At 73.1% G+C, this 114,285-nt stretch carries 98 protein-coding genes, 1 tRNA gene, 2 pseudogenes and 1 riboswitch (1 of these 102 running past the window's edge); of the genes and pseudogenes, 67 read left to right on the top strand and 34 right to left on the bottom strand.

What is annotated here, in order from left to right; genetic code table 11:
* The 10 genes from ACIBH3_RS14565 to ACIBH3_RS14520 all read left to right on the top strand — a co-directional run.
* On the top strand, positions 1-917 hold the 3' end of the coding sequence (locus ACIBH3_RS14565) for a tyrosine-protein kinase family protein (protein WP_396312286.1). The gene continues 928 nt to the left of window position 1, outside the view; 917 of the gene's 1,845 nt are visible here — the last part of the coding sequence; its start codon lies beyond the left edge, outside the window; it ends in the stop codon at positions 915-917.
* The gene (locus ACIBH3_RS14560; RefSeq protein WP_396312285.1) at positions 914-2,062 is read left to right on the top strand and encodes a glycosyltransferase; all 1,149 of its coding nucleotides are present in this window, start codon (positions 914-916) and stop codon (positions 2,060-2,062) included. Before ACIBH3_RS14565 ends, ACIBH3_RS14560 begins: the two co-directional genes overlap by 4 nt.
* A 125-nt stretch (positions 2,063-2,187) precedes the next feature.
* Positions 2,188-3,258 (top strand): GNAT family N-acetyltransferase, encoded by a 1,071-nt coding sequence (locus tag ACIBH3_RS14555; protein ID WP_396312284.1) that lies wholly within the window; start codon positions 2,188-2,190, stop codon positions 3,256-3,258.
* Positions 3,258-4,781, top strand: a complete 1,524-nt coding sequence (locus ACIBH3_RS14550; protein WP_396312283.1) for a hypothetical protein — start codon at positions 3,258-3,260, stop codon at positions 4,779-4,781. The genes ACIBH3_RS14555 and ACIBH3_RS14550 overlap by 1 nt, the downstream gene beginning before the upstream one ends.
* Positions 4,778-5,977, top strand: coding sequence for a DegT/DnrJ/EryC1/StrS family aminotransferase (locus ACIBH3_RS14545; protein WP_396312282.1), 1,200 nt, complete (start codon positions 4,778-4,780; stop codon positions 5,975-5,977). Before ACIBH3_RS14550 ends, ACIBH3_RS14545 begins: the two co-directional genes overlap by 4 nt.
* 183 nt (positions 5,978-6,160) lie before the next feature.
* Positions 6,161-6,604 carry a large conductance mechanosensitive channel protein MscL gene (gene mscL / locus ACIBH3_RS14540; RefSeq protein WP_396312281.1) on the top strand — a complete coding sequence of 148 codons (444 nt, stop codon included), beginning with the start codon at positions 6,161-6,163 and terminating at the stop codon, positions 6,602-6,604.
* Between the two features lie 325 nt (positions 6,605-6,929).
* Positions 6,930-7,679, top strand: a complete 750-nt coding sequence (locus ACIBH3_RS14535) for a DUF6643 family protein (RefSeq protein ID WP_396312280.1) — start codon at positions 6,930-6,932, stop codon at positions 7,677-7,679.
* Between the two features lie 209 nt (positions 7,680-7,888).
* Positions 7,889-8,770, top strand: a complete 882-nt coding sequence (locus tag ACIBH3_RS14530; RefSeq protein ID WP_396312279.1) for an MOSC domain-containing protein — start codon at positions 7,889-7,891, stop codon at positions 8,768-8,770.
* 181 nt (positions 8,771-8,951) lie between these two features.
* On the top strand, positions 8,952-11,372 hold the full coding sequence (locus tag ACIBH3_RS14525; RefSeq protein ID WP_396312278.1) for a right-handed parallel beta-helix repeat-containing protein: 2,421 nt from the start codon (positions 8,952-8,954) through the stop codon (positions 11,370-11,372).
* A 193-nt stretch (positions 11,373-11,565) separates the two neighbouring features.
* Positions 11,566-12,363: a DeoR/GlpR family DNA-binding transcription regulator gene (locus ACIBH3_RS14520; protein ID WP_396312277.1), complete on the top strand. Its 798-nt coding sequence runs from the start codon at positions 11,566-11,568 to the stop codon at positions 12,361-12,363.
* Between the two features lie 81 nt (positions 12,364-12,444).
* Here the strand turns inward: ACIBH3_RS14520 and ACIBH3_RS14515 are convergent, their stop codons facing one another.
* A complete protein-coding gene (locus ACIBH3_RS14515) occupies positions 12,445-13,029 on the bottom strand; it encodes a TetR/AcrR family transcriptional regulator (protein WP_396312276.1) in 585 nt (194 codons plus the stop codon).
* Between the two features lie 113 nt (positions 13,030-13,142).
* Between ACIBH3_RS14515 and ACIBH3_RS14510 the strand changes: the two genes are divergently transcribed.
* Positions 13,143-13,607 (top strand): DUF4267 domain-containing protein, encoded by a 465-nt coding sequence (locus ACIBH3_RS14510; RefSeq protein ID WP_396312275.1) that lies wholly within the window; start codon positions 13,143-13,145, stop codon positions 13,605-13,607.
* Positions 13,608-13,691: 84 nt separating this feature from the next.
* Here ACIBH3_RS14510 and ACIBH3_RS14505 read toward each other — a convergent pair whose 3' ends face one another.
* Both ACIBH3_RS14505 and ACIBH3_RS14500 read right to left on the bottom strand, forming a co-directional pair.
* Positions 13,692-14,795, bottom strand: a complete 1,104-nt coding sequence (locus ACIBH3_RS14505) for a PLP-dependent cysteine synthase family protein (protein ID WP_396312274.1) — start codon at positions 14,793-14,795, stop codon at positions 13,692-13,694.
* A 196-nt stretch (positions 14,796-14,991) separates the two neighbouring features.
* Positions 14,992-16,245, bottom strand: coding sequence for an ROK family protein (locus tag ACIBH3_RS14500; RefSeq protein WP_396312273.1), 1,254 nt, complete (start codon positions 16,243-16,245; stop codon positions 14,992-14,994).
* A 374-nt stretch (positions 16,246-16,619) separates the two neighbouring features.
* Between ACIBH3_RS14500 and ACIBH3_RS14495 the strand changes: the two genes are divergently transcribed.
* Positions 16,620-16,994 (top strand): YrdB family protein, encoded by a 375-nt coding sequence (locus tag ACIBH3_RS14495; RefSeq protein ID WP_396312272.1) that lies wholly within the window; start codon positions 16,620-16,622, stop codon positions 16,992-16,994.
* Positions 16,995-17,065: 71 nt separating this feature from the next.
* Complete coding sequence (locus tag ACIBH3_RS14490) at positions 17,066-17,632, top strand: HutD family protein (RefSeq protein ID WP_396312271.1); 567 nt, start codon at positions 17,066-17,068, stop codon at positions 17,630-17,632.
* A 176-nt stretch (positions 17,633-17,808) separates the two neighbouring features.
* On the opposite strand, the gene ACIBH3_RS14485 is transcribed toward ACIBH3_RS14490, so the two are convergent.
* Genes ACIBH3_RS14485 through cobG form a run of 3 tightly spaced genes read right to left on the bottom strand, consistent with a single transcriptional unit; the run spans position 17,809 to position 21,361 of the window.
* Complete coding sequence (locus ACIBH3_RS14485) at positions 17,809-19,365, bottom strand: precorrin-2 C(20)-methyltransferase (RefSeq protein ID WP_396312270.1); 1,557 nt, start codon at positions 19,363-19,365, stop codon at positions 17,809-17,811.
* A complete protein-coding gene (locus ACIBH3_RS14480) occupies positions 19,362-19,988 on the bottom strand; it encodes a precorrin-8X methylmutase (RefSeq protein WP_396312269.1) in 627 nt (208 codons plus the stop codon). Before ACIBH3_RS14480 ends, ACIBH3_RS14485 begins: the two co-directional genes overlap by 4 nt.
* Complete coding sequence (cobG, locus tag ACIBH3_RS14475) at positions 19,985-21,361, bottom strand: precorrin-3B synthase (protein ID WP_396312268.1); 1,377 nt, start codon at positions 21,359-21,361, stop codon at positions 19,985-19,987. The genes ACIBH3_RS14480 and cobG overlap by 4 nt, the downstream gene beginning before the upstream one ends.
* A gap of 89 nt (positions 21,362-21,450) precedes the next feature.
* Positions 21,451-21,573, top strand: a riboswitch (cobalamin riboswitch).
* A 209-nt stretch (positions 21,574-21,782) separates the two neighbouring features.
* Here cobG and cobN point away from each other — a divergent pair.
* On the top strand, positions 21,783-25,418 hold the full coding sequence (gene cobN / locus ACIBH3_RS14470; protein ID WP_396312267.1) for a cobaltochelatase subunit CobN: 3,636 nt from the start codon (positions 21,783-21,785) through the stop codon (positions 25,416-25,418).
* 289 nt (positions 25,419-25,707) lie between these two features.
* Positions 25,708-27,276, top strand: a complete 1,569-nt coding sequence (gene lnt / locus ACIBH3_RS14465) for an apolipoprotein N-acyltransferase (protein ID WP_396312266.1) — start codon at positions 25,708-25,710, stop codon at positions 27,274-27,276.
* Between the two features lie 53 nt (positions 27,277-27,329).
* Here the strand turns inward: lnt and ACIBH3_RS14460 are convergent, their stop codons facing one another.
* The 4 genes from ACIBH3_RS14460 to ACIBH3_RS14445 all read right to left on the bottom strand — a co-directional run bounded on the left by ACIBH3_RS14460 (position 27,330) and on the right by ACIBH3_RS14445 (position 29,610).
* Positions 27,330-28,094 carry a VOC family protein gene (locus tag ACIBH3_RS14460; RefSeq protein ID WP_396312265.1) on the bottom strand — a complete coding sequence of 255 codons (765 nt, stop codon included), beginning with the start codon at positions 28,092-28,094 and terminating at the stop codon, positions 27,330-27,332.
* Positions 28,095-28,131: 37 nt separating this feature from the next.
* Positions 28,132-29,040 (bottom strand): NADP-dependent oxidoreductase, encoded by a 909-nt coding sequence (locus tag ACIBH3_RS14455; protein ID WP_396312264.1) that lies wholly within the window; start codon positions 29,038-29,040, stop codon positions 28,132-28,134.
* A gap of 241 nt (positions 29,041-29,281) precedes the next feature.
* Positions 29,282-29,464 (bottom strand): hypothetical protein, encoded by a 183-nt coding sequence (locus ACIBH3_RS14450; RefSeq protein WP_396312263.1) that lies wholly within the window; start codon positions 29,462-29,464, stop codon positions 29,282-29,284.
* Complete coding sequence (locus ACIBH3_RS14445; RefSeq protein ID WP_396312262.1) at positions 29,461-29,610, bottom strand: hypothetical protein; 150 nt, start codon at positions 29,608-29,610, stop codon at positions 29,461-29,463. The genes ACIBH3_RS14450 and ACIBH3_RS14445 overlap by 4 nt, the downstream gene beginning before the upstream one ends.
* Before the next feature lie 246 nt (positions 29,611-29,856).
* Here ACIBH3_RS14445 and ACIBH3_RS14440 point away from each other — a divergent pair, with 246 nt between their 5' ends.
* Both ACIBH3_RS14440 and ACIBH3_RS14435 read left to right on the top strand, forming a co-directional pair.
* Positions 29,857-30,936 (top strand): Scr1 family TA system antitoxin-like transcriptional regulator, encoded by a 1,080-nt coding sequence (locus ACIBH3_RS14440; protein WP_396312261.1) that lies wholly within the window; start codon positions 29,857-29,859, stop codon positions 30,934-30,936.
* A 137-nt stretch (positions 30,937-31,073) separates the two neighbouring features.
* Positions 31,074-31,593, top strand: a pseudogene (locus ACIBH3_RS14435) (DUF6879 family protein).
* Positions 31,594-31,656: 63 nt separating this feature from the next.
* Here ACIBH3_RS14435 and ACIBH3_RS14430 read toward each other — a convergent pair.
* From ACIBH3_RS14430 to ACIBH3_RS14415, 4 genes are all read right to left on the bottom strand, one after another.
* Positions 31,657-32,859 (bottom strand): hypothetical protein, encoded by a 1,203-nt coding sequence (locus ACIBH3_RS14430; protein WP_396312260.1) that lies wholly within the window; start codon positions 32,857-32,859, stop codon positions 31,657-31,659.
* Between the two features lie 205 nt (positions 32,860-33,064).
* Positions 33,065-34,531: a rifampin monooxygenase gene (gene rox, locus ACIBH3_RS14425; protein ID WP_396312259.1), complete on the bottom strand. Its 1,467-nt coding sequence runs from the start codon at positions 34,529-34,531 to the stop codon at positions 33,065-33,067.
* A 262-nt stretch (positions 34,532-34,793) separates the two neighbouring features.
* On the bottom strand, positions 34,794-35,876 hold the full coding sequence (locus ACIBH3_RS14420; protein ID WP_396312258.1) for a MerR family transcriptional regulator: 1,083 nt from the start codon (positions 35,874-35,876) through the stop codon (positions 34,794-34,796).
* 151 nt (positions 35,877-36,027) lie between these two features.
* Positions 36,028-37,104: a GlxA family transcriptional regulator gene (locus tag ACIBH3_RS14415; protein WP_396312257.1), complete on the bottom strand. Its 1,077-nt coding sequence runs from the start codon at positions 37,102-37,104 to the stop codon at positions 36,028-36,030.
* 122 nt (positions 37,105-37,226) lie between these two features.
* Between ACIBH3_RS14415 and ACIBH3_RS14410 the strand changes: the two genes are divergently transcribed.
* From ACIBH3_RS14410 to ACIBH3_RS14390, 5 genes are all read left to right on the top strand, one after another.
* Positions 37,227-38,093 carry an NAD(P)-dependent oxidoreductase gene (locus ACIBH3_RS14410; RefSeq protein ID WP_396312256.1) on the top strand — a complete coding sequence of 289 codons (867 nt, stop codon included), beginning with the start codon at positions 37,227-37,229 and terminating at the stop codon, positions 38,091-38,093.
* On the top strand, positions 38,090-38,689 hold the full coding sequence (locus tag ACIBH3_RS14405; protein ID WP_396312255.1) for a maleylpyruvate isomerase N-terminal domain-containing protein: 600 nt from the start codon (positions 38,090-38,092) through the stop codon (positions 38,687-38,689). Before ACIBH3_RS14410 ends, ACIBH3_RS14405 begins: the two co-directional genes overlap by 4 nt.
* 167 nt (positions 38,690-38,856) lie before the next feature.
* Positions 38,857-39,486: a GTP cyclohydrolase II gene (gene ribA / locus ACIBH3_RS14400; protein WP_396312254.1), complete on the top strand. Its 630-nt coding sequence runs from the start codon at positions 38,857-38,859 to the stop codon at positions 39,484-39,486.
* Positions 39,487-39,629: 143 nt separating this feature from the next.
* The gene (locus tag ACIBH3_RS14395; protein WP_396312253.1) at positions 39,630-40,877 is read left to right on the top strand and encodes an FAD-dependent oxidoreductase; all 1,248 of its coding nucleotides are present in this window, start codon (positions 39,630-39,632) and stop codon (positions 40,875-40,877) included.
* Between the two features lie 125 nt (positions 40,878-41,002).
* Positions 41,003-41,500 carry a DinB family protein gene (locus ACIBH3_RS14390; protein ID WP_396312252.1) on the top strand — a complete coding sequence of 166 codons (498 nt, stop codon included), beginning with the start codon at positions 41,003-41,005 and terminating at the stop codon, positions 41,498-41,500.
* On the opposite strand, the gene ACIBH3_RS14385 is transcribed toward ACIBH3_RS14390, so the two are convergent.
* From ACIBH3_RS14385 to ACIBH3_RS14335, 11 genes are all read right to left on the bottom strand, one after another.
* Positions 41,463-42,713: an ATP-grasp domain-containing protein gene (locus ACIBH3_RS14385; protein ID WP_396312251.1), complete on the bottom strand. Its 1,251-nt coding sequence runs from the start codon at positions 42,711-42,713 to the stop codon at positions 41,463-41,465. The genes ACIBH3_RS14390 and ACIBH3_RS14385 overlap by 38 nt on opposite strands.
* 24 nt (positions 42,714-42,737) lie before the next feature.
* Complete coding sequence (locus tag ACIBH3_RS14380; protein ID WP_396312250.1) at positions 42,738-44,204, bottom strand: family 16 glycosylhydrolase; 1,467 nt, start codon at positions 44,202-44,204, stop codon at positions 42,738-42,740.
* The gene (locus ACIBH3_RS14375; protein ID WP_396312249.1) at positions 44,201-46,189 is read right to left on the bottom strand and encodes a glycosyltransferase; all 1,989 of its coding nucleotides are present in this window, start codon (positions 46,187-46,189) and stop codon (positions 44,201-44,203) included. Before ACIBH3_RS14375 ends, ACIBH3_RS14380 begins: the two co-directional genes overlap by 4 nt.
* 56 nt (positions 46,190-46,245) lie before the next feature.
* Positions 46,246-47,058, bottom strand: a complete 813-nt coding sequence (locus tag ACIBH3_RS14370) for a polysaccharide deacetylase family protein (protein ID WP_396312248.1) — start codon at positions 47,056-47,058, stop codon at positions 46,246-46,248.
* Positions 47,055-48,080 (bottom strand): glycosyltransferase family 2 protein, encoded by a 1,026-nt coding sequence (locus tag ACIBH3_RS14365; protein WP_396312247.1) that lies wholly within the window; start codon positions 48,078-48,080, stop codon positions 47,055-47,057. Before ACIBH3_RS14365 ends, ACIBH3_RS14370 begins: the two co-directional genes overlap by 4 nt.
* Positions 48,080-49,561 carry a lipopolysaccharide biosynthesis protein gene (locus tag ACIBH3_RS14360; protein ID WP_396312246.1) on the bottom strand — a complete coding sequence of 494 codons (1,482 nt, stop codon included), beginning with the start codon at positions 49,559-49,561 and terminating at the stop codon, positions 48,080-48,082. Before ACIBH3_RS14360 ends, ACIBH3_RS14365 begins: the two co-directional genes overlap by 1 nt.
* A complete protein-coding gene (locus ACIBH3_RS14355; protein ID WP_396312245.1) occupies positions 49,558-50,805 on the bottom strand; it encodes a glycosyltransferase in 1,248 nt (415 codons plus the stop codon). The genes ACIBH3_RS14360 and ACIBH3_RS14355 overlap by 4 nt, the downstream gene beginning before the upstream one ends.
* Before the next feature lie 6 nt (positions 50,806-50,811).
* Positions 50,812-52,137 carry a glycosyltransferase gene (locus tag ACIBH3_RS14350; protein WP_396312244.1) on the bottom strand — a complete coding sequence of 442 codons (1,326 nt, stop codon included), beginning with the start codon at positions 52,135-52,137 and terminating at the stop codon, positions 50,812-50,814.
* Entirely contained in the window at positions 52,137-52,994 is an 858-nt protein-coding gene (locus ACIBH3_RS14345; protein WP_396312243.1) for a glycosyltransferase family 2 protein, read from the bottom strand. The genes ACIBH3_RS14350 and ACIBH3_RS14345 overlap by 1 nt, the downstream gene beginning before the upstream one ends.
* 323 nt (positions 52,995-53,317) lie before the next feature.
* Entirely contained in the window at positions 53,318-55,453 is a 2,136-nt protein-coding gene (locus ACIBH3_RS14340) for a putative bifunctional diguanylate cyclase/phosphodiesterase (RefSeq protein WP_396312242.1), read from the bottom strand.
* The gene (locus ACIBH3_RS14335) at positions 55,450-56,256 is read right to left on the bottom strand and encodes an SAM-dependent methyltransferase (protein ID WP_396312241.1); all 807 of its coding nucleotides are present in this window, start codon (positions 56,254-56,256) and stop codon (positions 55,450-55,452) included. Before ACIBH3_RS14335 ends, ACIBH3_RS14340 begins: the two co-directional genes overlap by 4 nt.
* Positions 56,257-56,442: 186 nt before the next feature.
* Between ACIBH3_RS14335 and ACIBH3_RS14330 the strand changes: the two genes are divergently transcribed.
* The 10 genes from ACIBH3_RS14330 to ACIBH3_RS14285 all read left to right on the top strand — a co-directional run bounded on the left by ACIBH3_RS14330 (position 56,443) and on the right by ACIBH3_RS14285 (position 69,085).
* Positions 56,443-58,209 (top strand): glycoside hydrolase family 15 protein, encoded by a 1,767-nt coding sequence (locus ACIBH3_RS14330; RefSeq protein ID WP_396312240.1) that lies wholly within the window; start codon positions 56,443-56,445, stop codon positions 58,207-58,209.
* A 66-nt stretch (positions 58,210-58,275) separates the two neighbouring features.
* Complete coding sequence (locus tag ACIBH3_RS14325; protein WP_396312239.1) at positions 58,276-58,722, top strand: SRPBCC family protein; 447 nt, start codon at positions 58,276-58,278, stop codon at positions 58,720-58,722.
* 223 nt (positions 58,723-58,945) lie between these two features.
* The gene (locus tag ACIBH3_RS14320) at positions 58,946-60,109 is read left to right on the top strand and encodes a low temperature requirement protein A (RefSeq protein WP_396312238.1); all 1,164 of its coding nucleotides are present in this window, start codon (positions 58,946-58,948) and stop codon (positions 60,107-60,109) included.
* Positions 60,110-60,221: 112 nt separating this feature from the next.
* Positions 60,222-61,439, top strand: coding sequence for an aminotransferase class I/II-fold pyridoxal phosphate-dependent enzyme (locus ACIBH3_RS14315; protein WP_396312237.1), 1,218 nt, complete (start codon positions 60,222-60,224; stop codon positions 61,437-61,439).
* A 99-nt stretch (positions 61,440-61,538) separates the two neighbouring features.
* On the top strand, positions 61,539-62,903 hold the full coding sequence (gene egtA, locus ACIBH3_RS14310; protein WP_396312236.1) for an ergothioneine biosynthesis glutamate--cysteine ligase EgtA: 1,365 nt from the start codon (positions 61,539-61,541) through the stop codon (positions 62,901-62,903).
* Positions 62,897-64,279, top strand: a complete 1,383-nt coding sequence (egtB, locus tag ACIBH3_RS14305; protein ID WP_396312235.1) for an ergothioneine biosynthesis protein EgtB — start codon at positions 62,897-62,899, stop codon at positions 64,277-64,279. Before egtA ends, egtB begins: the two co-directional genes overlap by 7 nt.
* Positions 64,279-65,019, top strand: a complete 741-nt coding sequence (egtC, locus tag ACIBH3_RS14300) for an ergothioneine biosynthesis protein EgtC (protein WP_396312234.1) — start codon at positions 64,279-64,281, stop codon at positions 65,017-65,019. The genes egtB and egtC overlap by 1 nt, the downstream gene beginning before the upstream one ends.
* Positions 65,020-65,156: 137 nt before the next feature.
* A complete protein-coding gene (egtD, locus tag ACIBH3_RS14295; RefSeq protein ID WP_396312233.1) occupies positions 65,157-66,128 on the top strand; it encodes an L-histidine N(alpha)-methyltransferase in 972 nt (323 codons plus the stop codon).
* A 149-nt stretch (positions 66,129-66,277) separates the two neighbouring features.
* The gene (locus tag ACIBH3_RS14290; protein ID WP_396312232.1) at positions 66,278-67,699 is read left to right on the top strand and encodes a sugar porter family MFS transporter; all 1,422 of its coding nucleotides are present in this window, start codon (positions 66,278-66,280) and stop codon (positions 67,697-67,699) included.
* 126 nt (positions 67,700-67,825) lie between these two features.
* Complete coding sequence (locus tag ACIBH3_RS14285) at positions 67,826-69,085, top strand: nitric oxide synthase oxygenase (protein ID WP_396312231.1); 1,260 nt, start codon at positions 67,826-67,828, stop codon at positions 69,083-69,085.
* A 79-nt stretch (positions 69,086-69,164) separates the two neighbouring features.
* Here the strand turns inward: ACIBH3_RS14285 and ACIBH3_RS14280 are convergent, their stop codons facing one another.
* Positions 69,165-69,806 carry a TetR/AcrR family transcriptional regulator gene (locus ACIBH3_RS14280; protein ID WP_396312230.1) on the bottom strand — a complete coding sequence of 214 codons (642 nt, stop codon included), beginning with the start codon at positions 69,804-69,806 and terminating at the stop codon, positions 69,165-69,167.
* Positions 69,807-69,954: 148 nt separating this feature from the next.
* Here ACIBH3_RS14280 and ACIBH3_RS14275 point away from each other — a divergent pair, with 148 nt between their 5' ends.
* The 10 genes from ACIBH3_RS14275 (at position 69,955) to ACIBH3_RS14230 (ending at position 82,305) form a co-directional block, all read left to right on the top strand.
* Positions 69,955-71,103 carry an acyl-CoA dehydrogenase family protein gene (locus ACIBH3_RS14275; RefSeq protein WP_396312229.1) on the top strand — a complete coding sequence of 383 codons (1,149 nt, stop codon included), beginning with the start codon at positions 69,955-69,957 and terminating at the stop codon, positions 71,101-71,103.
* Positions 71,104-71,160: 57 nt separating this feature from the next.
* Positions 71,161-72,348: a thiolase family protein gene (locus tag ACIBH3_RS14270; protein ID WP_396312228.1), complete on the top strand. Its 1,188-nt coding sequence runs from the start codon at positions 71,161-71,163 to the stop codon at positions 72,346-72,348.
* 117 nt (positions 72,349-72,465) lie between these two features.
* On the top strand, positions 72,466-73,224 hold the full coding sequence (gene fabG, locus ACIBH3_RS14265) for a 3-oxoacyl-ACP reductase FabG (protein WP_396312227.1): 759 nt from the start codon (positions 72,466-72,468) through the stop codon (positions 73,222-73,224).
* A gap of 211 nt (positions 73,225-73,435) precedes the next feature.
* Positions 73,436-74,809, top strand: a complete 1,374-nt coding sequence (locus tag ACIBH3_RS14260; RefSeq protein ID WP_396312226.1) for a S8 family serine peptidase — start codon at positions 73,436-73,438, stop codon at positions 74,807-74,809.
* A gap of 262 nt (positions 74,810-75,071) precedes the next feature.
* Positions 75,072-75,563 carry a GNAT family N-acetyltransferase gene (locus tag ACIBH3_RS14255; RefSeq protein WP_396312225.1) on the top strand — a complete coding sequence of 164 codons (492 nt, stop codon included), beginning with the start codon at positions 75,072-75,074 and terminating at the stop codon, positions 75,561-75,563.
* Between the two features lie 261 nt (positions 75,564-75,824).
* Positions 75,825-76,361, top strand: a complete 537-nt coding sequence (locus ACIBH3_RS14250; RefSeq protein ID WP_396312224.1) for an HAD domain-containing protein — start codon at positions 75,825-75,827, stop codon at positions 76,359-76,361.
* Positions 76,362-76,854: 493 nt separating this feature from the next.
* Positions 76,855-79,260 carry a transglycosylase domain-containing protein gene (locus ACIBH3_RS14245; protein WP_396312223.1) on the top strand — a complete coding sequence of 802 codons (2,406 nt, stop codon included), beginning with the start codon at positions 76,855-76,857 and terminating at the stop codon, positions 79,258-79,260.
* A 99-nt stretch (positions 79,261-79,359) separates the two neighbouring features.
* Positions 79,360-80,733: a hypothetical protein gene (locus ACIBH3_RS14240; protein WP_396312222.1), complete on the top strand. Its 1,374-nt coding sequence runs from the start codon at positions 79,360-79,362 to the stop codon at positions 80,731-80,733.
* 106 nt (positions 80,734-80,839) lie between these two features.
* A tRNA-Gln gene (locus ACIBH3_RS14235) sits at positions 80,840-80,912 on the top strand.
* 637 nt (positions 80,913-81,549) lie between these two features.
* Complete coding sequence (locus tag ACIBH3_RS14230; RefSeq protein ID WP_396312221.1) at positions 81,550-82,305, top strand: DUF3152 domain-containing protein; 756 nt, start codon at positions 81,550-81,552, stop codon at positions 82,303-82,305.
* Between the two features lie 231 nt (positions 82,306-82,536).
* Here ACIBH3_RS14230 and ACIBH3_RS14225 read toward each other — a convergent pair whose 3' ends face one another.
* Entirely contained in the window at positions 82,537-84,210 is a 1,674-nt protein-coding gene (locus tag ACIBH3_RS14225; RefSeq protein ID WP_396312220.1) for an IclR family transcriptional regulator C-terminal domain-containing protein, read from the bottom strand.
* 111 nt (positions 84,211-84,321) lie between these two features.
* On the opposite strand from ACIBH3_RS14225, the gene ACIBH3_RS14220 reads away from it, so the two are divergent.
* The 8 genes from ACIBH3_RS14220 to ACIBH3_RS14185 are packed head-to-tail and all read left to right on the top strand — an operon-like array spanning position 84,322 to position 91,918.
* Positions 84,322-85,089, top strand: coding sequence for a CoA transferase subunit A (locus ACIBH3_RS14220; protein ID WP_396312219.1), 768 nt, complete (start codon positions 84,322-84,324; stop codon positions 85,087-85,089).
* On the top strand, positions 85,089-85,739 hold the full coding sequence (locus tag ACIBH3_RS14215; protein ID WP_396312218.1) for a CoA transferase subunit B: 651 nt from the start codon (positions 85,089-85,091) through the stop codon (positions 85,737-85,739). The genes ACIBH3_RS14220 and ACIBH3_RS14215 overlap by 1 nt, the downstream gene beginning before the upstream one ends.
* A complete protein-coding gene (locus ACIBH3_RS14210) occupies positions 85,736-86,926 on the top strand; it encodes a thiolase family protein (RefSeq protein WP_396312217.1) in 1,191 nt (396 codons plus the stop codon). The genes ACIBH3_RS14215 and ACIBH3_RS14210 overlap by 4 nt, the downstream gene beginning before the upstream one ends.
* An 8-nt stretch (positions 86,927-86,934) precedes the next feature.
* Complete coding sequence (gene pcaH / locus ACIBH3_RS14205) at positions 86,935-87,705, top strand: protocatechuate 3,4-dioxygenase subunit beta (RefSeq protein WP_396312216.1); 771 nt, start codon at positions 86,935-86,937, stop codon at positions 87,703-87,705.
* On the top strand, positions 87,702-88,244 hold the full coding sequence (gene pcaG / locus ACIBH3_RS14200) for a protocatechuate 3,4-dioxygenase subunit alpha (protein ID WP_396312215.1): 543 nt from the start codon (positions 87,702-87,704) through the stop codon (positions 88,242-88,244). Before pcaH ends, pcaG begins: the two co-directional genes overlap by 4 nt.
* Entirely contained in the window at positions 88,228-89,601 is a 1,374-nt protein-coding gene (gene pcaB, locus ACIBH3_RS14195) for a 3-carboxy-cis,cis-muconate cycloisomerase (RefSeq protein ID WP_396312214.1), read from the top strand. Before pcaG ends, pcaB begins: the two co-directional genes overlap by 17 nt.
* Complete coding sequence (locus ACIBH3_RS14190; RefSeq protein WP_396312213.1) at positions 89,598-90,734, top strand: alpha/beta fold hydrolase; 1,137 nt, start codon at positions 89,598-89,600, stop codon at positions 90,732-90,734. The genes pcaB and ACIBH3_RS14190 overlap by 4 nt, the downstream gene beginning before the upstream one ends.
* Entirely contained in the window at positions 90,734-91,918 is a 1,185-nt protein-coding gene (locus tag ACIBH3_RS14185) for a 4-hydroxybenzoate 3-monooxygenase (protein WP_396312212.1), read from the top strand. Before ACIBH3_RS14190 ends, ACIBH3_RS14185 begins: the two co-directional genes overlap by 1 nt.
* Before the next feature lie 306 nt (positions 91,919-92,224).
* On the opposite strand, the gene ACIBH3_RS14180 is transcribed toward ACIBH3_RS14185, so the two are convergent.
* Complete coding sequence (locus ACIBH3_RS14180) at positions 92,225-92,905, bottom strand: alpha/beta hydrolase (protein WP_396312211.1); 681 nt, start codon at positions 92,903-92,905, stop codon at positions 92,225-92,227.
* Positions 92,906-93,150: 245 nt separating this feature from the next.
* Complete coding sequence (locus tag ACIBH3_RS14175) at positions 93,151-94,110, bottom strand: phenylacetaldoxime dehydratase family protein (protein ID WP_396312210.1); 960 nt, start codon at positions 94,108-94,110, stop codon at positions 93,151-93,153.
* Between the two features lie 284 nt (positions 94,111-94,394).
* Here ACIBH3_RS14175 and ACIBH3_RS14170 point away from each other — a divergent pair, with 284 nt between their 5' ends.
* The 11 genes from ACIBH3_RS14170 (at position 94,395) to ACIBH3_RS14120 (ending at position 107,048) form a co-directional block, all read left to right on the top strand.
* A complete protein-coding gene (locus tag ACIBH3_RS14170) occupies positions 94,395-95,330 on the top strand; it encodes a helix-turn-helix domain-containing protein (protein ID WP_396312209.1) in 936 nt (311 codons plus the stop codon).
* A 585-nt stretch (positions 95,331-95,915) separates the two neighbouring features.
* Positions 95,916-97,202 (top strand): ABC transporter substrate-binding protein, encoded by a 1,287-nt coding sequence (locus ACIBH3_RS14165; protein WP_396312208.1) that lies wholly within the window; start codon positions 95,916-95,918, stop codon positions 97,200-97,202.
* A 33-nt stretch (positions 97,203-97,235) separates the two neighbouring features.
* Entirely contained in the window at positions 97,236-98,096 is an 861-nt protein-coding gene (locus tag ACIBH3_RS14160) for a branched-chain amino acid ABC transporter permease (RefSeq protein ID WP_396312207.1), read from the top strand.
* A complete protein-coding gene (locus ACIBH3_RS14155; RefSeq protein ID WP_396312206.1) occupies positions 98,083-99,861 on the top strand; it encodes an ATP-binding cassette domain-containing protein in 1,779 nt (592 codons plus the stop codon). Before ACIBH3_RS14160 ends, ACIBH3_RS14155 begins: the two co-directional genes overlap by 14 nt.
* Positions 99,858-100,589: an ABC transporter ATP-binding protein gene (locus ACIBH3_RS14150; protein WP_396312205.1), complete on the top strand. Its 732-nt coding sequence runs from the start codon at positions 99,858-99,860 to the stop codon at positions 100,587-100,589. The genes ACIBH3_RS14155 and ACIBH3_RS14150 overlap by 4 nt, the downstream gene beginning before the upstream one ends.
* Positions 100,590-100,720: 131 nt before the next feature.
* Entirely contained in the window at positions 100,721-101,725 is a 1,005-nt protein-coding gene (locus tag ACIBH3_RS14145) for a LysR family transcriptional regulator (RefSeq protein ID WP_396312204.1), read from the top strand.
* 262 nt (positions 101,726-101,987) lie between these two features.
* Positions 101,988-102,590: an isochorismatase family protein gene (locus ACIBH3_RS14140; RefSeq protein ID WP_396312203.1), complete on the top strand. Its 603-nt coding sequence runs from the start codon at positions 101,988-101,990 to the stop codon at positions 102,588-102,590.
* 5 nt (positions 102,591-102,595) lie between these two features.
* Positions 102,596-103,906, top strand: a complete 1,311-nt coding sequence (locus ACIBH3_RS14135) for an MFS transporter (RefSeq protein WP_396312202.1) — start codon at positions 102,596-102,598, stop codon at positions 103,904-103,906.
* 252 nt (positions 103,907-104,158) lie between these two features.
* A complete protein-coding gene (locus tag ACIBH3_RS14130) occupies positions 104,159-105,229 on the top strand; it encodes a helix-turn-helix domain-containing protein (protein WP_396312201.1) in 1,071 nt (356 codons plus the stop codon).
* A gap of 355 nt (positions 105,230-105,584) precedes the next feature.
* Entirely contained in the window at positions 105,585-106,094 is a 510-nt protein-coding gene (locus ACIBH3_RS14125; protein ID WP_396312200.1) for a DinB family protein, read from the top strand.
* 33 nt (positions 106,095-106,127) lie between these two features.
* Positions 106,128-107,048 carry a hypothetical protein gene (locus tag ACIBH3_RS14120; RefSeq protein ID WP_396312199.1) on the top strand — a complete coding sequence of 307 codons (921 nt, stop codon included), beginning with the start codon at positions 106,128-106,130 and terminating at the stop codon, positions 107,046-107,048.
* Positions 107,049-107,182: 134 nt separating this feature from the next.
* On the opposite strand, the gene ACIBH3_RS14115 is transcribed toward ACIBH3_RS14120, so the two are convergent.
* On the bottom strand, positions 107,183-107,755 hold the full coding sequence (locus ACIBH3_RS14115) for a TetR/AcrR family transcriptional regulator (RefSeq protein ID WP_396312198.1): 573 nt from the start codon (positions 107,753-107,755) through the stop codon (positions 107,183-107,185).
* Positions 107,756-107,874: 119 nt separating this feature from the next.
* Here ACIBH3_RS14115 and ACIBH3_RS14110 point away from each other — a divergent pair, with 119 nt between their 5' ends.
* Entirely contained in the window at positions 107,875-108,315 is a 441-nt protein-coding gene (locus ACIBH3_RS14110) for a nuclear transport factor 2 family protein (RefSeq protein ID WP_396312197.1), read from the top strand.
* A gap of 405 nt (positions 108,316-108,720) precedes the next feature.
* Here ACIBH3_RS14110 and ACIBH3_RS14105 read toward each other — a convergent pair whose 3' ends face one another.
* Together ACIBH3_RS14105 and ACIBH3_RS14100 are read right to left on the bottom strand one after the other, a co-directional pair.
* Positions 108,721-109,407: a hypothetical protein gene (locus ACIBH3_RS14105; RefSeq protein ID WP_396312196.1), complete on the bottom strand. Its 687-nt coding sequence runs from the start codon at positions 109,405-109,407 to the stop codon at positions 108,721-108,723.
* A gap of 333 nt (positions 109,408-109,740) precedes the next feature.
* On the bottom strand, positions 109,741-110,166 hold the full coding sequence (locus tag ACIBH3_RS14100) for a nuclear transport factor 2 family protein (RefSeq protein ID WP_396312195.1): 426 nt from the start codon (positions 110,164-110,166) through the stop codon (positions 109,741-109,743).
* Between the two features lie 102 nt (positions 110,167-110,268).
* Here ACIBH3_RS14100 and ACIBH3_RS14095 point away from each other — a divergent pair, with 102 nt between their 5' ends.
* Positions 110,269-110,718, top strand: a complete 450-nt coding sequence (locus ACIBH3_RS14095) for a MarR family winged helix-turn-helix transcriptional regulator (RefSeq protein ID WP_396312194.1) — start codon at positions 110,269-110,271, stop codon at positions 110,716-110,718.
* Positions 110,719-111,075: 357 nt separating this feature from the next.
* Positions 111,076-112,185: a restriction endonuclease gene (locus ACIBH3_RS14090; protein ID WP_396312193.1), complete on the top strand. Its 1,110-nt coding sequence runs from the start codon at positions 111,076-111,078 to the stop codon at positions 112,183-112,185.
* 107 nt (positions 112,186-112,292) lie between these two features.
* Here ACIBH3_RS14090 and ACIBH3_RS14085 read toward each other — a convergent pair whose 3' ends face one another.
* On the bottom strand, positions 112,293-112,487 hold the full coding sequence (locus ACIBH3_RS14085; RefSeq protein ID WP_396312192.1) for a hypothetical protein: 195 nt from the start codon (positions 112,485-112,487) through the stop codon (positions 112,293-112,295).
* Between the two features lie 38 nt (positions 112,488-112,525).
* Between ACIBH3_RS14085 and ACIBH3_RS14080 the strand changes: the two are divergent.
* From ACIBH3_RS14080 to ACIBH3_RS14070, 3 genes and pseudogenes are all read left to right on the top strand, one after another.
* A pseudogene (locus tag ACIBH3_RS14080) lies at positions 112,526-112,951 on the top strand (SPFH domain-containing protein); the annotation flags it as partial.
* A gap of 12 nt (positions 112,952-112,963) precedes the next feature.
* On the top strand, positions 112,964-113,194 hold the full coding sequence (locus ACIBH3_RS14075) for a hypothetical protein (RefSeq protein WP_396312191.1): 231 nt from the start codon (positions 112,964-112,966) through the stop codon (positions 113,192-113,194).
* Positions 113,195-113,514: 320 nt separating this feature from the next.
* Positions 113,515-113,670, top strand: a complete 156-nt coding sequence (locus tag ACIBH3_RS14070) for a hypothetical protein (RefSeq protein ID WP_396312190.1) — start codon at positions 113,515-113,517, stop codon at positions 113,668-113,670.
* A gap of 52 nt (positions 113,671-113,722) precedes the next feature.
* On the opposite strand, the gene ACIBH3_RS14065 is transcribed toward ACIBH3_RS14070, so the two are convergent.
* Positions 113,723-114,274, bottom strand: a complete 552-nt coding sequence (locus ACIBH3_RS14065) for an ATP-binding protein (protein WP_396312189.1) — start codon at positions 114,272-114,274, stop codon at positions 113,723-113,725.
* Positions 114,275-114,285 lie beyond the last annotated feature (11 nt).

The raw sequence follows: 114,285 nt of genomic DNA, 5'->3' as shown, positions 1-114,285 counted from the left end.
GCCCCGCCGCACTGGCCCTGCCGGCGGCCGGTGCCGGGCGGCCCGAACGCGCCGAGCCGGCCGCCCGGCGGCCCGCCGGGGAGGAGGGCGCCGTCGTACTGGTGGCGGCCGCCCGCAGTCAGGACGGCCGCACCACCACGGTGGCCAACCTGGCGGCCGCGCTGGCCGAGACCGGGCTCGAAGTGCTGGTGCTGGACTGCGACTTCCGCCACCCGCAGGCGCACGCGCCGTTCGGCCTCGGCGGCGGCCCCGGTATGGCCGAGCTGCTCAGCGGCGAACAGCTCGGCGAGCCGGACGAGCTGATCAGGCCCACCGGCGTGCCGGGCGTACGCCTGATCACGGGCGGCAACACCACCGCGTACCCGGCCGCGCTGGTGCTGCGGGCCGGCGAGGTGCTGCGCCGGGCGCGCCGGTACGCCGACCTGATCCTGATCGACACCTCGCCGCTGCTGCACGCCAACGACGCGTACGACCTGGTCCAGCACGCCGACGCGGTGCTGGTCACCGTCAGGGCGGGCAATGTGACCCCGGAACAGGCGGACCGGGTCAGCGAGTTGCTCGCGCGGACCGGGGTGCCGGTGGCCGGGGTGGCGCTGCTCGGCTCGCTCGGCCCCTCCGGGCGCCGGCGCCGCGGCGGCTCCCGCCCCGGCCTGCCCGCCGCGCTCGGCCGGGGCCGGGCCCGCCCGGCCGCCGCCCTGCCCGGGGCGGCCGCCCCGGCGCTGCCGGGCCCGGGCCGGGCAGCGCCCAGCCGGGCCCGCCGCGACGAAGCCCTCGAACGCGACGCGAAGCCCGGCGACGCGGACCCCGGCGAAGGGCAGCCCCGCGAAGAGAAGCCCGGCAACGCCGACCCCCGCCACGCCGACCCCCGCCCGGACGGCGCACCCATGGCGGCCCTGCGCGAGGGGGACGAGCGGTGACCGCGCGCACCCGGGTGCTCTGGCTGGCCAAGGGCCTCGGCCGCGGCGGCGCCGAACAGCTGCTGGTCAACTGCGCCCGCCACGCCGACACTTCACGCTACGAGATCGAGGTCGCGTACGTCCTGCCGTGGAAGGACGCGCTGGCGCCGGCGCTGGAGGCGGCGGGCATCCGGGTGCACTGCCTGGGCGGCCCGCCCGGCACCCCGGCCTCCCGGGGCCCGGCCAGCCGGGCCGACCCGCGCTGGCCCTGGCGGCTGCGCCGGCTGCTCGCCGAGCGCCGCTACGGCCTGGTGCACACCCACATGCCGGTGCCCGCCGTCGCGGCCAGGCTGCTGGCCCCCGGGCATGCCCGCAGGCCCCGGCTGGTGCACACCGAGCACAACGTCTGGGAGCGCTATCGGGCCGCCACCCGCTGGGCCAACGCTCTGACGTACCGCCGCAACGACGCCGTGATCGCCGTCTCGCACGCCGTCGGGCGCACCATCCCGCCCGGGCGCCGGCGCCCGGGCGACTGGCTGCACGTGGTGCACCACGGGCCCGACCTGTCCGGCGCGCCGAGCGGGCCCGGCGCGCGGGCCAGGGCCCGGGCGGAGCTCGGCCTGCCCGCCGACGCCGTCGTGATCGGGACGGTCGGCAACCTCACCCCCAAGAAGGACCAGGACACCCTGCTCACCGCGTACGCCGGCCTGCGCCGCAGCCACCCGCTGGCCCGGCTGGTGCTGATCGGCGCCGGCCCGCTGGACGCCAGGCTGCGCGCGAGGGCCGCCGAACTCGGCCTGCCGGACGTGGTGTTCGCCGGCTCCCGGCCGGACGTTCCCGCGCTGCTGCCGGGCCTGGACGTCTTCACGCTCAGCTCCCGCCAGGAGGGCCTGCCGGTGGCCCTGATGGAGGCGATGACCAGCGGCCTGCCCGCCGTGGTCACCCGGGTCGGCGGCATGCCCGAGGTGCTGGACGACGCCGGGCAGGGCTACCTGGTGCCCCCCGGCGATCCGGCGGCCCTGGGCGGCGCGCTGGCCCGACTGGTCGGGGACCCGGCCCTGCGCGCACGCCTGGGCGCGGCGGCCCGCGAGCGCTCCAGGAGCTTCGACGTGGCGGGCGCCCAGCTGGCCGTCGAGGCGGTGTACGAGCAGGTCCTGCGGCGCTGACCCCACGCCGGACGCACCCACCGCCCGGCCCGCGAGCACCCTGCGGCCCGCGCACGCCGCGCACACACCCCGGCGCCACCGATCCACCCGCACCTCCCGACCACCAGAAGGGAACCGAGCCGGACGTGAGCGCCCTGCCCGCCCCCGCCGAACTGACCGTCCGCCCGCTCGCGCCGGCCGACACCCCGGCCGTCCTGGAGCTGCTGACCGCCTCGCTGGCGGGCGGGCCGACCGGCACCCGCAGCGCGGAGTTCTTCGACTGGAAGCACCGGCTGAACCCCTTCGGCGCCAGCCCCGGCCTGCTCGCCGAGACCGTGGAGGGCCGGCCTGCGGGGGTGCGGCTGTTCCTGCGCTGGGAGTGGCTGGACGCGGCGGGCGGGCGCACCGTACGCGCCGTCCGGCCGGTGGACACCGCCACCCACCCGGACTTCCGGGGCCGGGGCGTCTTCCGCCGGCTCACCCTCGATCTCCTCCAGCAGGTCGCCGGGGACGCCGAGCTGGTCTTCAACACGCCCAACGGCAACAGCCTGCCGGGCTATCTGAGGATGGGCTGGCGCGACCTGGGCCGGCTGCCGGTGGCGATCCGGCCGGCCCGCCCGGCGGCCTTCGCCCGGGGCGCCCGGGCCGCGCTGGCCCGCCGCCCGGCCGCCCGGCCCGCCGGGCCGGTGGCCTGCCCGCTGCCCACCGCCGCCGACTGGTTCGCCGGGCAGCCCGCGGACGAGGGCGGGCAGCTCGCCGAGCTCTTGCGCGAGCGGGCCGCCGCCGACGCCGCCGACCCCCGGCCCGGCACCCACCGCACCCCGGCCTTCCTGCGCTGGCGCTACGGCGACGCGCCCGGCCTGGACTACCGGGTGCTCACCACCCACCGGGGCGGCGAGCTCACCGGCCTGGCCTTCGGGCGGCCCCGGCGGCGCGGCCCGCTCACCGAGTTCACCCTCGCCGACGTCCTGGTGCGCCCCGGCGACCGGGCGAGCGCCGCCGCCCTGCTGCGCGAGGCCGCCCGCAGCGGCTGCGACCATGTCGCCACCCACCTCTCCCCCGGCACCGAGGCCGCCGGGGCGGCGCTGAGCAGCGGCTACCTGACCGCCCCGCGCACCGGGATGACGCTGGTCGCCCGTACCCCCACCGGCCCGCTGCCCGCCGGATTCACCCTCGGCTCCTGGCGGTTCGGCCTCGGTGACCTGGAGGTCTTCTGATGGCCGCGGCGGTGGCGCGTACGGGCGTCGCCGCTCTGGCCGGGCGGGTGCCCTGGCCGTCGGCGCTGGCGGGCGCCCTGGTGACGGGCTACGTCACCGTTTTCGTGCTCGCCATGGTGCACACCTCCTACGACACCTGGGGCGCACTGCTGATCCTGCCCGCCCTGATGGCCGTCGGCACGCCGGTGCTCGCCCGGATCGCGGCCGCCAACCCGGAGCGGGACGTCTTCCGGCTGCTGATGCTGGCGATGGCGCTCAAGCTGTTCTGCGCCTTCCCGCGGTATCTGATGGCGTTCGTGCTCTACGGCGGCGCGGCCGACGCCAAGATGTACCACCAGCGGGGCAGCCGGCTCGCCGAGTACCTAGACCACACCGACCTGCTGTCCGGCACCCTCCAGTACGACCTGGGCATGAAGGTGGCCGGCACCGGCTTCGTCGTCATCATCACCGGCGTGGTCTACGCGATCACCGGCCCCTCGCTGGTCGGCGGCTTCCTGGTGTTCTCCTGGCTCGGCTTCTGGGGCCTGCTGCTGTTCTGGCGGGCGGTGCAGATCGCCTTCCCGGAGGCGGACTCCCGACGCTACGCCAAGCTGGTCTTCTTCCTGCCCTCGCTGCTGTTCTGGCCCTCCAGCATCGGCAAGGACGCCTGGATGATGTTCTGCCTGGGCCTGACCACGTACGGGGTGGCCAAGCTGCTGGAGCGCCGCTTCGGCGCCTTCGCCTGCATCGCGCTCGGCTCGCTGGGCACCGCGATGGTCCGCCCGCACGTCACCGCGCTGGCCGGGGCCGGGCTCATGGTCGCCTACGTGCTGCGCGGGCGGCCCCACCGGGTCAGCGCGCTGGGGCCGCTGCGGACCGTGCTGACGGCCGTGGTGCTGGCCGTGATGGCGCTGCTGATGCTCCAGCAGGTCTCCAGCTTCTTCGGCACCGACGGCACCGGCGGTGACGCCGTCAACCAGGTGCTCTCGGAGACCTCGCGACGTACCTCACAGGGCAACTCGGTGATCAGCGCGGCCGCGCCCGAGGATCCCGCGCCGCAGTTCGCGCTCAACCCGGCCCGGCTGCCGGTCGCGGTGGTCAGCGTGCTGTTCCGGCCGTTCCCGTTCGAGGCGTCCAACATCCAGAACCTGGTGCAGTCGGTGGAGTGCTTCGCGCTGCTGGTGATGTTCATCCGGGCCTGGCCGCGCCTGCGGCGGCTGCCCCGGCTCTTCGTGCGGCGCTCGTACGTCGCCTTCGCCACCGTGTACACGCTGCTGTTCTGCTGGGCCTTCTCGACCATCAACAACATGGGCATCCTCTCGCGCGAGCGCGTCCAGGTGCTGCCGCTGGTGCTGGTGCTGCTGGTGGTGCCCGCCTCGGCCGGCGCCCGGCCCGGCGCCCGGCGCCGGCGGGGTCCGCCGCTGTGGCGGGTGGCGCCCGGCCAGTGGGGCCTGCGCCCGGCCCCACCCGAAATCCACCCCGTCCGCAGCGGCGGCCGGGGGCCCGACGGAGTGTCACCGACCCAGGGGGGACCACCCGCATGACGACCGACACCCTTGCCCTTCCCGCCGCTCTCGGCGGTACGCCCGCCTTCCCCGACGGCCTGCCGCTCACCCGGGTCCGGGTGCCGGACCGCCGGGCGCTGCTGGAGCGGCTCGCCACCGTGCTGGACAGCGGGCAGCTGACCAACGGGCCGACCGTCGCCGAACTGGAGCTGAGGGCGGCCGAACTGCTGGACGTGCCGCACGTGGTGGCGGTGTCCAACTGCACGGCCGGCCTGATGCTCGTCCTCCAGGCCGCCGGGGTGGGCGGCGGGCGGCCGGTGGTGATGCCCGGCTTCACCTTCTCGGCCACCGCGCACGCCGCGCACTGGGCCGGCGGCACCCCGGTGTTCGCCGAGGCCCGCGAGCAGGACGTCACCCTGGACCCGGAGGACGCCGCGGCCCGGCTGGCCGCCGCCGACCGCCCTGCCGCCCTGATGGCCACCCACGTCTACGGCACGCCCTGCCAGGTGGAGCGGCTCCAGGAGGTGGCGGACGAGGCCGGGGTGCCGCTGGTGTACGACGCGGCGCACGGCCTGGGCAGCCGCCGGCGCGGGGTGCCGGTGGGCGGCTTCGGGCTCGCCGAGGTGTTCTCGATGAGCCCGACCAAGGTCGCGGTGGCCGGGGAGGGCGGCCTGGTGGCGACCAGGGACGCCGCGCTCGCCGAGCGGCTGCGCACCGCCCGTGACTACGGGAACCCGGGGGACTACGACACGCTCTTCCCCGGGCTGAACGCCCGGATGAGCGAGCTGCACGCCGCCGTGGGCCTGAACTGGCTGGCCGAGCTGCCCGAGCGGGTGGCGCACCGCGGGGCGCTGGCCACGGACTTCGCGCGGCGGGTGGCGGGGCTGCCGGGGCTGCGGCCGGCCCTGCCGGAGGCCGGTGACGTGTCGACCTTCAAGGACCTCACGCTCATCGTGGACGAGGAGGTGTTCGGTCTCGGCGCGCCCGAGCTCGGCCGGGCGCTCGGGGCCGAGGGGATCGACTCCCGCCGCTACTTCCACCCTCCGGTGCAGCGCCAGCGGGCGTACGCGCACCTCGGCCAGGCTCACGCGCTGCCGCGCACGGACCGGCTGGCCGGGTCCGTGCTGACGCTGCCGCTCTGGTCGCACATGGACGAGCGGGTGGTGGGCCGGATCGCCGACGCCGTGCTGCGGATCCACCCGTATGCGCACCGTCTGCGCGCCGCCGGGGTCTGAGCCCGCGCCCGTCGATCCGGCCCCCGGCAGCCGGTACGCATATTGCGCGATTCGGGTGAACGGGGTTGGACCGCGACCCCGTTGGGTGGGCAGGATGTCCGGCCGGGGGCCGGGGCCTCCACCCTCGGCAGGCCGCCGCCCCTCCGGGCCGGGCCGGCCCCGCACGGATTTGGAGTCAGTCCGGTGTTCAAGGGATTCCGCAGCTTCCTGCTGCGCGGGAACGTGGTGGACCTGGCGGTCGGCATCGTGATCGGCGCGGCGTTCACCGCCGTGGTGACGGGGTTCGTCACGGCCTTCCTGACCCCGCTGGTCGGTGTCGCCACCGGGGCCGTCGGGGACTTCACCGCGCGGACCTTCGAGATCGCCGGCACCAGCTTCCCGTACGGCGTGTTCGTGAACGCGCTGATCAGCTTCGTGCTGGTGGCCGCGGTGATCTACTTCGCGGTGGTGGTGCCGGTCGGCAGGCTCCAGGAGCGCTTCGAGTCCGCGAAGCCGGCGCCGGTGGCCAAGGCCGACTGCCCGGAGTGCCTGAGCGCGATCCCGGCCGCGGCCGTGCGCTGCTCCTTCTGCACCTCGGAGCTGACCGGCCGTACCGGCTTCCCCTCGCAGACGCTGCAGAGCCGGTGAGCACGCCTCACCAAGCCCCCGCCCGGGTCGCCGGGCGGGGGCTCGCCCGCGTCGTTCGCACGCCCCACCGGATGGGGTGAGAACGGCGGCCGCCAGGGCGTGCGCTCCCGCCGCACCGACCGATTCGTGTTCGAGTAGCCCACTCGGGTTCTCGATCGCATCCTCGGGCGGTTCCCCTTCCGTTACAAATGGCCCGATCTTGCCGCCGAAATGTCTGTTCTTACTACTTTCGAACCTTATGTTCGAGCGAAGACTGTGTAAACACTCGAACTACCCCGCCTCCCACTCTCCTCAGCAGGCACATTGTGGGCTTACCGTATGCCCCATGACCTCGCCCCGCTCCTACGACGGAGTCGGCTACCCCTCTCCGTCCTTCTCCTCCGGCACGCCCATCTACGACAGCCTTGTCGCAGAACGCGGTGTCCCGCAGATCGCGCCGATCAACGTGCCGGCGGCGCTGCCACCGGCCATGTCCGCCGGCTACGGCTCGGGCCTCGCCCCGGCCTACGAGAACCGGTACTCCTCCGGGTACGAGAGCGCCGGCAGCAACCTGCCCGCGCTGCCGCCGGCCCGGCTCGCCCTCGGCCCCGGCCCGAGCAGCAGCCCGGCCACCGGGCCAGCCACCTACATCCCGGCGCAGCCCGCACCGGTCTACGCCTCGGCCCCCCAGCCACCGGTGCCCGGCTACGGCGGCCAGCCGCAGCCCTTCCGGCCGCAGACGCCGATGGCCGGCTTCCCGCAGTCGCAGGCCGCGCCGGCCTACCAGTCCGGCGGCCAGAGCTTCGGCGGCCAGAACACCTTCGTGGCCGCACCGCAGGGCGTCGGCGGCCAGTCGTTCGGCGCGCAGAGCTTCGGCGGCCAGCAGAGCCAGGGATTCCAAGGCTTCCAGGGGCAGACCCCCGGTGGTCAGGGCTTCCAGGGCCAGGCCGACCAGAGCTTCGGCGGCAACCAGCTGCGCCCGGCCGTCAGCCCGGTCGCGCCGGTGCGTCCGATGCAACCGCAGCGCCCGGCACCGTACGGCGAGCAGGGCCAGTACGCCCAGCCCGGCTACCAGCAGCAGGGGCAGGCCTACTGATTCCCAGCCTGACCGGCAGAACCCGCACCACCTGAGCACCACCCGGCGCGTCGGCTGCCGGGCGTACGGAGAAACGGGTCATCCACGGACCGCCCGGACCGCCGCAGCACGGCGTCCGGGCGGTCCGTGCGCGTTCCACCGGGCGGCGCCCCGTGCCGGAGCACCGCCCCAGCACCCCGGCACCCCGCCGGCGCTGGCAGGATGGAGGTATGCCACTGCTGAGCGGACTCCACGTCTACCCCGTCAAGTCCACCTACCGGCTGTGCCCGGACAGTGCCCGGGTCGAGCCCTGGGGCCTGGCCGGCGACCGGCGCTGGATGTTCGTCGATGCCGCCGGACGGTTCGTCAGCCAGCGCGAGGAGCCCACGCTCGGGCAGTTCCGCGCGGAGACGGCCGCCGACGGCACGCTCACCCTCACGGCTCCCGACGGCTCCCGGATCGAGGTGCCGCAGCCGTCCGTGGCCCGCCACGACCCGATCGCCGGGGTCGAGGTGTGGGGCACCCGCTTCCCGGCCGCCGAGGCCGTCAAGGAGGCCCGCCTGTGGATCGCCGAGCGTCTCGGCGACTACCGGCTGGTGTACCTGGACGACCCGCTGGCCCGGGCCGCCGACCCCGAGTTCGCCGCCCCCGGGGACACCGTGTCGATGGCGGACGGGTTCCCGCTGCTGCTCACCACGACCGCCTCGCTGGACGAGCTGAACGCCCTGATCGCCGCGGCGCACCCGGAGGGCCACGAGGTGCTGCCGATGGACCGCTTCCGCCCGAACCTGGTGGTCAGCGGCACCGAGCCGTGGGCGGAGGACACCTGGAGCCGGATCCGGGTCGGCGCGCTGACCTTCCGGGTGGTCAAGCCCTGCGGCCGCTGCGTGGTCACCACCACCGACCAGGAGAGCGGCGAGCGCCGCGGCCCCGAGCCGCTGCGTACGCTGGCCAGGCACCACCGGCTGCTCAAGAAGGCCGCCTTCGGGCAGAATCTGATTCCCGAGCGCCCCGAGGGCGTGACGGGCGATGTGCTCGGCACCGTGCGCCTGGGTGACGAGGTGACGGTACTGGAGACCGGCCCCGGCTGGCCCGAGAACGCACCGGCCTGAGCACATGCGGCCCGGCTGCGGGCCGCGGGCCGGAACCGGAGGTCCGCGCGCTCGTTGAGACAGCGGAGCGGCCACCGGCCGGGGTGGCCGGCCGGGGCGAGCGGCGTGGGAGCGGGGCGCGGGCGCGCTACGGTGGGCGGCAGCGCTACCGGCTCGACGAAGGTGGGGATGGCAGACCGTCATGGCTGAGCACAGGGTCCGGGTCACACAGGACAGCGCTTCCCGCTGGCGGCGGCGCGCCGGGGAGTACGACACGCTCGGGGAGGCCCTGGCGGCCGCCGAGGCGGGCGACACCGTGACCGTCCGGCCGGGGACGTTCCGCGAGAACCTGCTGCTCGACAAGGCCGTCACACTCGTCCCGGCCGAAGGTCCGGGCACCGTCCGGATCGAGGCGCCCTCCGGTGTGCCGCTGACCCTCACGGCCGCCGCCACCGTGCGCGACCTGGTCATCGAGGGCAACGACAGCTCGGCCCCGGCCGTGCTGGTCACCGGCCCGCAGGCCACGCCCGCGCTGAGCGGCTGCCGGGTGGACACCCGCTCGGCGACCGGCGTGGAGGTGGCCGACGGCGCCCGCCCGACCCTGCGCGGCTGTGTGGTGAGCAATCCGGCCGGCCTCGGCCTGCGGCTGCGCGGGCCCGGCACCGCCGCCGCCTTCGAGGACTGCGAGGTGGCCGCGGCCGGTCAGGCCGGGCTGGCGGTGCTCGGCGGCGCCACCGCCGCCCTGGCCCGCTGCCGGCTGCACCACGCCGCCGGCGCCGGCGTCCTGCTGACCGACCCGGGCAGCGCGGCCGAACTGACGGGCTGCGAGATCTACGAGATCCGGGGCAGCGGGGTGCAGGCCGAGGCCCAGGCCGGCGGGCACCTCACCGACTGCGAGATCCACCGGGTCACCGGCAACGGCATCACCCTCGACACCGAGGCCGAGCTGACGCTCACCGGCTGCCGGGTGCACGACCTGCCGGAGAACGGCGCCGACCTGCGCGGCAGGGCCCGGCTCATCCTGTCGAACAGCACCGTACGGGACTTCGGACGCGGGGCCCTCTCCGTCTGGGACCTCGGCACCACGGCCGAGGCCGAGGGCTGCGAGATCCACGGCAGCAACGGGGACTACCCCGCGCTCTGGGTCAGCGACGGCGCCCGGCTCACCCTGGCCGACTGCTCGCTGTACGACCTGCCGGACGCCCTGTTCGTGCTCGACCGGGAGTCCAACGCCACCGCGCGGGACTGCTCGTTCAGCCGGATCCGCAGCTCGGCGGTCTCGGTCAGCGGCGGCGCCACGGTGGCGCTGACCGGCTGCAAGGTCCGTGAGGCCGGCACCGGCCTGTGGTTCCGCGACCACGGCAGCGGCGGCCTGCTGACCGGCTGTGAGATCTCCGAGGTCGCCACCGGTGTGATCGTCACCAAGGGCGCCGACCCGGTGCTGCGCGAGTGCACGGTGCGCGAGAGCGCCGAGGCCGCCGTCTACGTCTCGGCCCAGGGGCGCGGCACCTTCGAGGACTGCCGGGTCTCGCACGGCAAGGGCTTCGGCTTCCACATCATCGACGGCTGCCGCACCGAGCTGACCCGCTGCCGGGCCGAGCAGAACCAGCGCGCCGGCTACGAGTTCTCCGAGCCCGGCCCGGTGGTCGAGCACTGCACCTCCGACGACGTCGCGCCCTCCCCGGCACTGGACGTACCGGCCCCCCGCACCGCCCTGCTCACCAGCGCCGCACCGGCGACGGCCGTCCCGGCCGCGGCAGCGGTCCAGCCCCCGGCATCGGCGCAGATCACCGCGATCCCGGACTGCCGCCCCGCCGACGAGGCGCTCGCCGAGCTGGACGCGCTGGTGGGCCTGGCGACGGTCAAGCAGGAGGTGCGCACCCTGATCGACCTGATCGCGGTCGGCCGCCGCCGCCGGCAGGCCGGGCTGAAGGCCCCCTCGCTCCGCCGCCACCTGGTCTTCACCGGCGCCCCGGGCACCGGCAAGACCACCGTGGCCCGGCTGTACGGCGAGATCCTGGCCTCGCTCGGGGTGCTCCAGCGCGGGCACCTGGTGGAGGTGGCCAGGGTCGACCTGGTGGGCGAGCACATCGGCTCCACCGCGATCCGCACCGCCGCCGCCTTCGACCGGGCACGCGGCGGGGTGCTCTTCATCGACGAGGCGTACGCGCTCGCCCCCGAGGACGGCGCGCGGGACTTCGGGCGGGAGGCGATCGACACCCTGGTGAAGCTGATGGAGGACCACCGGGACGAGGTGGTGGTGATCGTGGCCGGCTACACCCTGGAGATGGAGCGCTTCCTCACCACCAACCCCGGGGTCTCCTCGCGCTTCTCGCGCACCATCACCTTCCCCGACTACACCGCCGACGAGCTGCTGGAGATCGCCCGCTCCCAGTGCGAGGAGCACGAGTACGCGCTGGCGGAGGCCACCGAGGGCGCGCTGCTCGACCACTTCGCCGGCCTGGAGCGCGGGCCCGGCTTCGGCAACGGGCGCACCGCACGCCAGGTGTTCGAGACGATGGTCGAGCGGCACGCGATGCGGGTCGCGCACCTCGCCGACCCGTCCACCGAGGAGCTCCAGCTGCTGGTCCCGGCGGACCTGCCGGGGGCCGGGGGCGCGTAGCCGGCGGGCCGCGCCCCGGGAACCGTCCGTGGGCCGCCGGCCGTTGGCCCGGTATGACCGGCTTACTGACGGGTACGGCGGTCGTCCCCGCGTCCTCGCGCCCGGCGACCGGGCGCTGAACACCCGTGCGAGGATGGGTCGACGGACGATCCGAGTGCGGATGACCCGAGTGGCGAGAGGCAGGGCCGTAGACGTGTCCGACAACGGCAACCTGCTGGCCGAGCAGCGGCGCGCGCTGATCCTGGACGAGGTGCGCCGGCGTGGCGGCGTGCGGGTCAACGAGCTCACCCGGCAACTGAACGTCTCGGACATGACCGTACGGCGCGACCTGGACGCGCTGGCCAGGACCGGCATGATCGAGAAGGTGCACGGCGGGGCGGTCCGGGCCGAGGCGGCCCGCACCCACGAACCCGGCTTCGAGGCGAAGTCCGCGCTGGAGCTGCCCGCGAAGGAGGCGATCGCCCGGGCCGCCGCCGCGCTCGTCCACCCGGGCTCGGCGATCGCGCTCTCCGGCGGGACGACCACGCACGCCCTGGCCCGCCGGCTGACCGGCGTGGAGCGGCTGACGGTGGTCACCAACTCCATCCCGGTCGCGGACGTCTTCGAGCGGGCCCGCCGGCGGGGCGACGGCGCCGGGGCGACGGTGGTGCTGACCGGCGGGGTGCGCACGGTGTCGGACGCGCTGGTCGGTCCGGTGGCGGACGCCGCCATCCGCTCGCTCCGCTTCGACCTGCTCTTCCTCGGCGTCCACGGGCTCTCCACCGGGGCCGGGCTCAGCACCCCGAACCTCGCGGAGGCCGAGACCGACCGCCGGTTCATCGCCTCGGCGCGCCGCGTCCTGGTGGTCGCGGACCACACCAAGTGGGGCGTGGTCGGGCTGTCCAGCTTCGCCGGACTCGACGAGGTGGACACCTGGTTCACCGATGCCGCCATGCCACCGGAGGCCGCCGAGGCGGCGCGGGAGCAGGTGCGCGAGCTCGTCCTGGCCTGAGGCCGGCCGGGCCCGAACCGGGCCGGCCGGTTCGGGCCGGCCTGGGCGCTCGCCGGCGCCGGGCTCCCGCCGGCCCGGGGCTCAGCCCGCGCGCCCGCCCAGCATCCGGTTGACGACCAGTTCGAAGCGCTGCTCCTGGAGCTCCGGCCGCAGCCGCCCGCCCCGGGTGAGCAGTACCAGGCCGTGCAGAGCCGCCCAGACCACCTCGGTGAAGGTCTCCGGGTTCTGACACCCCGCCACCCCCGCCGAGACCTCGGCCAGCTCGCCGAAGGCGGCCTTCAACGGCACCGGGGCGTCCGGCTGCCCGAACGGCAGGTCACTGGCCATCGTGAACATGGCGTCGTAGAGCGCCGGGTTGGCGAACGCGAAGTCGGCGTACGCGCGTGCCATCGCGGTGAAGGCCCCCTCCGGGCCGGCCGCGCCCGCCCGGGCCGCGCCGAGGACGGTGGCGAGTTCGGCGAAGCCCTCCACGGCCACGGCGGCGACGATGGCGTCCTTGCCCGCGAAGTGGCTGTACAGGACGGGCTGGCTGTACTCGATCCGCTCGGCCAGCCGGCGGGTGGTGACGGCCTCCCAGCCCTCGGCCTCGGCCAGGCCGCGGGCCGAGCTGATGATCAGCTGATGACGGTGGGCTCGCTCGCGCTCTCGGCGCTCCTGGATGGACACGATCCGGATTCTAGCAGCGCTAGACAGCGGAGCGGCATTCGCGCTAGCGTCATTCCCATGCCTAGCACCGCTAGGACCTTCAGCGCACCATTCGCCGCAGTAGGGGGATCTCCATGTCCAGCACCATCAAGCGCAGGATCGCGAGCGGCCTCACCGTCCTGATCGCCCTCGGCATCGGCTACGTCGGCATCGGCTACCTGCTGGCGCCCGCCGGCATGGCACCGAACTTCGGCCTGCCGGCCTGGCCGCACGGCGACGGCGACGGCTTCCTCAACCTCAAGGGCATCCGCGACCTGGTCTCGGGCCTGGTGCCGCTCGCCCTGCTCGCCACCGGACAGCGCCGCGCCCTGGGCTGGGCCCTACTACTGGAGGCCCTCACCCCGCTCGGCGACGCGGTCATCGTGCTGAGCCACGGCGGCTCGGCCGCCACCGCGTACGGGGTGCACGGCCTCACGGCGGCCGTGGTCCTCACGACCGCCGCGCTGCTGCTCACCGAGCGCACCACCACGGCCGGCGAGGCCGCACCGGCCGGTGCCCCGGGTGCCGGCTCCCACCCCACCCCGGGCCTGCGGGTCTGATCACGCCGGGGAGACACGCGTCCGGGGGGTGGGAAGTCGCCCCCGGGGCGACTTCCCACTCCCCCCGGACGGGGTGTCGGTGGCTCAGCCCGTCCAGGCCTCGCCCGCCAGGAAGGCCTCCAGGTGCCGGCGGTACGGGTCGACGTCGATGCCCTGCTCCGCCAGCCACTCGTCCGAGTAGTACTTGTCGAGGTAGCGGTCGCCCGGGTCGCAGATCAGGGTCACGACGCTGCCCCGCTCGCCCGCCGCGCGCATCTCGGCGACGATCTTCAGCGCGCTCCACAGCCCCGTCCCGGTGGAGGCGCCGGCCTTCTTGCCGAGCCGCTGCTCCAGCAGGTGCACGGAGGCGATCGAGGCCGCGTCCGGGACCTTCATCATCCGGTCGATCGCGCCGGGTACGAAGCTGGGCTCCATCCGGGGGCGGCCGATGCCCTCGATCCGCGAGCCGCTCGCGCAGGCGGCGTCCGGGTCGTGCTCGACCCAGCCCTGGAAGAAGCAGGAGTTCTCCGGGTCGGCGACGCAGATCCGGGTGTCGTGCTGCGAGTAGCGGACGTACCGGGCGATGGTCGCGGAGGTGCCGCCGGTGCCCGCCGTGGCGACGATCCAGGCGGGTTCCGGGTGGGGTTCCAGGCGCAGCTGGGCGAAGATCGACTCGGCGATGTTGTTGTTGCCCCGCCAGTCGGTGGCCCGCTCGGCGTAGGTGAACTGGTCCATGTAGTGGCCGCCGGTCTCCTCGGCCAGGCGGGCCGAGACCTCGTACACCTCGTGCGGGTTGTCCACCAGGTGACAGCTGCCGCCGTGGAACTCGATCAGGTCGATCTTCGCCTGGCTGGTGGTCTTGGCCATGACGGCGATGAACGGCACGCCGATCAGGCCGGCGAAGTACGCCTCCGAGACGGCGGTCGAGCCGCTGGAGGCCTCGATCACGGGCTTCCCGGGGCGGATCCAGCCGTTGCAGAGCCCGTAGAGGAAGAGCGAGCGGGCCAGGCGGTGCTTGAGGCTGCCGGTCGGGTGGGTGGACTCGTCCTTGAGGTAGAGGTCGATCCCCCAGTCCGTGGGGAGCGGGAAGCGCAGCAGGTGGGTGTCGGCGGAGCGGTTGGCGTCGGCCTGGACCCGGCGCACCGCCTCCTTGAGCCAGCTGCGGTACGCGGCGTCCGAACGGTCCTCGTCGATGGTCTGCGCGGTCATCGCAACTCTCCTCGCTGGGGGCACGTCCGTCACATGCTTCACTCCCGCACCGAGTGTAACAAACGACTACAATAAGTTACGATTAGTGGAGCTCCAGCTTCCGCTTATCACCGCGCTCCCCCGACCAGCCGCCGGCTTCCCGTCTCCCCGCCCCGCGCCCCGCGCCGCGACGGGCGCGCGAGCGAAGCGCGGCCCGTCAGCCCACCGGCACCGACCGGGGGTCCGCCAGGTACGGCCGCCAGGCGAGCTCCGCCGCGCCGACCAGCGCCCCGTGGTCCAGGCCCGCGCCCACGATCGGCACCCGCCCGCTGCGCCCCCACAGACTCCGCTCCGCGACCACGGCCCGCAGCCGCTCGGGGGCGGCCTCCAGCAGGTCGAGATGCAGGCCGCTGAGGACCACCCGGTCCGGGTTGAGGATGTTGGCCACGCCTGCCAGGCCGAGGCCGAGCCGGTCGATGACGTGCTCGACGGCGGCCCGGGCGCGCGGGTCGTGCGCGGCGGCCCGGGTCAGCTCGCGGGCCTGCTCCAGCAGCGGCCGGCCGGGGTCGGGCGTGATCCCGGCGGCGGCGAACAGGGCGTCCGGGTCGGTCTCCGAGTTGAGGCAGCCCCGGTTGCCGCACTGGCAGGGCCGGCCCTGCGGATCGACCGTCAGATGCCCCACCTCCAGGGCCAGCCCGGCGCTGCCGGTGTGCAGCCGGCCGTCGATGACCAGCGCGCCGCCGACACCCCGGTGGCCGGAGGTCACCAGCAGCAGGTGCCGCGCTCCCTTGCCGGCGCCGTGCCGGTACTCGGCGAGTGCGCCCAGGTTGGCGTCGTTGGCGATCGCGTTCGGCATGGGCACCAACGCGCGCGGGCCGTGGTCGGCGCGGCGCACCTCGACGTCGAAGAGGTCGGCGACCGGCGTGCCGCTCGGCCAGGCGAAGTGCAGCGCGGCGAGCGCGGTGCCGTCCGGCTCGGTGACGGGGTTGGGCAGGGCGAGGGCGGTGCCCAGGCAGCGCCTGGTCGTGGCACGGGCCAGCCCGGCCCCGGCCTCGGCGACCGCGCGCAGCATCCGGACGGGATCGGTGGCCGCCGGCAGCGGCAGGTGGAGCGGCTGCTCCAGCACACCGCCGAGGCCGGCCAGCGCCACGCTCAGGCCGTCCGCGTGGATCTGCCCCGCGATGACCACCGGCCCCGCCGGGTCGACGGCCAGGCGGTGCGAGGGCCGCCCGCGGCCTCCCCCGGCCGGGCGCGAGTCGACGGTGATCAGCCCGAGCGCCTCCAGCTCCCCCGCGACCGCGCCGGCCGTCGCCCGGGTCACGTCCAGCGCTCTGGTCAGCGCCGAGCGCGTGGGCGCCTGCCCGGTGTGGATCAGCGACAGGGCCGGGCCCAGCAGTGTGCGGCCACGGTCGGGGGCCGCCCTGCGCGGGGTGTCCGGGCCGGGGTTCGGGCTTGTCGGTGTGTGCTGCACCCGCCCATTCTCGCTTTTGTGCCCGTAATGAACAAAACCGGCGCGGGTCCACCCGTTCCCGGTCGGCCTCCGTCCGGGCTCCGCTCGGCCCGCGCCGCGGTACCGCTCCGCCTTCGGCGCCCCGCCCGGCACGCGAACCAGGGCTTGCCGCCGGGGGCCCACGCTGTCAGACTCCCGGCCACCGGGCAACACCCTTACCGCACGGCCCGTTTGCACCATCGGGTGCGATCGGGTGCCATCGGCCGCAGAAGCCCCCGGAGGACAGCCATGCTGACGCCGTTACCGTACCGCCTCCCCCGCCGGCCGCTCGCCGACCCGCCGGGTGCCGGCCTGCCGTGCGCCGATCCGCCCGGTGCCAGAACGGCGGTGTCGGGATGAGGGCCTCCGCCTCCCCCGGCGGCGCAGGGGGCTGGACCCCGCTGACGGTCGCCAACGCCGCGCTGGCCTTCGCCCTGGAGATCGGGATGCTCGCCGCCCTCTGCTACTGGGGCATCCACACCGGCCGCGGCCCGGTCGGCAAGACCCTGCTCGCCATCGGCGCCCCGGTGCTCGCCGGTGTGGTGTGGGGACTGTTCCTGGCCGGCGGCGGCCCCAGGTACGAGCTGCCGGTCCCCGCCCGGATCGTCATCAAGCTCGCGGTGTTCGGCCTTGCCGCGCTCGCCCTGTCCGCGAGCGGGCGCACCACGCTGGGCCTGGTCCTCGGCGCTCTCGCCCTGCTCACCGTGGCGGTGGAGTACACGGCCCGGTGACACCGCCCGGCATGGGAGGATCCGTCCCGACCCATACGGGGCCGGACTGGCCGAGCGGGACGAGGTAGGGCATGGCGGTTCAGGTACTGCGGGCGGGCGAGCGGCCCGCCACGGCGTGGCTCAACGGTGGCGGCGTCACCCGGGAGGTGGCGGGCGCACCCGCCGGTGCGGGGCTCGCCGACTTCGACTGGCGGGTGAGCCTGGCGGACGTCGACCAGGGCGGCCCGTTCTCGGCGTTCCCCGGGGTGGACCGGGTGATCACCCTGGTCGACGGCGCGGGCATGGCCCTGACCGTCGCGGGCACCGAGCACGCCATCGCCGAGCCGTACCGTCCCTTCGCCTTCCCGGGCGAGGCCGACACCGGCTGCCGGCTGCTGGGCGGCCCGGCGATCGACTTCAATGTGATGACCCGCCGCGGCCGGGCGACGGCCGAGATCGCGATGGCCGACGACCGGCGCGAGGTCACCGTCCCCGAGGGCGCGGCCGTCCTGCTGGTCTGCCTGGCCGGCGGTGCGTCCCTGGACAAGGCGGGCGTCGCCCTCACCCGTTTCGACGCCGCCCTGCTGGACAGCGGCACCGATGTGCTCCAGGCCACCGGCGGCGTCACCGCCGTGGTGACACTGAGCCCCGTGCACTGAGCCCGTGCGCTGAGCCCGCCGCAGCCGGCGGAGCCGTGGTGGCTGTGGCACCCCGGCGGCGAGGCCGGCCCGAGCCGGCAGAAGTCGCCTTCCTTCCAGGCCGGTCCGTCGGCCGCCCGGCCCGGGTGGAGTGGGAAGTCGGCCGGGCCGACTTCCCACTCCGCCCGGGTGGGGTCTCAGACCTCCGGGTAGCGGCGCGGGGTCCAGACGACCTCGGTGCCGTTGCCGCGGCGGACGGCCCGGGTCTGGGAGGAGCCGATGAGCAGGATGGTGCGCATGTCGACCTCGGCGGGGTCGAGCTCGGCCAGGCGGACCGTACGGACGCGCTCGGTGGGGCCGCCGACGTCACGGGCCATCACCACGGGGGTGTCCGGGGCGCGATGCTCCAGCAGCAGGTCCCGGGCCAGGCCGACCTGGGTGGTGCGGGACTGCGAGCCCGGGTTGTAGAGGGCGAGGACCAGGTCGGCGGAGGCGGCGGCGCGCAGGCGCCGGGCCACGACCTCCCACGGCTTGAGCCGGTCGGAGAGCGAGACCACGGCGTAGTCGTGGCCGAGCGGGGCGCCGGCGCGGGAGGCGGCTGCGTGCGCGGCGGTCATACCGGGGACGATCCGGACCGGCACGTCGCCGTACCGCTCCTCGCAGGCGACCTCCAGCACGGCGGTGGCCATCGCGAAGACGCCCGGGTCACCGGAGGAGACGACCGCGACCCGCCGCCCCTGCCGGGCGAGGTCCAACGCGAACTCGGCGCGCTCGGACTCGACCTTGTTGTCCGAGCCGTGCCGGCGCTGGCCGGGCCGCACGGGCACCCGGTCGATGTAGGTGGTGTAGCCCACCAGGTCGTCGGCGGCGGCGAGTTCACCGCGCGCCTCGGGGGTGAGCCAGAGCGGCCCGGCCGGGCCGAGGCCGATCACGACCACCTCGCCCGGCCCGGCACCGGTACCGTCGCCCGTACCGCCTGCGGTGGCGTCGCCGGCCGCGGGCTCGTGCGGGGGCAGCCCGATCCGGCTCGGCAGCACCGCGACCGAGAAGTACGGCACGCTCTCCGGGTCGACCTCGGCCAACGGCGCCGTCCGCTCGGCGGCCATCGTGGCCCGCTCGACGTACTGGGCGTCCTGGAGGCGTCCGGCGCGCTCCAGGGCGCGGCGAACGGTGGGGAAGGTCCGGCCGAGCTTCATGATCACGGCGGAGTCGGTGGACGCGAGGCGGGCGGCGAGCTCCTCCTCCGGCAGGGTGCCGGGCAGGATCGTCAGCACCTCCTCGGCCTCCACCAGGGGCCGGCCGAGGCGGGCGGCCGCCGCACTGACCGAGGTCACGCCGGGCACCACCTCGGTGGGGTAGCGGTGCGCGAGGCGCTTGTGCATGTGCTGGTAGGAGCCGTAGAAGAGCGGGTCGCCCTCGGCCAGCACCACCACGTCACGCCCGGCGTCCAGGTGGGCGGCCAGCCGGGCGGCGGCCTCCTCGTAGAACTCGTCGATCGCGCCGCGGTAACCGCCGGGGTGCTCGGTGGCCTCCGTGGTGACGGGGTAGACGAGCTGCTCCTCGATCTGGCCACCCGTCAGGTAGCGCTCGGCGATGGAGCGGGCGATCGAGCGGCCGTGCCGGGCGCTGTGGTACGCCACCACGTCGGCCTTGCCGATGAGTTCGGCGGCGCGGACGGTCACCAGCGAGGGGTCGCCGGGGCCGAGGCCCACGCCGTAGAGCCGGCCGGTGGCCGATGGCTGAAGATCCGTCACTCTACTTCGCTCGCAATCGCGTTGATCGCCGCCGCCGCCATGGCGCTGCCACCGCGCCGACCCCGCACCACCAGGTGCTCCAGGCCGGACGGGTGCTCGGCGAGGGCCTGCTTGGACTCGGCGGCCCCGATGAAGCCGACCGGTACACCGATCACCGCCGCCGGGCGCGGCGCGCCCGCCTCGATCATCTCCAGCAGCCGGAACAGCGAGGTGGGCGCGTTGCCCACGGCGACCACCGCGCCCTCCAGCCTGGGCAGCCACAGCTCCATGGCCGCGGCGCTGCGGGTGTTGCCCATCCGCTCGGCGAGCCCGGGCACCGACGGGTCGGAGAGGGTGCAGATCACCTCGTTGTCGGCCGGCAGCCGCTTGCGGGTCACACCGCTGGCGACCATCGACACATCGCAGAGGATCGGCGCACCGTCGCGCAGCGCCCTGCGGGCGGAGGCCACCACGCCGGGCGACCAGAGCAGGTCCTCGACCAGGTCGACCATGCCGCAGGCGTGGATCATGCGGACGGCGACCTGCGAGACGTCGGCGGGCAGCCCCACGAGGTCGGCCTCGGCCCGGATGGTGGCAAAGGACTCGCGGTAGATGGCCGCGCCGTCCTTCTCGTACTCGATCACGTGGTCCTCCGGGCCTCGGCCACTGCCTCGGCCATCTGTTGCGTTGTCACTCGTTGCGGGGAATCTGGGGAGCCGGTGGTGGACGGGGGACGCCTGACGGAGACCTCGTACCCGTCCCCGGTGGCAAGTACGTCCACCCACTCGCCGAGGGGGTGGCCGCAGCGCCGTTCGCAGCCGGACCAGTGCACGGGGAGCAGGCGGGCGGCGGACGGCCCGCCCGCCGCCGCCGCTTCGAGGGCCCGGGCGGCCTCGCCCCGGACGTCGGCCAGCGACTTGGCGCAGCCGGGGGTTCCGGTGCAGGCCATCGCCAGCGTCCAGGGGGAGCCGGGATCCAGGCCGAGGCCGGCCGCCGACAGCCGGGCGGCCCGGTCGCGGGCGGCGCCGGCGGTCAGGGCGGGGATCACCACACCACGCCACGGCGTCACCCGGAGCTCACCCTCACCGTCGCCCGCGGCCGTCCCGGCCGCGCGGCCCGCCTCGGCCAGCAGTCGCCACTGCGCGGCGGAGACCCGGCCGAAGCGCAGGCCTACCGAGAGCCCGTAGCGGCCGTCCGGCCCCTCGATCACGCCGAGCCGGGGCAGCGCACCCGCACCGGACCGCGAACCGCGCGGCCCCGCGGGCAGCGGCCCAGCGGCCGTCGGCTCAGCGGGCAGCGGCTGAGCCGCCAGGCCGAGCCGCGCGCCCAGCAGCGCGCCGTCCGGGTCGGCCTCCCGGATCCGCCAGGCCCGCACGCCGCTCGCCCGCAGCAGTTCGAGGAACGCCTCGGCCGCCCGCAGCGCGTACTCCACCTCCCGGCCGGCCGGCACCCGCAGCGCGGTGGCGGACCGTCCGAGCCGCAGCAGGGCGCCGCCGCCGGCCGTTGCGATCAACGTCACATCGGCGTCGAGGCCGGCCACGTCGCCGCGTCCGTCGTCGAGCGCGAACAGGAAGCGGCCCGACAGTCCGGGCGACCAGTCGGCCGCACAGAGCGCCGTGTCCAGCTCGCGGGTCCAAGTACGGGTGTCCGCACGGCCGTTGCCGTCCACGCCGGACAGCGGGGAGGCGACGATGTTGCGCACCCGCTCGTGACGGTCGGAGGGCAGCAGCCCGGCGGCCCGCAGCCGGGTGCCGAGTTCGAGGCCGCAGTCCTCGGGCAGGCCGCGCAGCTGGACGTTGCCGCGCGAGGTGGTCTCCAGGTGCCCGTCGCCGAGCAGCTCGGCGGCCTCGGCCAGCGTGACCACCTGATCGAGCGTCAGCAGACCACCCGGCAGCCGGACTCGGGCGAGCGCACCGTCATCGGCGGTATGTAGACGAAGGGCCCCCGGGCAGGCGTCCTCGCGCGCCCGGTCGGGCACGACGGGCCCGGGAGCTGCGGGGTCGGAGGTCGGTGACATGGCGGCGAGCATACCGATGATCCGACCGGACGCTCTGTCCCGTAGATCACCCTCAGCACCTACTATGCTCCCGGGCGAGCCCTCGCGGGCCCGCTCACGCCAGAGACGGCGCAAAGGGGAGGAAACCGGTGCAAACCCGGTGCGGTCCCGCCACTGTGACCACGGTTCGCCCGTGGGAGCCAGGAACTCCTGCCGTCCTCCACCCTCCCCCGGTCTCCGGCCGGGGGGACCCCCACGGGGCGCGGACCCCGAGGAAGGCTCGACCTATGCGCTCCCGCATGCCCGTGCCCCCGCCCGGCGCTGCCCGCCCGCTCTTCCCCCCTGCCCGCGACCACTCCGCGGCCACCGCCCGGACGAGCGAGGCCCACACCCCGGCAGGCCCTTCGGCCCGGGGCACCCACCAGGCCTGGAGGGCCGCCGCATGATCCTGCTCCTGTCGACCTCCGACACCGACCTGCTCAGCGCCCGCGCCAGCGAGGGCCCGGTGCGCTACCGCCTGGGCAACCCCGCCCGACTCACCGCCGACGACCTGCCCGCCCTCACCGAGGGCACCGACCTCGTGGTGGTCCGCCTGCTCGGCGGCCGCCGGGCCTGGCAGGAGGGCCTGGACGCGCTGCTGGCCGGCCCCCGCCCGGTCATCGTGCTCACCGGCGAACAGGCCCCCGACGCCCAGCTGATGGAGCTCTCCACCGTCCCGGCCGGCATCGCCGCCGAGGCGCACGCCTACCTCGCGCACGGCGGCCCGGCCAACCTGGCCGAGCTCGGCGCCTTCCTCTCGGACACCGTGCTGCTCACCGGCCACGGGTTCGCCGCCCCCGCCTCCGCCCCCGAGTGGGGCCCGCTGGAGCGCACCGCGCCCGCCGAGAACGCCGACGGCCCGGTCATCGCGGTGCTGTACTACCGCGCCCACCACATGAGCGGCAACACCGCCTTCGTCGAGACGCTCTGCCGGGCCATCGAGGACAAGGGCGCCCGCGCCCGCCCGCTGTACTGCTCCTCGCTGCGCGGCGCCGAGCCCGAGCTGCTCGCCGAGCTGGGCAAGGCCGACGCGATCATCACCACGGTGCTCGCCGCCGGCGGCACCCGCCCGGCCGACGCCTCGGCCGGCGGCGACGAGGAGGCCTGGGACGCGGGCGCGCTCGCCGCCCTGGACCGCCCGATCCTCCAGGCACTCTGCCTCACCTGGTCGCGCGCCGCCTGGGAGGCCAGCGACGACGGCCTCTCCCCGCTGGACACCGCCACCCAGGTCGCCGTGCCCGAGTTCGACGGCCGCCTGATCACCGTCCCGTTCTCCTTCAAGGAGCTGGACGAGGACGGCCTCACCGTCTACGCCGCCGACCCCGAGCGCGCCGCCCGGGTCGCCGGCATCGCCGTCCGGCACGCCCGGCTGCGGCACATCCCGCCGGCCGAGCGCCGGCTCGCGCTGGTGCTGTCCGCCTACCCGACCAAGCACGCCCGGGTCGGCAACGCGGTCGGCCTGGACACCCCCGCCAGCGCCGTGCGGCTGCTCACCCGGCTGCGCGCCGAGGGCTGGGACATCGGGCCCGTGGACGGCCCGGCCGCGCTGCCCGGCCTGACCCCGGCCGAGGGCGACGACAGCCACGAGGGCGACGCGCTGATCCACGCCCTGATCGCGGCCGGGGGCTACGACCAGGACTGGCTGACGGAGGACCAGCTCGCCCGTAACCCCGTCCGGATCCCCGCCGCCGACTACCGCCGCTGGTACGCCACCCTCCCCGAGGGCCTGCGCGGCGAGGTCGAACAGCACTGGGGCCCGCCGCCCGGCGAGCTGTACGTCGACCGCAGCCGGAACCCGGACGGCGACATCGTGCTGGCCGCCCTGCGGGCCGGCAACCTGCTGGTGCTGATCCAGCCCCCGCGCGGCTTCGGCGAGAACCCGGTGGCGATCTACCACGACCCCGACCTGCCGCCCTCGCACCACTACCTGGCCGCCTACCGCTGGATCGCGGCCGACCAGGAGGACGGCGGCTTCGGCGCCGACGCGGTCGTCCACCTCGGCAAGCACGGCAACCTGGAGTGGCTGCCCGGCAAGACCGCCGCGCTGTCCGCCGACTGCGGCCCGGACGCCGCCCTCGGCGACCTCCCGCTGATCTACCCGTTCCTGGTCAACGACCCCGGCGAGGGCACCCAGGCCAAGCGCCGCGCCCACGCCACCCTGGTCGACCACCTCGTCCCGCCGATGGCGCGCGCCGACTCCTACGGCGACATCGCACGCCTGGAGCAGCTGCTGGACGAGCACTCCAACATCGCCGCGATGGACCCGGCCAAGCTGCCCGCGATCCGGGCCCAGATCTGGACGCTGATCCAGGCCGCCCGCCTGGACCACGACCTCGGCCTGGACGAGCGCCCCGAGGACGACGGCTTCGACGACTTCCTGCTGCACGTCGACGGCTGGCTCTGCGAGGTGAAGGACGCCCAGATCCGCGACGGTCTGCACGTCCTGGGCCAGGCCCCCGCCGGGGTGGACCGGGTCAACATCGTGCTGGCCATCCTGCGCGCCCGCCAGATCTGGGGCGGCGTCGCCGCGCTGCCCGGCCTGCGTGAGGCACTCGGCCTGGACGAGTCCGCCCCGACGCTGGCCGCCACCGACACGGCCGAGGCCAAGGCGCGCGAGCTGGTCGAGGCGATGGAGGCCGAGGACTGGGCACCGGAGGCGGTGGAGAAGGTCGCCGCCGGGCTGCCGCAGGCCGTCGGCGAGGTGCTGGACTTCGCGGCCCACCAGGTCGTGCCGCGCCTCGCCGCCACCACCGACGAACTGGACGCGGTGCTGCACGCACTCGGCGGCGGCTTCGTCAAGGCCGGCCCGTCCGGCTCCCCGCTGCGCGGGCTGGTCAACGTGCTGCCGACCGGCCGCAACTTCTACTCCGTCGACCCCAAGGCGGTGCCCAGCCGGCTCGCCTGGGAGACCGGCCAGGCGCTGGCCGCCTCCCTCGTCGAGCGCTACCGGGCGGACAACGACGGCGCGTACCCGCCGTCGGTCGGCCTCTCGCTCTGGGGCACCAGCGCGATGCGCACCGCCGGCGACGACATCGCCGAGGCCTTCGCCCTGCTGGGCGTGCGCCCCGTCTGGGACGACGCCTCGCGCCGGGTCACCGGCCTGGAGCCGATCCCGCTCGCCGAACTCGGGCGCCCGCGCATCGACGTGACGCTGCGGATCTCCGGCTTCTTCCGCGATGCCTTCCCGCACGTGGTCAACCTGCTGGACGACGCGGTGCGCCTGGCCGCCCGCCAGGAGGAGGCGGCGGAGGAGAACTTCGTCCGCGCCCACGTCCAGGCCGATCTGGCCGTCCACGGGGACGAGCGCAAGGCCACCGTCCGGGTGTTCGGCTCCCGCCCGGGCACGTACGGGGCCGGCCTGCTCCAGCTGATCGACAGCCGGGACTGGCGCACCGACGCCGACCTGGCCGAGGTCTACACCGTCTGGGGCGGCTACGCCTACGGCCGCGACCTCGGGGGCCGCCCGGCCCGCGAGGAGATGGAGACGGCGTACAAGCGGATCACCGTGGCAGCGAAGAACACCGACACCCGCGAGCACGACATCGCGGACTCGGACGACTACTTCCAGTACCACGGCGGCATGGTGGCCACCGTCCGCGCGCTCACCGGCAAGGCCCCGACCGCGTACATCGGCGACTCCACCCGCCCGGAGACCGTCCGCACCCGCACCCTCACCGAGGAGGCGGCCCGGGTCTTCCGCGCCCGGGTGGTCAACCCGCGCTGGATCGAGGCGATGCGCCGGCACGGCTACAAGGGCGCCTTCGAGATGGCGGCCACCGTCGACTACCTGTTCGGCTACGACGCCACCACCGGCGTGGTCGCGGACTGGATGTACGAGAAGCTCACCCAGGAATACGTGCTCGACACCACCAACCGGGAGTTCCTCGCCGGCGCCAACCCCTGGGCGCTGCACGGCATCAGCGAGCGGCTGCTGGAGGCCGCGAGCCGCGGCCTGTGGGCCGAGCCGGACCCGGAGCTCATCGAGCAGCTCCAGGCGGCCTTCCTGGAGACCGAGGGCGACCTGGAGGGCGAGGGCTGAGACCGCCCCGCGCCTGCGCACCGATGCCTGAGGTGCGGGCACGCGTGTGACTGTGTGCCGCATGTGACGCGTGAGATGCCTGCCGCCGGAGCGATCCGGCGGCAGGCATCGTCATGCCGCCCGACGGGTCCCGGGGCCGGCGGTCGGCACCGGACTTCGGACGCTCGGTACCGGACGTCGGACGGTCGGTGCCGGACTTCGGGCGGCGTCATCACGCGGCCACCGGATTCACACCCGCCGGCGGCCCGGCAGCCTGGTGGCAATCCCTCCCGGAGCGGACAATCGGAGGATGTCGCTCCGCGCCGCCCTCGCCCAGCCCGCCCGGCCCCGCACGCTCAGGTCGGCCGCGCTGGCCTCCGGCGCGCTGCCGGTGCTCTGCTTCCCCGACGCCGGCCTCGGGGCCCTGGCCTGGATCGCGCTGGTCCCCGGCCTGCTGCTGATGCAGCACGCCCCGACCGGCCGGGAGGCCGCGATCCGGGGCTGGTGCTTCGGCGCGGGCTTCATCCTGGTCGCGATGTACTGGCTGATCCCCTCGATCGGCCCCGGGCTGCTGCCGCTCGCCGTCCTGTTCGGTGCCCTCCAGTGCGCCGTCGGGCTCGCCGTCCACCGGCTGCTGCATCCGCCGCTCACCGCCCGGCGGGCGCTGGCCGCGCTGCTGGTCGTCCCGTCCGTCTGGCTGAGCACCGAGTTCGCCCGCTCCTGGCACGCGCTGGGCGGGCCCTGGGCACTGCTGGGCGCCACCCAGTGGCAGCACCCCGCCGTCCTGGCGCTCGCCTCGCTCGGCGGGGTCTGGCTGGTCAGCGCCGCCGTGGTGGCCGCCAACACCGGCGTGGTGATCCTGCTGAGCACCCGGCGCCCGCAGCTTCAGGCGCTGGCCGCCGGCGCCACCGCCACCGTGCTGCTGGCCGGGCCGCTGCTGTTCGCCCTGCGCGCCGCGCCCGACCCGGACGGGACCGCGACCATCGCCCTCGTCCAGCCCGGCGTGGTCGAGGACGCCGGGCAGCGCTTCGACGCCGGGGCCCGGGCCACCGAGGCGCTCGCCGGACAGCCGGTGGACCTGGTGGTCTGGGGTGAGAGCAGCACCACCGCCGACCTGGAGCGCGACCGCGCCACCCTGGCCCGGCTGCGGGACCTCTCCGCCGTCACCGGCGCCCAGCTGCTGGCCGGCGAGGACGCCCGCAAGGCCGACAGGCGGATCTCCAAGGACGCCGTCCTGATCGACCCGGGCGGCGTCGTGGACCGCTACCGCAAGATCCGCCTGGTGCCGTTCGGCGAGTACATCCCGCTGCGGCCGCTGCTGGGCTGGATCGCGGGCGTCAGCAAGGCGGCGGGCGAGAACCGCGCCCCCGGCAGCGGGTTCCACCTGCTGCCGAGCATCGACCGGCACGGTCGGCCGCTGCCCGTCGGGGCGCTGATCTGCTTCGAGTCGGCGTTCCCCGACATGGCCAGGGCCGCCGCCGACGACGGCGCCCGGCTGCTCGTCTACCAGTCCGCGACCTCGACCTTCCAGCACACCTGGGCACCCGACCAGCACGTCTCGCTGGGTGCGCTACGGGCCGCCGAAACCGGCCGCCCGGTCGTCCAGGCCGCGCTGACCGGGGTCTCGGCCGCCTTCGACGCGCAGGGCCGCGAGCTGGCGCGGCTCGGCACCGACCGGACGGGCGCGCTGACCGTACGGATGCCGCTGGTCTCCCCGCAGACGCTCACCCTGTACGACCGGATCGGTGACGTGGTGCCGCTGGCCGCCGTCGCCGTCACGGCCGTCGCCGCGGCCGCCGCGCTCCGCGCCCGGCGCCGGCCCGGCCTGCCCGCCCAGGACAGTGCGGACTCGGATCAGCCCTCGGTGCCGGCGAGGTAGCGGATCAGCGCTCGGTGCCGACCGGGCGGCCCCGGTACCGGCCAGGTCGCCGATCAGCCCTCGGTGCCGGCCAGGTAGACGCCGAACGCCGCCCCCTGCGGGTCGCGCAGCACGGCGATCCGCGGGCCCTCCGGCACCGAGGTGGGCGCCATCAGCACCTCCCCGCCGAGCCCGGCGGCCCGCTCGGCCGTCAGGTCCACGTCCGCGACCGCGAAGTACGGCACCCAGTGCGGCGGCAGCTCGGGCGGGAACCGGTCGTCCATCGCGAGCATGCCGCCGAAGTCGGCGCCGGCCAGACCCCACTGGGTGTACGTCTCGCCCGGGGTCACCGACCAGCCGAAGACCCGCATGTAGAAGGCCTTGGCCGTCTCGGTGTTCCGGGTCAGCAGTTCCACCCAGCCGAGCGAGCCCGGCTCGTTGAGCACCCCGGCGCCCGCGAAGGCGCGGGCCTGCCAGAGCGCGAAGACCGCGCCGGAGGTGTCGGCGACCACCGAGAAGCGGCCGAGGTCGAGCACCTCCATCGGCTCCAGCATGACCCGGCCGCCGGCGGAGGTGACCCGGCCCGCGGCGGCGTCCGCGTCGTCGGTCGCGAAGGAGACCGTCCAGGCCGTCGGCTGGTCCGGCGCGAACAGCTGGGTGAGGCCGGCGGCCGGCCGGGCGTCGAGCATCATGACGGTGTAGCCGCCGGCCTCCTCACGGGGGTCGGTCTCCGGCCGCCAGCCGAACAGCTCGGCGTAGAACCTCTTGGCGGCGGGCGGGTCGGCGGTACCGATCTCGGCCCAGCAGGGCCCACCTGTGGTGACGCTGGTGATCTTCATGGCTCTGGATTCCCTTCCGGCTCGGCCACCCTCGGGCTCAGCCGACCTCGATGACCAACTTGCCCCGCGCATGCCCCGCCTCGACCAGGGCCAGCGCCTCGGCCGTGTGCTCCAGCGGGTAGACCGCGGTGACCTGCGGGTCGAGCGCGCCGGACTCGACGAGGCCGGCCAGCGCGGTGAGCGTGCTCCCGGTGGTGGAACGCCGCACGAACGCCCCGCCGAGCCCGGCGGCGCCGTCCGGGTCCACCGTGCTCACCAGCTTGCCGCGGTCGGCGAGCACCTCGGCGGCGGCGCGGAGGTCCGGCCCGCCGATCAGGTCCAGCAGTCCGGCCACCCCCTCCGGTACGGCGCTGCGGATCCGCTCGGCCACCCCCTCCCCGTACCGCACCTGGAGGGCGCCGAGCGACTCCACGAAGGCCCGGTTGGCATCGCTCGCCGTGCCGACCACCCGCAGGCCCCGGCTGCGGGCGATCTGCGCGGCCGCGCTGCCCACCCCACCGGCGATGCCGAGCACCAGCAGGGTCTGCCCGGGGGCGAGGGCGAGCTGGCGCAGCGCGTCGTCCGCGGTGGCGGCGGCCACCGGCAGCGCCGCCACCCGGGTGAACGGGACGCCGGGCGGCTTGTGCGCGGCGGTGTCGGCGGCGAGCAGGGTGTGCTCGGCGTAGGCGCCGGCGAGCGCGATCCCGAAGACCTCGTCGCCGACGGCGAAGCCCTCCACGCCCTCACCGAGCTGCTCCACCACGCCGGCCGCCTCCTGGCCCAGTACGGCGGGCAGCTCGCGGTTCCTGCCCAGCAGGCCCCGGCGGATCTTCCAGTCCACGGGATTGACCCCGGCGGCCCGGACGGCGATCCCCAGCCTGCCGGGCCCCGGCACGGGGGCGGGCCGGTCCAGGAACCCCTGGTGCTCCGGCCCGCCGTAGTCGCGGAATCCGAACGCCTTGGACATCGTGCTCCCTCACGTCGGGCGGTCTGGCCTGGTGGCGTACCTCCCGTCCAGCTTGCGGCGGGACGGGCGCGGGGGCACGGCGGCGGTGGACCGAACGGGCGGGGGCGGGCCGGAGGGGCGGGCCGCGCGGCGGGGTCGGCGGGCAGCACCAGTGGCTGGGGCTCGCTGCGCAGGGCGGGGCGCGGGGGCCCGGCGTACGGGCAGTCCGCGCGCGGGCCGGCCGGGGTGAGCGGTTCCGCCGTCACGAACCGTCCACCTCATCCTCGGCCCGGGTCAGATCCTGCGGCCGGACGAAGGTCTCCACGCCGCCGTTGACCGGCCGGACGGGAACCCGGCCCGCGCACAGGTCGTCCATGACCACCATCGGCCTGCCCCGGTACTCCACCCGCTCGCCCTTCACGGGCCGCCATCGGCACTCGCTCACCGGGCCCACGGCTCCAGCTCGTCGAAGAAGCGCGCTGCGCGGCCCCGGATCCCCTCGCTCCCGCGCAGTTGCAGCGTCGCCACGCAGACGCCGACCTGGGTGACGACCAGCGGGCTCAGGTAGCCGTCCTCGCGCAGGTCGCGCACGACGTCACCGACGCGCGGAAGCCACCGCGCCGACCGCTGGTGACCGGTCGGCAGCATGGGCCGGGGTGGCGGATCGGGGAGCGGGCCGAGGGCGGGCAGCACAGGGTACCTCCGGGCGAGCGATCGCGTGACGGGAACGGGGAACGGCTTGTTCCGTCCGTCCACCAAGTGTCACGCTGTGCAACACCGGTGACCAAGGGTTGCCACAGGACAGACCCGGAGTGTCAATCGTCTCGGGGAGGGCACATGGCGGTGCGCAGGCAGCGGAGGACACCGGACGGCGGAACGACCCCGGCGGAGGTCTGGGGCGCCGAGCTGTACCACTGGCGGTGGACGGTCCGGGGCATGTACCAGACCGCGCTGGCCGAGAAGATGCACTGCGACCCCTCGTACCTGAGCCAGTTGGAGAACGGCAAGCGGTCGGTGAAGGAGAGGTTCGCCGAGCAGCTGGACGCCGCACTGGACACGGGCGGGGCACTGACGCGCCAACTCGCGTACCTGCGCCAGGGAATCTCGGACTACCACCCGAACTGGTTCCGGCAGTACGTCGAGCTGGAGGGCAAGGCGGTGGCGATGCGGGAGTGGCACCCGTACTTCATGTCCGGACTGCTCCAGACCGAGGAGTACGCCCGGGCGGTCTTCACGCTCCATGGCGAGCCGCCCATCCGCGTGGACGAGTTGACAGAGGCCCGACTGAGCCGCCAGGAGCGGCTGTACGGGCCGGATGCTCTTGATCTCACAGTTGTCATGGACGAAGGCGTGCTGCGCCGCGTAGCCGGAGACATCACCACCACGGCAGGTCAACTCCGCCATCTACTCGACCTCTCGCGGCGGTCGAACATCGCCCTGCACGTGGTGCCGTTCGGGGCTGGAACCCCTGGCCCCGGCAGTCTGATGACGTTCCTCGATCTCCCCAACCGATCCCGCTGGTTCTACACCGAGAGCCTTGAGCGCGGCTTCTGCACCGACGACCAGACCGAGGTCATGCAGCAGTCTCATCAGTACGATCGGATCCGGTCCAACGCTCTGTCAGCGCAGCAGTCCCGCACGCTGATTCGCCGCATCATGGAAGAACTGATCAACATGAAGCCGCAGCCCACTGCCCCCAACTCCGTCTCCTGGTTCAAGGCCAGCTACTCCGGTGGGGGCAATGGCGGTTGCATCGAGATCTCCACCGACCTGCTCCCTCTCGGCCAGGTCCCCATCCGAGACAGCAAGGACCCCGACGGCCCCAACCTCCTCTTCCCCACCGAAGCCTTCGCCGACTTCCGCCGCGCCGTCGCCGCCGGCGAATTCACCGACGGCGAGCAGTACGTCACCCCCTGACCCGCCTCACTTCGTGGCGCCCTCCCGGGCCGGGGAGGGCGCCACGAAGCGGTGTCTCGCGGTCGGCAACATCCCGGACCGCGAGGACGCGTTCCGAGTGCCTGCGCGGCCGGCGCAAGCCATCAGGGAGGCATGCGATGTCGCAGAGCGGAACACGGATTGACGAACTGCTCAGGAGCACCCAGCAGTCCGCCGTCCACCTGGAGATGCGGGACGGCTACATGCAGGATGACCCGGCCCTCCACGCATGGCGGGCCGGGCTTCGACTGGACCCGCAAGACCGCGCATCCTGGTGGCGGCCATGGCTGGACGTGATCACCGAAGCGACAAGCCGAGGCGTCGAGATCCGGCGGGCCAGGATCGTCTCCGAGCCGGTGAGCGAGTACATCAGGTACGAGTATGACGTGACCTTCCCCAACATCGCGGCCGCCGAACAGGTCCGGTGGGCTGCCGAGGCGTAATGCCTCGGACATCGCACTTCCGGGCAACGACTTCTGGCTGTTCGATGGCAAGCTCGTCCGGTGGGGACACTTCTCCGGCGACGGCGACTCCCTCGGCGGTGAGCTCACCCAGGACCCGGCGGCGGCCAGGCTCTGCGACGAAGCCTTCGAGACGGTGTGGGCCAGGGCGATCCCACACGAGAGCTACAGCATCTGAACCACGGCGACAAGGCATCGAGCACCGGACCCATCCTCATCAGCCATGGCCTACACGCCGTCATCAAGCGTCGTCGCCGCCCGTAAGGCCCTGGCCGTACGCCTCCGCGATCTTCGGAAGGACGCGGGCCTCACCGGGCGTGCCCGGCACCCGGGCGGCGGCACCGGCGCAGACGGGGCGGGTCCGGGCGGAGTAGGAACGGGCGGCCGCGATGAGGCCGAAGCCCAGACCGCCGAAGCCCACGCCGCCGAACAGGACCATCCAGGTAACCCCGGAGCCGGTGGTGAACGCGCCCGACGGTTCCATCCTCGGCAGCACTCCGGTGGCCGTGAGCGGGGCGTAGACCACCGGGAAGACCCCGTACACCGACAGGCCTGCGGCACTCAACCAGGCCGGCAGCAAGGGCAACAGGCGCGGGACTCGCCGCCCCGCGAGGACCAGTGTCCAGCGTGGGAACACCTGCCCCCACCGGTACAGCAGACCCAGCAGCAGGAAGCCCCCGGCCATCGCGGCCAGCACGGTGACGTCGATGCCCACCGATGCGAGTGCCTTCGCGAACCCCGACGAGCCCGCGTTCACGTCCCGCCACCCCTGCGCCGTCACGCCGAGCGCATCACCGCCCAGCGTCCAGACGGTCTTGACCCCCGCCCACGGCAGGAGCCCGCACATCAGCAGGTAGACCGTGACCCGGGTCCGCTTCGAGGCGACGGACGGGACGGGGTGGGCGAGAGGACCGTCGAAGCCACCCGCGTGGTCCTGCCCGCATCGCGGGCACCTGCCGCGGCGCCGCCGACGGTACGAGAGTGCGACGAGGATCAGCAGAGCAGCCCCCACCGCGCTCAACAGGTCATGTGCCAGGCCGGTGGCGCTCTCCACCCCGGAGAGCGCCATCAGCGACACGAAGTACGCCGGCAGGCTGGCCATACCCATCGTGAAGACCGGGACTGCCAGGATCAGCGCCGCCGCCACCATCACTCGGCCGCGCCTGGCGAGCGTCCGGGTGGTGGCGAGACAGGCTGCTGCGGCCAGCACGGCGACGGCTGCCAGGAACACCTGGACCGCCGGCGCGTACGCGGCGTCCGGCGACCAGGGCACGGTGGCACCCGAGGCGGACCAGCTGACCTCGATCCCGGCGAACAACACGCCCCACCCGGCGGCGGCGTGCGGTGCCCACCCGGGCCAGCGCCGCAACCACACCCGCCACCCCGCGGCCTCCATCGGCGGGCCGGAGCCCGCAGTCGCCTGCGATTGTGTGGGAACAGTCACCGTTACCTCCCGTGCCGCACTGCTGACACTCAAAGGCTCCCGGGCCGCCGTACGGCTCACATCCGCCGCGCGGACCATCCGCGTAGCTCGCACGAGGGATGCACGAAGGGCCACTCCAGCCCAGAATCGTGATCTTCAAGGCCGAGGTGCGGCCTGACGGCTCGGGCGGTGGTACGCCCCGCGCCTTCCGCTGACGACCGGGCGCTCAGCTGACGGGAGGGCCGAACCACTTGGGCAGTTGGCCGAGCAGGTCCTGCTGGTCCTCACCGACCCACGCCACGTGGCCGTCCGGGCGCAGCAGCACCGCGGGCACGTCCAGTTCCTCGCTGACGTCGACGACGTGGTCGACCCGGTCCGCCCAGCCCTCCACCGAGAGCCGGCCGGTCTGGTCGAGCAGAAGGCCGCGGCCGCCGTGCATCAGCTCGTAGAGGCGCCCCTGCTTCAGCTTCACGTCCCGCATCCGCCGGCCGAGCAGTTCATGGCCCTCACCGAAGTCGTAGCGGACCCCGACCGCGGTGATGATCCCGGTGACGTACCGGTTCACCTCCTCGAAGTCCATCAGCGTCGAGAACAGCTCCCGCAACGCCGTCGCACCCGGATCTTCCCCCAGCAGCACCATCTGCGCCCGGGTGTTCTCCAGTACGCGGGCGCCCACCGGGTGCCGTTCGGCGTGGTAGCTGTCCAGCAGTCCCTCCGGTGCCCAGCCGTTGACCGCGGCGGCCAGCTTCCAGCCGAGGTTGAACGCGTCCTGCACACCCAGGTTGAGCCCCTGCCCGCCGGTCGGCGGGTGGATGTGCGCCGCGTCGCCGGCCAGCAGCACCCGGCCGACCCGGTACCGCTCGGCCTGCCGGGTGGCGTCGCCGAACCGGGACAGCCAGCGCGGCGAGTGCACGCCGAAGTCGGTTCCCGCGACCGCCCGCAGCTGCTTCCTGAACTCATCGAGGGTCGGCGCGGTCGCCCCGCCCTCGGCCACGCCCTCGGCGGGCACGACGACTCGGTACGTCCCGTCCCCGTTGGGGATGGTGCCGAACCGCTGTTGGGTCTTGCGGACCTCCTCGACGACGGCGGCCACCGTCGCCGGATCCTCGGTCATCTCCATGTCGCCCAGCAGCGTCTCCACCTTGGCGGGCTCGCCGGGGAAGCCGACGCCGAGCAGCTTGCGCACCGCGCTGCGGCCCCCGTCGCACCCGACGAGGTAGCGCGACCGCAGCCGCGTGCCTCCCCCGCCGGCTACGCCCTCATTGGCGGGGGTGCCCCCACTCGCCAGCTCGACACTCACCCCGTCCTCGTCCTGGCTCAGCCCGACCACCTCGCAGCCGCGCCGGATCTCGGCGCCGAGTTCGAGCGCACGCTCGTTGAGCAGCCGTTCGGTAACCGGCTGCAGGGTGGAGAGGCCGAACGGGTGAGCGGTGTCCAGTCGATCCGGCCACGGCTTGAGGATGCCGCCGAAGAGGCCCCCGACCTGGAACTTCTCACTGACCGCGAGGAACCGGTCCAGCAGGCCGCGCTGGTCCATCAGCTCGACGCTGCGGGTGTGCAGGCCGCGTCCGCGGGACTCCTTGGTCGGCTCGGTCAGCCTCTCCAGTACGACCACCTGCACGCCGTGCAGCCGCAGCTCGCCGGCCAGCATCAACCCGGTCGGTCCACCGCCGACAACGATCACGTCGATCATCACAAACCCCCATGTACTTCCGCAGCTTCCGGCTTCGACTGGCGATTCTGCGGCACCACCCGGGTCTTGCCGCAAGCCCCCCGGTGCGCTATACCTTGAGAGTGGCAAGGAGTGGGTGACCTCCTTGCCTTTGCCTTTGTCCTCCGCTGTCCTCCGCGCCTGACCTGCCCCGCATCGTGGCGCCCTCCGATGGTGGCGAGGGCGCCACCATGCGGTGTCCCACTCGGACCTGGACGAGCCGGCGGAGCGCCTGCCCCGGTGGTCAGTTCTCCAGGCGGACCGGCATCAGTAGCGAGAAGGTGTCCTCGGTGTCGGTCCGGCGGATCGCCAGGGGCGCCGTAGGGGTGCCGAACTCCAGGATCAGTTGGTCCCGCGCTCCGGCGGCGAGGGCGTGCAGCAGGAACTCGCGGTTGACGGCGATGCGGCCCTGGTCGTCGTCTCCGTCCTCGCAGACGGTCACCACGCCGTCGGCCGCCACCTTGAGCAGGCTGAGGTCGCAGGACACGCCGTCCTGCTCGCGTACCTCGCTCGCACGGACGGGGCCGGCTTCCACCGCTTCCCGGAAGGCCGGGACATCGACGAGGGCACGGCGCCCTGCCGGCAGGCGGACGAGGCGGCGGTAGTCGGGGAAGTCGTGATCGAGGCACTGGCCGGCCGCCTGACCGCCCCCCGTCTCCAGGGCCACGCGGCCACCGTCCACGGTGAGCCGGACGGATCCGTCGTCGCTCAGCAGCGCCCGCATGGCGTCGGCGAGCGGGGACGGCACGATGACCTGAACACGGGGCCCGCCGTGCCCGGTGGTCCCGGCTTGTGCGACAGCCATCCGGTACCGGTCGGTGGCCACGACATGGAGCGCCTCACCCTCGATGTCGAACAGGACACCGCCGAGCATCGGCAACTCCGGGTCGGTACCGGCGGCGAAGCGGACCGCGTCCAACGCGGCGGCCAGCTCAGGCGCGGAGACAGCCAGCCGGACGGTGGCGGTGCGGACCATGGTCATGGGATTCTCCCTGCATTCGAGTAGCGCTCGGAGCGTGGAGAACTCGCTGCGCGCATCGGACAGCCCGAGTTCAAGGCGGCGCAGGTGTGCCTGAAGCAGCTTCCGCACCAGGTGCGTGTCCGCGCTGGACCAGCCGGCCAGTACCAGCCGAATGTCCGCCAACGGCATACCCGCCCGGCGCAGCCTGGCGAGCAACCGGGACTCCTCCAGCTGCTCGGGGCCGTACCAGCGGTAGCCGCTCACCGGATCCACCCAGGCCGGGACCAGCACGCCGGCACCGTCGTAGAACCGCAGGGCGCTCACGCTCAGTCCACTGTCCCGGGCCATCTCACCGATACTGCGCATCTCGCTCTCCACACCCAGAACTCTGAGCCCTCCACCAGGTCGAGGGTCAACAGCCGGCCGACTCGACCACTGAACACCATGCGGGCGCAGAGGCGAGGCCGGCCGACGGAGCTCGGGCAGGACGAACGGGCCGTGCCGACATGCGCGCTGGTCAGAGCTGGACCATGCCGGGGCCCGCTCCGGTGTGCGGGCCGCTCCGATCGACCCACGGGGGCCCGGCCGGCCGATGGCCCGGCCGGGTCCTTGTGAATGCGCGCCGGTAGTCCGTGGGCGGTACGCCGACGCGGGCGGTGAAGTGGCGGCGAAGGTTGGCGGCACTGCCCAGGCCGCTGCGCTCGCCGATCTGCTCGACAGGCAGGTCGGTCGCCTCCAGCAGTGACTGTGCGCGGGCCAGGCGCTGGTTGAGCAGCCATTGCAGCGGGGTGGTACCGGTGACCGCCTGGACGCGCCGGAAGAAGGTACGCGGGCTCATCCGGGCGCGCCGGGCGAGGTCGTCCACGGTGAGCGGGCGGTCGAGGTTGGCCGTGGCCCAGTGCAGGACCGGCGCCAGGCCGTCGTCCTCCGTGACGGGCACCGACAGATCGACGAACTGCGCCTGGCCGCCCGGCCGATGGGCGGGCACCACCATCCGGCGCGCGAGCTGGTTGGCGACGTGCGCGCCGAGGTCGCGGCGGACGATGTGCAGGCAGAGGTCGAGCCCGGCGGTCACGCCGGCGCTGGTGAGCACGTCCCCGTCATCGACGTAGAGCACGCTGTCATCGACGGTGACGCGCGGGTAGCGGCGGGCCAGGTCGGCGGTGTGGGTCCAGTGCGCGGTGGCCCGGCGCCCGTCGAGGATTCCCGCCTCGGCGAGGGCGAAGGCGCCGGTGCAGAGCGACACCATGCGCGCTCCGGCGTCGGCGGCGGCGCGCAGGGCCGTGATCAGCTCCCCCGGCAGTTCACCGCCCTGCTCGACGACCGCCTCCGGTACGGACGGCACGATGACGGTGTCCGCACCGGCCAGGCCGTCCCAGCCGTGCGTGGCGCGCAGGCCGAAGCCGAAGCCGGCAGCGGAACCGCCCGTGCCCGGCCCGCCGTCCGCCGCGCACAGGCGCAGGTCGTACCAGGAGTCGGCGAGTTCCGGCTGCGGGGTGCCGAACACGGCGCAGGTGATGCCGAGTTCGTACAGGTCCCAGAACGGGATGTCGGCGTGGTCGATCACTGCGACTGCGACGGATCCAGGGCTCATGGCTCGACAGCCTATGGCAGGAATCGTGCGGCAGAAGGCATTCCCGCCACTGTCCGGGTCTGCCAAGCGCTGCGAGTCTGGGGCGTGTTGACGATCAAGCAGCACGTACGAGGAGACACCGTATGACCCGCGAAGCAGTCACCGTCCTCGGCCTCGGGGCGATGGGAACCGCTCTGGCCGACGCGTTCCTGGCCGCAGGCCACCCCACTACCGTGTGGAACCGCTCCCCCGCCCGGACGGAGGCCCTCGCCTCGCGGGGCGCCCTCCGCGCGGACACCGTCGCCCACGCACTGGCGGCCGGCCGGTTGGTCGTCGCCTGCGTGCTGGACTACGCGGCACTGCGCGAGCTGCTCGCCGGCAACGAGGAGGCACTGGCGGGGAAGGTGCTGGTGAACCTCGCCTCCGGCTCGCCCGAGCAGGCCAGGGAGACGGCCGGGTGGGCCGCCGGGTGCGGGTTCGAGTACCTGGACGGCGCCATCATGATCACTCCGCCGGGAATCGGGAAGCCCGAGTCCATGCTGCTCTACAGCGGCTCACCCGAGGCCTTCGAGCGGCATCGCGGCACACTGGCCGCTCTCGGCGACCCGCTCGACCTCGGCCCCGACGCGGGGCTGGCCTGCCTCTACGACACCGCCCTGCTCGGCCTGATGTGGTCCTCCCTCAGCGGCTGGCTGCACGGCACCGCGCTGGTCGGCGCGGACGGCGTACCCGCGAGCACCTTCACGCCCGTCGCGAACCGCTGGCTCTCCGGGGCCGTCACCGGCTTCCTCACCCGCTACGCCCCGCAGGCCGACGCCGGCGACTACCCCGGCGACGACGCCAGCCTGAACGTCCACCTCGCCGCGATGGAACACCTGCTGCACGCCAGCCGCGCCCGCGGCATCGACACCGCGCTGCCCGAACTCTTCCAGCGGCACGCCGAGCAGGCGATCGCCGCCGGCCACGGCGCGGACAGCTACGCCCGGCTGATCGAGGAGCTCACCCGATGAGCACGACGACACCCTGGAGCCGGCTGCTCGCCGGGACAGCCGACTTCTCCACCACGCTGCTGGAGCAGGCCGCCGACCAGGACTGGTCCCTGGGCGCGGCCGACAGCGACTGGACCTGCCGCGCGACCCTCGACCACCTGGCCCTCGGCATCCTCGGCTACGCCGGTCTGCTCATCGCCCGCCCCACCGACCGCTACATCACCCTGTTCGGTTCCCTCGACCCGGCCGCCCCCGTCCCCGACTGCCTGGAGGGCCTGAGGATCGCCACCACCATGCTGGCCTCCGCCGTCCGCGAGGCCACGCCCGACGCCCGCGCCTGGCACCCCTGGGGGCACTCCGACCGGACCGGCTTCGCCGCCATGGGCATGGTCGAACTGCTCGTCCACACCCACGACATCGCCCGTGCCCTCGGCCTCGACGGCACACTCCCCGACGGCCTCGCCGGGCCCGCTCTCGCCCGTCTCTTCCCGGACGCACCTCCGGGACACGGCCCGGGCGAGACCCTTCTCTGGTCCACCGGCCGCACGGTCCTGCCCGATCACCCCCGCAAACCGGCCGGGCGGTGGCGCTGGCACGGCGAGCTCCCCCGACCCTAGGGCGAAGGACGGGCTCACTCCGGCCCTGCACCGCGCGCGACCGCTCCCGCCGTCACACCGACGGGGTGCCTCCGGCCAGCTGTTGTTCAAATTGGAACTACAAGGTACGGTCAGGCAGGTCAACCGGTTCGAAGCTGAACCAATTCCTGGAGCATCGGAGGCCCGGCATGCCGAACCCCGGCAACGCCACTGTGCGCTCGCGCGTGCGCATCCCGCTGACCTTCCCGGACGGCTACCGGGCCGAGGCCGAGGTGTTCACCTTCCACGGCCTGGCGGACGGCGCCGAGCACCTCGCCCTCGCGTTCGGCGAGGTCCCGGAGACCGGCACCCCGCTGGTACGGCTGCACTCCGAGTGCCTCACCGGGGACGTCTTCGGCTCCGACCGCTGCGACTGCGGGCCGCAGCTGCGCGAGTCGGTGGAGCGGATAGCGCAGACCGGCGGCTACCTGCTCTACCTGCGCCAGGAGGGCCGCGGCATCGGGCTCTACAACAAGCTCGACGCCTACGCGCTCCAGGACTCCGGTCTGGACACCTACGAGGCCAACACCGCGCTCGGCCTGCCCGAGGACGGCCGCGACTACACCGCCGCCGCCCAGATGCTCACCACGCTCGGTGTCAGCGGTATCGACCTGCTCAGCAACAACCCCGACAAGGCCGCGCAGCTGACGGAGCTCGGGATCCGGATCGAGCGGCGGGTGCCGACCGGCGTGCACCTGTCCGACAGCAACCTCCACTACCTGCGGGCCAAGGTCGAACACACCGGCCACTCCATCGCCCTGGCGGGCCCGGCCCACTGACCCGCTGCCCCGCCGACCCCGGGAGGCGCGCACGGGAGCGGGGCCGCGGGCGGGGCCAGGGGCGGACGCGGGGCTCCTGAAGGTGCCGGGGCCCGGCGAGGAGTGCACCCTGGACTGGAAGGGGTGCGCTTCGTCGAGGGAGGATGCCCGATGCCGATCCAGCACCGGCGGCCGCGATGACCGCCCCCGCCACCGTGCCCGTCACCGTCATCGGCGCCGGACCGTACGGGCTCGCCACCGCCGCACACCTCAAGGCCCGGCGGGTGCCGGTCCGGGTGCTGGGTGAGCCGATGGACAGCTGGCGTTCACGGATGCCGGTCGGGATGTACCTCAAGTCCACGCCCCGGGCGTCCAACATCTCCGACCCGGACGGCCGGCACCGGCTCGGCGACTACCGCGCCGAGCAGGGGCTGGCACCGGTCGGCGATCAGTACCCGGTGCCCATCGAGGAGTTCATCCGCTACGGCGAGTGGTTCCAGCAGCGCTGCGTACCCGAGGTGGAGCGCTCCTCGGTGGTCCGGATCAGCTACCGGCCCGGCGGCTTCGTCCTCGCCCTGGACACTGGCGAGGAGTACACCAGCCGCGCCGTCGTGCTGGCCACCGGCCTGCCCCCGTACGCCCGAGTGCCGCAGGTGCTGGCCAAGCTGTCGGCGGACGGCCTGCTCTCGCACACCTCCGAGCACGCCGACCTGACACCGTTCGCCGGCCGGCGGATCGCCGTGATCGGCGCCGGGCAGTCCGCGCTCGAAGGAGCGGCGCTGCTGCACGAGGCCGGTGCCTTCCCCACCCTGGTGGCCAGGACCAACCACCTGGTCTTCGGCGTCCCGCCCGAGACGGACCACAGCCAGGACCGGCCGCTGGCCACCCGGCTGCGCGAGCCCGGCTCGAACCTGGGGCCCGGCTGGACCCTGGTCGCGTACGCCCGCGGCCCGGCCGCCTTCCGCCTGCTGCCGGACGGCACCAGGGCGCACCTGGTCAGGACGGTGCTGGGCCCGGCCGGCGCCTGGTGGCTGAAGGAACGGGTGGAGGGCCGGATCCCCACCCTGACCGCCCACACCGTGCGCACGGCCGAGGCGAGCGCAGGGCGCGCCCGGCTGCGCCTCAACGGCCGCACCGACGAGCTGGAGGTGGACCACGTGCTGGCCGCCACCGGGTACGGCGTGGACGTCGAGCGGCTGACGGTGCTCGACGAGAGCCTGCGCCGGGCGATCCGGCGCACCGACCAGGGGGCGCCCCGGCTCTCCCCCGGCTTCGAGTCCTCCGTGCCGGGCCTGTACTTCACCGGCCTGTCTGCGGCGGACACCTTCGGTCCGGTGCTGCGCTTCGTCTGCGGTACGGACTTCGCCGCCCGCCGCACCAGCCGCGCGATCGCCGCCGCGAACGGCCGCTGAGCGGGCGGGAGCAGGCAAGAGGTCCTGGGCGGCTAGCCAACCGGCATCGGCACAAAGACCCCTGACGAAGCGGCACCGACGGGCGTGAGGCGGCGGATCGGGCGAGGGCCTGCTACCGTCCGGCCATGACAACCAAGGCATCACGCACCGGCGGTGAGAAGGAAACCCTGCTGGACGGTCTGGACCGGCACCGCGACGCCGTGCTCTGGAAGCTCGACGGCCTCGACGACGAGGCGCTGCGCCGTCCGATGACCCCCTCCGGGACGAACCTGCTGGGCCTGGTGAAGCACCTCGCCTCCGTCGAGTACGGCTGGTTCTGCGAGACCTTCGGGCGGCCGGTCGAGCCGCTCTGGTTCGATCCCTTCACCGACGAGGACATGAGGGCGGCGCCCGACGAGAGCACCGCCTCCATCGTGGAGTTCTACGGCCGGGCCCGTGCCGCCGCGGACCGGTCCGTCGACGAACTGCCGCTCGACGCCCTCGGCACGTCCTGGAACGGCACCACGGTGTCGCTGCGGTGGGTGCTCGTCCACATGCTGGAGGAGACCGCCCGGCACGCGGGTCACATGGACATCCTGCGCGAGTTCATCGACGGTCGGACCGGCGACCGGCCACAGAGCTGACCGCGTGCAGCAGCACCCGGCCGCCGAACCGGGCCGCCTCGGCGACGGCGGGCCCGAGGTCGTCGCGGCAGAGCCAGGCGCGCTCGGTGCCCCGGCGGGGGCGGAGGTCGCGCGGCGGGCGCCGTTCGCGCCAGGCGGTGACCGCCGTCGACATCAGGTCGAGCTGGCCGACGGCGAAGCTGCGGGACAGCTGGGCGCCCTGCGGCACCGGGCGGCCGGTGAGCGACAGGTGCAGGGCGCGCAGCACGTCCACGCCGTCCTCGGTCTCGAACAGCCGGAACTGCGCGCCCGTCCTGGGGTTGAAGTCGACCAGCTTGTACCGGCCGTCGCGAAGGTCGAGCCGCCAGTCCAGGTCGGCGACGCCGCTGTAGCCGATGCTGCGGCACAGGTCGGCGGTGAGGGCGGCGAGTTCGGGGTTGGGCAGGGCGCGGGCCCGGGTGGTCACGCCCTGCTCAGGCGGCCAGGAGCGCAGTTTGAGGCCGGTGAAGAGGGTCCGCGGCTCGCCGCCGGGGCCGCAGCAGAGATGGGTGAACCAGTCCTCGGCCTGTTCGCCCGGCAGGTACTCCTGAGCCAGGACGGACGGGCCGGCCTCGCCGTCGCAGTCCGCCAGGGCGCAGGCCGCGAGGAGCTCCGCCTCGTCCTGAACGACGGTGGTGTGGCCCACCACCGGGCGGCTCAGCCGGGTGAACGGCTCCAGGTTCTTCAGCACCACCGGGTAGCCCCAGCGCCGCGCGGCCGCGATCAGGGCGGCGCGGTCCGCCGGGGCGCAGGAGCGCGGTGTGGGGGTGCCGGCGGACCGGCAGATCGAGTGCAGCTCGCCCTTGTTGGCCAGCCGCCGGGGCAGGCCTGCGGGCACCGGGGGCAGCAGGAAGTGCTTGGACAGTTCCCCGGCGTGCTCGGCGAGCAGGACGGCGGACTCGTCGTCGGTGGACACCGCCACGGTGGGGCGGCCGATCTCGCGGCCCAGGGCCATCATCCCGGCGACCAGCTGCTCGGGCGACTCCCGGCCGGTGCTGGGCCGGATGAAGGCACCGGTCAGGTAGCGGGAGACGGCGGTCGGGGTCAGCCGGTCCTCGACCATCGCGTAGACCGGCACGCCGACACGGCCGAAGGTGCGGACCGCACCCACGGCACTGTGCGACTGCGGGTAGTGACCCACCTTCACCAGCAGCACGGGGACCTCGCGGTCCAGTTCGGGCCGGTTGCGCTCCATGACGGCTTCGCCTCCTCGCGTTCCTCAATGCTGCCAGACCCCGACCCAGTCGACCCGCAGCTGGGCCGAGGAGACGGTGGAGGGTGGCGATTGCAGGTAGCCCACGGCAAGGTTGAGCACGACCTCCATCGGGACGTGCGGGAGCTGCGCGGGGTCGGTGACGCTGAACCGCTGCACGCCGTCGACGTACCAGGTGACGGAGGTCGGCTCCCAGTCCATCGCGAAGACGTGGTAGCCCGAGGAGAGGTCCACCGGGCCGTAGCGGCGGCCGACGTGTGCGTCGTTGCCGTCGGCGGTGCGCCAGTGCAGGTTCATGTCGACGCGCTGGTCGGAGTTGGCGAACTCGGCCACGTCCAGCTCGGGCGGGGTGCCCCTGGTCTCGGCCGGGATGAGCCAGAAGGCGGGGAAGAACCCGGCGGCGTCCTGCGGGAGTTGGATGGCCGCGGCGAAGTAGCCGTAGGTGAAGGTCCTGCGGGGTTCGCTCGTCCAGGAGTCGCGGCCGGTGCTGACCATGCCGGAGGTCCAGGGGTAGACCTTGCCGTCGCTGCCGTAGGTGGTGCGGCGGTCGGCGGTCAGGGTGAGCGCGCCGCCGGAGACGGCGACCTGGCTGGAGAGGTACCACTGGTCCTCGCCGTTGCCGGCGTTGGTGCAGCCGCCGAGTGCCCAGTCGTAGCAGGTCGTCCAGTTGAGCGGGTTCAGGGCGGTGCCGTTGAAGTCGTCCCGCAGGACCGGGTGCCAGGGGCCGGCGGCGGCGGGCTGGCCGGCCGCGGGCGCGCCGGCGTTCGGCGCGGCCGACGGCGGCGATGCGGTGCCGCCGGTGGTACCGATGGCGGGGGCGCAGGAGACGGTGAGCAGCAGCAGGAGGACGCCCGCGAGGTAGCCGGTGCGCAGGCGGCCGTGGCGAGCCGGCGGGCCACCCGGGCGATGGCCCGGCTGCCGGGCGGCGGGCTCGGGTGCGTCCTCCCCCGGGCCGTCGGGCTGCTCCGGGCCCTCGGGCCGGTCCTGCGGCGCCGGTACGGCCGGAGTGCTGCGGTCCGGCGCGGGCGGGCGGCGGGAGGGGAGCAGCGTCAGCACGGTGGTCAGCAGCGCGAGGGCGGCCACCGCCCGGCGGACGGTGAACAGGCCGGGCAGGAACAGCGCCTCGGCGACCAGCGCCGAGAGCGCGACGCTCAGCGTCACCACCAGGACGGCCGTCGCCAGCCGGCCCGGCCAGACGGTGAACGGTGCCGGGGTGGGCCTGGCCCGCAGCAGGACGGCGATCCCCGGGCAGGTGAGCAGGAAGACACCGGTCACGACGGCCCGCAGCGGCCCGGCGGGCAGCCCGGCGGGCAGCGCGGTGGCTGCCAGGGCGAGCCAGCCGGAGAGCGCGAGGGCTTCGCGCGGTGTGGGCCGCAGCCTCCTGCCCGGCCCGCCGTCCGGCGCGCTCCTCGTCGCCCGCGGCGACGCGCCCCTGAACGCGCTCCTCCACGCGCTGGTCATGGCTCTGGTCACGATGTGCTCCTGAAGGGGCCCTGGCCGGCCACCGTGGTGACGTGCCGGTAGACGATCGAGTCCCCGTCGATGAACACCGGCCGCAGGTTAGGCGAGATGGCGGCCGCGTCGCGCAGCCGCTCGACCGTGTCGGTGGGCAGCACGCCGGTCATCCGGCACTCGGCGACCTGCGCCCTGGTCAGGATGAGGTAGGACGGCCCGGTCACCCTCGGGTCGGACATGGTCGCCTCCAGCACCGCGTCCGGGTCGTTCAGCAGGGCCCGGCGGTCGGGGACGGTCCGCTGCGCGAGGACCGTACGGACGTGTTCGTCGTAGCGCTGGTCCGCGCCGGGGACGTCCGCGGTGACGGAGACGACCTGCGCGCCGGGCGGCGCCGTGCGGGCGATGTACGCGGCGGCGGCGACCTCCTGCGGGGTGAAGTGGTACATGTCGTCCTTGCTGTAGTAGCCACAGAGCAGGCCGGCGAGCAGGGCGAGCATGATCGGCAGCGGGATCCACATCCCGGTGCGGGGCAGGGCGCGGGTCGGCACGATCAGCGTGGCGACCAGGAAGGCGGCGGCGGGGAGGGCGAACAGGTACGCCCGGAAGATCATCTCGCCGCCGTAGGGGTTGCCGAGCAGCAGCGGCATCGGGGCGAGCATCAGCAGCGGCAGGGCGGTGCGCCGCACCCAGCGGTGGCGGACGACGGCGACGGCGGCCAGCAGCAGCACCGTCGCGGTCAGGCCGCGGTCGACCCAGGAGGCCAGCACCTGGTACGGGGCGGCCTGCCCGAGCGCGGCGAAGCCGGAGACGGCGTTGCGGTCGGGCGCACCCAGCGCGGCGACCAGGTCGCCGATGTGCTGGGAGACGTACGGGCGGGCGACGGTGGAGTTCCACAGCAGGGTCATCCCGACCGCGGCGGCCAGCGCGGGCAGTACCACCCGGCGGTTGCCGCGCGGCAGCGAGAGCAGCGCCAGGGCGCTGATCAGCATCAGCGGGGTCAGCGGGTGCGAGGTGACGATGGCGGCGGTGAGGATCAGCACCAGGGCGAGGGAGGCGGGGCGCCAGCCGCCGCGCGGTGAGCTGTCACTGAAGCTGGACAGCGCGCGGGCGCCGGGCTTCTGCGGTGGGGCAGCGGGGTGTCCGTCAGGGGGCTTGTCATCAGCGGCTGCGGGCTTGTCGTCGGGGGCTCCGGGCTTCTCCTTCGCCCTCGGGCCGGCTCCGGCCCGGCGGACGGCCGCCACCCGGCGCAGCACCAGCGCGAGCACGGTGAGGAACAGCAGGTAGGCGAAGGCCTGCGGCGAGAAGTAGTCCTGGCCGATCCACGAGGTCGAGAAGTACAGCCAGACCCCGCCCCAGATCAGCCTGCGGTCCCTGGTGAACGTCCGGTAGATCAGCAGCAGCGGGCCCATCAGCAGCACGTTGGCCAGCACCGGGTACCAGGACGCGTACCCGACGGCCGAGTGCAGGCCGGTCGCCCGCAGGAACAGCGCGTTGAGCTGGAAGAAGCCGGGCCACTGGTTGTAGATGTCCAGGTCGTGGGCGTTCGGGACGGTGCCGTTGTGCCGCAGGACGGCGTCGACGATCGCGATGTGCTTCCACGCCCAGGAGTAGCGCAGGGTGGGGTAGAGCAGGCTGGGCGTCGCGTGGATCATCGCGATCAGGCCCAGCACGTAGCAGGCGAGCCAGCGCTGCGGGAGCCGCTTGTCTCGCAGGGCCGCCGAGAAGCCGATGGTCAGGACGATCAGCGCCAGCCAGTACGGCACGGGCAGGGCCTGGAGCAGGCCGAGATCGCCCATCCGGTCGAGCCGGACCCGGGGCAGGGCGACCAGCCAGAGGGCGAGGGCGACGGGCAGCGGGGCGCGCACCGCCCAGCCGCTCCACCCGGCGCTGCCGGGGATCCGGCGGCGCGGCCGGCCGGTGGCGGGCAGCGGCTGCCCGGCGGCCACCCGGGCGGACCGGCGCGTGGCCGGCCTCGGGTTTGCCGTCACCTGCTGCTCAATCATCGGACGCCCTCCTCGGGGGCTGTACCGCACGGTGAACCAGTCATGATCGGTGAACATCAGTCGGCCGGCGGTCCGCCGACGGGGCTGCCGATGGCGGCCCGCAGCCGGCGGTAGGTGCGCCAGCCCCGGGTGTAGAGGCTCTCCGGAATCGGTGCGACCCTTGCGCCGCGTCCCCTGGTCCAGTCCTCGAACACGTCCGCCGGTGTGTCGCTGCGGACCATCAGCCGGCAGATCCGCAGCGGATCGTCCCCGGCGGAGCTGAACTTGTTCTCGACGGCGGTGGCGGAGGTCCAGCCGGCCCCGGCCACCCGGCGGCGCACGGCGGGGCTGGAGTACCCGTGCGGGTAGGCGAAGGCGGTGGCCTCGTGGCCGAGCGCCTCCTCCAGCCGCGTCTTGCTGCCGGCGAGTTCCTCGGCCAGGTCGGCGCCGCGCAGGGTGTCGAGCTGGGCGTGGGTCTGGGAGTGGCCGCCGATCTCGACACCGGTGGCGTCGAGGGTGGTGATCTGGCGCCAGTTCAGCATCTCGGCGGGTGGCAGCAGGCTGCCGGTGGGCTCTCCCCCGGGCGGGTGGACGGCGCCGACGGTGACGTACAGGGTGGCCGGCATCCCGCGGTCGGCGAGCAGCGGGGCGACTGTCCAGTAGAAGTCGGCGAACCCGTCGTCGAAGGTCAGGACGGCGGCTCCGGCGGGCAGCGGCGGGCCGCCGTGGATGGCGGCGACCAGGCGGCGCAGCGGGACGACGCTCAGGCCGCTGTCCACGATCCGGGCGAGCTGTTCGCGGAAGACGCGGGGGGAGACGGTGTGCGGGGCGATCCACGACGGCGGGTCGTCCGAGACCGAGTGGTAGAGGAAGACCGGGACGGCCGTCATGATCGGTTCCTCGTCAATCGCCTGCTGGTGCGGGTGGATCGGACCGGGAATTCGGGGGCGGGGGCGGCACGCCGGGCGGCCGGGCGGACGAGGGCGAGCCGGCCCGTCAGGTAGCCGAGGGTGGTGATGCCCACACCCGAGACCAGGGCGCCGGCGGTACGCGGCCGGGCCTCGCGCAGACTCTGTGCGAGCGCGGCGGGTACGGCGCGGCGCAGGTAGCCGCGTTCGGTGGCGAGTGCGGCGCCGGGGCCGGCGAGCTGGGCGACGACCGCCTTGGAGCGGCCCTCGGCGTAGCAGCGGGCGCGGAAGTAGGCCCAGGTGGTGCGGGAGGCGGGGACGTGGTGGCGGACGGCGGCGGCGGGCTCGTAGTACAGCACGGCGTCGGGGTTGCGCTGGGCGATCCGCAGGCAGAGTTCGGTCTCCTCGCAGCCGAGCGGCTTGCTGCCGATCCGGCCGAGGCGGGTGCTGAAGCCTCCGGCGTCGAGGATCGCCGCGCGGCGGAAGGACATGTTGGCACCGATGAAGTTGCGGACGGCGCAGGCGCTCGCGGGGGCGCCCCGGTAGGTGCAGCCGACCACCCAGTCGAACTCGGGCGGGAACCACCGGGGCCGGCCGCTCTCCCAGCGGGCGCGGACCAGGCCGCCGACGCCGAGCACGGCGGGGTCGCGGTAGCCGGCCAGCAGGTGGGCGGTCCAGTCGGGGGCGGCGGCCGCGTCGTCGTCGAGGAAGGCGACCACCTCGCCGCTCGCGGCGGCCACGCCGGTGTTGCGGGCGCCGGACAGGCCCTGGCGCAGGCAGTTCTCCATGACCCGCGCGGCGGGCAGCAGCCGCGCCGCGAGGCGGGCCAGCTCGGGGCAGTGGTCGATCACCAGCAGGATTTCGGCGGGCTGCCGCTGCTGGGTGCGCACCGATTCGACGGCGGCGCACAGGTCGTCCCAGCGGTCCAGGGTGTAGGCGCAGATGACGACGGTGAGGGTGGGGTCGGTGCGGTCGGTGTGCTCGGGGTGCTGTCGGGTGGTCATCACGCTCTCCGCTCCGGTGGGATGCCCTCTACCGCGGCCGGGTCCGCCGGGGCCGGGTCCGGCGCCGTCCCGTCCAGCACGGTCCCGTCCGGCGCCGTCCCGTCCGCCGCCGGGGCCCGCTTGGGTGCGGGCAGCCAGCGCGGCAGGGTGAGCAGCAGGGGCACGCCCAGCGCGCTGCTCGCCAGCAGCCAGGCCAGGCCCACCCCGGGCAGGCCGAGCAGCGGCAGCAGCACGGCGACCAGGACGACCACCAGGATGGCGAAGGCGAACTGCAGCGAGATCAGCCAGCGCAGCGCCCGGCGTACCCGGGACACGTCGATGGCCACGCTCAGCAGGACGTTCGGCAGCGCCGACAACGCCATCAGCCGCAGCACGGTGGTGCCGTTCGCCGCGTACGCGGCGCCGAACAGGCTCAGGATCCAGGGGGCGGCGACCACCACCACCGCGACGGCGCAGACCAGCAGCAGTACGGTGTGGCGCAGCATCCGGCGGGCGTGCTCGCCGAGGCGCTCGGGCGCCCTGGCGGCCTCGACGACCAGCGAGCTGCCCATGCTGAAGGCGGCCACGTACAGGGTGTCGGCGATCACCCAGGCCAGCGAGTAGTAGGCGTTCTGGGCGGCACCGAGCTGGTTGAGCACCAGCAGCGGCACCACGCTGTAGGCGGCGATGCCGGAGAGGTTGCCCAGGTAGTCCGCCATGGCGTAGCGCATCACGCGCTCGGGGGCGGGCGCGCCGGTCCGGTCGGCCCGCTGGTGGGCGGGCACCGCGTGGCGGAACAGCACCGCGTTGGTCACCACGATCGAGACGACGAGCGCCGCGGACCAGGAGACCAGGATGCCGCTGCCGATCGCCAGCACCGCGCAGAGCATCAGCATGACGGTCTTGGCGGCGGCGAACAGGGCGTTCTCGCCGAGCACCCAGCCGGGGCGGCGCAGGCCGGTGAGCGCTCCGTCCTGGAGGACGAAGAGCGAGTAGCCGAACGTCATGCCGATGAAGGCGCAGGCCACCAGCGGGGTGCGCAGGAAGCCCAGACCGGGGGCGATCCAGGGGACGAGCAGCAGGAAGACCCCGGCGGCCAGCGTGCTGAAGACGGCGCTGACGAGGTAGCAGCGCAACAGCAGCGCTCGGGTGTGCCGCCCGGCGGCGGGGAGGAAGCGCACCAGGACGTCGCCGAGGTTGAACCTGCCGAGGGCGGAGAGCAGGGTGGCGGCGGAGATCGCCGCGTAGCTGAGGCCGACGGTCTCGGCGCTGTACCAGCGGGTGGCGAAGATCCAGAAGACCGAGCCGAGTGCCGCGGCCAGTACGGCGCTGGCGGCCAGCAGGTGGCCGTTGCGCAGCAGCGGTTCGCTGCCGTGCCGCAGCCTGACGGACCTGACCCGGGCCCGGAGCAGGCTGAGGTAGGAGCACTCGCAGGGCAGCGGCTCGGGGCAGGCGCACGTCCGGGCGGACGCGTCCGTGCGGGGGGCGAGGCCGGGGATCACGGTCGCACTCCCGCCCGGACCACGTGCTGGCGGCGCACGCTCACCAGGTAGCTGAACGGGCCGTGCAGCAGGCCCAGGAACTCCTGCCGGCCCAGGCGCGCCAGCGTGCTGTCGCGCTCCTCGGCGGGGCCGCTGCGGCCCCGGCGCACGATCTGCCAGACGCCCCGGGGCACCCGGCGCAGCAGGGCGGCCAGCAGCGCCGGCCGGTGGGTGACGGCGGCGGTGAGGTAGGCACCGAAGCCGACGCCGAAGCCGTACACCTGGGCGGTCAGGGCCTCCATGGTGCGCCGGTGACGGTGCCAGATGATCGCGTCCGGCTGGTAGGCGACGCTGTGGCCGCCGGTCAGGACGCTCAGGAAGGCCAGCAGGTCCTCGCCGCCCCGGCTTGGGGTGCCGGTGCCGGTGGCGGGGTCGAAGCCGCCGATCGTGCGCAGCACGTGGGTACGGAAGGCCATGCTGGCACCGGTGCCGAAGCGGCTGACCGCGAAGGGGAACAGCGGGTCCTTGGAGCGCTCGCCGAGGGTCCAGCGGCGGGCGGTGAAGCCGCGGGAGAAGCCGCCGTAGCGTTCGAACATCGCCTGGGCCTCGGTGTCGAGTTCGGCGGGCAGCACCAGGCCGGTGACGCAGCCGATCCGCTGATCCGCCCGGAAGGCCTCGACCAGGGCGGCGACCCAGTCCTCGTCGACGACGGCGTCGTCGTCGGTGAAGGCGCAGATCTCGCCGTGGGCGGCGGTCAGCCCGCTGTTGCGGGCCCGGGCCAGGCCCGCCACCGGCTCGCGCAGGTAGCGGACCCGGCCGCGGTAGTGGGAGCGGATCAGGGTGGCGGTGGCGTCGGTGGAGGGCGCGTTGTCGACCACGATGATCTCGGTGTTGGGGTAGCCGGTGCGCAGCAGGGCGTCCAGGCACGGGCCGAGCATGTCGGCGCGGTCGCGGGTGCAGACGATGACGCTGACGAAGGGCGGATCGGGGCCGGGGGCGGGCGGCGGCGCGGGTACGGCGGTCAGGTCGAGCCGGCCGAGGGCGGCGTCGGTGAGGGCCCGGCGCAGCCCGGCGAGGTCCCCCGCCGTGACGGTGGCGGTGACCAGCCCGAGCGGGTGGCCGTGCCGGCGGACCAGGGCCAGCACCGGCCCGTCGGGGTCGACGCTGCCGTCGGCCGCGCCGGGCCGGCGCAGGCCGTTCGGCCGGTCCAGGTCCAGTTCGAGGACCTGGGCGGGTGCCTGCGGGCAGATGGCTGGAGCGGACATGGCGGGCTACTCTCCGGTCCGGACACCGCGTTGGTGCCAGACGCTGTACAGGTAGCTGAACGGGCCGTACAGCAGCCCGCGCAGCTCCAGGCGGCCGAGTCCGGCCACCGGGTCGGCGGGGCGGGTCGCGCAGGCGGCCCGGTTGCGGCGGGCGGAGTTCCACGCCCAGACGCCCCTGGGCAGCCGCCGGACCAGCTCGGCGGCCACCGCCGGCTGGTGCGAGACGGCGGCGGTCAGATAGGCGCCGAAGCCGACGCCGAAGTTGAAGATCTGCCTGGTCAGCGCGTCGACGGTACGCGGGTGGGGGTGCCAGACGATCGCGTCCGGCTGGTAGGCGACGCTGTGGCCGCCGTTCAGGACGCGGAAGAAGGCGAGCAGTTCCTCGCCACCGCGGGCCGGGGTGCCGGCGCCGGTCGCCGGGTCGAACCCGCCGAGGCGGCGAAGCAGGTCGGTGCGGAAGGCCATGTTGGCGCCGGAGCCGAAGCGGCCGACGGAGAAGCGCAGCAGGGGGTCCTCGTTGTCGCGCAGCGACCAGCTGCGGGCGGTGAAGCCCCTTGAGTACCCGCCGTAGCGCTCCAGGGCGGCCTGGGCCTCGGTGTCGAGTTCGGAGGGCAGCACCAGGCCGGTGACACAGCCGACCCGGTCGTCCGCCAGGAAGGCGTCCACCAGGGCGCTCACCCAGCCGATGTCGACGATCAGGTCGTCGTCGGCGAAGGCGCAGATCTCGCCGCGGGCGGCGGCCAGGCCGCGGTTGCGGGCCCGGGCCAGGCCCGCCACCGGCTCGCGCAGGTAGCGGACCTGATCCGGGTAGCGCGACCGGAGCAACACCTCGGCGGCGTCGCTTGAGGGCGCGTTGTCCACGACGATGACCTCGACATACGGATAGCCGGTCCGCAGAAGCGAGTCGAGGCACCTTCGCAGCATGCCCTCCCGGTTGCGCGTGCAGACGATCACACTGACCGTCGGCCGGCCCGCGGGCACCCGGGCGCGGCCCACCCGACCAGGGCGCGCCACGGGTGTCGCGGAAGACGGTGTCCGGTCCGACCTCGCGGGGACCGGCAGTTCGCGACGAGCGGCATCGACCAGCGCCCGGCGCAATCCGGCTGGATCGCCGGGTGTTCCGGTGGACGTCACCAAGCCGAGCGGGTGTCCGTGCAGCCGCACCAACGCCAACACGCGGCCGGCCGGGTCGACGGTGCCGAGACCGCCGGGTGAGCGCAACCCACTCGGCTCGTCCAGGTCCAGTTCGACGATCCGGACGGGGGTGTAGAGCGAGTCGCGGACGGCAACGCAGGGGCAGGCTGCTGCGGTGCGCCGGTCGGAGCCATTCATCATCTCTCCCCCGCCACCGCGGCCGCGACGGGCCGGGCGCCTGGACGCTCGGCGAGCAGGGTCCGCAGCACCCGGCGGCCGTCGGAGACGGCGTGCAGGTGCGAACGCCCGCTGCGGCGGGGAAGTTCGAGGCTGGGCACCTCGGCGATCCGAAGGCCCGAGCGCAGTGCGTGGGCGACCATCTCGGCCTCGATCTCGAAGCCGGAGGAGCGCAGGTCCAGGGTTTCGAGGAAGTCCCGGCGGAACGCGCAGTAGCCGTAGCACAGGTCGGTCAGGGTGGCGTGGTAGAGCCGGTTGACGACGGTGAGCAGCACCCGGTTGCCGAGCGAACGGATCCGGGTGAAGTCCAGCGAGCCGCCGCCGGCGATGCAGCGCGAGCCCTTGACGAAGTCGTAGCCGTTGTCCAGGAAGTGCAGGAAGTGCGGGATCTCGCCGGGCCACATCGAGCCGTCGGCGTCCATCATCACGATGTACTCGCCGGAGGCGGCCGCGAAGCCGGTGCGCAGCGCGTTGCCCTTGCCGGGGCCGCTCTGCTGGACGCTGCGGACGCTGGGCAGGCAGTGCCTGGCGACCGGGACGGTGGCGTCACTGGACGATCCGTCGACCAGGATGACCTCGTCCACGCAGCGCGGGATCTGCTCGAACACCCAGGGGATGTTGCGGGCCTCGTTGCACGCGGGGACGACCAGGCTGACGGTCCGGGTCCCCGGGGCGCGGTCGCCCGCCCGTCGCATCGGGCGGCGATCGCTGGAGCGGCGGGTGGGCCGCTGGAAGGACACCTGGTCGGTCGCCCGGCGCATCGGTGGTCCGCCGGAGTCCGGGGACGCGAGGGCGTTGGGGGGCAGGGTGGTGCTCATCGAGGTCTGCCTCTCGGGAGGCGACGGGCGCGCCGCGGATACGGGCGGGCCCCTGGTCACGGGGCGGGTCGCTGCGGGTCCGGACGGGCCTTGGGTCGGTCCGGAGGGGCGCAGGCACGGCCCCGGAGGTGGGTCCCGACGGAATGCGTCTCCCGGATGCTCCCGGAAGGGGGACCGGCGGGGACCTGACGTGATGACTGAGAGCGGTCGGCAGCGCCGTCCGGTCTCCGGCGCCGGAGCGCCGAGCTACAAACTGGCCAATGTGCTGTCCGCACGTGGTGCGGTGCCAGTGACCTCATCTTCTCCGGGCCGCACCCATCAAGTCAAGGCATTTGAAAGGATTTGTCCGAATCCACGGAACGGCCTTCAGGCTCCTCGACGATCCGGCGGGCGATCTCCCCCGGGCGCACCGGGCGCCCGAAGTGCCAGCCCTGCGCCCAGTCGCAGCCCATCTGGCGCAGCCGCTGGGCGTCGGCCCTGGTCTCCACCCCCTCGGCGGTCACCGTCAGGTCCAGCGTATGGGCCATCGACACCAGGCCGCTGACGATCCGCCAGCCCGTGCGCTGGTCCTTGGCCGGGTCGTGCAGGTCGGCGATGAAGGAGCCGGCGATCTTCAGTCCCGAGACCGGCAGGTCCCGCAGGTAGGCCAGGTTGGACCAGCCGGTCCCGAAGTCGTCCACCGCCAGCGAGACGCCCAGGTCGACCAGCCCGTGCAGGGTCCGCAGCGACTCGTCCTCGGGGCCGACCACCGCGCTCTCGGTGATCTCCAGCTGGAGCAGCGCCGGCGCCAGCCCGGTGTCGCGCAGGATCCGTTCCAGGTCGGCGACCAGCCCGGCGCTGCGCGCCTGACGGACCGCCAGGTTCACGTTGAGCTGCGGGGCCGCGACGCCGAACCGCACGGCCCAGTCGGCGGCCTGACCGCACGCCTGCTCCAGCACCCAGCGGCCGAGCGGCATGATCAGGCCGGTCTCCTCGGCCGTCGCCACGAACTCGTCCGGGCCGAGCACTCCCAGCTGGGGGTGGCGCCAGCGCACCAGCGCCTCCACCGCCGCGAGCCGGCCGTCGGCCAGCGCGTACAGCGGCTGGTAGTCGATGTAGAACTCGCCCCGGTCCAGCGCCGCCGGCATCCGCACCGACACCGCGTAGCGGCTGACCGCCCGGGCGTTCTCCTTCGGGTCGAACAGCGTCCAGCGCCCGCGCCCGGCCTCCTTGGCCCGGTAGAGCGTCAGGTCGGCGGCCCGGACGGCGGCGCCGGGGGTGGTGGTGGCGATCCGGCGCTCCAGCACGCCGACGCTGGCCCCGACCGCCAGCCGGTGGTCCCCGATCAGAACGGGCCCGGCCAGCGCCTTCAGGACCGTCTTGGCCGCGGCGATCGCCTCCTGCTCGCCCCGGCAGTTCTCCAGCAGCACCACGAACTCGTCACCGCCCAGGCGCGCGACCAGGTGGCCCAGCGGGGTCAGCGCGGCCTTCAGCCGGCCCGCCACGGCGGCCAGCAGCTGGTCCCCGGTGTCGTGGCCGAGGCTGTCGTTGACCACCTTGAAGCCGTCCAGGTCCACGTAGCAGAGCCCGAACCTGGCACCCGGCGCCGGGTCCTCGAAGAGCCGCTCCAGCCGCTCGAAGAAGGCCGTGCGGTTGGGCAGGCCGGTCAGCGGGTCGTGGGTGGCCTGGTGGCGCAGCCGCTCCTGGAGCCGGTACCGGTCGGTGATGTCCTCCAGCATGGCCGCCTGGTACTTGGGCCGCCCCTCGTCGTCGCGGATCAGCGAGACGGTCAGATGGGTCCAGACCACCTCGCCGTCCCTGCGGTAGTACGGCTTGTCGCACTGGAAGTACTCGCGCCGGCCGCTGATCAGCTCCTCGTACGCCTCCCAGACGCCCGGGGTGTCCTCGGGGTGCACCAGCTGGTCCACCCGGTAGTTCCCCAGGTCCTCCGGGCGGGCGCCGAAGATCTCCGCCAGCGCCCGGTTGACCGCCAGGATGTTGCCCTCCACGTCGCCGATCCCGATGCCGATGGCGGCGCTCTCGAACAGCGCCCGGAAGCGCGCCTCGGAGGCCCGCAGGGCCTTCTCGGCGTCCACGCGGGCGGTGTCGGCGGCGGCCCGGATCGCCTCCTGCTCCCGCAGCGTCCGCTCGCGCAGGGCGGCCGCCCAACCCGCCGCGAAGGCTCCGCAGAGCTCCGGGCCGCGCCCGTCCGCGGCGGGCTGGCCCTGGAGCAGTGCGACCGCGCGGGCGAGCACCACCGGGTCGGTGAACTGCGCGTCGACCAGCAGGGCCCCGGCCTGCTCGGCCAGCGCGGCCTCGAACGGGTCGTCCTGGCGGGCCCGGTGCAGCAGCCCGGCCGTCCTGGAGACCAGCCGGCCCAGCGTGCCCGGGTGCACGGCGGCGCCGTGGCCGCCCTTCAGCAGGCGGGCCCAGTCCTCGTGGAACCGTGCGGCGTCGGCCTGTGCCCCGGCATCGTTCACGGACGCAACCCCACACCCGCGAGGCCCGTCATCCGCTCGGGGTGCGGCCCCACTCCGTCCGGCGCGTCGGGGCGCCACTGCGGCAGGTAGACCACGCCGGGATCGACCAGTTCGAAGCCGGCGAACAGGGCGCGGATCTGCTCGCCCGTGCGCATCGTCAGCGGCGTCGGCGTGCGCTGGTAGAGCCGCTGGTGCTCCTTCGCCTGGTCGGGGCGGCCCTCCAGCGAGGCGTGCGAGATCACCAGCGCGCTGCCCACCGGTATCGCCTCGCGCAGCACCGCGACCAGCTTCCACGGGTCGTCCCCGTCGGCGACGAAGTGCAGCACCGCGACCAGCAGCACCGCCACCGGCTCGCCGGCCGCCAGCAGCCGCGCCACCTCGGGGCGGCCCAGCAGATCGTCCGGATCGCGCAGGTCCGCCTGGACGACGTCGCTCAGCGGATCGTCCGCCAGCAGCAGCCGGCTGTGCGCCACCGCGACCGGGTCACGGTCCACGTACACCACCTCGGCGCCGGGCCTGATGGCTCGGGCCACCTCGTGCACGGGCCCGAAGGTCGGTATGCCCGAGCCGATGTCCAGGAAGCGGGTGATTCCCGAGGCGGCCAGGAAGGACACCGCCCTGCGCAGGAAGGCCCGGTTGGAGCGCATGATCATCGGCAGTTCGGGCCAGAGTTCCATCGCCTTGCGGGCCATCTCGCGGTCGACTTCGAAGTTGTGCGATCCGCCGAGGTAGAAGTCGTACACCCGGGCCGCATTCGGCCGCTCCAGGTCCGCCCCCGTCGGCACCCAGCTCGGTCGCTCCATGCGGTACCCCCTCTTTCGACTCGGACCGCCCCGAGCGGACTTCGCGAGTCACACCACGAGTCACACCGCTCGAAAGCAGACAGAAGCAGACAACAGGCACAGAAGATCATCCTCCGCATCAAGGGCGGGTGCAAGCGGAGAATTCCCACCCTGCCCGCCGGGCCGCGGCGCCGGACAATGGCCCCGATGGCCGGACGCATCGAGGACTACGCCCTCATCGGAGATCTGCAGACCGCCGCCCTGATCAGCCGGGGCGGCTCGGTCGACTGGCTCTGCCTGCCCCGGTTCGACTCCCCCAGCTGCTTCGCCCACCTGCTCGGCGAGCCCCGGCACGGCCACTGGCGGCTCGCCCCGGCCGGCGCAGGGGAGTGCGCCACCCGCGGGTACCGGGGCGACAGCCTCGTCCTGGAGACCGAGTGGCAGACCCCCACCGGCGCGGTCCGGGTCACCGACTTCATGCCGCACCGCGACCGCTCCCCGCAGCTGATCCGGATCGTCGAGGGCCTGCGCGGCAGCGTCGAGATGCGCGGCGATCTGCGACTGCGCTTCAACTACGGCCGGATCGCCCCCTGGGTGCGCCGCACCGAGCACCACCGGGTGGCGGTCGCCGGGCCCGACTCCGCCTGGCTGCGGGTGCCCCCCGGCGTGCACACCTACGGCGAGGACGGCGCCACCGCCTCGGTGTTCACCGTCGAGGCCGGTCGGCGCATCCACTTCGTGCTCACCTGGCAGCCCTCCCACCTGCCCACCACCCCGCGCACCGACCCCGAGCGCGCCCTGCGCGAGACCCTGCTGCGCTGGCAGGACTGGGCCGGGCGCTGCCACTACCGGGGAGAGTGGCGCGAGGCCGTGCTGCGCTCGCTGATCACCCTCAAGGCGCTCGCGTACGCGCCGACCGGCGGCATCGTCGCCGCGCCGAGCGCCTCGCTGCCCGAGGAGATCGGCGGGATCCGCAACTGGGACTACCGCTTCTGCTGGCTGCGCGACTCCAGCATGACGCTCTCCGCGCTGCTGCGCGGCGGCTTCCGCGAGGAGGCGACCGCCTGGCGCAAGTGGCTGCTGCGGGCCATCGCCGGCGATCCGCGCGACCTCCAGACCATGTACGGCGTGGCCGGCGAGCGCGCGCTGCCCGAGACCACGGCCGACTGGCTGCCCGGCTACGAGGACTCCCGTCCCGTGCGGTTCGGCAACGCGGCCGTCGCCCAGCTCCAACTCGACGTCTACGGCGAGGTGGTGGACACCCTGTACCTGGCGCTGCTGGCCGGCATCCCGATGGAGCGCCACGTCTGGGGCCTGCTGCGGGCCCTGATGGACTACCTGGAGAGCCACTGGCACGAACCCGACGAGGGCCTGTGGGAGGTGCGCAGCAGGCGCCGGCACTACGTCCACTCCAAGGTGATGGCCTGGGTCGCCGCCGACCGCGCCGTCCGGCTCGCCGAGGCCACCGGCCTGCCCGCGCCGGTCGAACGCTGGCGGGCGATGCGCGACGCCGTGCACGCCGACGTCTGCGCCAACGGCTACCAGGAGCGCCTGGGCGTGTTCGTCCAGTACTACGGCGCGCGGGAGTTGGACGCGGCGACGCTGTTCATCGTGAAGACCGGCTTCCTCCCGCCGGACGACCCCCGGGTGATCCGGACGGTCGACGCCGTCCGCTCGGAGCTGGACCACGGCGGGTTCGTCCGCCGCTACAACGGGCAGCCCGGCGCCGACGGGCTGCCCGGCGGCGAGGGCGCCTTCCTGGCGTGCTCTTTCTGGCTGGCGGACGCGCTTGCCGCGACCGGGCGGCGCGAGGAGGCCAGGGAGCTGTTCGCCCGGGTGGTGGCGCTGGCCAACGACCTGGGCCTGCTCTCCGAGGAGTGGGATCCGCTGGAGCGCCGCCAACTCGGCAACATGCCGCAGGCGTTCACCCACGTCGCGCTCGTCAACACCGCCTTCACGCTGGCCGAACCGTAGGGCCTGGTGCCGTCGTCCCCGCGCCGCTACGCTGGCCGCCGGCACCGGCGGACGGACGGTACGGAGATGCACCTCACGCACTACCGCTTCAGCTGCGTCTGGCAGTTGGACGCCGCCCCGGCCGCCGTCCACGCGGCGCTGGAGGACATCGCCGGGTACCCGGCCTGGTGGCCGCAGGTGCGCGCGTTCCGGCAGCTGGGCGAGCGTTCGGGCGAGGTGGTGATCCGCTCGTTGCTCCCGTACAGCCTGACCCTCACCCTGCACGACGCCCGGGCCGCCACCGCCCCGGACGTGCTGGCCGTCACCATGAGCGGCGACCTCCAGGGCTGGTCCCGCTGGACGCTCACCCCCCACGCGGGCGGCACCCGGGCCCTGTTCGAGGAGGAGTGCCGCACCGGGCGGCCGCTGCTGCGCCGGCTCGCCCTGCCCGCCCGCCCGCTGCTGCGCGCCAACCACGCCGCGATGATGCGCGCGGGCCGGCGCGGCCTGCGCGCGCACCTGGCCGGCCGCTGACCCACCGGCCGTGACCGGCGATCACGGCCGGATGACCGACCTCCTGCTCAGCGTCCGGCCCGCCCTCGCCGGCGTCTGCGGGCAGGGCCGCGAGCGGCGGATGGGCAGGGTGCGGCCGGGCCGCCCGGCTGCGCAGCGGCGCCCGGACCGTGAACGCGCACAACCCGCGCCGCCCCGGCGTGCCGGTCGGCCGACGGCGGTCGGCAGGCGGCACAGTGGCCGGGTGAGTGACGCTGCGGAGCTGCCCGAGAGCCACCGGGCCGGCTGGTTCGAGCTCTTCTTCGACCTGGTCTTCGTGGTCATCGTGGCCGTGCTGGCCCAGGGGCTGCACGGGGATCCGGGCCCGGCGCAGTTCGGGACGTTCCTGGTGCTGTTCTTCCCCGCCTGGTGGGCGTGGGTCAACCTGATGCTCACCGTCAACGTCTTCGGGTCCACCGCCACGCGCGTGCAGGCGGTGCTGCTGGCGGTGATGCCCGGCCTCGGGCTGCTGGCCGCGGCGGCGCCGCAGGGCCTGGGCTCGCGGGCCTGGGCGTACGCGCTGGGCGCGGCCTGGGTGCGGGTGATGCTGTTCGTGCTCTGGTGGCAGCAGGCGCGTCGGGGGTTCAGCGGCATCCCGCTCTGGCGTCCGCTGCTCTACGGGCTGACCACCGCCGTGATGTGGGCGGTGTCGGCGGCGCTGCCGAGCCCGGCCCGGTTCGTGCTGTGGGGGCTGGCGATCGCCCTGGAGGTGGTGCTGCTGGCGGTCCGCACCGGACCGAGCGAGGAGTCCCACCTGGGCGTGTACGCGCAGCTGTCGCTGGAGCACCTGGTCGAGCGGATCGGGTTGTTCGTGGTGATCGTGCTCGGGGAGAGCGTCTTCACCCTGGTGGTGTCACTGGCCGCGCACTTCACCGGCGCCTCCGGCGCGGCCGCGCTGTTCGGCTTCGTGGCGGTCGCCGAACTCGCCATGATCTTCTTCCTCTGGGGCACCGAGAACGCCGCCCGGGGCCTGGACCGGGCACGCAGCGCGGGCGCCACCCGGGCGATCCGCGACACCGTGATGTACCTGCCGTTCCTGCTGGTCTCGGGCATCACGGTGATCGCCGCGGGCCTGGGCACCGCCGTCGCCGAGCCCCTGCACGTCCTCCCCGCCGGGGCCCGCTGGGCGCTGGCCGGCGGGGTGATCGCCTTCTACACCGCGAACGCGGCGATCTCGCTGCGCTACGGCGACGGGGTGCGCACCGTGCTGCGCTGGTACGTACCGTATCTGGTGGTCACCGGCGGCGTGCTCGTCCCGGCGGCCCTGCTGCTGGACGCCTGGGCGGCGGTCGCCGTCACCGCCGGGGTGATCCTGCTGCTGGCCAAGCTCTCGCGCTGGAAGGCCCTGCGGGCGCAGCGCCGCGCCTGACCCGGCCGCCCCCGCTGGCCCGCCCCCGCTGGCCGGAGCCGACCCCGGCGCGGCCGGACAGGACGTAGCGTGAATCCCGGGCACCACCGCCCCCACGACCGGGAGGACCGTGTTGGGCACCTTCGACCCCGACTTCGACGCAGCCCTCGGCTCCGAGGCGTCGTTCGGCCTGGACGAGCCGGCCGGCCTCGACGCGCCCTTCGACCTCGACGAGCCGTTCGACCGCGCCGGTACGGGCAGCAGCAAGTGGGCGCGGACCCGGGGGCGGCCGGGGGTGATCGCGATGGGCCTGGCCGATATGGACCTGCCCGGCCCGCCCGCCGTCGCCCGGGCACTGGCCGCCCGCGCCGCCCACCGGGCGTACGGGTACACCGTCTGTGACCCGGCCGGACGCGAGCTGGTCGCGCACTGGTACCGGGAGCGGCACAAGGTGGCGGTGGACCCGGACTGGGTACTGCTGCTGCCCTTCGGCCCGCGGACGGCCCTGCGGCTGCTGCTGGCGGCCCTCGCCCCGGCCGGCCCGGTGCTGTTCCCGACGCCGGAGTGGGGCGGCTTCGCCCAGCTGTGCCGGGCCGCCGGGCTGGCGTACCAGGAAGTCCCGCTGGCCAGGGACGGTGGCGGCTACCGGCTGCCGGTCGGCGAGTTCGCCCGCCGCCGGGGCGGGGCGGTCCTGCTCAGCAGCCCGCACAACCCCTCGGGCCGGGTCTGGTCGCGCGCCGAGATCCGGGGGCTGGCCGAGGCGGCGGCCGGGCACGACGGGGTGCTGGTCTCGGACGAGGTGCACGGCGACCTGGTCCACCCGGGCCGGGGCCTGCGCCAGCCGGTCACCGTCGACGCGGCCGGTGACCTCGCGGCCCGGACGGTGACGCTGAACTCGGTCGGCAAGACCTTCAACACCTCCGGCATCCCGAGCTGCTTCGCGCTGGTGCCCGACCCGGCGCTGCGCTCGCGGCTGACCGACCTGATGGCGGGCTACGGCCTCTGGGAGGGCGGCCTGCTGGAGCAGGTCGTCCAGCGGGCGGCGCTGCGCCACGGCGGCCCCTGGCTGGACGCCCTGCTGGCCCGGCTCGACGCCGGCGGTCGGCAGCTCGCCGCCCTGCTCGGCGCTGCGGTGGTCTCCCCGCCACAGGCCTCCTACCTGCTCTGGCTGGACGCCGCCGCGCTCGGCCTGCCCGCCGACCGGGCCCGGGCGGCCCTGCTGGAGCGGTGCGCCCTGGAGGCCTCCGACGGCACCGACTTCGGGCCGGGCGGTCACGGCCTGCTGCGGCTGAACTACGCCCTCCCCGGACCGCTGCTGAGCACCGCCATCACCCGTCTGCGCACCCTCTGACCTGCGAGGACATCTCTTCACCGGATCTTTGCGCGGCGAACCGGCATGCTCCGTAGCAGACTGGGCAGGAAAGACCGGGCCGCAACCGTGATCCCGAGGATGGTGAGTCCGGTGATACCCGTACGCCCGAGCCCCGCGCCCGCCCATCAGGCCGCGCAACCGCCCCAGACGGTCACCCCGCTGACCGAGTCGACGGCCCAGAACCATGTGGCCGGTGTCTGTTTCAAGATCGGACCGCCCCGGCTGGTCGGGGTGGAGGTCGAGTGGTTCGTCCACGACGACCGATGTCCGGACTCCGTGGTCGAACCGGAGCGGATCGCCGCCGCACTGGAGTCCCTCCCCCCGCACCCCGGCGGCCTGGTCCTTCCCGCCGGGTCACTGATCACCCGAGAACCGGGTGGGCAGGTCGAGCTCAGCTCCCCGCCCGCCGAGAGCCTCACCCGCTGCGTGGAACAGACCCGCGGCGACCTGACCGTCCTGCGGACCGCCTTCGCGGCGCAGGGCCTGCGGCTCACCGGAGCCGGCACCGACCCCCAGCCACGCGGCCGCCGGATGGTCCTGGACCACCCCCGCTACCTGGCGATGGAGCGGTTCTTCGACCGTGGCGGCCCCTGGGGCCGGATCATGATGACCGGCACCTCGTCCGTCCAGGTGTCCCTGGACGCCGGAGCGGAGAGCGGCCCGCACGCGCTGCGCGAGCGCTGGCGCCTGGCCCATCTGCTCGGCCCCGTCCTGGTCGCGGCATTCGCCAACTCCCCGCTGCTGGACGGCAAACCCACCGGCCACCGCTCCACCCGGCAGACCGTCTGGTCCCGGATGGACCCCAGCCGGACGCTGGCGCCCGCCAGCACGAACGGCGCCGGCGACCCCCGGCAGGCCTGGGCCGACTACGTCCTGGACGCCGAGGTGCTCTGCATCCGCCGCGCCGACGGTCTGCCCTGGACAGCCCCCGCCGGCCTCACCTTCCGGGACTGGCTGCGCGGGGCGGGCGACCGTCCGCCCACCCTCGCCGACCTGGACTACCACCGCACCACGCTCTTCCCGCCGGTCCGGCCCCGCGGCCACCTGGAGCTGCGGATGGTCGACGCCCAGCCCGGCGACGGCTGGATCGTGCCCGCCGCACTCACCAGCGCCCTGCTGGACGACCCGCGGGCCGCCGACGCCACGCTCGCCGCGCTCGAACCGCTGGGCCTGGACGGCGCCGCGCCGCCGCCCCGCAACACCGTCTGGCAGCGGGCCGCCACCCACGCCGTCGCCGACCCCCAGCTCCGGCGGGCCGCGCTGGCCTGCTTCGCCGCCGCCGACGCGGCGCTCGCCCGGCTGGAGGGCGCCGAGCGGCTGCGCGCCGCCGTCGCCGACTTCGCCGAGCGCTACCCGGCCCGTGGCCGCTGCCCCGCCGACGACCAGCTGGACGCCCTGCGGGCCGGCGCCCGCCGTACGCCCGAGGAGGACTCACCGTGCTGAACCACGACACCGCCCAGGGCACCGAACAGCTGCGCGACCTGATCGCCACCGAGCTGCTCAGCGCCCGTGAGCGCACCGCCGCCCTCACCGGCTGCGTGGAGGATCCCGAACTCACCGCCCAGCACTCCCCGCTGATGTCGCCGCTGGTCTGGGACCTCGCGCACATCGGCAACCAGGAGGAGCTGTGGCTGCTGCGCAACGTCGGCGGCCGCGACCCGATGCACCCCGAGATCGACCCGCTCTACGACGCCTTCGAACACCCGCGCGCCGAGCGGCCCAGCCTGCCGCTGCTGCCGCCGGCCGAGGCCCGCGCCTACGCGCACGAGGTCCGCGGCCGGGTGCTCGACCTGCTGGCCGCCAGCCCGCTGGAGGGCGCGCCCCTGCTGGACGCCGGCTTCGCCTTCGGCATGATCGCCCAGCACGAGCAGCAGCACGACGAGACGATGCTGATCACCCATCAGCTCCGCCAGGGCCGGCCCGCGCTCACCGCGCCGGCGCCGCCGCCCGCCCCCGCCGACGCGGGCGAGCTGCCCGCCGAGGTGCTGATCCCCGGCGGCCCCTTCACCATGGGCACCGACACCGAACCGTGGGCACTGGACAACGAGCGCCCTGCCCACCAGGTCGAGCTGGCCGACTACCTGCTCGACACCACCCCCGTCAGCAACGGCGCCTACCTGCGCTTCATCGCCGACGGCGGCTACGACGACGCGCGCTGGTGGACCCCCGAGGGCTGGGAGCACCGCAACCGGGCCGGCCTGTCCGCGCCGCTGTTCTGGACCCGGGACGGCGGCCAGTGGCTGCGCCGGCGCTTCGGCGTCACCGAACCGGTGCCCGAGCAGGAGCCGGTGCTGCACGTCAGCTGGTACGAGGCGGACGCGTACGCCCGCTGGGCCGGGCGCCGGCTGCCCACCGAGGCCGAGTGGGAGAAGGCCGCCCGGCACGACCCGGCCACCGGCCGCTCCCGCCGCTACCCCTGGGGCGACCAGCCCCCCGGCCCCGAGCACGCCAACCTCGGCCAGCGCCACCTGCGGCCCGCCGCCGTCGGCAGCTACCCGCAGGGCGCCTCGCCGTACGGGGTGCGGCAGCTGATGGGCGACGTCTGGGAGTGGACGTCCGGCGACTTCCGGCCCTACCCGGGCTTCCGGGCCTGGCCGTACCGGGAGTACTCCGAGGTGTTCTTCGGGCCCGAGTACAAGGTGCTGCGCGGCGGCTGCTTCGCGGTGGCGCCGGTCGCCTGCCGGGGCACCTTCCGCAACTGGGACTACCCCGTGCGCCGGCAGATCTTCGCCGGCTTCCGCACCGCCCGCGACGCCGCTCCCCGCGAGGCGTCCGCGCGGGCCTCCGCCCGGCCCGGCTCCTCCCCGGGCGGCCGCTGATGTGCCGCCACCTCGCCTACCTCGGCGAGCCGCAGAGCATCGGCGAGCTGCTCGTCGACCCGCCGTACGGGCTGTACCGGCAGTCCTGGGCACCGCGCGAGCAGCGCTACGGCACCGTCAACGCCGACGGCTTCGGCATCGGCTGGTACGCGGACGGGGATCCGGTGCCCGCCCGCTACCGGCGGGCCGGTCCGATCTGGGCGGACGCCTCGTTCGCCGACCTCGCCCGGGTGGTGCGCGCCCGGGCGCTGCTGGCCGCCGTCCGCTCCGCCACCGAGGGGTGCGCGGCCGGGGAGAGCGCGGCCGCGCCCTACGGCGAGGGGCGCTGGCTGTTCAGCCACAACGGCGCGCTGCCCGGCTGGCCCGAGAAGGCCGGCCCGCTGGCCGCCCTGCTGCCGCCGGCCGAGCTGCTGACGCTGGAGGCCCGCTGTGACTCCGCGCTGGTGTGGGCGCTGGTCCTGCGCAGACTGCGGGCGGGCGCCGAGCCCGGCGAGGCGCTGGCCGGCACCGTCGCCGAGGTGGCCGCAGAGGCCGACGGCCGGCTGAACCTGCTGCTGACCGACGGCGAGAGCATCGCCGCGACCGCGCACGGCGACACGCTGTACCACCGCTCCCGCCCGGGGCAGGCGGTGGTGGTCGCGTCGGAACCCTCCGACGACGGCACCGGCTGGGCCCGGGTGCCGGACGGCTCACTGCTGCTGGCCACCGTCGGGGGCGTCACCGTACGCCCGCTCGGCTGAGCCCCCACCGGCCCACGGAACCCCGCAGCCTCATGGAACCCAGCGACCCCATGGAACCCAGCAGCACTGGCCTCACCGGCCCTTCAGCCGACCGAATCTCACCGACCCTCACCGACTCCGGAAAAGGACGAGCCGCCGTGAGCACCTTCGATCTCACCCGACACCTGCCCGCCGACCACTTCAGCCAGGCCCTGCGCCACGACGTGCAGCTCGGTCTGACCGGGGATCCCAAGTGGCTGCCGCCGAAATGGTTCTACGACGCCCGGGGCAGCGAACTCTTCGAGGAGATCACCAGACTGCCCGAGTACTACCCCACCCGCGCCGAGCGGGCCATCCTGACCGCGCGCGCCGGCGACATCGCGGCGGCCACCAGGGCCCGCACGCTGGTCGAGCTGGGCTCGGGCTCCTCGGAGAAGACCCGGCTGCTGCTGGACGCCCTGCGGGGGCTCGGCACGCTGACCACCTACGTGCCGGTGGACGTCAGTGAGAGCGCGCTGACCGCCGCGGGCCAGGCGCTGGCCGCCGAGTACCACGGGCTGACGGTGCACGCCGTGCTGTCCGACTTCACCGCGGGCCTCGGCCTGCCGGAGGGCGGCGGCCCGCGGCTGGTCGCCTTCCTCGGCGGCACGCTCGGCAACCTGCTGCCGGCGGAGCGGGCCGCCTTCCTCGCCGCGCTGCGCGGCTCGCTGGAGCCGGGTGACTTCCTGCTGCTGGGCACCGACCTGGTCAAGGACCCGGCGGTGCTGGTGGCCGCGTACGACGACTCGGCCGGCGTGACCGCGGAGTTCAACCGCAACGTCCTGAACGTGCTCAACCGGGAGCTGGACGCCGACTTCGACCCGGAGCTCTTCGAGCACGTCGCCCGCTGGGACGCCGAGCAGGAGTGGATCGAGATGCGGCTCCGTTCGCGCCGCACCCAGACCGTCAAGATCCCCGCGCTGGACCTGCCGGTGCACTTCGAGGCGGGTGAGGAGCTGCGGACGGAGGTCTCGGCGAAGTTCCGCCGGGAGCGGGTCCAGCAGGAGCTGGCGGCGGCCGGCTTCCGGCTCTCCCGGTGGTGGACGGACGAGGAGGGACGCTTCGGGCTCTCGCTCGCCGAGCCGCTGTAGTCGGCGGGAGCGGGGGATCCCGGGACCCGCCATGTATTCACTTCATAAATCCATGGCGGGTCCAAATCTGATCCGACTTACAAGCTCTGAACGATTGGGGATACGATCGCGGCACCAGCTCAGCGTTGAGTACTCAGGAGTCGTAGATCGTGAGCGTCACCCAACACCCTGTGAAGGCAGAGGCCCCGGCACCCGACCGGCTCGGCTTCGTCGTCTTCATCACCGCCGCCGCCGCACTCGGCGGGTTCCTGTTCGGCTACGACAGCTCCGTGATCAACGGCGCGGTCACCGGCATCCAGGGCAGATTCGGCATCGGGGACGGCGTGACCGGCCTGATCGTCTCCTCCGCCCTGCTGGGCTCGGCGGTCGGCGCGGCGCTGGCCGGGCGGTTCGCCGACCGCTACGGCCGGATCCGGGTGATGAAGGCCGGCGCCGTCCTGTTCGGGATCAGCGCCGTCGGCTCGATGATGCCGTTCGCCGCCTGGGACCTCGCCGCCTGGCGGGTGCTGGGCGGCGCGGCCATCGGCATCGCCTCGGTGATCGCGCCGACGTACATCGCCGAGGTCGCGCCGACCAGGTACCGCGGGCGGCTCGCGTCCTTCCAGCAGGCCGCGATCGTGCTCGGCATCGCGATCTCGCAGCTCGTGAACTGGATGCTGGCCCGGTCCGCCGGCGGCGACACCCGCGGGCAGCTGCTCGGGCTGGAGGCCTGGCAGTGGATGCTGGGCGTCTGCGTCATCCCCGCCGCCGTCTACTTCGTGCTCGCCTCGATGATCCCGGAGTCCCCGCGCTTCCTGATCTCGGCCGGCCGGCTGCCGCAGGCCCGCGAGGTGCTCCGGGAGGTCGAGGGCGCGGGCTGCGACACCGACGCCCGGATCGCCGAGATCCAGGCCCTGATCGCCTCCGACCACCGGCCGCGCTTCGCCGACCTGCTCGGCGGGCGGTTCGGCCTGCTGCCGATCGTCTGGGTCGGGATCGGGCTGTCGGTGTTCCAGCAGCTGGTCGGCATCAACGTGATCTTCTACTACTCGTCGATCCTCTGGCAGTCGGTCGGCATCGACCAGAGCAGTTCGCTGCTGATCAGCTTCTCCAGCTCGGTCATCAACATCGTCGGCACGGTGATCGCGATCCTGCTGGTCGACCGGATCGGCCGCAAGCCGCTCGCCCTGGTCGGCTCGGCCGGGATGGCCCTCTCGCTGGGCCTGTGCGCCTGGGCGTTCTCCTCCGCCACCGGCAGCGGCGGCGACGTCGCGCTGCCCGACCTCCAGGGCACCGTCGCACTGATCGCCGCCAACGCCTTCGTGCTCTTCTTCGCGATGTCCTGGGGTGTGGTCGTCTGGGTGATGCTGGGCGAGATGTTCCCCAACCGGATCCGGGCCGCCGCGCTCTCGGTCGCCGCCTCCGCGCAGTGGATCGCCAACTGGGCGATCACCGTGTCGTTCCCGTCGATGGCCGGCTGGAACCTCTCGGCGACGTACCTGCTGTACGCGCTGTTCGCGGCCGGCTCGATGCTCTTCGTCGCGAAGTACATGCGCGAGACCAAGGGCGTCCGGCTGGAGGACATGGGCTGACCCGCCCCCACACGGCCCTCGGCCCCTGCACCCTAGCGGCAATCGCCCGGGCGCAGGGGCCGATTCGTTCACTCGCTGCGCCCGGGCCCGCGCCTCCGGTACTCCTGAGGGCGGAGGGATGTGTCCTTGATCTTCAATCGAATCCGTACCCGCAGACCGGTGCCCGCCGGCGCCTGCCCCTACGCCCACACACCGGCCGCCACCGCCGCGCCGGCCTCCCCGGCCACGGCCGCCGCCGCCGCCAACGTCGCCGGCTACACCGGCTTCACCGCCGCCAGGCCGACGGCCCGGCGGGCCGGGCACTTCACCGACCCGGCGCAGGCCGCCGACTTCGTCCGGCAGTTCCACCGCGAACAGCCCGGCGAGGGCGACCCCACCCCCCGGCTGCGCGAGGTGCTGGACGAGATCGAGCGGACCGGGACGTACGAACAGACCTACCCCGAACTCGTCTTCGGCGCCCGGCTGGCCTGGCGCAACGCCGCCCGCTGCATCGGCCGGCTGTACTGGCGCAGCCTGGTGGTGCGCGACCTGCGCCACCTCTCCTCCGCCGACGACATCGCCGGGCAGAGCTTCGAACACCTGCGGCTGGCCACCAACGGCGGCCGGATCCGCCCGGTGGTCTCGGTGTTCGCACCCGACCGCCCCGGCCGCCCGGCGGCCCGGATCGTCAACCAGCAGCTGGTGCGCTACGCCGGCCACCCGGCCGCGGGCGGCGGCTGGACCGGCGACCCGGCCGGAGCGCAGCTCACCGCCCGCGCCCGGGACCTGGGCTGGAAGTGCGCCGAGCAGCCGTTCGAGGTGCTGCCGCTGCTGGTGCAGGAACGGCCAGGGGTCAGGCCCGAGTGGTACGAGCTGCCGGACGGCACGGCCCTGGAGGTGGAGCTGACCCACCCCGACCACGGCTGGTTCGCGGAGCTCGGCCTGCGCTGGTACGCGGTGCCGGCGATCAGCGACATGACGCTGGAGATCGGCGGGGTGCGCTACCCGACGGCGCCGTTCAACGGCTGGTACATGGGCACCGAGATCGGGGCCCGCAACCTGGCCGACGCCGACCGCTACAACCTGCTGGCGGAGGTCGCCGGGCGGCTGGGCCTGGACGTCTCCAGCGAGCGCACGCTCTGGCGCGACCGCGCACTGGTGGAGCTGAACGTGGCGGTGCTGCACTCCTTCCAGGAGGCCGGGGTCATGATGGCCGACCACCACACCGAGTCCGAGCGGTTCCTCAAGCACATCGCGCAGGAGAAGCGGCTCGGGCGGCCGACCCCGGCGGACTGGAGCTGGATCGTGCCGCCGGTCTCGGGCGGGCTGACGCCGGTGTTCCACCGCTACTACGACCCGGTCGACCCCGCGCTTCGCCCGGCCTTCGTACCGCGCGAGCCCTGGTAGCGGGCGGGATGCGGCCCGCCCCGCGCCGGCCGCCGTCCAGAGCCCGCCGCCTCAGCGCGCCGCCTCGGAGCCCGCCGCCTCAGCCCGCCTCGGCGACCAGCCGCCGGTAGCGCAGGTCGAGGCCGTCGAGCAGGGCTTCCAGGCCGGTCTCGAAGGCGCCCTCGTCGATACTGCGCCGGTGCTCGGCCAGCAGGTGGGCCTCGCCGAGGTGCGGGTACTCCTGCCCGTACACCCCGGCGTCCTCGGGAAAGCCGGCCGCGAAGGAGCCGAGCGCCGAGCCGGTGACGAAGTAGCGCATCAGCGCGCCGATCCTGGTGGCCTGGCCGCGCGGCCAGCCTGCCTCGACCAGGCAGCCGAACACGGCGTCGGCCAGCCGCAGCGCGTTGGGCCGCCGGCCGGGCCCCTGGGCGAGCACGGGGACGATGCTGGGGTGGGCCGCCAGCGCGGCGCGGTAGGAGCGGGCCCAGTCCCGCAGGGCGCTGCGCCAGTCGGCGCCGGCGGTGAACATCGAGAGGTCCACCTCGCCCATCACGGTGTCCACCACCGCGTCCAGCAGCTCGTCCTTGGTCGCGAAGTGGTTGTAGAGCGAGGGCCCGCTGACGGAGAGCTCGGTGGCCAGGCGGCGGGTGGAGAGGGCGTCCAGGCCCTCGGCGTCGGCGAGCGCGAGCGCCGCCCCGACGATGCGGTCGCGGCTGAGCAGCGGGGTGCGCGGGCGGGCCATCGTCGCTTCCTCCGGTCGGGTGGGTTGATCGTCATTCTCCCAGGCGCCTCTTCACAGACCCGGCCGGGCGGGTTAGAGTCCGCATAAACTTGCACCGCTAGTTTAACGAGGTGGGCGACGCGATGACTGGATCGACTGGAATCCTCCGATGAACCTCGAACTCACCGAGGAGCAGGCCGCCGTCCGGGAACTGGCCGCCGACTTCACCGACCGCGAGATCGTGCCGTACGCCGCCGCCTGGGACCGCGCCGAGTCGGTGGACCGGGCGGTCGTCGGCAAGCTCGGCAAGCTCGGCTTCCTCGGCCTGACCATCCCCGAGGAGTACGGCGGCAGCGGCGGCGACCACCTCGCGTACTGCCTGGTCCTGGAGGAGCTGGGCCGGGGAGACTCCGCCGTGCGCGGCATCGTCTCGGTCTCGCTCGGGCTGGTCGGCAAGTCCGTCAACGCCTACGGCAGCGAGGAGCAGAAGCAGCACTGGCTGCCCCGGCTGACCTCCGGCCAGGCGCTCGGCTGCTTCGCCCTCACCGAGCCCGGCACCGGCTCCGACGCCGCCAACCTGACCACCAGGGCGGTCCGCGACGGCGGTGACTGGCTGATCACCGGCGCCAAGACCTTCATCACCAACGGCACCTGGGCCGACGTCGCCCTGATCTTCGCCCGTACCGGCGGCGAGGGCCACCGCGGCATCACCGCCTTCCTCGTCCCCACCGCCCTGCCCGGCTTCACCCGCACCGAGATCCACGGCAAGCTCGGGCTGCGCGGCCAGGCCACCGCCGAACTCGCGCTGGACGGCGTACGGGTGCCCGACAGCGCCCGTCTCGGCCCCGAGGGCAAGGGCTTCACGGTCGCGATGGCCGCGCTCGCCAAGGGCCGGATGTCGGTGGCCGCCGGCTGCGTCGGCATCGCCCGGGCCTGCCTGGACGCGGCGGTGCGCTACGCGGGCGAGCGCCAGCAGTTCGGCAAGCCCATCGCCGCCCACCAGCTGGTGCAGGAGCTGCTCTCCGACATCGCGGTGGACGTCGAGGCGGCCCGGCTGCTCACCTGGCGGGTGGCCGACCACATCGAGCGCGGACTGCCGTTCGCCACCGAGTCCTCCGTCGCCAAGCTGTTCGCGAGCGAGGCCGCCGTCCGCGCCGCCAACAACGCGCTCCAGGTCTTCGGCGGGTACGGCTTCATCGACGAGTACCCCGTCGGCAAGTACCTGCGCGACGCCCGCGTGATGACCCTCTACGAGGGCACCAGCCAGATCCACAAGCTGCTGATCGGCCGCTCGCTCACCGGCGTCAACGCCTTCTGAGCGGCCGCCGGCCCGCCGGCACCCTCCCTCGCACACCCGGATAAGGAGCCCGACGAAGTGCGTCCCGTCTATTTCGCCGCCGCCCGCCGCACCCCCATCGGGCGGCTGCGCGGCGCGCTGTCCACCGTCCGCCCCGACGACCTGTCCGCCGCCGTCCTGCGCGGACTGCTCGCCGACGTGCCCGGCCTCGACCCGGCCCGGATCGACGACGTCTACTGGGGCGCCGCCAACCAGGCCGGCGAGGACAACCGCAACGCCGCCCGGATGGCCGTCCTGCTCGCCGGGCTGCCCGACACCGTGCCCGGCGCGACGGTCAACCGGCTCTGCGCCTCCGGCCTGGAGGCCGTCACCACCGCCGCCCGCGCGATCGGCTCCGGCGAGGCGGACGTCGTGGTGGCCGGCGGCTGCGAGTCGATGAGCCGGGCGCCGTTCGTGCTGCCCCGCCCCGACGAGGCACTGCCGCACCGGATCGAGACGTACGACACCCGGCTCGGCTGGCGGCTGACCAACCCCCGGATGCACGAGCTGCACGGCGTCCTCGGCATGGGCGAGACGGCCGAGGAGGTGGCCGGCCGGTACGGCATCACGCGCGAGCGGCAGGACGCCTTCGCGCTGCGCAGCCACCAGCGGGCGGCGGCCGCGCGCAAGGACGGCCACTTCGACGCCGAGCTGCTGCCGGTGCTGCGCCCGGACGGGGTGACGGTCGGCCAGGACGAGTCCATCCGCGAGGACACCACCCTGGAGCGGCTGGCGAAGCTCAAGCCGGTGTTCCGCGAGGGCGGCACGGTGACGGCCGGCAACGCCTCGCCGATGAACGACGGCGCCGCCGCGCTGCTGCTGGTCAGCGAGCGGGTGCTGAACGAGCTCAGCCTGGAGCCGCTGGGCAGGTACGCCGCCGGGGCCTCCGCCGGGGTGCACCCCGATGTGATGGGCATCGGGCCGGTGCCCGCCACCCGCAAGGTGCTCGGGCGGCTGGGGTGGAGCGTCGAGGACGTCCAGGAGGCGGAGTTCAACGAGGCCTTCGCCGCGCAGGCGCTGGCCTGCCTGGACGAACTGGGCTTCGACCCGGAGCTGGTCAACCCGTCCGGCGGGGCGATCGCGCTCGGTCACCCGCTGGGCGGCTCGGGCGCCAGGATCCTCACCACCCTGCTGCACCGGATGCGCCGGACCGGCGCCCGGCGCGGGCTGGCGACCATGTGCGTGGGTGTCGGGCAGGGCACCGCCGTCCTGGTCGAATCGGCCTGAGGCCGCGCGCCCGGCCGGTTCGCCGTCCACCTGGTTCCTGTTGGATCCACCCGCCAGGCTCACCCCCCCCCGTCAGGTTCACCCCCCGTCAGATCCACCCGAGGGAGACATCGTCAGATGAGCAGGTTCACCGGCAAGGTCGCGGTCGTCACCGGCGCCGCACAGGGCATCGGCGCGGCCACCGCGCAGCGGCTGGCCGAGGAGGGCGCGACGGTCGCCGTGGTCGACCTGACCGCCGAGCGGGCACAGGCCACCGTGGACGCGATCACCGCCAAGGGCGGCACCGCCCGGGCGTACGGCTGCGACGTGGCCGACCACGAGGCGGTGGAGGCGGTGTTCGCCCAGGTGGTGGCGGACCTGGGGGCGCTGCACATCCTGGTGAACAACGCCGGGATCACCCGCGACAACCTCTTCTTCAAGATGCCGAAGCCGGACTGGGACGCCGTGCTGGCGGTCAACCTGACCAGCGCCTTCAACTGCAGCCAGGCCGCGCAGACGTACATGGTCGGGCAGAAGTGGGGCAAGATCGTCTCGCTGAGCTCGCGCTCGGCCCTCGGCGCCCGGGGCCAGGCGAACTACGCCGCCGCGAAGGCCGGCATCCAGGGCCTGACCGCCACCCTGGCGATCGAACTGGGCCCGTACAACATCAATGTCAACGCGGTGGCCCCCGGGTACATCGCCACCGCCATGACGGCCTCGACGGCCGAGCGCGTCGGCGCCGCCCCGGAGGACCACCAGGCCGAGGTGGCCGGGCGCACCCCGCTGCGCCGGGTGGGGCAGCCGGAGGAGATCGCCTCGGTGGTGGCGTTCCTGGTGAGCGAGGACGCCTCGTACGTCAGCGGGCAGACCCTGTACGTCAACGGCGGGGCGCGCTGACGGCGAGGACACTCGCAATGTGCTGACGTAGCATCAGGCGACCGGCCCAGGTGGAGTGTTACCTTCACCTGGGCCGGTCTTTACCTTGTCCGGTGGCCAACTGGGGTCCTCCGGTAGTACCGAATGACTATGGCATGATCATGCTCCGATCGATGGGATGACCGGACCGGCCCGACCACCACAGGCCGGCCCCTCTGTCCCAAGGAGTCCCATGGGCATCTCCCCCGCCACCGCGGGTCCCCGACGCTCCGCCACCCTCCGCGCCCTCGCGCTGCTCGCCGTCGGGGCCACCGCACTGGCCACCGGCGGAGCGGGCACGGCCAAGGTCGCCGCAGCCCGGCCGAGCGTGCACGTCCGCCCGGCATCGAGCGGCCACATCACCGCCGCCGGCCGGGCCACACCACTGCCGACCTCGCAGTGCGTCACGGACATCGGCATCCGCTGCTACTCCCCGCTCCAGTACCGCAGCGCGTACAACCTCGACCCGCTGTACCAGGAGGGCATCACCGGCAAGGGCCGGACGATCGTGATCGTCGACTCCTTCGGCTCCCCCACGATCCAGCACGACCTGGAGGTCTTCGACAAGCAGTGGGGCATCCCCGACACCCAGGTCGAGGTGGTCAAGTGGGGTGACGTCCCGGTGTTCGATCCCGCCAACCCCGAGCACACCGGCTGGGCCGGCGAGACCACCCTGGACGTCGAGTACGCCCACGCGATCGCCCCGGACGCGCACATCGTCCTGGTGGAGACCGGCGTCGCCGAGACCGAGGGGGTCACCGGCCTGCCGGAGATGATGGACGCCGAACGGGCGATGATCAAGGCCGGCCGGGCCGACGTGATCTCCCAGAGCTTCGGAGCCACCGAGAACACCTTCCCCGGTTTCGACAAGGGCGACTTCAAGTCCCTCACCGACCTGCGGTACGCCTTCAAGCTCGCCGCCGAGCGGGACGTCACCGTCCTCGCCGCCTCCGGCGACGCGGGCGCCACCGACTACCAGACCAACGGGCAGGACCTCTACCCGTACCGGGTCAACTCCTGGCCCTCCTCCGACCCGCTGGTCACCTCCGTCGGCGGCACCCAGCTCACCCTGGACGACGCCGGCAAGCGCACCGCGCCCGACAAGGTCTGGCACGACGACTACGGCGCGGCGGGCGGCGGCGTCTCCGGCGTCTTCGACCGGCCCTGGTACCAGAGCGCGGTGGCCGCGACCACCGGCAACCACCGCGGCACGCCGGACATCAGCATGAGCGCGGCGGTGGACGGCGCGGCCTGGACGTACGAGTCCTACGACCCCGCCCGGGCCGGCTGGCACCTCACCGGCGGCACCAGTGAGGCCACCCCGATCTTCTCCGGCGTGGTCGCCCTCGCCGACCAGCTGGCCGGCCACCGGCTCGGCCAGCTCAACTGGCGGATGTACGGGCTCGGCCTGCTGCCGTCGCGGTGGAGCGGCATCACCGATGTGACGGCCGGTGACAACACCTGGAACCAGGTGACGGGCTACCAGGCCGCGAAGGGCTACGACCTGGCATCCGGCCTCGGCACCATCGACGGCACCCGCTTCGTCCACGCCCTCGCCGGCCGCTGATCCACGCTGACGGTGCAGCGGAGTGGGGGGGGGGGGGGGGCGCCCGCCCCCGCGCCCCACAGCCGGGGCGACCGGCCATCGGCCATCGGCTCTGCCGCTCCGGGGTTCCGGGGTTCCGAGTGCCGCTGAGGCCGCTGCGCCGGGCGCAGGCGGCTTCCAGCAGTTCCCGCCGACGCGGGCGGGTACGGCCTTGGTCCGGATCGGGGCACCGGGCTGGTGTACTGGCACGGTCGGTTCGGTGGACGGTGCGAGTGGAGACGTGATGGCGGAGCGCGAGGTGGTCATCAGGCCGCTGGGCAGGCCCGGTGATCTGGGTTGGGTGGTGATGGCGCACGGCGAGTTCTACGCCCGGGAGTTCGGCTGGGACGCCGGCTTCGAGGCGCTCGTCGCCCGGATCGTCGCCGACTACGCCGGCGAGGAAGGCCCCGGGGCACGGGCGGCGTGGATCGCGGAGGTCGACGGGGTGCGGGCCGGCTGTGTCCTGTGCGTACCCGCGGACGGCCGGACCGCGAAGCTGCGCTTGCTGCTCGTCGATCCGGCCGCGCGCGGCCTGGGTCTGGGAGCTCGCCTGGTCGAGGAGTGCCTGGGCTTCGCGCGGGTGGCCGGCTACGAGGCGATCACCCTGTGGACCAACGACGTCCTCGGCTCGGCCCGGCGCATCTACCAGAGCTACGGCTTCGAGCTCGTCGCAGAGGAACCCCACCACAGCTTCGGGCACGACCTCGTCGGCCAGACCTGGCAGCGCCGCCTGTAGCGGTCACCCGAGGGCCACCGGGGGTCGGTCCGGCCCGGCGGTGGCAGGGGTTCGTCCGGGCGTCAGGCCGCGCGCGTCGGTGCCGGGGCGGCGTGCGGCCCGCTGACCGAGGTTCAGGTCCGCCCGGTCCGTGGCAAGCGCGAAGGGGCCGGGGCGCGCCGAGCCGGTCCGCGGCGCGTTCGACGCGCCGTCCCTGGAGGAACCGATCGTCACCGGCGGTCGTCCGGATGGTCAACGGATCATCTGTCCACCGGGAATCCTGTGCCGAAGCCTTTGCTCTTCCTCGATGTCGACGGAGTCCTCAACCCGGCGGACCCGCACCCCGGGACGGACTTCAAGGCTCACACCCTGCTCGGGTTCCGTGTCCTGCTGTCCCGTCGGCACGGTGACTGGCTGCACGAGCTGGCACGGGTGTACGAGATCTGCTGGGCCACGTCCTGGGAGGAGGACGCCAACACCCACATAGCTGCGGCGCTCGGGCTTCCGGTGCTGCCGGTGGTGCGCTTCGCCGGGTACGAGCCGCAGCCCGGGGATCCTCGCGTGCGGCTGATGGAGCTGTTCTCCGGCGCGAAGTGGGCTCCACTGCTGCGGTATGCCGACGGGCGCCCGTTCGCCTGGCTCGACGACCTCATACCGTCGCGGCTCGTACGTAACTCCCGCGTCCGGCGCGACCGGCTGCTGCTGCCCGTCGACGGGCAGCAGGGACTCGAACGCCACCACGTCGACCGGCTGCTGGCCCGGCCACCGCGTCCCGCCCTGCTGCCGGAGCTGGCCGGGCGGCTACGCCGGGCTGCGTAGCCCGACCCGAGCCTGCGACAGGGGACGTACCCCGTACCCCGTGCCGCAGCCTCGGCGGTGTCGCCGGTCCGAACCCGACCAGGGCCAGCTCCCCGCCCGCGCCGGAGGCGGGGGAGGCGCACCACGCGGCGTCGCTGACCAGGACCACCCTGCCGGTTGACCACGAGTCCATGTGGACCTGGGCGAGCGCGTCGAAGTAGATGTCGGGCTCGTCCAGCGCAGCGACGAGCAGTTCCCCGGTCCGCCACGGCGACCCGTCCGCGAACGCCCGGCTCACCAGGTGCTTGTCGCACCCGGCGCCCGGCAGTCGAACTCGCCCAGGGGGTGCAGGTTGAGCGACCATCGCGCGGGTGGCGCGTGGCCGGTGGGGCGACGCCGGAAGGGTTTTGACGCTCCATGAGAAGGTTGACCCGATCAAGTTGTCGCAGTTCTGTGACAAGCGTGTGCGAACATCCGTCCGCCTGTGCGTATTCGGAGACATAGTGTTCTCGTCATGGCACCGAACACCCCCACGGGATCCGACTCTTCAGGCACCGCCGCGACCCGGCGCGGCCGACGGCGCGGCTCACCGCTCGGTCACGCGAGCAACGGTGTGAAGTTCGTGGGTGTCAGCGTGCTCTCCGGAGTACTGCTGGCCGGTATGGCGCTGCCGGCCGTGGGCGTGCTCGGGCTGACGGCCAGGAATACCGCAGAGAGCTTCGAGAGCATCCCGGACGACTTCAAGACCCCGCCGCTCTCCCAGGCGTCCGTGATCTACGACGCCAAGGGCGGCGTGATCGCCAAGGTCTACGAGCGCGACCGCACCGTGCTGACCGCCGAGCAGATGGCGCCGATCATGCGCAAGGCGCAGGTCGACATCGAGGACGCCCGCTTCTACGAGCACGGCGCCGTCGACCTCAAGGGCGTGCTGCGCGCGATCAGCAAGAACGCCGAGAGTGGTACGACCTCGCAGGGCGCGTCGACGCTGACCCAGCAGTACGTCAAGAACGTCAACGTGGAGAAGGCCGGCGAGGACCAGGCGGCCGTCCGGGAGGCGCAGCGCAAGACCCTGGGGCGCAAGATCCAGGAGCTGAAGATCGCCATCAAGCTGGAGGAAGATCTGACCAAGGATCAGATCCTCACCAACTACCTGAACATCACGTACTACGGCAACGGCGCGTACGGCGTCGAGGCCGCCTCCCAGCGCTACTTCAGCAAGAGCAACAAGGACCTGACCATACCCGAGGCCGCGATGCTGGCCGGGCTGGTGCAGAACCCCACGCAGTACGACCCCAGGCAGCACCCGAAGGCCGCGCAGAACCGGCGCGACGTGGTGATCGACAAGCTGCTGGAGAACAAGCACATCACCCCGGACGAGGCGAAGGAGGCGAAGGCGGCCCCGCTGGGCCTGGCCTACCAGAGCCCACGCAACGGCTGTATCACCGCCACCGCCGGGACGGGCTTCTTCTGCGACTACGTCCGGCACGTGATCAAGCAGGACCCGGTCTTCGGCGCCAACGCGGCCGACCGCAAGAAGCTCTGGGACCAGGGTGGTCTGAACGTCTACACCACGCTGGACCCGGACAAGCAGGCCGCCGCCCAGAACGCGGTGAGCACCGGTGTGCGGGTGACCGACACGGTGTCGGCGGCCGCCACCATGATGGAGCCGGGCACCGGCAAGATCGTCGCCATGGCCCAGACCCGCCCGTACGGGCTGGAACCCAGCAAGAACGAGACCATGGTCAACCTCAACGTGGACGTGGCGATGGGCGGCGGCAACGGGTTCCAGCCGGGCTCGACCTTCAAGCCGATCGTCGCGGCGGCCGCCCTGGAGGCCGGGCTTCTGCCGACCCAGGAGTACCCGGCCCCGAACCGGATCGACTACCCGACGATGAAGACCTGTGAAGGCACCTGGAGGAACACCGCCAAGGGCCCGGACCGGAGCGTCCCCAACGAGTCGGCGGACGAGAAGGGGCCGTACCAGCTCAAGAAGGCGATGGCCCTCTCGATCAACACCTACTTCGTCCAGATGGAGCAGGAGATCGGCCTCTGCCCGGTGAAGCAGATGGCCAACAAGCTCGGCATCACCGCGAAGGCCAGCGGGAAGCCCCTGGAGGAGGTCCCCGCGATAGGCCTGGGCGTGGAGGAGATGAGCCCGCTGACCATGGCCAACGTCTACGCGAGCTTCGCCGCGCGCGGTAAGTACTGCGCTCCGATCGCCATCAACAAGATCACGACGGTGGACGGCAAGGACGTCAAGGTGCCGGCCGGCGCGTGCAGCCAGGCGATGTCCGAGGGCACCGCCGACGCCATCAACACCGTCCTGAACGGTGTGACGGAGCGGGGAACCGGCGCGGCGCTCAACCTTGAGAACAATCGCCAGATCGCGGGCAAGACCGGCACGTCGGACAAGAAGAAGGCGGCCTGGTTCAGCGGCTACACCCCGCAGCTGGCCACCGCCGTGTGGCTGGGCGGCCCCGCGGGCGGTGTCGAGATGAGGAACATCCGGATCAACGGCAGGTACTACACCGAGGTCTTCGGCGCCGACGGCCCGGGCCCGATCTGGCGGACGGCGATGAACCAGGCCCTGCGGGGCACGCCCAGGGTCCCGCTGCCGATGATCAACATTCCCGATCCCACCCCCAAACCCGACCCCGACGCCACCCCGACCGCCGGCACCACCCCGACCGATGGGACCACCCCTAACGCCGGTAGCACGCCGACGCGTGGCGCCGCGCCGAACACCGGTACCACCCCGACCCGCGGCACCACCCCGACCGCCGGCGCCGACCCGGACGACGCGCCGTCCCCGGACGAGGCGACGGCGGCGGCCGGTGCCACATCCCGGACACCCCGCGCGTCTCGGACACCGCACGACACCGGGAAGCCGACAGACACCGGGAAGCCGACCGACCACTGACCGGAGGCCGTCCACGTCCCTCGGCACGACCGCTGCGCTTCGGGCCGGGGAGCGGATAACGGGTGGAGGTTCGATGCGAGTGATGCCATGGTGAGCCGCATGCCTTCGCCCGCCGTCGAACAACTGCTCATCGAGCTGCACGCCTCGCTGGCGCTGCGCAAGCGTCCGGAGGATGTTGCTCAGCTCGTCCAGGACCTGCACGCCGCACGGGGAACCCGCCTTGACCAGGCCACCGAGGCGGCTCTCGCCAAGGCGGCGCAGCACTCACTGCGCAGGCTGTGGCACGGCTACACATCGATGCGGGAGGACTTCGCCCGGCCTGTCGGCGCACAGCGCCAGCTCGCCCGCGCGGCAAGCCTGTTCACGGACGTGCCGAGCCTTCCGGACGGCGCTGGGGATGACCCCGCGCAGATCGAGGCAGTGATCCGTCGCGCGGGGGGAGAGATCGCCCGTGCCTATGGACAGAACGACTTCGGCGCAGACCGACTCGACCGGGCCGAGCGTGCCGAGGCCGGACTCGGCCAGCTGTCCAAGCGCCAGTACAACAAGCGCTTCCGGCTGTTGTGCCGGATGGAGGCCAAGCTGGCGCGGCTCATCCACGAACAGCGCCGTCGCGAGGTCACCGTCACCGGTAAGGGCGCACTCGCCCACACACTGCCGTTCGAGCTGTTCGCCGCCGATCCGGACACTGCGGCCTTCATCGCGTACGTCACCGCGCGGGGCTACATGCGGAGCATCTTCACCAACGGCAGGCAGCGGCAGGTGTACGACGAAGTCGCCGGCGCCCTGTTCCAGCGGCTACTGGCGCAGCCCGAGCAGACCTGCTGGTCCGCGGTCGCGCATGTCCATCCCACGGCCGCGGTGCTGGAGCGCATGTCCGACGAGGACCTCGCTCAGCTGCTCGCCCGCTGGAACCGCTTTCTGCGCGCGGTGGCCGAGCTGTTGGAGGATGCCTGGGATCGCTGCCCTCTGGAGCGCGACACCATGATCGTGCGCCGTGGCAACGACTCGTCGACGTGGAACCAGGCTGCTCAGGCATGGAACACGGCGCGGTCGCACTGGTTCGCGCTGCTGACCGAACTGGGGCGGGTGGACGTCCTGGACCGGCTCTGCCCCGGCAAGGTGCCCCGCCTGATGGCGGCGGACGTGGCGTACTGGCACCGCATCAGCGGCGGTGGACTGCATCCGGACACCTATGTCTGGGCGGAGCTGCCGCTGCCCTGGGAGACACTCCGGGGCGAGAAGGAGTGCCCGCGCACGCTGGTCGAGGAGGTCTGCGCCCGGCACGGGGTGGACCCGGTGGCCGGCGCCTGGACCACCGCCAGGCCGTCCGTCGAGGCCGTTGCCTTTCGACGGACACCCGAGCTTGTACACGGGGTCGCCGTCGCCGACCCTCTCATGGCGAGCGCCATGCGGTCCGCAGGGATCTTCTCCGGCAAAGGCAAGCGCGCCGCCGCGCAAGAGTGGCTGTGAGCGCCAGTACGCCGTCCACGCCGGTGGGCGACCCGCCGTTCCGCGTTCCGGGTTCCGGCACAAACCAGTTGACCCACCTGTCGGCCTCAGCAAGGATCAACGCGGCGACGAGGAAGCTCTGCGGAGGAGCGCCCGGCTCTGATCCCGGGTGGACGCAGGTTCGAATCCTGCCCTCGTCGCCGTCCTGATCCTCTCCGGCTGCGGATCCCCGCCCGGCCAGGGAGATCCGACGCCTCCACGCTCGCTCCGCGATCACGATCTCGCGCGCCCGGCCGTCGTGGACGGCCCGGTCCAGCAGGACGATGCCGACGAACAGGGTGGCCGCGCCAGCCGCCTAAATCGCCGGTACCAGCCACAGGTCGGGCGCAGGGTCTCGCGCCGCCAGTCGGCCACCAGAACACGTTGGAGACCCCGAGAGCCTCTTCGACGAGCACGCGATCGGCCCGGTCGATGCCGAGCGAGCACCGCGCAGGCCGTCTCGGGCGCGCTGTCCCGATCTGCCCGACCACCGGGCTGGGGACCAGGGGCACATGAGGAGGTCTCACATCTCGGCGCGTGCTCCCGAGGCCGCCCGGGGTCCCACCGCTGCCCGCTCGCACGACCGATTGAACCAATGGTGCCTCTTGTTCGTTACTTCCTTCGTAACCGTACGCCAGTCCGATCCCCGTGCAGGAGTCATCGCACCACCATGTCCACCCAGGCCCCAGCCCGCCCCCTCCCGGTCGTCACCGTCCTCCCGAGGCCGGAGAGGTCAACGCCCGCTCAGCGGCGGCGAACCCGTCGGACGTACGGTCACCCCGGTTTGGGGAGCGGTCGGTGAGGGTCTTCGCCAAGGCCGGGCACGGCGAGGCCTCCCCGGCGGGTCGTACGGGCGGGCGCACCCGTCGGCGGCGGGTCTGGACGGGGGTGATCGCCGTGGTGGTGATCGCCGCGGTGACTGCGGGCCTGCTGTGGTGGCATCCGTGGACCCCGGCCGCCAGCCGCGGCCGGCAGAAGCCCATGGAGTTCACGACGGCCGCCGGCGGCTCCCCGCGCCTCGGCACCGGTGAACAGCTCTTGCGCTACAAGGTGCGTGCCGAGAACGGACTCAAGGAGGGCCCCGAACAGTTCGCCGCCGAGGTCGACGCGGTCCTCGGCGACGTCCGGCGCGGCTGGGCCGCGGACGGCACCCGGTCCTTCCAGCGCATGCCCGCCGACCCGGTGGACTTCACCGTCTACCTCGCCACCCCGGAGACCACCGACCGGATCTGCGGCCAGTACGGGCTGGACACCGGCGGCTGGGTGAACTGCGGTGTGGGCCACCAGGTGGTCATCAACGTCAAGCGGTGGAACGAGCTGACGGAGTACTACGCCGGCCGACCCGACCTCTACCACGCGCTCGCCGTCAACCACGAGGTCGGCCACGTCCTCGGCCTCGGCCACGTCGACTGCCCCGGTCCGGGCCTGCCGGCGCCGGTGATGATGCAACAGATCAAGGGTCTGCACGGCTGCGTGCCGAACGGCTGGCCGTTCTCCGAGACCGGCGCCCTCCTCACCGGTCCCCCCGTGCAGGCCGCCACGCCCGGCCCGTGATCGCCTCCGGGCGCACCGTTCGGCACCGGGCCCGGTGCGCGGGTCTCGGTATGAAGTGCATGAAGTACATGGCCGGCGAGTTCACGATCTGGCTGCGCACCGCGCCGGCCGGCCCGAGCGGGGCGGACTCCCCGCTCTGGCTGCTCCTTGCATTCATTCGGACCCGCGCTGGCGCGGCGAGACCAGGCGCGGTCGCGTCCCTGCAACGCCGAAGGGGCTCGGTGCGTGGCATCAGGCCTCGGGGATGCGGGTGAAGCGGGCGGCGACATGGAGGTCGGCTTCGATGTGGGCCGCGGCGGCGCGCAGTTCGGGGAGGATGTCCGTGACGCAGGCCGCCGTGGTGCGGCGGCTGCTGTGCACGGCGACGTTGAGGGCGGCGATCGTGCGTCCCGAGCGGTCGCGGACGGGGACGGCGATCGAGCGCAGGCCCTCCTCCAGTTCCTCGTCGACCAGGGCGTAGCCGTCGTGGTGGACGCGGTCGAGGAGTGAGCTGATGCGGGCGGGGTCGGTGACGGTGCGGGGGGTGAGGAGGCGGAGGTCGGCGCGGGCCAGGTGGGCTGTGCGTTCGTCCGCGGGGAGCCCGGCCAGCAGGACACGTCCCATGGAGGCGGCATACGCGGGGAAGCGGGTGCCGACGGTGATGTTGACGCTCATGATGCGTTCGGTGGCGACGCGGGCGGTGTAGCGGATGTCGTCGCCGTCGAGCACGGCGAGGGACGCCGAGTCATGGACGCGGCCGACCAGTTGAGCCATATGGGGTACGGCGATCTCGGGGAGCGTCGTACGGGAGAGCGGGGGATGGCCGAGGTCGAGCACGCGGGGGGTGAGCCGGAAGCGGCGGTCCCGCGACGTCACATAGCCGAGGTGCTCCAGGGTGATGAGGGCGCGTCGCGCGGTGGCCTTGGCGAGCCCGGTGGCCTCGGCGATCGTACTCAGCGAGAGGTCCGTCCGACCTTCGCCGAATGCGGTGATCACGGTGAGTCCGCGGGCCAGGGACTCCACGAACTCCGCGCCGAGCTCCTGCTTGGAGGCGGTGGTCCAGTGGGCGAGGCCCTTGGCGGGTTTCGCCGCCGGGGGTTCGGGCCGTAGCAGCTGGTGTTCCATCGCGGCCACGGTCTCTCGTACCCGGGGCAGGACCGCCTGCGGCAGTGACCGGGCGCTGTGCCGGCTGGTGTGGCTGACCACGCTGACCGCGCAGGCCAGCTCGCCCTGCGGATCGCGGACCGGGACGGCGAGGGCGATCAGACCGGGCTCGATGCGCTGGTCGTCCAGGGCGTAGCCGTCCAGCGTGGCTTGGGCGGCCCGCTCCTGGAAGTCCTCGAAGTCCTTGGCGGCGGTGCCTTCGGCGCGCGGTGGCACGGCGGGGAATCGGCGGCCCTCCGGGGCCATCGCCCGGCGCCCGCGCCACGCGGCCCAGTCCTCCTCCGTCCAGCACGCCACGGCGAACAGCGGCCCCGGCGCCGTGCGTTCCGCCGGCAGCAGGTCACCGATCCGGAAGGTCAGCGACATCGCGCGGCGCCGGGTGCTCTGGTGCACGAAGCGGATGCAGTCCCCGTCGGGTACGGCGAGGGAGACCGACTCGTCGAGTTCTCCGGCCAGCCGTTCGGCGAGCGGGCCCAGCCGCTGCGGCAGCCCGAGTGCGGCGAGATAGGCGTTGCCGAGCTCCATCAGCTGCGGCGCGAGCCTCGCCTCGTGCCCGTCCAGTCGCAGATAGCCCATGCGTGCGAGGGTCGCCGCGACCCGGTCGACCGTGGAGCGGGCGAGCCCCGTGGTGCGGACGACGTCGCTGAGGCTCATCCGTCCGCCCGCGTCGTTGATCTCGCGCAGCACGGTGATCCCGCGCATCAGTGGCCCCACGGCCTCGGCCGGTGCGGTGGTCGGGTCGTCTGCCGGGGTGGCTGGCATTGCTGCTCCAGGGGCGTTGACATGCGCGCCGGGTGCGCACACACTCAGGGCGGGTCAGGAATGAAGTCTAGTTCACCTGGCGAACTTTCGGAAGAGGTGGCGAAGCCCTCCATGGACAAAGTCAAACGGTCGGCCGCCGAGGCGGTCGCCGACATCCCGGATCACGCCTCGCTCGCCGTCGGCGGATTCGGTCTGAGCGGGGTGCCGAACGTGCTGATCGAGGCGGTGTACGCCCGCGGCACCACCGGACTCGGCGTGGTCTCCAACAACTGCGGTGTGGACGGCGGCGGACTCGGCATCCTGCTCGCGGCGCGCCGCATCGCCCGTGTCACCGGCTCGTACATCGGCGAGAACAAGGAGTTCGCCCGCCAGTACCTGCAGGGTGAGCTGGAGGTCGAGCTGGTGCCGCAGGGCACGCTCGCCGAACGGCTGCGCGCCGGAGGCTGCGGCATCCCCGCCTTCTTCACCCCCGCCGGCGTCGGCACCCAGGTCGCGGACGGCGGACTGCCTTGGCGGTACGCCCTCGACGGTTCGGTGGCCCTGCCGTCCCCGGCCAAGGAGGTCCGTGCCTTCGGCGGCCGTGACCACATCCTCGAACACGGCATCACCACCGACTTCGCCCTCGTGCGGGCCGCGAAGGGCGACCGGCACGGAAACCTGGTCCTCAGCAAGGCCGCCCGGAACTTCAACCCACTCGTGGCGATGGCAGGCAGGGTCACCATCGCCGAGGTGGAGGAGCTGGTCGAGCCGGGGGAGCTGGACCCGGACGCGATCCACGTACCGGGCGTGTTCGTCCAGCGGGTGCTCGCGCTCACCCCGCAGCAGGCCGTCAGCAAGGACATCGAACGAAGGACCGTACGAAGGGCGGAAGGACGCTGATGAGCTGGACACGCGAGGAGATGGCCGCGCGCGCGGCCACCGAACTGACCGACGGCTCGTATGTGAACCTCGGCATCGGGCTGCCCACGCTCGTACCGAACTTCCTTCCGGCCGGCGTGGACGTCGTCCTCCACTCCGAGAACGGGATCCTCGGTGTCGGACCGTACCCGTACGAGGACGAGGTCGACCCGGATCTGATCAATGCCGGGAAGGAGACGGTCACCATCCGTCCCGGCGCCGCGTTCTTCGACTCCGCGCTGTCCTTCGGCATGATCCGCGGCGGCCATGTCGACACGGCCGTCCTGGGAGCCATGCAGGTCTCCGCGGGCGGCGACCTGGCCAACTGGTCCGTTCCCGGAAAGATGATCAAAGGAATGGGTGGCGCGATAGACCTCGTCCACGGCGCCCGCAGGGTGATCGTCCTGACCGATCACACCACCAAGGACGGCGCCCCGAAGATCGTCCAGGAGTGCACGCTGCCGCTGACGGGCCGGGCGTGCGTGCACCGCATCATCACCGACCTCGGCGTCCTGGACGTGACGGCGCAAGGACTCGTCCTCGTCGAGACCGCTCCGGGCGTCACCGCCGAGGACATACGACAGAGGACGGCTGCGCCCGTCTCGGGCGTGTCCGTGAAGGAGCTGACATGAGCGACCGTCTGCGTGACGTGTATGTGGTGGACGCCGTTCGCACCCCCATCGGCAGGTACGGCGGTGCGCTGGCCGGTGTGCGTCCCGATGATCTGGCCGCGGGGGTGCTGGGTGCCCTGGTCTCCCGTACGCCGGAGCTGGATCCGGCCCGGATCGACGACGTCTTCTTCGGCAATGCGAACGGCGCCGGGGAGGACAACCGTGATGTGGCCCGGATGGCCGTGCTGCTCGCCGGTCTGCCGGTGTCCGTGCCCGGTACGACGGTGAACCGGCTGTGCGGTTCCGGTATGGAGGCGGTGATCCAGGCCGCTCGCGCGATCGCGGTCGGTGACGCGTCGATCGCCGTCGCGGGCGGTGTGGAGTCGATGAGCCGCTCCCCCTGGGTGATGCAGAAGCCCGAGCGTGGCTTCCCCACCGGGCATCAGCAGATGTACTCGACGACGCTGGGCTGGCGGATGGTCAACCCCCGGATGCCCGAGGAGTGGACGGTCGCTCTCGGCGAGGGCGCGGAGCTGCTCGCCGAGCGGTACGGGATCGACCGCGAGGCACAGGACGCGTTCGCCCTCGCCTGCCACCGCAAGGCCGCCCGTGCCTGGTCGGACGGCCTGTACGAGGGTGAGGTGGTGCCCGTCGACGGGGTGGACCTGGCCCGGGACGAGTGCATCCGGGACGGCACGTCGCCACAGGCACTGGCCAAGCTGAAGCCGGTCTTCCGCACGGACGGTACGGTCACGGCGGGCAACTCCTCCCCGCTCAACGACGGGGCGGCCGCACTGCTCCTCGTGGACGAGGACGGGCTGCGCGCCACCGGTCGCGAACCGCTCGCCCGTATCGGCGCCTCGGCCGTCACCGGTATCGAGCCGCAGTACTTCGGAGCGGGTCCCGTCGAGGCTGTCCGCCGTGCCCTGAGGAAGGCCGGCCGGGAGTTGGGCGAACTGGCCACCGTGGAACTCAACGAGGCCTTCGCGGCCCAGGCGCTGGCGTGTGTGAACCAGCTGCCGGGTCTCGACCCGGCCGTCGTCAACCCGCGTGGCGGGGCCATCGCCCTCGGCCATCCGCTCGGTGTCTCAGGAGCGCGGCTCACGGGCGCCGTCGCCCACCAGCTCGCCGCCGCGGGATCCGGCACCGGCCTCGCGACGCTGTGCATCGGCGTGGGACAGGGCCTCGCACTAGTCCTGGAAAGGTGACACGCCCCATGATCCCTACCCAGAAGCAGATCAGCGCGGAGATCGACACGGCCCACGAGTGCGCCGCCGGGGCGGTCACGGACGGGGCTCGCGCACCGCACCACCCGGCCCGTGACTTCGCCCCGTACCGCAGCAGCGCCCTGCGCCACCCGCGTCGGCCGCTCGTCGCCGTGGACGACCCGGAGGCGAGGGAGCTGCACGGTCCGGTCTTCGGCATCACCGATGTCACCGAACTCGACGCGGACCTGACCCGCCAACACGCCGGAGAGCCGCTCGGCGAGCGCATCACCGTCACCGGGCGGATCCTCGACCGCTCGGGACGGCCCGTCCGCGGCCAGCTCGTGGAGATCTGGCAGGCCAATGCATCAGGAAGGTACGCGCACCAGCGTGACCGGCATCCGGCCCCGCTGGACCCCAACTTCACGGGAGCCGGCCGCTGCCTGACCGACGAGGACGGCACCTACGCGTTCACGACGATCAAGCCCGGGGCGTATCCGTGGCGCAACCACGTGGGCGCCTGGCGGCCCGCCCACATCCACTTCTCACTGTTCGGCAGGGCCTTCGCCCAGCGCCTGGTGACGCAGATGTACTTCCCGGGCGATCCCCTCTTCCCGTACGACCCGATCCTCCAGTCGGTCACCGACCCCTCGGCGCGGGCCAGGCTCGTCGCCGCGTACGAGCACGAACTGTCGATCCCCGAGTGGTCCCTCGGCTACCGCTGGGACATCGTGCTCGACGGCCCGGCCGCCACGCTCCCGGACCCCGAGGAGGGGCCATGACGCCTTCCCCCACTCCCTCCCAGACCGTCGGCCCCTTCTACGGCTACGCCCTCCCGTTCCCCGGCGGCGCGGACATCGCCCCCGCCGGACACCCCGCCACGATCAGGGTGCACGGGTGTGTACGCGACGGGAACGGCGATCCGGTGCCGGACGCGCTCCTGGAGTTCTGGCAGGGCTCGGGCCGACCCGGTTCCCTGCGCCGCGACCCGGTCACCGGGGGATTCGCCGGCCGCAACGGCATGGACTTCACCGGCTTCGGCCGGGTGCCGACCGACGCCGACGGGCGCTGGGCCGTCACGGCACTGCCACCGCCGGGGGCGACACCGTACCTGTCGGTGTGCGTGTTCGCCCGCGGGTTGCTGCACCACCTGTTCACCAGGGCGTACGTCGGCGAGGCGGCGGCCGATCCGCTGCTCGCCGGACTTCCCGAGGAACGCAGGTCCACCCTGACGGCGGTGCCCGACGGCGAGCGGGCGTACCGCTTCGACATCCACCTGCAAGGGGAGAAGGAGACGGTCTTCCTTGACTTCCACGGATGACGCCGGGCTGCTCGCTCCCGTGTGGGCGGGAAGCCCGGTGGAGGAGGCCACGGGTGACCGGGCCTTCCTCCAGGCCATGCTGAACGCTGAGGCGGCGCTCGCGCGCGCTCAGGACCGGGCGGCGGGCGAGACCGTCACCGCCGTGGCGGGCAACGCGGCGCGGTTCGACGCCCGGTCCCTGGCCCTGCGGGCGCGGGCCGGGGGCAATCCGGTGATCCCGCTCGTCGCCGATCTCACCGCCGCCGTGGCCGAACGGGTGCCCGAGCACGCGGAGTTCGTGCACCGCGGCGCCACCAGCCAGGACATCCTGGACAGCGCGCTCATGCTGATGGCCGCACGGGCCCTGGACCTGACGCTCGCCGACCTCACGCACACCGCCAATGTGCTGGGCGCACTCGCCGCCGAGCACCGCCGCACTCCGATGCCGGGCCGCACCCTCACCCAGCACGCCGTCCCCACCACCTTCGGCCTCAAGGCCGCCGGCTGGCGCGCGCTCGTACTCGACGCACACGACCGGCTGGCGCGGGTCCGGACCTCACTACCGGCACAGCTGGGGGGCGCCGCCGGGACCCTGGCCGCCTTCGGTGACCACGGCCTGGGTCTTCTGGCCGCCTACGCACGGGAAACCGGCCTCGCCGAGCCCGAGCTGCCGTGGCACGTCCTGCGCACCCCGGTCGCGGACCTGGGCGCGGTGCTGGCATTCTGCAGCGGCGCACTGGGGAAGATCGCCGCCGATGTGCTGGTGCTGTCCCGCACCGAGGTGGGTGAGCTGGCGGAGCGCGCCGGCGGCGGCTCCTCCGCGATGCCGCACAAGTGCAACCCGGCACGGGCCACGCTGATCGCCGCCGCGGCCCGCCAGGTGCCCGCGCTCGCGTCGGTCCTGCTGGGCTCGCTGGTCGCGGAGGACGAACGCCCCGCAGGCGCCTGGCACGCGGAATGGCTGCCCCTGCGCGAGGCCCTGCGGCTGACGGGCGGGGCGGCGCACACGGCGCGGACGCTGTGCGCGGACCTCGTGGTCCACCCGGACCGGATGCGGGCCGACCTCGACCTCACGGGCGGACTGATCCTCACCGAACGCCTCCTGACGGAGCTCGAGCCGGCACAGGGCCGCGCGGCGGCGCGCCACCTGGTGACGGACGCGGCACGCCGTGCGTCACGGCAGGGCACCGACCTCTTCCAGGACCCGGAGCTGACGACCCGGCTCCCCGCGCAGACTCTCACCCGACTGGCCGACGCAACCGGGTACCTGGGCTCCGCGCCCGCCCTGGTCGACCGCGCTCTCGCGCGCGGCTGCGCCCCGGCCGGCACGAACACCCACCAGGCCGCACCCGACCCTGAATCCCAGGACACCCCATGACCCCCACCCTCCACCACCGCATCGACGGCCCGGCCGACGCCCCCGTGCTCGTACTCGGGCCCTCCCTCGGGACCTCACTGTCCGTCTGGGACCCCCAGGTCCCGGCGCTGGCCCGGCAGTGGCGGGTCGTGCGCTGGGACCTCCCCGGCCACGGTGGCTCCCCGGCCGACCTGCTGCCGGCCGGGGCCGGCATCGCCGAGCTCGCCCGCCTCGTCCTCGACCTCGCCGACAAACTCGGCGTCGACACCTTCGCGTACGCGGGCATCTCCCTCGGCGGCGCCGTCGGCACCTGGCTCGCCGCACACCACCCCGGCCGGACGACCTCCCTCGCGCTGGTCTGCTCCTCCGCCCGGTTCGGGGAGCCCGGGCCCTGGCTGGAGCGTGCCGAGCTGGTGCGTGCACACGGCACGGACCCGATCGCCGCGACAGCTCCCGCCCGGTGGTTCACACCGGCGTTCGCGCGGGCCGACGCGTTCGTCGCCGGCCAGGGCCGCACCGACCGCGAGGCCTACGCCATCTGCTGCGACCTCCTCGCGACCCTGGACCTGCGCGCCGACCTGTCGCGCATCACCACGCCCACGCTCGTCATCGCCGGCCGGGAGGACCCGGCCACCCCTCCGGCCCACGCCCGCGAACTCGCCGACGGCATCGGCCACGCCCGGCTGCTCGAACTGCCCCACGCCGCACACCTGGCGAGTGTCGAGCAGCCGCAGGCCGTACTCGGCGCACTGCAGGCACACTTCGGAGCCGGCTGGACCGGATCCCCCGGTACCGCCGTGCGCCGCGCCGTACTCGGCGACGACCACGTCGACCGGGCCACCGCCCGGACCACCCCGTTCACCGCGCGATTCCAGGACTTCATCACCCGTTACGCCTGGGGCGAGATCTGGACCAGCGACGTTCTGGACCGGCGTACGCGCAGCTGCATCACCCTCACCGCACTCGTCGCGGGGGGCCAGGCGGAGGAGCTCGCCCTGCATGTCCGGGGGGCCGTCCGAAACGGCCTGACCCCGCAGGAGATCGGCGAGGTCCTGCTGCAGTCGGCGGTGTACTGCGGGGTCCCCGCCGCCAACTCCGCCTTCGCTGTGGCGGGCCTCGTCCTCAGAGAGCTCGAAGAAGAAGGGACGTACTGATGCGTACGACCATCGGCATCATAGGCGGCGGCCCGGCCGGTCTGCTGCTGGCCAGGCTGCTGTACGGAGCGGGGATCGACAGCGTCGTGCTGGAGCGTCGCGAGCGGTCCTACGTGGAGCAGCGACAGCGCGCCGGAATCCTCGAGCAGGCCACCGTCGACGCGCTGCGCGCCGTCGGGGCAGGCGCCCGGCTGGACCGCGAGGGCATGTCCCACGACGGCATCGAACTGCGCTTCGGCGGCCGCGCGCACCGCATCGACTTCCCCTCGCTCACCGGCGGGCGAAGCGTGACGGTGTACGCGCAGACCGAGGTCGTGAAGGACCTCATCGCCCTCCAACTCGCCGAGGGCGGGCCACTGCTGTTCGGGGCGGAGGTGACCTCCATCGACGGTGCCGACACCGCGAGCCCGGTCGTCCGCTTCCGGCACGAGGGCCGGGATCAGAGCCTCACCTGCGACTACGTCATCGGCTGCGACGGCTTCCGCGGGGTGACCCGCAACGCCGTGCCCGACTCCGTGCGGACCACCTACGAGCGGACGTACCCCTACTCCTGGCTCGGCGTCCTTGCCGAAGCACCGCCCGTGTACGAGGAGTTGATCTACGCACACTCGGAGCGGGGCTTCGCCCTCGCCAGCATGCGCTCGCCGTCCGTGAGCCGCCTGTACCTCCAGGTGCCGAACGGCACCGACCCCGCCCAGTGGTCGGACGAGCGGATCTGGGACGAGCTGGACGCCCGGTTCGCGACCGACACCGATCCCGGCTGGAAGCTGGAGCGCGGACCCGTCCTCTCGAAGGCGGTGCTGCCGATGCGCAGTCACGTCACCGAGCCCATGCGCTACGGCCGGGTCTTCCTGGCGGGCGACGCGGCGCACATCGTTCCGCCGACCGGAGCGAAGGGACTGAACCTGGCCGCAGCCGACGTGATCGTGCTGGCCCGCGCGCTGACCCGGTGGCGTGAGACCGGTTCGACCGAGCTGTTGGACACGTACTCGGACACGTGTCTGCGGCGGGTTTGGCGGGCCGAGCACTTCTCGTACTTCATGACGACCACGCTGCACACGAACCCTGAGCAGTCGCCCTTCGAGACGCGGCTGCAGCTGTCGCAGCTGGAACGGGTGGCGACCTCGAAGCACGCGGCAGCGGAACTCGCCGAGAACTACACGGGGTTGCCGCTTACGCGCTGACCCGCACGGCCCCGGCCGGGCGCCGCGGCCGACCCCGCGCGCCACCACGCCCGCCCCCGCAGACGACGTCGGGGGCGGGCGTGGTGGCGTTCAGCGTGCGGAAGGACGATGGCGGACGAGTCCCCGGCAGGGCGTGAACGCACGTCGGCGGCCGAGGCGCCGCCGAGCGGTGCGGGGGTCGAAGCCGGTCGGACACCGCCGGCGGACACACCCTGCACCCCTTGGGACGCCTCGGCCGCTACACGCGGCCGGCTCGGTCAGGAACCACGTCGGGAGCCTGACCGAGCCGGAATCACCCGGGGAGTGTCACAGGTTCTGGGTGAGGGAGTGCAGGTAGGCGGCGAGCTCCTTGGGGAGGGCGTACATCGGGCCGTGCCCGGTGTCCCACTCGGTGGTCTGTGCGCCGATCCGGGCGGCGAGCTCGTGCTGTGTGGCGGCGGGCAGGGCCCGGTCCTGGGTGGCGACGAGGTAGTGGGAGGGGACCTGGCGCCAGGCGGGGGGACCGGAGGGGGCACTGTCGATACCGAGGCGGGGGAGCTTCTGTACGGCTGCGGCCAGGGCGGTGCGTGCGGCGGGGGCGTCGGCGGCTATCACCTCTCCGTAGGCGGGCCGGTCGATGTAGGAGTGGCCGTCGTCGGTGACCCTGATGTGCTCGCGGATGACGCTGCCGGGGTTGCGGTGCGCGATGTCGCTGACCGATTCTCCCTGGTCGGGCGCGAAGGCGGCGATGTAGGAGAGGGCCTTGACGTGGTCCTGGCCGACGGCCGCGTTGGTGATGACCGCGCCACCGTACGACCAGCCGACCAGGAGCACCGGCCCGTCGACGGTGGACAGCACCCGGCGTACGGCGGTGATGTCGTCCTCCATCGAGTCCAACGGGAGTTGGGCGGCGATCGGCTCGTGGCCCAGTGCGCGCAGCTCGGTGATGGTCTCGCTCCAGGCAGAGCCGTCGGCCCACAGGCCGTGGACGAGAACGATGGTGGTCATGACGTATACCTCCGGTAGGTGGGAACAGTTGAACGGTGACTGTCCGCGCCACCCTCGACTGCCGAGGGGTGGCGCGGACAGGGACTGGAATGTGAGGATCCGGCGCGCGGCGTCGCCAGGTCGGCACCGCACCACGGACCGGGCGAGGACGGCTGCGCGGGACCAGGTCCGCGCCGCCGCTTCACCCGATCGAGCAGCCTCCTCGCATCGGGTCACCTCACCCCGGCCTCGGTGCCGACCCCTCGTCAGGCCTTCTCGGCCACGCTGTGACGGTGGCCGGGAAGCGGCAGGAAGCCCGTCCCCGGATGGCAGTTGACGTACTCGGCGGTGACCGACCCGCTGGGCAGCACCGACACCTCGTGCCAGAACGCGACATCCAGCGGCGCTTCTCCGCCACTCGCCATCTGGTAGAAGCTGGCGTAGATCTCCAGGTGGGTGCGATGCGACCGGCACCAGGTCATCAGGTGCTCGAGTGAGGCGAACCAGGCGATGGTGCAGGCACGGTCGAGCGGGGTGCCGTCGGCCGACTCCTCGATGAGGTTGCGGGCCGCGATGCAGCCGGAGTCCGCGTTCGCCGCGAGGAAGTCGACGCCCCGGTCCTTGACCGGCTTGACATCGGCCAGGTACTTCTCGCGGTACGCCGTGCTGGCAGACCAGTCCTGCGCGGTACGGATCAGCGTGACGTTGTCCGGTACCTCCACGACTACACGTCGGCCGCGGGTACCGCCGTCCCGGGAGAGGTCCGGTTCGAAGACCGGCAGTTCCGGCTCCAGCGTCTCGGTGGCCGACGCGGCGATACGGTCACGGGCGGCGCCCCAGTAGTCGTGCACCGGGGTCTCAGGCATCTCGACCGCCGCGTGCTGGGAGAGACCGCTGGTCGCGATGTCCTCGTGACGGTGGCTGTGCAGGGTTTCGTTGCGTTCCAGCGGAATGACGCAGGCCTCGCGCCAGTGGCCCACCGGTCCCTCGTCGGGCAGCCCGTCCCACACGGAGCGGACGGGGCCGCATTCCTGCCACCGGCGGTGCTCCTGCGGGTCGTGCCAGTACGCCAGCCACACCGCGTTGTGCGACCCGGCGGTGTCGACGAACGATCCGCGGTCCAGCACGTCCGGCCGGTGCGGTCCGGTGAAGAGGTCCGCCAGTGCGGCGGCGCCCCGTGCGGCTTCCGCTGCCGAATCCGCCTGGCAGGCGTACTGGGCGAACACGAACGCCTCGGTGCCCTCCGGGAAGCGGACGGTGTAGGCGGGGACGCGGGGAGTGTGGCCGGGGGGCCGGTTCTGGGCATGTCGACTCCTGTTCGGGCCGTGCTCGGCGTGATTGGAGGCTAGGGGTGAGCGGGGCTCACTTCTTGTCCGTCGGTGCACCGGGACTTGACCGGGAGCGCCCCCGGGGCGGCGGTCGAGGTCGACCCGGCCGGCGGCGTGCGCTCCCGGGCCGAGGAACATAAGGGACGTTTCGTTATGTCCGTCCCGCCCGTATAGTCGCGTCCATGGGAGCGCTCCGTGCCGACAGCGCCGAGGAATGGGCACACGTGATCAGCCAGAGCCTGGTACCGCTCTCGCTGGCGAACATGTGCGCCTCGTTCCGCGGCTCGGTCGAGCAGACTGTTCTGCTACCCGGGGTGAGCGTGACGGACGTTCGTACCGAGGGGCACTCGTCGGTGCTGCGCACGCCCCGGCTGACGCGGGCCGAGCCCCGCGACGACTACCTGTTCTCGCTTCACCTCGGGGGCGCCGGGGTGGGCCTCCAGGACGAGCGGGAGGCCGTGCTGTTGCCGGGGGCGGGGGCCCTGTTCGACGCCACCCGCCCGTATCGGCTGAACTTCCCCGCCGACAGCAGGGAGATCGTGCTGCAGATACCCAGGCGGCCGTTGCGGGACCGGGTCGAGGGCATCGACGAGTTGTCCGGTCGGACACTGCCCGCCCACCACCCCGCCGCGCGGGTCCTCGCGGCGTTCCTGCGTGAGCTGGCCGGTGTCGCGCAGGACCTCGCCCCGGAGCAGCGGGCCGAGCTCGGCTGCACCACCATCGACCTGTTGGCCACCGCACTGCGTGCCACCGTCGGCGGGGAGCCCTCCGCGCCGAGGGGCAGGCAGGCCCTGCTACAGGCGATGCGCAGCTGTGTGCTGGAGAATCTGACCGACCCGGCCTTCACACCCACCGTCCTCGCCCGGCGGCAAGGCATATCTCCGCGCTATGCCGCCGACCTGTTCGCGGAGAGCGGTACCTCACCCGCCGCGTACCTCCGCGACCAGCGGCTGAAGGCGGCACACCGCGCACTGACCGATCCCCGCCAGTCGCACCGCACCATCGCGGGCATCGCCGCCCAGTCCGGGTTCACCGACCGCACCACCTTCACCCGCGCCTTCGTCCGGCGGTACGGCACGACCCCGTCCGACCTGCGTGCCGGCGGGCGTCCTGGCTGAGCCCTGGGTGTGCGGCCCGCGTGGTTCCGGCAACGCCGCAAGCCTGTGCCCGGAACGCCGCACCGAGGGCGTCGCCGACTCCTAACGTGGCGGCACCTCGCTTCCCCGGTCACATGGAGGCCGGCACGCGCGGTGCCCGTCGTGTCGCCGCCTCTCCGTCGGAGCCGGGCTGCCTCTCCACGAGAGGCGACGGCACTTACGCAACCGCGATCCGGCAGGCGTAGCCGTCTCTGTACCCCCCACCCGCTCAGGACCGGCCGCATCACAGGGGCCGAGCGCGCCCCGGCACCCGGCCGCCGGGCCGATGCCGAGGGACGGCGCCGAGCACCCGGCCGAACACACCGGCGAACCCCCGAAAGCAGCTGCCGGGCGCGGCGCACCCACCCCAACGGACACTCCTGCGTCGAACCCACGGCTCGCCGCCGTCGGCCCGAGCGTGTCCGCGCACGTCAGCACACCGCAGGTCCGGCCCACGGCCCGTGCCGCCCCGGTCGTTCCGCTCCGACCCCCGACCCCCGCCCCCGGTCTGACGCCGACGCCCCCGCGTCGGGCTGTCTCCCTCCTGCCCACCCCTGGAGATCCCGAATGACCATGTTCCCTGCTTCGCGACCAGGACGAACCGCGCGCCGCGTGCTGCGGACCACGGCGGTGGCCGCCACGGCTGCGTTGCTGCTCGGCTCCGTCTCCTGCGCCCGCTCCGGCTCCGCCGGCGGCGTCCGGGCCGAGGACTCGGCCCAGGCCGCGCGGTGCCCCACGGATCTGACACCCAAGGAGGCCACCGGCACCCCGATCGAGATCGGCAACATCAGTTCGCTCACCGGCCCCAGTACCTTCCCCGAGGTGCCCAAGGCGGCGAAGGCGGTCTTCGACCGGCTCAACATCTGTGGAGGCGTGCGCGGCCGCCCGGTCCACTTCACCGTCGAGGACGACCAGGGCGATCCCACCACCGCCGCGCAGGTCGCCCGGCGCCTGGTGGAACAGCAGCAGGTGGTGCTCAACGTGGGCAGCGCCAGCCTGCTGGAGTGCGCGGTCAACGCCGGGTACTACGCCAAGCAGAAGATCGACTCCATCCAGGGCATCGGCGTCGACCCGGTCTGCTACAGCTCCCCGAACATCTCGCCGGTCAACACCGGTCCGTTCACCGGTGTCACGCTCTCGCTGTACTACGCCAGCGAGATCCTCAAGAAGCAGAACATCTGCCGGATCAGGCTCTTCGACGTCCCCGGCTTCGCCTCGGCCTTCGACGCCGCAGCCACCCGCTGGGAGAAGGCCACCGGCAAGAAGCTCACCTACGCCGGCGCGGTCGGCAAGTCGACGGACGACGTCACCCCGCTGCTGCTCCAGGCCAGGAACGCCGCCTGCGACGCGGTGGTCCTCGACGGCCCGGAGGCCAGAGCACTGGCCGTCGGCAAGGCCGTCAAGGCGAACGGACTGACCGACATCACCTGGATCGGCCTGACCTCCTACTACACCGACAACGTGGCCGACCAGCTCCACACCGCGGGCGAAGGCCTGCAGACCAACTCGGAGTTCGAGCCCTTCGGCAACGCCGACTCCGCTCCCCTGAGGGACTGGCGAGGGCTGATGGTGAGGAACGGCGTTCCGCTGACGTCGTTCGCTCAGGGCGGCTACCTGGCCGCGACCATCGCGCAGGACACCCTCCTGGCCATGACGGGCGAGGTGAACCGACAGAGCGTCAGCGCACAGCTCGCCACGCTGACCTCGTACGAGACCCCGATGATCGGCTCGCCGTACTCCTTCGGCACCGCCGCCGAGCACGCGCCCAACCGGTCGAGCAAGTTCATGGTGCTCAAGAACGGCGCGTGGACCGGCGCGACCGACCAATGGGTCACCCTCCCGGCCGGCAGCTGACCGGCTTCGGCGCGCTCAAGGAGGCGGCACATCATGGTGCAACTCATCGCGGCCGGGCTGGCGCCCGGAGCCGCATACGCGATCATCGGCTGCTGCGTGGTCCTGCTGTTCCGGACCACGGGTGTACTGAACTTCTCCCAGGCTGCCCTCGGCGCGTTCGGTGCCTACACGGCGGCCGAGGCCTATGACGCGCTTCGACTGACGGCGACCTCCGCGGCGCTCGTGGGTCTGCTGGCCGGCACCGTGCTCTCGCTTCTCGTCGGGGCCCTGATGGCCTGGCTGTTCAAGGACAGCCAGACGGCGGTCCGGGCCACGGCGATGATCGCTGTCACGGTCGGGTTGCTCACCCTCGGGCTGAGACTGTTCGGTGACGTACCCCTGTCGGTCGCCGCCGTCGTCCCGTCGACGACGGTGCGTGCCGGCGGCGCGACCGTGGGCCTGGACACGGTCACGTTGCTCGCCCTCGGCGTGCTGCTGGCCGCGAGCTCGGCCCTGGTGCTCGCCCGTACCCGGCTGGGAGCCGTGCTGCGCGCGGTGTCGGCGCGGCCCGCGACGGCCGAACTTCTCGGCGTGCGGGTGCGGCTGCTGTCGCTCGGGATGTGGGCGTTCACCGGCGCGATGTCGAGTGCGGCACTGCTGCTGATCGCCCCGGCCCGGTCCGACGACTTCCGCACCCTGGGCATGCTCATCCTGCCCGCGCTCGCGGCCGCCCTCGTCGGGGCCTTCCGCAGTGTGACCGCGACCGTGGTAGGCGGGCTCGTGCTCGGCGCCGTCGAGTCGCTGTCGGTGAGCTGGCCGGCCGTTGCCGACTACAAGGCCGTGCTGCCTTTCCTCCTCGTGATCGTGGCCCTCCTGTGGTCGCAACGGAAGCAGGTGTGGGATGAAGTTCGCTGACACCAAGCTGGTGGTAGTCGCTCCGATGTTGCTGCTGGCGCTGGCGGGTGCCACGTCCGGCCTGCCCGCGTACTGGGTGTACCTGGCCACCGGCGCGGTGCTCAACGCGTTGATCGCGCTGAGCGTGGGTGTAGTCCACGGGCGCGCCGGAATGGTCGCACTGTGCCCACTGGCCTTCGCGGGCATCGGGGCCTGGACGGTCGGCTGGCTGAACGTCCACACCGGGCTGCCGTTCCTCCTCCTCGTGCTCCTGGGGGCACTGGCAGCCGTGCCGGTGGGCGTGGCGATCGGACTGCCGGCGCTGCGGTTGCGCGGGGTGAACCTGGCGGTGGCGACGCTGGCCTTCGGCGGGGCGGTGGCCGTGGTCGTGTTCGACCAGGGCTTCCCCGGCGCCGCCGAGCGCAACCCGGTGGCCAGACCCTCCCTCGCCGCCTCGGAACCGGGCTACTTCCTGCTCTCCACCGGTGTGCTCGCCGTGGTCGGTGTGGCCCTGGCGGCCGTGTCGCGACGCAGCACCGGCGCGCGCTGGACGGCGGTCCGTGACAGCGAGCGGGCCACCGCGGCCCTCGGCTACAGCGTGACGACGACCAAGCTGCTGGCCTTCGCCGTCAGCGCGTTCATCGCCGGGCTCGGTGGCGCGCTGATGGCAGGCCAGCTGGGCGTGCTCAGTGGCATCGGCTTCCAACCCATGGCCTCCATCACCGTGTTCACAGCGGCCGTGGCCTTCGGGTCGGCGTACTTCGAGGGCGCACTCCTCGCGGGTCTGGCGGCGACCTTCATCCCCGAAGTCCTGCGCCAGCTCGGCCTGCCGCAGGACATCGCCCCCGGCCTGTTCGCCCTGGCGGCGCTGCAGGCGCTCGCCGCTGGCTCCGACGGCATCGCCGGCGGGCTCAGGGCTGCCTTCCGCGCGAGGCGGCCGGGTACCTCCCGGTCAGCCGCGGCCGGCGACGTGGCAGCGGCCGCGGCGACCCGGCCCGAGCGGCCACGTCCGGTGGCCGGCAGCGACCGAGCGGCTCTCCGGGCGACCGGCGTGAGCGTGGCCTACGGCGCCGTGAAGGCAGTCCGGGAAGCCGATCTGACGATCACTGAAGGGACGGTGCACGGCCTCATCGGTCCCAACGGAGCGGGGAAGTCCACCCTGATCGACGTGCTCTCGGGCTTCGTCACCCCGACCGCCGGCCAGGTGATGCTCGGTGACGTGACGCTGCTGGGCGTTCCACCGCACCAGCGGGCCCGCCTCGGCCTGAGACGCTCCTTCCAGCAGGGCCGGGTGAACCCGGAGCTGACCATCGGGCAGTACCTCGTCCTCTCCGGCCGTGGTCACGCGGACAGGAGGCTCGTCCTTGAGCTGCTCGACGCGTTCGGCTGCCCGGACGCGTCGACCAAGGTGGCATCGACGGACGTGGGCACCAGGCGGCTGGTCGAGGTGGCCGCCACCCTGGCCAGCAGACCCTCGGTGGTGCTGCTCGACGAGCCGGCAGCCGGGCTTTCGGCCAAGGAGTCCGCACGGCTCGGCGTCGGCATCGCGGCCATCCCCGAGCGCTTCGGTTGCGCGGTCCTGCTGGTGGAACACGACATCGAACTGGTCGCCACATGTTGTGACGAGGCGACCGCACTGGACTTCGGCAGGGTGATCGCTCACGGCACACCGGCCGAAGTCCTGGCCGACCCCGCCGTCGCACGTGCCTATCTCGGCACGCGGGCGGAAGACCCCCCCGGAGAGTCGTCCTTCTCCGGCGACCAGGAAAGGGTGGTGCTCTCATGAGCGGTGCTCCCACGACGGGCCGGATGCTCGACATCAGCGACCTGGCGGTCAGCCGGGGCCCGGGAGACGTCCTGCGCGACGTGAACCTGGCCGTGCGCGCCGGCGAACTGGCCGTCCTGCTGGGTGCCAACGGCGCGGGCAAGACCACCCTCCTGGACGCGGTCTCCGGGCTGGTCACGCCGCGGGCCGGCCGGATCCGCATCGACGGCAGGGAGGTGTCCGGGCTGTCCCGGGCCGGCCGGGCCAGGCTGGGGATCCGCCACGTGGAGCAGGGGCGTGCGGTCTTCGCGGACCTCACCGTGGCGGAGAACCTCCTGGTGTCCGCGCCCCGGGCGAGGCACGCCGAGGCGCTGGGGCCGTTCCCGGAGCTGGAGAAGCGGATGCACGTCCGTGCCGGGCTGCTGTCGGGCGGCGAACAGCAGATGCTGGTGCTCGCCCGGGCCCTGCTGAGCCCGGCATCGAAGCGGGCCACCGGCATCCGGCTGCTGCTGCTCGACGAGTTGAGTCTGGGACTCGCTCCGATCGTCGTCGCCAGGCTGCTGCCCGTGGTCCGTTCGCTCACCGAGCGGGGCATCACGGTCCTGCTGGTGGAGCAGTTCGCCCACCTGGTGCTGCCGATCGCTGACACGGTGCATGTGCTGGACCGGGGCAGCATCGCGTTCTCCGGAACACCGGCCGAGCTCGAAGCCAGTCCGGGAGTCCTGCACAAGGCCTACCTGTCGGTGTGACACGGGCGCCTTCACCGCGCCGCCGATGTCGGCTCCCGGACGGCCGACGCGCCGCAACCATGCCGAGCCGGCCGGCCATTGGGGGCGGGGAGTCAGAACAGTAGCTCATCCACCGGAATCGGGGCGGCCCCGTGCAGCTTGAGGTCATCGAGTCCTTCCTGGCCGTGGCCAGGTACCGGAGCATCTCCAGGGCGGCGGCCAGCCTCTACATCACCCAGCCGACCATGAGCCAGCGGTTGCAACGCCTTGAGAAGAGCCTTGGCCTGGCCCTCTTCGAGCGGGCCTGGACCGGTGTCAGGCTGACCGAACAGGGCGCCTACTTCCTGCCGTATGCCGCGCAGCTCATGCGGGACCTCTCGAATGCCGCCACGGTGCTCGGTACGCGCGACCTGCGCAGGCCCCGCAGCTTCGCGGAGGTGGCCGACCACCCCCGCGAGATCATGTTCGGTGTCGACGACTGGCTTTCCGGAAAGGCGGTTCGCGCCGTGCTGATCGGTGCCCTGGACGCGTACCGGCTGGACGAGTTCAGGATCACCAACCGTCCGGCCTCCACCCTGATCGACCTGCTCGAACTCAACCAGCTCGACGCGGGGCTCTTCTACTCGGCGGGCCCGGAGGAGCACCCGTTCGACACCGAGACGGTCGGTACCGAGGAACTTGTCCTGGTCCACCCGCGGGGGACCGTCCTGGAGGAGTTCAGCGCCCGGGCGCTGAAGGAGTTGCTCGCCCGATACCGCTTCGTCCTGTTCGACAACCCCGTGCTGGCGCATCGCGCACACATCACGACTGCGCTCATCGACGCCTACGAGATCTCGCGCTTCCACGTCGTCGACGACTACCGGACGGTGGAGGCGCTCATCGGGCTGGGGGAGTGCATCACCGTGTTGCCGGCCGGAGTCGTCCTCGACCGATCGGGGCGCCCCGGTGCCGGTCTCCTTGCGACCCGGCTGCCGGGGCTGCTTCCGGAGATCAGCGTGACCGTGGGCATCAGTGAGGTGGGCCGGGAGCACGGAGTGACCGGTGCGTTCGCGCGGTCGGTGGCCCGGACCCTCTCCGCCGACGGGTCCGGGGACGCCCGCTCCCCGGAGGGCGACAGGGACGGTACCGGCACCGAACCGGACGCGCGAGAGGGCTGAACCGGAGACCCGGGATCGCCGTCACCCCTCGGTCTCGTGACTCAATGGTGGCCGACGTGCTCGGACGGGACGCAAAGGGAAACGCTTCGAAGACGAATCGTCTGGTCGTCAATACCTGCGTCACGGGGACGGTATAAGGAATCACTATGGCCGGGGAAACGAGTTTCGCAGTTATGGTCTGTTCCTGATGGTCGGGCCGTTCGATCCGGTCGGCTGCATGTGAAATGCAAAGGGAGGTCATCCGCTGAATGCCATGTGGCGTGTGAATCCGCAGAGAACGGCACTGCTGGTCATCGACATGCAGAACGACTTCGTGCTGGAGGGCTATCCCATGGAGGTTCCGATGGCGCGTCGGCGGATACCCCGCATGCAGGAGGTCATCGGCGAGTGCCGTAGGGCCGGAATGCCGGTGATCTTTACCGAGCATATTCTGCTGGACACCTTCGACGTGTCCCCCCTCGAATCCACCTACAACCCGGCACTCGTGACGGCGGGCATGCGCAGGGGGAGCTTCGGCTCGAAGGTCGTCGACCTGCTGAAGCCCCGGCCCGGCGATGTCGTCATCCGTAAGCACCGCTACGACGCCTTCCACAACACGCAGTTGGAGACCGTGCTGGCGACCGTATCCGGGCCGCGGCAGGTGGACACCGTGATCATCATCGGCACCCTCACGGAGGTCTGCTGCGACTCGACCGCGCGTGGCGCTTACATGCGCGACTACAAAGTGGCCTTCATCGGCGACGCCACCGGCGCCTTGAGCGACGAGGCGCAGGCGGCCACGGTAAAGAACATCGGCACATTCTTCGGCAGAGCGCTCTCGACCGGGGAACTGGTCGCCGAGATCCGCGACAGCCGGGAAGGATAAGCAGAATGAAGCCAAAAGAATACGACATCCGGTACGAGCGCTCGGCGGTACTGGTGCTTTCTCTGGGGTTCGGCCTGGTGGGCCTGGATCGCTGGATCATCAGTCCCTTGTTTCCGTCGATGATGAAGGATCTGGGGCTCGACTACCAGGACCTCGGAAACGTCGTCGGCGCCCTCGGGTTGGCCTGGGGAGCTGCGGCCCTTGTGATGGGAGGAATCTCCGACCGGCTGGGACGCCGCAAGGTTCTGGTCGGGTCGCTTGTGCTCTTCTCGGTCTGTTCACTGCTGACCGGCTTCGCCACAGGGCTGTTCAGCCTGCTCCTCGTCCGGGTCGTCATGGGCGTTACGGAGGGAGCGTTCACCCCGACGGCGGTGGCCGCCACGGCTGAGGCGTCACGGCCGCACCGCCGGGGCCTGAACATGGGCATGCAGCAGAGCACCTTCGCCCTGTTCGGCATCGGGTTGGGCCCGATCATCGCCACCCAACTGCTGCTGGTCCTGCCCAGCTGGCATTGGATCTTCGGGCTCCTGCTGATTCCGGGGCTGGTGCTGGCCTGGTTCACCCTCCGGACGATCAGGGAGACGGACCAGCTGCCGGCCTTTGAGTCCGCCGTTCCGGCCGCGCCCCTGGCGACGTCTTCGCCGACCCCGCCGTCCACGTCCGCGTCCACAGACGCGGTCCGTTGGCTGGACGTCTTTCGGTACCGCAACATCCCGCTGGCCATCCTCGGCCTGTGCGGGGCGATGACCTGCATCTTCGTACTCAGCGCGATGGTGCCGAGCTACCTCGTCGACCACCTGGGCATCGGAACGTCCGCGATGGGCGTCATCGCGTCCGGTATCGGTTTCGGGGCCTTCGCCGGTCAGCTCGTCGTCCCCGGCCTCTCCGACAAGTTCGGCCGCAAGCCCGTGGCCGTCGTCGCCCTGGTGATGGCGATGTGCATGCTGATCGCCTTCATCGTCCAGGGCCCGGTGGTACCGGTGCTGTTCCTGCTGCTCTTCTTCGTCGCCTTCGGGGCGATGGGCTGCCTGGGGCTGCTGGCCGGAACCGTGGCGGTGGAGTCCGTCCCGCCGAGCCTGATGGCTGCCGCCGCGGGCACCGTGATCGGTGTCGCGGAGATATTCGGCGGTGGTGTGGCCCCGTCTGTATCGGGTTTCCTCGCCCAGAACTACGGCATCGAGTACGTGCTCTATCTGGCCCTCGGCGGCCTGCTGCTCTGCGTGGTGGCGACGTCCTTCCTCCGGGAGACGGCACCCACCCGGGTCGCGTCCCGGAGCAAGGACGGCGTCGGCCTCACCGGGGTCTCAGGGATGTAGGCCCCGGCGAGGTCATCCCCAGCGCGTGGGCGCAGGTCCACCACTTGGCAGCACCGGTGAACCACGTGTTCACCGGTGCTCCGCGGGTGGTCGGCCACCCACCGCCGACAGCGGCGCCCGTCGAACGGACACCGCCTCGTTCCAGGACGGCCACTGTGGCCGCAGGCTCCGGGAAGGATCCCGGATCGTCGTGCAGCCGGTCCTGGCCGGCTCTGCACCCGGCCCGGTCTGAGCGCGCACGTACTCGGCCGTGTGGCTACCGAAAGCGGCACGGCGAATCCCCGCGACAACGTGACCACGCATCCCGGTCGCTGCGTGTCTTCGGTGGAATACGATGAACAGGTCATGAGCGACGGGTGGTCGACAAACGCGTTGCCAGTGGGTGATCAGCTCGCCTTCTGGCACGACGTGGTGTGTGCCACGTTCGTCCCCCTCGACGTGGCGACTCCCGGCTCCGGCCCGTTCTCCGGGTCCCTCAGCAGCCACCGGGTGGGGAGCCTGCGGATGGCCGCGGTCGGCGCGGACCCTCACCGGGTGACCCGGGGGAAACGCCTCATCACCTCGGGTGACGAGTACCTGCACATAGGTCTGCTGTGCAAAGGCCAAGCCGTGGTCGAGCAGGACGAACGGCAGGCCCTGTTGCACCCGGGGGATCTTGCCTTCTACGACACGACCCGCCCCTTCATGCTCGGTTTCCGCGAACCGATGGAGTGGAAGGTCTTCATGCTGCCCCGCCGGCTGCTCAGCGTCCCCGAAGCAGATCTGCGCAGGATGAGCGCCCAGGCCGTTCGCGGCGACGATGGGGTGGGGCGACTCGTCAACCCGTTCCTCGCCCGCCTCGCGGAACAGTGCGGGCCGTACGGGGAGGAAAGCGGCGCGCGGCTGGCCGCCGGTGCCGTGTGCCTGCTGGAGACCCTGGTCGCCGAGCGGAGCGGGAGGCAGGAGCTCACGGCAGGGGCAGACCAGCTCTCACTGCGGATTCGCGCCTTCATCGACGAGCACCTGCCCGACCCCGGCCTCTCGCCGGAGTCGATCGCCCGCGCCCACCGCATCTCGGTGCGTTACCTGCACAAGCTCTTCCAGCACGATGGAACCACCGTGCACAGGCGCATCCAGCAGCGCCGGCTGGAGGAGGCCAGGCGCGAACTGAGCAAGCAGGGCCGCGCGGCCGTGACGATCGCGTCCGTGGCCCACCGCTGGGGGTTTGCCGACGCCGCCCACTTCAGCCGCTCATTCCGTGCCGCGTACGACATGACACCGCGCGAGTGGCGGGAGTTCGGCAGCAGCGCCGCGCGTGACGCTCACACCGGGACCGTCACGTGACCTGACACGAGCGCGCCCGCCTGCCGGTTCTCGTGGCGTGACCACATGCGGCGGGCGTCCCGCAACGCGGGGGTGGCGACGAGGACTAACGTGGGGTCGTCGGTCCGCACGGCGGTGCGGGTGTGCACCATTTGGTCGCGCAGGGCGTGCAGTGCGAGCTCCGACGCCGAGCCCCCCACGCGGGGCCTTCCCGCCGCTGCCTTCGTCGCACTCGTAGCCCTCGGCGTCTTGGGCGACGGCGGATATCGGTTCCGTGTCCGCTCCCTGACGGGTCGTCCGGCGGGCGACCCTCACCCGGGACAACCGGTGGGAGTAGATTCTGACCTGACCGCCGGAATGACGAGGAGTACGACCAGTGACCACCGACAACCGCATAGGTCCGCCCAACTTCGGCAGCGAACGCGACATGCTGCGGGCCTTCCTCGACTACCACCGTGCGACCCTCGCCATGAAGTGCGACGGGCTCACCGACGAGGAACTACGGCAGCAGTCGATGCCACCGTCGACGCTCTCGCTGCTCGGCCTGGTGCGGCACATGGCGGAGGTGGAGCGCGCCTGGTTCCGCCGGGTGTTCGAGGACAACGATGCGCCGATGGTCTGGTCCGACGAGATCGACTTCCAGGCCGCGTACGACGCGAGCGCGTCGACCAGGGCCGAGGCCTTCGCGGCCTGGGAGGCGGAGGTCGAGCACTCGCGCCGTATCGAGCGGGAGGCCGAGTCGCTGGACCTGGCCGGTCATCAGCCGAGGTGGGGCGAGGATGTGTCGCTGCGGATGGTGATGGTGCACGTGCTCCAGGAGTACGGCCGCCACAACGGGCACGCGGACTTCCTGCGTGAGGGTGTCGACGGGACGGTCGGCGCCTGAGTCGCCGTCCGGGCCGGCGCTGACACCCGGAGAGTGGCCGTCAAGGAGCTGGCCGCAACGGACCTTTCGGCGAACGCATTCGTGATCGAGGCCGACCCGGCGGACGCCACCGGTCATCCGTTGACCAAGTTCGACGCATTCGAACGGGTGCTCCTGAAGAACCCGAACGACACGGCCGTATCGGTCCGCGTTGTCCAAATCGACGTGATCGAGGGAATCGAGTTGATCACCCGCGCGGGCATCGTCGAAGGTAGGTACAGCCCGCCCGTGCCGCCGGGCGGCCGGCGCGCGGACAGGGAGCCGACACGGCGTCAGTGGTCAGGAGGGCTCCTGATCGAAGCCTGCATGCCCGGCTACGACAGGCGGCGCCGGACCCGACCGCGTGATATCCGCTGGCAGGCCGTCCGTGGCGCGTGGCAGCATGCCGCCATGACGACGAGCGGAGCCCCCGGAACGGCGGCCGAGGCAGTGCGGGAACTGCGGGAGATCGCCCACCGCTGGTCCGACGGCCGGCGCGCCGACCCGGACCTTCTGATCCAGGCCGCTCTCCGTGCCCTGGTCGCCGGTGTGGACACACCGTCGCTGTGGCACCTCGCCTGGCTGCTGCGCGGTGAGGAGGACCATGCCCCGGAGCTGTTCGGCCAGGTGATGGACGAGCTCGGGTTCGGCTTCCACCCGTCCGACGGCTACTGGGACGGGCTGGCGCTCGCCCGCTGGTGGGCCGCCGAGATCGTCGGCGGATGGCTCGATCCCGTCGAGGGTGCCGGACTCATCATCGAGAACGTCGCGGAGGCTTACGGGGATTGCGAGGAGTTGGCACCCATGGTGGAGGCGGTGGTGGTGTGCTTGAGCCACGCCGGATCCTATGCGCCCCGGGACGAGATCGATGCACACCTGACCCGGGCCGCCCGCGAACTCCTGGCCCGCATTCCGCCCCCGTCCACCCACTCCTGACAGCACTGACAGCACGACGGCGCCGCGTCCGTCGGCCATTCCAAGGGGCCGGTCGGGCGCCGCCGAAGCCTGCGATGGCGGGATGGCCCGCGCTCCGTTGCGCAACGCCCAAAGGAGGCCGACGCGCCTCCGGTTCAGCGTGGCCGCAGCCCGTCGAAGACCACCTCGAAGATCCGCTCCCGGGCCGTCGGGTCAGCTCCGAGGTGTTCCATCGTCGTGCTGGTGCCGACCAGCAGGGCGATCAGCTCCGGCAGGCCCAGATCCGGGCGGACCGCCCCGGCTCGCTGTGCTCCGGCCAGCAGGTCGGCCAGTCGCGCCTGGATCACCTTGCTGGACTCCTGCAGGGCGGCGTGCGCGTCCACGCCGGCTGTGGCGAGTGCCTGGGCGAACTCGTTCTTGCCCGCAGACCGGTCGATCACCAGGCGGAAGCAGCCGAAGAAGGCGTCGGCGGGTTCGGCCTCCGTGGCCAGCTGCGTGGTCTGGGCCGCGATCGTCTCCAGCCTGCGCACCATCACAGCCTCCAGCAGTGCCTCCTTGGTCGGGAAGTGCCGGAAGAGCGTGCCGACCCCGACCCCGGCGGCCCTGGCGATCTCCTCGGTCGGCACGCCGACGCCGCGGGTGGTGAACACCTCCGTGGCGACGTCCAGCAGCCTGGCCCGGTTACGGGCCGCGTCCGCCCGCAGTGGACGCTCCTGAGCGCCACTCATCCCTCTCACCTCTTCTGTCGATGGCAGAGCCGGACTGGACAACCGGAGTCGTCAGTCCGTATCGTCGAAACCGGAGTCGCTGGTCCGATTCTAGCGACGGATCCCGATGGGGGTTGATCATGTCCGAAACGCTGTCGCCGCGCGAGGTCTTCCAGAAGCTGCTCAAGGGCGTCACCGCGGGGCGGTTCTCGGGGCTGGCCGAGCTCTACGCCGAGGACGCCGTGGTGGAGACCGTCTTCGAGCCGGTCGGGCCGCGCCGGTTCGAGGGGCGGGCCGCACTCAAGGAGCGGTTCGCCGAGGTCTCCGCGCATTCGCCCGTGGAGCTGACCGCGACGAATGTGGTGATCCGGGAGACCGACGACCCGGAGGTGATCGTCGCCGAATGGAACTACCAGGTGCACCATCGGGTGACCGGGCGGAACTTCGAGGTCGCCAACATCCAGGTGCTGCGGGTCCGCGGCGGCCTGATCGTCAGCAGCAGGGACTTCCACGACCACCTGGCCCTCATCGTGGCCGGCGGCAATCTGCCGCAGCTGGTGACAGCGCTGGACGGCAAGTAGCGCGAGCGCACGGCCGCCGGCCGGGACTCCTTCCAGGAGTCCCGGCCGGACTCGCTGTGGGGGCAGTCGCTCCGGCTCCCCGACGTGCCGGCCAGCTGCTTCCGGGTCGGTGGTCGTAGGGGCCGGCGACGGCATGACGGGCCGGCCGGTGTGGGCGGTCGGGTCAGGTGGCGGCGGTCGGAGCGAGGATCCGCCTGAGCGCGTGGACGATCACACCGCCGGGGCTGCGACCACGGCGGTGCTCAAGGTCGGACGCCATGGAGCGAGCTGGGACGAATCCTTCGGCAGGTCGTGGGTCCTGATGCGGAGTTCGGTCGCGAGGGAGTCCAAGTCCGGCCTCGCAAAGGAATCCTGACTTTGGTCGCCCTCGTCCCAGGCCGACAGCTGACCCTTGGAATCGATCACCTAGCGGTCGTCCTCGGGGCCGCGGTCGTCCTTGACACCGTCGGTGTCCTGAGCGGGCTGCGACTCCTCGGTGGTGCGGGCGAGTCGGCACAGGTCGGGAAGCAGGGCGGCGAGCCCCGCCGTGTACCGCTCGGCCTCGCCACGGTTGGGCAGCGGGTGGTAGGCGAAGCACGCCGTGTCCCGCTGGACGCTCACTGCGGGGGCGCCCAGGGCGGCGAGGCGCTCGATCAGGTCGTTGCCAAGAAGGCGTTCGGTGAGTGCCTGCGACCCGGGCGAAGCCATCGGGATGTAGAGACCCGGCTTGACGACCGGCAGCCGCAGGGCGGCGGCGCTCCAGGGCCGTTCGAGCCGGATCATCGGTACGCTCTCCGGGAGTTCGTAATGGAACAGCAGCCAGTGCAGGCCGCGCCGCTGCTCCAACCGCGTGAACCAGGCGACGGTGATCTCCCGCCCGTCCTCGCCCGGGCCGGTGACGGTGGTGCCGCGCGGGGCGTCCAGCCAGGGGTAGTGCAGGGCGTAGTGGTGCCAGGACTCGGTGCGCTCCAGCCTCCGCCATCCGGGACGGCGGCCGAGGGCCTGCAGCAGCCGCTCGGAGGCCCTGAGCCGCCGTGCGGTGCGGATCTCCCGGGTCAGTCCTATGGCGATGGGCGCCATCAGTAGGGCGATGAAGAAGATCCAGCTGGCCATACGTCCCCCTCGCGACCTCGCCCCACGACCCGCGCGGGGCGATTCCACCTGAACGCTCATCGTAGGCCGCAGGTCTGACGCTTGGTCGTAGAACGGATGGGTCACGGGGCGCAGCCCGCCATCGGCCGGGCTCGGCGAGCGAGGTTCCACAGGCTGCCTGCCCCATACCCGGCCGAATCCCCCGCAGCCGGACGCTGCGTGGCGATTGCGAACGGGCGGCCCGTCGGCAGTCGCCCGCCGGCGGGCCGCCCGGCAGGGTCTCCTGCGTCCCTGCCGAGGGCCGGCTGCCCGTGCCGCCGGGCGGCGGCGGTGGTCTGCTCCCGCAGGGCGGGGTCAGCGGGCGCTGCCGATGTTCCGGTCGGAGTCGGTGCCGTCGAGCATGAGGGTGGTCTCCTCGATGCGGCGGAAGCGCCCGTCGGGGGTGAACTCGGCGAAGACGTACACCTCCATGCGCACGGTGGAGCCGTCGGTCTTGGTGATGTCGACCAGGTGGCGGTCGGCGTAGCGGTCGCCCTGGACGAGTTCGTCGAGGACCTGGATGCTGCCGTCTGCGACGATCGTGCGCAGGTGGGCGATGTGGGAGGTGAACTCGGCCCGGTCGTCCCAGCGGCCGTCGGTGCGCTGGCGGTAGTCGGGGGCGAAGTGGCGGTCGACGGCCTCGGTCAGGTCGAGGCCGGGGGTGAAGAGCAGATCGGTGAGCGCGGCGGCGATGCTCGGGTGCGTGGCGGTGGTCATGGCGGTGGTGTCGGTGGTGGTCATGGCGGTCCCCTGGGTGTCGGAGTGACGGAGATTTGCGTGCGTCGAGCACGCATCTGAATAGTACGGCATGTTGCGTGCGCCGCGCACGCTAATCTGGGATGCATGCCGAACGATGTGGGAAACGAGATCGCGGACGCGCTCGGAGTGCTGCTCAGGCGCAGTGCTCGCGCACAGCTCTACGAGCGTCTGACCGAGGGCCTGGGCGAGGCCGTGGACGACGTCACCTATCCCGTCCTCAGCGGGCTCGCCCGCACCGGGCCGTGCAGTGCAGCCGATCTCGCGGACGAGATCGGCCTGGACCGCTCCGGCGTCACGCGCCGCGCCACCCGGCTGGAGGCAGCCGGCCTGCTGCGCCGCGATGCCGACCCCGCGGACCGGCGCGCGACCCTGCTCACCCTGACCGACGCCGGGCAGCAGGTGGTCGAGGCCACCCGGCAGCGCCTCGCCGCGCACATCGAGGCATCGCTGGCCTCCTGGCCCGCCGACGAGGCGCGGGCCTTCGCCCGCGCACTCCACCGCTTCGTCACCGGCGGCCTGCTCGGGACGGGGTGAGGCGCGGCGTCCGCCGACGGCCGCTGACGTCTCGAGCGCGGTGCTGGTCGCGCCGTGATCGCCTGGTGGCGGGGTGGGGGCGCCCCCTCCCCGAGAGCATGACGGGCGAGGGCGTCGGCCGCAGCCCCTGGATTCGGCTGTGGGCCTCCCTGCACCATGATCCCGGGTGACCCGGGCCCTCACCCGAGCAGACGGTGTTCCGTCCGGTGTTGGTGACCTGTGCGACGATCCGTCGACAGCATCCCTGCGCCGGGGCACGCCGGGCGCGCGCTCCGGAGGTCCCTCGGCGCGGGATCCTCCCCGAAAGTCTTATTTGTGCGACATAACTGACACGGCGTCGGCAAGTCCCCTACCGTGATGCCTGCTCGATCAGTCACCTCCAAGGGAGCACCTATGCCCCGGAGCCGTAAGCTCCACCGCGTCAGCAACCCCGACACGGATGAGCGTCGCGCGCAGCGCATGCTGTTCCGCCACCTGCGCGACGACACCAACGCCAATCGTGGTCGGATGGCCAAGCGGGTTCGTGAGCTTCAGCTCCTGCTGGCGATGGACCCGGTCGAGTTCGAGCAGCTCATCGCCCGGCTGATGGAAGCGATGGGCATGAAGGTCGAGCTGACGGCCCGCTCGCGGGACGGCGGGGTGGACGTGCGCGGGATCGACACGGATCCCTTTCGCGGTGGGAACGTGATCGTGCAGGTGAAGCGGTACCGGGACACGGTGCCCCCGTCGGCCGTGCGGGATCTGTACGGCACGCTCCAGCACGATCGGGCCGCGACGAAGGCCGTGCTCGTCACGACCAGCAAGTTCGGCCCGAGTTCGCACCAGTTCGTCGCCGGCAAGCCGATCACCCTGATCAATGGCGCCGAGCTGGTCGGCCTGCTCAGGCACCACAGCTTCCACGAGGTGTTCGAGGCCGCGCGGTACGGCGCTGCGGGTGTCGGCGGTGGGGGCGACCTGCCCGAGATCGAGGTCGCCGCCGAGCCGGCGCGGCTTCTGCTCCACTGGACCGGCGAAGAGGAGTACGACATCGCCGCCCTGGTGTGCCAGGGGAACAGGGCGTTGTCGGACGAGCACCTGGTGTTCTACAACAACGGCTCGACGCCGGATGGCTCGGTGCGGCTGGTCACCGGCTACGGCGACGCCAACGCCTGCCTGATGGTCGATTTCGACGCGCTGCCGGCCGACGCCGATCGGCTCGTGATCGTCGCCGCAGCCGACACCGAGAACCACCCGGCAGCGACCATGGCCGGGTTCGCCGGGCCGGCGCTGATCCTCGAAGCCGGCGCCGAGGAGGACCCGGCCGTGGCGCACCTGGCCGACGGAGCCGGGGCCAACACGGCGATGCGTCTGGGCCGCTTCGATCGCGACACCGCCGGGAACTGGGACTTCACCCCTGCCCTCGCCGGCTATCCGGGCGGACTGCGCCAGGCCGTCGTCGCCTACGGCCTGGAGGTCGCCGACGCGTAGACGCCGGCGGAGTACCGGCCCGCACCCGGGCGCGACGGGCCGCTCGTTGATACGACCTGGTGCTGCGAGGAGTGTGGGCCGGCCGCAACGATGTCGACTGCGCCTGCTCAGTTCAGGTGCCGCCGGTAGTAGGAGAGCGTGGCGACCCCGAGCAGCGGTCCCCACAGCAGCAGTGGTGCGTAACAGGCGTCCATCACGACGAGGGCCAGCCCTGTCGGAGCCCCCTGCGCCCCTCCGAAGCCGCGCGCGTTGGGGATCGTCAGCAGCATCAGAAGGGCCGCGCCGAGTGATGCCGGGATCACCGCGGCCAGAGGCGCGACGCGCTTCCCCCCGATGAGCGCAGACCGAGACCGCAGTCCGCCACATCGCCAACAGCTACCCCTACGACGCCCACCAGCCGGGGCAGCTGTCGCTGCGCGACAGCGCCGACGAGATCACCCGCAAGCTCGACGAGGAGATCGCCAGCCGGGTCGCCTCGGCCGGCGTCCGGGTGGTGGAGTCCCGGATCACGCGGCTCGCCTACGCCCCCGAGGTGGCCCAGGTGATGTTGCAGCGCCAGCAGGCCGGCGCCGTGGTGGCCGCGCGTCGGTTGATCGTCGAGGGTGCGGTCGGCATGGTGGAGCTGGCCCTCGAGCGGCTCGCCGCACGCGACGTGGTCGAGCTGGACGAGGAACGCAAGGCGGCCATGGTGAGCAATCTGCTGGTCGTGCTCTGCGGCGACCGCGGCACCCAGCCGGTGGTCAACACCGGATCCCTGTACCAGTAGGAGGCGCCGCCAGTGGCGACGGAGCGGAAGAAGATCCTGCTACGGCTGGACCCGGCCGTCCACGACGCGCTGGCTCGCTGGGCCGGCGACGAACTGCGCAGCACCAACGCGCAGATCGAGTTCCTGCTCCGCCGGGCGCTGACCGACAGCGGTCGGATGCCTGGCGGAGTGGGCCGACTGCCCAAGCGGGGCCGCCCGATCAGGGGCGAGGACCCCGACCCAACCGCGGAACCGGAAGACTGACCTCATGTCGCAACAGCCCGGCTCCCTGCCCGGCAAGCTCTATCTGCTCGCCTACGACCCCGAGCGCGGCCGCCTCACCGGGGTGCTCAACCTGGAAATGCTGCTGCGCGCGGCGGCCCTGACCGAACTGCTTCAGCGCGGCCTGCTGCGGGACACCGACGGCAGGCCTGCGATCATCGAGCAGCACCGGATCCTCGGGCTCTTCCCGGTCACCCGGGTCGAGCCTCGCGATCCGCGCCCGCGCAAGGCGCTGGTTTACCGCATTCGACTCGGCGCTGCGCGGCCCCCTCAGCCGGGTCGAGCCCGGCGCCGCCGCCCTGGTGGCGCTGGCCGACGCGGCCCGGCTGCAACTGCTGTTGAGCCACCGCCGACGACGCGAACACCGCGACCGGATCGGGCGGCTCGCCCTGCTCTGCGGCCCGCTGCCGCTCGCCCTGCGCCAGGCGATCCGCAACCGGGACTCCTCGGCCGGGTGACCGCAAGACGCAACCGGGCGGCCGGCTCCGGGGGGGGGGGATCGCACACCGCTCAGGCGGCGACCGCCTGTTCCATCGCGCAGCACTCGGTCTGTCGCACCGCGTCGCGTCCCGCCGGCTGCGCAGTGGTGGGGGTGATCTCGAACCAGACGGTCTTCCCGGTGCCGCTCGGGTGGGCGCCCCACCCGGCGGCGAGTGCGTCGACGAGGAGCAGGCCGCGTCCTGACTCGCGGTCGAGGTCGGGCGCGGAGGGCTGCGGCAGCTGCGGGTCGGTGTCGGTGACCTCGACGCGCACCCCGAACTTGGTCCCTGACACACGGACCATGCTCACGTCCCGGGTGTGTTCCACGGCATTGGCCACGATCTCTGCGGTGCACAGTTCCAGGTCGCCCAGCGCGGCCTCGTCCAGGACCCGCCATCCGCGGGCGGCCTGCATGACGAGCTTGCGAGCACGGAGCGTGGATCGAGGATCGGCAGCAACCGTGAACACCGCCTGCGCGCCACGGCCGGCGCCGCCGCGGGCGGGGGCCTCGGGGATGGTGGGAGAGCCGGCGGCCGCCACGGCGGGGGCGCTTCCACGCGGTGATGACATCTTCACAGTCATGGTATTCACAC

Origin of the sequence: Kitasatospora sp. NPDC050543, from assembly GCF_044457565.1 — a bacterium.
Classification (GTDB): domain Bacteria; phylum Actinomycetota; class Actinomycetes; order Streptomycetales; family Streptomycetaceae; genus Kitasatospora.
The sequence above is the reverse complement of the archived record's forward strand: the minus strand, read 5'-3'. Positions and strand labels throughout refer to the sequence as shown.

What these genes read in the sequence shown, in the direction of transcription:
- ACIBH3_RS14550 (WP_396312283.1), top strand. Translation starts at nt 3,258, where the DNA reads ATGGCCGCGGCGGTGGCGCGTACGGGCGTCGCCGCTCTGGCCGGGCGG.
- ACIBH3_RS14545 (WP_396312282.1), top strand. Translation starts at nt 4,778, where the DNA reads ATGACGACCGACACCCTTGCCCTTCCCGCCGCTCTCGGCGGTACGCCC.
- ACIBH3_RS14535 (WP_396312280.1), top strand. Translation starts at nt 6,930, where the DNA reads ATGACCTCGCCCCGCTCCTACGACGGAGTCGGCTACCCCTCTCCGTCC.
- ACIBH3_RS14530 (WP_396312279.1), top strand. Translation starts at nt 7,889, where the DNA reads ATGCCACTGCTGAGCGGACTCCACGTCTACCCCGTCAAGTCCACCTAC.
- ACIBH3_RS14525 (WP_396312278.1), top strand. Translation starts at nt 8,952, where the DNA reads ATGGCTGAGCACAGGGTCCGGGTCACACAGGACAGCGCTTCCCGCTGG.
- ACIBH3_RS14510 (WP_396312275.1), top strand. Translation starts at nt 13,143, where the DNA reads ATGTCCAGCACCATCAAGCGCAGGATCGCGAGCGGCCTCACCGTCCTG.
- ACIBH3_RS14505 (WP_396312274.1), bottom strand. Translation starts at nt 14,795, where the DNA reads ATGACCGCGCAGACCATCGACGAGGACCGTTCGGACGCCGCGTACCGC.
- ACIBH3_RS14495 (WP_396312272.1), top strand. Translation starts at nt 16,620, where the DNA reads ATGAGGGCCTCCGCCTCCCCCGGCGGCGCAGGGGGCTGGACCCCGCTG.
- ACIBH3_RS14490 (WP_396312271.1), top strand. Translation starts at nt 17,066, where the DNA reads ATGGCGGTTCAGGTACTGCGGGCGGGCGAGCGGCCCGCCACGGCGTGG.
- cobG (WP_396312268.1), bottom strand. Translation starts at nt 21,361, where the DNA reads ATGTCACCGACCTCCGACCCCGCAGCTCCCGGGCCCGTCGTGCCCGAC.
- cobN (WP_396312267.1), top strand. Translation starts at nt 21,783, where the DNA reads ATGATCCTGCTCCTGTCGACCTCCGACACCGACCTGCTCAGCGCCCGC.
- lnt (WP_396312266.1), top strand. Translation starts at nt 25,708, where the DNA reads ATGTCGCTCCGCGCCGCCCTCGCCCAGCCCGCCCGGCCCCGCACGCTC.
- ACIBH3_RS14460 (WP_396312265.1), bottom strand. Translation starts at nt 28,094, where the DNA reads ATGAAGATCACCAGCGTCACCACAGGTGGGCCCTGCTGGGCCGAGATC.
- ACIBH3_RS14455 (WP_396312264.1), bottom strand. Translation starts at nt 29,040, where the DNA reads ATGTCCAAGGCGTTCGGATTCCGCGACTACGGCGGGCCGGAGCACCAG.
- ACIBH3_RS14440 (WP_396312261.1), top strand. Translation starts at nt 29,857, where the DNA reads ATGGCGGTGCGCAGGCAGCGGAGGACACCGGACGGCGGAACGACCCCG.
- rox (WP_396312259.1), bottom strand. Translation starts at nt 34,531, where the DNA reads ATGATCGACGTGATCGTTGTCGGCGGTGGACCGACCGGGTTGATGCTG.
- ACIBH3_RS14420 (WP_396312258.1), bottom strand. Translation starts at nt 35,876, where the DNA reads ATGCGCAGTATCGGTGAGATGGCCCGGGACAGTGGACTGAGCGTGAGC.
- ACIBH3_RS14415 (WP_396312257.1), bottom strand. Translation starts at nt 37,104, where the DNA reads ATGAGCCCTGGATCCGTCGCAGTCGCAGTGATCGACCACGCCGACATC.
- ACIBH3_RS14410 (WP_396312256.1), top strand. Translation starts at nt 37,227, where the DNA reads ATGACCCGCGAAGCAGTCACCGTCCTCGGCCTCGGGGCGATGGGAACC.
- ACIBH3_RS14405 (WP_396312255.1), top strand. Translation starts at nt 38,090, where the DNA reads ATGAGCACGACGACACCCTGGAGCCGGCTGCTCGCCGGGACAGCCGAC.
- ribA (WP_396312254.1), top strand. Translation starts at nt 38,857, where the DNA reads ATGCCGAACCCCGGCAACGCCACTGTGCGCTCGCGCGTGCGCATCCCG.
- ACIBH3_RS14395 (WP_396312253.1), top strand. Translation starts at nt 39,630, where the DNA reads ATGCCCGATGCCGATCCAGCACCGGCGGCCGCGATGACCGCCCCCGCC.
- ACIBH3_RS14390 (WP_396312252.1), top strand. Translation starts at nt 41,003, where the DNA reads ATGACAACCAAGGCATCACGCACCGGCGGTGAGAAGGAAACCCTGCTG.
- ACIBH3_RS14385 (WP_396312251.1), bottom strand. Translation starts at nt 42,713, where the DNA reads ATGGAGCGCAACCGGCCCGAACTGGACCGCGAGGTCCCCGTGCTGCTG.
- ACIBH3_RS14375 (WP_396312249.1), bottom strand. Translation starts at nt 46,189, where the DNA reads ATGATTGAGCAGCAGGTGACGGCAAACCCGAGGCCGGCCACGCGCCGG.
- ACIBH3_RS14370 (WP_396312248.1), bottom strand. Translation starts at nt 47,058, where the DNA reads ATGACGGCCGTCCCGGTCTTCCTCTACCACTCGGTCTCGGACGACCCG.
- ACIBH3_RS14365 (WP_396312247.1), bottom strand. Translation starts at nt 48,080, where the DNA reads ATGACCACCCGACAGCACCCCGAGCACACCGACCGCACCGACCCCACC.
- ACIBH3_RS14355 (WP_396312245.1), bottom strand. Translation starts at nt 50,805, where the DNA reads ATGTCCGCTCCAGCCATCTGCCCGCAGGCACCCGCCCAGGTCCTCGAA.
- ACIBH3_RS14350 (WP_396312244.1), bottom strand. Translation starts at nt 52,137, where the DNA reads ATGAATGGCTCCGACCGGCGCACCGCAGCAGCCTGCCCCTGCGTTGCC.
- ACIBH3_RS14345 (WP_396312243.1), bottom strand. Translation starts at nt 52,994, where the DNA reads ATGAGCACCACCCTGCCCCCCAACGCCCTCGCGTCCCCGGACTCCGGC.
- ACIBH3_RS14335 (WP_396312241.1), bottom strand. Translation starts at nt 56,256, where the DNA reads ATGGAGCGACCGAGCTGGGTGCCGACGGGGGCGGACCTGGAGCGGCCG.
- ACIBH3_RS14330 (WP_396312240.1), top strand. Translation starts at nt 56,443, where the DNA reads ATGGCCGGACGCATCGAGGACTACGCCCTCATCGGAGATCTGCAGACC.
- ACIBH3_RS14325 (WP_396312239.1), top strand. Translation starts at nt 58,276, where the DNA reads ATGCACCTCACGCACTACCGCTTCAGCTGCGTCTGGCAGTTGGACGCC.
- egtA (WP_396312236.1), top strand. Translation starts at nt 61,539, where the DNA reads ATGGTGAGTCCGGTGATACCCGTACGCCCGAGCCCCGCGCCCGCCCAT.
- egtC (WP_396312234.1), top strand. Translation starts at nt 64,279, where the DNA reads ATGTGCCGCCACCTCGCCTACCTCGGCGAGCCGCAGAGCATCGGCGAG.
- ACIBH3_RS14280 (WP_396312230.1), bottom strand. Translation starts at nt 69,806, where the DNA reads ATGGCCCGCCCGCGCACCCCGCTGCTCAGCCGCGACCGCATCGTCGGG.
- ACIBH3_RS14275 (WP_396312229.1), top strand. Translation starts at nt 69,955, where the DNA reads ATGAACCTCGAACTCACCGAGGAGCAGGCCGCCGTCCGGGAACTGGCC.
- fabG (WP_396312227.1), top strand. Translation starts at nt 72,466, where the DNA reads ATGAGCAGGTTCACCGGCAAGGTCGCGGTCGTCACCGGCGCCGCACAG.
- ACIBH3_RS14260 (WP_396312226.1), top strand. Translation starts at nt 73,436, where the DNA reads ATGGGCATCTCCCCCGCCACCGCGGGTCCCCGACGCTCCGCCACCCTC.
- ACIBH3_RS14255 (WP_396312225.1), top strand. Translation starts at nt 75,072, where the DNA reads ATGGCGGAGCGCGAGGTGGTCATCAGGCCGCTGGGCAGGCCCGGTGAT.
- ACIBH3_RS14245 (WP_396312223.1), top strand. Translation starts at nt 76,855, where the DNA reads ATGGCACCGAACACCCCCACGGGATCCGACTCTTCAGGCACCGCCGCG.
- ACIBH3_RS14240 (WP_396312222.1), top strand. Translation starts at nt 79,360, where the DNA reads ATGCCTTCGCCCGCCGTCGAACAACTGCTCATCGAGCTGCACGCCTCG.
- ACIBH3_RS14225 (WP_396312220.1), bottom strand. Translation starts at nt 84,210, where the DNA reads ATGCCAGCCACCCCGGCAGACGACCCGACCACCGCACCGGCCGAGGCC.
- ACIBH3_RS14220 (WP_396312219.1), top strand. Translation starts at nt 84,322, where the DNA reads ATGGACAAAGTCAAACGGTCGGCCGCCGAGGCGGTCGCCGACATCCCG.
- ACIBH3_RS14215 (WP_396312218.1), top strand. Translation starts at nt 85,089, where the DNA reads ATGAGCTGGACACGCGAGGAGATGGCCGCGCGCGCGGCCACCGAACTG.
- ACIBH3_RS14210 (WP_396312217.1), top strand. Translation starts at nt 85,736, where the DNA reads ATGAGCGACCGTCTGCGTGACGTGTATGTGGTGGACGCCGTTCGCACC.
- pcaH (WP_396312216.1), top strand. Translation starts at nt 86,935, where the DNA reads ATGATCCCTACCCAGAAGCAGATCAGCGCGGAGATCGACACGGCCCAC.
- pcaG (WP_396312215.1), top strand. Translation starts at nt 87,702, where the DNA reads ATGACGCCTTCCCCCACTCCCTCCCAGACCGTCGGCCCCTTCTACGGC.
- ACIBH3_RS14190 (WP_396312213.1), top strand. Translation starts at nt 89,598, where the DNA reads ATGACCCCCACCCTCCACCACCGCATCGACGGCCCGGCCGACGCCCCC.
- ACIBH3_RS14185 (WP_396312212.1), top strand. Translation starts at nt 90,734, where the DNA reads ATGCGTACGACCATCGGCATCATAGGCGGCGGCCCGGCCGGTCTGCTG.
- ACIBH3_RS14180 (WP_396312211.1), bottom strand. Translation starts at nt 92,905, where the DNA reads ATGACCACCATCGTTCTCGTCCACGGCCTGTGGGCCGACGGCTCTGCC.
- ACIBH3_RS14170 (WP_396312209.1), top strand. Translation starts at nt 94,395, where the DNA reads ATGGGAGCGCTCCGTGCCGACAGCGCCGAGGAATGGGCACACGTGATC.
- ACIBH3_RS14165 (WP_396312208.1), top strand. Translation starts at nt 95,916, where the DNA reads ATGACCATGTTCCCTGCTTCGCGACCAGGACGAACCGCGCGCCGCGTG.
- ACIBH3_RS14160 (WP_396312207.1), top strand. Translation starts at nt 97,236, where the DNA reads ATGGTGCAACTCATCGCGGCCGGGCTGGCGCCCGGAGCCGCATACGCG.
- ACIBH3_RS14155 (WP_396312206.1), top strand. Translation starts at nt 98,083, where the DNA reads ATGAAGTTCGCTGACACCAAGCTGGTGGTAGTCGCTCCGATGTTGCTG.
- ACIBH3_RS14150 (WP_396312205.1), top strand. Translation starts at nt 99,858, where the DNA reads ATGAGCGGTGCTCCCACGACGGGCCGGATGCTCGACATCAGCGACCTG.
- ACIBH3_RS14135 (WP_396312202.1), top strand. Translation starts at nt 102,596, where the DNA reads ATGAAGCCAAAAGAATACGACATCCGGTACGAGCGCTCGGCGGTACTG.
- ACIBH3_RS14115 (WP_396312198.1), bottom strand. Translation starts at nt 107,755, where the DNA reads ATGAGTGGCGCTCAGGAGCGTCCACTGCGGGCGGACGCGGCCCGTAAC.
- ACIBH3_RS14110 (WP_396312197.1), top strand. Translation starts at nt 107,875, where the DNA reads ATGTCCGAAACGCTGTCGCCGCGCGAGGTCTTCCAGAAGCTGCTCAAG.
- ACIBH3_RS14105 (WP_396312196.1), bottom strand. Translation starts at nt 109,407, where the DNA reads ATGGCCAGCTGGATCTTCTTCATCGCCCTACTGATGGCGCCCATCGCC.
- ACIBH3_RS14100 (WP_396312195.1), bottom strand. Translation starts at nt 110,166, where the DNA reads ATGACCACCACCGACACCACCGCCATGACCACCGCCACGCACCCGAGC.
- ACIBH3_RS14095 (WP_396312194.1), top strand. Translation starts at nt 110,269, where the DNA reads ATGCCGAACGATGTGGGAAACGAGATCGCGGACGCGCTCGGAGTGCTG.
- ACIBH3_RS14090 (WP_396312193.1), top strand. Translation starts at nt 111,076, where the DNA reads ATGCCTGCTCGATCAGTCACCTCCAAGGGAGCACCTATGCCCCGGAGC.
- ACIBH3_RS14065 (WP_396312189.1), bottom strand. Translation starts at nt 114,274, where the DNA reads ATGACTGTGAAGATGTCATCACCGCGTGGAAGCGCCCCCGCCGTGGCG.